Annotated in this window: 120 protein-coding genes, 5 tRNA genes, 1 pseudogene and 1 riboswitch (1 of these 127 running past the window's edge); of the genes and pseudogenes, 20 read left to right on the top strand and 106 right to left on the bottom strand. The window is 61.8% G+C overall.

The window, feature by feature from the left end:
- Together PQQ51_RS17890 and PQQ51_RS17885 are read left to right on the top strand one after the other, a co-directional pair.
- Positions 1–175: the final stretch of an ArsR/SmtB family transcription factor gene (locus PQQ51_RS17890; protein ID WP_408498109.1), read on the top strand. Its footprint begins 176 nt before the window's first position; the window shows 175 of its 351 coding nt (coding positions 177–351); its start codon lies off the left edge, out of view; its stop codon occupies positions 173–175.
- Positions 172–606, top strand: a complete 435-nt coding sequence (locus tag PQQ51_RS17885; protein ID WP_408498108.1) for an SRPBCC family protein — start codon at positions 172–174, stop codon at positions 604–606. Before PQQ51_RS17890 ends, PQQ51_RS17885 begins: the two co-directional genes overlap by 4 nt.
- An 88-nt stretch (positions 607–694) precedes the next feature.
- Here PQQ51_RS17885 and PQQ51_RS17880 read toward each other — a convergent pair.
- The 7 genes from PQQ51_RS17880 to PQQ51_RS17850 form a co-directional block, all read right to left on the bottom strand.
- Positions 695–770: transfer RNA gene (locus tag PQQ51_RS17880), tRNA-Thr, on the bottom strand.
- A gap of 19 nt (positions 771–789) precedes the next feature.
- Entirely contained in the window at positions 790–1,302 is a 513-nt protein-coding gene (locus PQQ51_RS17875; protein WP_408498107.1) for a ClpXP protease specificity-enhancing factor, read from the bottom strand.
- Between the two features lie 74 nt (positions 1,303–1,376).
- A complete protein-coding gene (locus PQQ51_RS17870) occupies positions 1,377–1,988 on the bottom strand; it encodes a glutathione S-transferase N-terminal domain-containing protein (RefSeq protein ID WP_006052302.1) in 612 nt (203 codons plus the stop codon).
- Between the two features lie 94 nt (positions 1,989–2,082).
- Positions 2,083–2,838, bottom strand: a complete 756-nt coding sequence (locus tag PQQ51_RS17865) for a cytochrome c1 (protein ID WP_408498106.1) — start codon at positions 2,836–2,838, stop codon at positions 2,083–2,085.
- Positions 2,839–2,861: 23 nt separating this feature from the next.
- A complete protein-coding gene (locus PQQ51_RS17860) occupies positions 2,862–4,241 on the bottom strand; it encodes a cytochrome b (protein WP_408498105.1) in 1,380 nt (459 codons plus the stop codon).
- Positions 4,241–4,861 (bottom strand): ubiquinol-cytochrome c reductase iron-sulfur subunit, encoded by a 621-nt coding sequence (gene petA, locus PQQ51_RS17855; RefSeq protein WP_408498104.1) that lies wholly within the window; start codon positions 4,859–4,861, stop codon positions 4,241–4,243. The genes PQQ51_RS17860 and petA overlap by 1 nt, the downstream gene beginning before the upstream one ends.
- A gap of 221 nt (positions 4,862–5,082) precedes the next feature.
- Positions 5,083–5,829, bottom strand: coding sequence for a Nif3-like dinuclear metal center hexameric protein (locus PQQ51_RS17850; RefSeq protein ID WP_408498103.1), 747 nt, complete (start codon positions 5,827–5,829; stop codon positions 5,083–5,085).
- A gap of 19 nt (positions 5,830–5,848) precedes the next feature.
- Here PQQ51_RS17850 and PQQ51_RS17845 point away from each other — a divergent pair, with 19 nt between their 5' ends.
- Positions 5,849–7,066: a Do family serine endopeptidase gene (locus tag PQQ51_RS17845; RefSeq protein WP_408498102.1), complete on the top strand. Its 1,218-nt coding sequence runs from the start codon at positions 5,849–5,851 to the stop codon at positions 7,064–7,066.
- A gap of 113 nt (positions 7,067–7,179) precedes the next feature.
- On the opposite strand, the gene tatC is transcribed toward PQQ51_RS17845, so the two are convergent.
- From tatC to PQQ51_RS17700, 29 genes are all read right to left on the bottom strand, one after another.
- On the bottom strand, positions 7,180–7,959 hold the full coding sequence (gene tatC / locus PQQ51_RS17840; protein ID WP_408498101.1) for a twin-arginine translocase subunit TatC: 780 nt from the start codon (positions 7,957–7,959) through the stop codon (positions 7,180–7,182).
- Between the two features lie 34 nt (positions 7,960–7,993).
- The gene (gene tatB / locus PQQ51_RS17835) at positions 7,994–8,515 is read right to left on the bottom strand and encodes a Sec-independent protein translocase protein TatB (protein WP_408498100.1); all 522 of its coding nucleotides are present in this window, start codon (positions 8,513–8,515) and stop codon (positions 7,994–7,996) included.
- Positions 8,516–8,554: 39 nt separating this feature from the next.
- Positions 8,555–8,794 carry a Sec-independent protein translocase subunit TatA gene (tatA, locus tag PQQ51_RS17830; protein WP_408498099.1) on the bottom strand — a complete coding sequence of 80 codons (240 nt, stop codon included), beginning with the start codon at positions 8,792–8,794 and terminating at the stop codon, positions 8,555–8,557.
- Positions 8,795–9,025: 231 nt separating this feature from the next.
- Complete coding sequence (locus tag PQQ51_RS17825) at positions 9,026–9,391, bottom strand: histidine triad nucleotide-binding protein (protein ID WP_408498098.1); 366 nt, start codon at positions 9,389–9,391, stop codon at positions 9,026–9,028.
- Between the two features lie 89 nt (positions 9,392–9,480).
- On the bottom strand, positions 9,481–9,876 hold the full coding sequence (locus PQQ51_RS17820; protein WP_408498097.1) for a DUF4870 family protein: 396 nt from the start codon (positions 9,874–9,876) through the stop codon (positions 9,481–9,483).
- Between the two features lie 92 nt (positions 9,877–9,968).
- The gene (locus PQQ51_RS17815) at positions 9,969–10,343 is read right to left on the bottom strand and encodes a phosphoribosyl-ATP diphosphatase (protein ID WP_408498096.1); all 375 of its coding nucleotides are present in this window, start codon (positions 10,341–10,343) and stop codon (positions 9,969–9,971) included.
- Positions 10,340–10,750 carry a phosphoribosyl-AMP cyclohydrolase gene (gene hisI / locus PQQ51_RS17810; protein WP_408498095.1) on the bottom strand — a complete coding sequence of 137 codons (411 nt, stop codon included), beginning with the start codon at positions 10,748–10,750 and terminating at the stop codon, positions 10,340–10,342. Before hisI ends, PQQ51_RS17815 begins: the two co-directional genes overlap by 4 nt.
- 1 nt (position 10,751) lies before the next feature.
- Complete coding sequence (gene hisF / locus PQQ51_RS17805; RefSeq protein ID WP_408498094.1) at positions 10,752–11,525, bottom strand: imidazole glycerol phosphate synthase subunit HisF; 774 nt, start codon at positions 11,523–11,525, stop codon at positions 10,752–10,754.
- A gap of 144 nt (positions 11,526–11,669) precedes the next feature.
- Complete coding sequence (gene hisA, locus PQQ51_RS17800) at positions 11,670–12,422, bottom strand: 1-(5-phosphoribosyl)-5-[(5-phosphoribosylamino)methylideneamino]imidazole-4-carboxamide isomerase (RefSeq protein WP_042329166.1); 753 nt, start codon at positions 12,420–12,422, stop codon at positions 11,670–11,672.
- A 136-nt stretch (positions 12,423–12,558) separates the two neighbouring features.
- On the bottom strand, positions 12,559–13,200 hold the full coding sequence (hisH, locus tag PQQ51_RS17795) for an imidazole glycerol phosphate synthase subunit HisH (protein ID WP_408498093.1): 642 nt from the start codon (positions 13,198–13,200) through the stop codon (positions 12,559–12,561).
- Positions 13,197–13,817: a YchE family NAAT transporter gene (locus PQQ51_RS17790; RefSeq protein WP_408498092.1), complete on the bottom strand. Its 621-nt coding sequence runs from the start codon at positions 13,815–13,817 to the stop codon at positions 13,197–13,199. The genes hisH and PQQ51_RS17790 overlap by 4 nt, the downstream gene beginning before the upstream one ends.
- Before the next feature lie 114 nt (positions 13,818–13,931).
- Positions 13,932–14,519 (bottom strand): imidazoleglycerol-phosphate dehydratase HisB, encoded by a 588-nt coding sequence (hisB, locus tag PQQ51_RS17785; RefSeq protein ID WP_408498090.1) that lies wholly within the window; start codon positions 14,517–14,519, stop codon positions 13,932–13,934.
- 81 nt (positions 14,520–14,600) lie between these two features.
- Positions 14,601–15,671, bottom strand: a complete 1,071-nt coding sequence (hisC, locus tag PQQ51_RS17780) for a histidinol-phosphate transaminase (RefSeq protein WP_408498089.1) — start codon at positions 15,669–15,671, stop codon at positions 14,601–14,603.
- A 206-nt stretch (positions 15,672–15,877) separates the two neighbouring features.
- Positions 15,878–17,200, bottom strand: a complete 1,323-nt coding sequence (hisD, locus tag PQQ51_RS17775; protein WP_408498088.1) for a histidinol dehydrogenase — start codon at positions 17,198–17,200, stop codon at positions 15,878–15,880.
- 78 nt (positions 17,201–17,278) lie between these two features.
- Entirely contained in the window at positions 17,279–17,974 is a 696-nt protein-coding gene (gene hisG / locus PQQ51_RS17770) for an ATP phosphoribosyltransferase (protein WP_408498087.1), read from the bottom strand.
- Positions 17,971–19,242, bottom strand: coding sequence for a UDP-N-acetylglucosamine 1-carboxyvinyltransferase (murA, locus tag PQQ51_RS17765; protein ID WP_408498086.1), 1,272 nt, complete (start codon positions 19,240–19,242; stop codon positions 17,971–17,973). Before murA ends, hisG begins: the two co-directional genes overlap by 4 nt.
- Positions 19,243–19,353: 111 nt before the next feature.
- The gene (locus PQQ51_RS17760; RefSeq protein WP_075303214.1) at positions 19,354–19,593 is read right to left on the bottom strand and encodes a BolA family protein; all 240 of its coding nucleotides are present in this window, start codon (positions 19,591–19,593) and stop codon (positions 19,354–19,356) included.
- A 15-nt stretch (positions 19,594–19,608) separates the two neighbouring features.
- On the bottom strand, positions 19,609–20,364 hold the full coding sequence (locus PQQ51_RS17755) for an ABC transporter permease (protein WP_408498085.1): 756 nt from the start codon (positions 20,362–20,364) through the stop codon (positions 19,609–19,611).
- Positions 20,361–21,293 carry an ABC transporter ATP-binding protein gene (locus tag PQQ51_RS17750; RefSeq protein ID WP_408498084.1) on the bottom strand — a complete coding sequence of 311 codons (933 nt, stop codon included), beginning with the start codon at positions 21,291–21,293 and terminating at the stop codon, positions 20,361–20,363. The genes PQQ51_RS17755 and PQQ51_RS17750 overlap by 4 nt, the downstream gene beginning before the upstream one ends.
- 166 nt (positions 21,294–21,459) lie before the next feature.
- On the bottom strand, positions 21,460–21,753 hold the full coding sequence (locus tag PQQ51_RS17745; protein WP_408498083.1) for an STAS domain-containing protein: 294 nt from the start codon (positions 21,751–21,753) through the stop codon (positions 21,460–21,462).
- Complete coding sequence (locus PQQ51_RS17740) at positions 21,750–22,382, bottom strand: MlaC/ttg2D family ABC transporter substrate-binding protein (protein ID WP_408498082.1); 633 nt, start codon at positions 22,380–22,382, stop codon at positions 21,750–21,752. Before PQQ51_RS17740 ends, PQQ51_RS17745 begins: the two co-directional genes overlap by 4 nt.
- Positions 22,383–22,497: 115 nt before the next feature.
- Positions 22,498–23,544, bottom strand: a complete 1,047-nt coding sequence (locus PQQ51_RS17735) for an MlaA family lipoprotein (RefSeq protein ID WP_408498081.1) — start codon at positions 23,542–23,544, stop codon at positions 22,498–22,500.
- An 11-nt stretch (positions 23,545–23,555) separates the two neighbouring features.
- On the bottom strand, positions 23,556–24,107 hold the full coding sequence (gene mlaD, locus PQQ51_RS17730) for an outer membrane lipid asymmetry maintenance protein MlaD (protein WP_408498080.1): 552 nt from the start codon (positions 24,105–24,107) through the stop codon (positions 23,556–23,558).
- Positions 24,108–24,198: 91 nt separating this feature from the next.
- Positions 24,199–24,966, bottom strand: a complete 768-nt coding sequence (gene mlaE, locus PQQ51_RS17725; RefSeq protein WP_408498079.1) for a lipid asymmetry maintenance ABC transporter permease subunit MlaE — start codon at positions 24,964–24,966, stop codon at positions 24,199–24,201.
- Positions 24,963–25,784, bottom strand: coding sequence for an ABC transporter ATP-binding protein (locus PQQ51_RS17720; protein ID WP_408498078.1), 822 nt, complete (start codon positions 25,782–25,784; stop codon positions 24,963–24,965). The genes mlaE and PQQ51_RS17720 overlap by 4 nt, the downstream gene beginning before the upstream one ends.
- Before the next feature lie 93 nt (positions 25,785–25,877).
- Complete coding sequence (thiE, locus tag PQQ51_RS17715; protein ID WP_408498077.1) at positions 25,878–26,981, bottom strand: thiamine phosphate synthase; 1,104 nt, start codon at positions 26,979–26,981, stop codon at positions 25,878–25,880.
- Positions 26,978–27,793 carry a thiazole synthase gene (locus PQQ51_RS17710; RefSeq protein WP_408498076.1) on the bottom strand — a complete coding sequence of 272 codons (816 nt, stop codon included), beginning with the start codon at positions 27,791–27,793 and terminating at the stop codon, positions 26,978–26,980. The genes thiE and PQQ51_RS17710 overlap by 4 nt, the downstream gene beginning before the upstream one ends.
- A 62-nt stretch (positions 27,794–27,855) precedes the next feature.
- On the bottom strand, positions 27,856–28,053 hold the full coding sequence (gene thiS / locus PQQ51_RS17705; RefSeq protein ID WP_408460912.1) for a sulfur carrier protein ThiS: 198 nt from the start codon (positions 28,051–28,053) through the stop codon (positions 27,856–27,858).
- A gap of 69 nt (positions 28,054–28,122) precedes the next feature.
- On the bottom strand, positions 28,123–29,253 hold the full coding sequence (locus PQQ51_RS17700; RefSeq protein WP_408498075.1) for an FAD-dependent oxidoreductase: 1,131 nt from the start codon (positions 29,251–29,253) through the stop codon (positions 28,123–28,125).
- A 268-nt stretch (positions 29,254–29,521) separates the two neighbouring features.
- Positions 29,522–29,646, bottom strand: a riboswitch (TPP riboswitch).
- A gap of 379 nt (positions 29,647–30,025) precedes the next feature.
- Between PQQ51_RS17700 and PQQ51_RS17695 the strand changes: the two genes are divergently transcribed.
- From PQQ51_RS17695 to PQQ51_RS17670, 6 genes and pseudogenes are all read left to right on the top strand, one after another.
- On the top strand, positions 30,026–31,780 hold the full coding sequence (locus PQQ51_RS17695; protein WP_408498074.1) for an ABC transporter ATP-binding protein/permease: 1,755 nt from the start codon (positions 30,026–30,028) through the stop codon (positions 31,778–31,780).
- Complete coding sequence (locus PQQ51_RS17690; RefSeq protein WP_408498073.1) at positions 31,777–31,950, top strand: hypothetical protein; 174 nt, start codon at positions 31,777–31,779, stop codon at positions 31,948–31,950. The genes PQQ51_RS17695 and PQQ51_RS17690 overlap by 4 nt, the downstream gene beginning before the upstream one ends.
- Positions 31,910–32,131, top strand: a pseudogene (locus PQQ51_RS17685) (SDR family oxidoreductase); the annotation flags it as partial. The gene PQQ51_RS17690 and the pseudogene PQQ51_RS17685, both read left to right, overlap by 41 nt.
- Before the next feature lie 219 nt (positions 32,132–32,350).
- A complete protein-coding gene (locus tag PQQ51_RS17680; RefSeq protein WP_408498072.1) occupies positions 32,351–32,812 on the top strand; it encodes a hypothetical protein in 462 nt (153 codons plus the stop codon).
- Positions 32,813–32,870: 58 nt separating this feature from the next.
- Positions 32,871–33,512 (top strand): hypothetical protein, encoded by a 642-nt coding sequence (locus PQQ51_RS17675; RefSeq protein ID WP_408498071.1) that lies wholly within the window; start codon positions 32,871–32,873, stop codon positions 33,510–33,512.
- A 91-nt stretch (positions 33,513–33,603) separates the two neighbouring features.
- Positions 33,604–34,344, top strand: coding sequence for a response regulator (locus tag PQQ51_RS17670; RefSeq protein ID WP_408498070.1), 741 nt, complete (start codon positions 33,604–33,606; stop codon positions 34,342–34,344).
- Positions 34,345–34,411: 67 nt separating this feature from the next.
- Here the strand turns inward: PQQ51_RS17670 and PQQ51_RS17665 are convergent, their stop codons facing one another.
- The 4 genes from PQQ51_RS17665 to PQQ51_RS17650 form a co-directional block, all read right to left on the bottom strand.
- Positions 34,412–35,083 (bottom strand): flagellar basal body L-ring protein FlgH, encoded by a 672-nt coding sequence (locus PQQ51_RS17665; RefSeq protein ID WP_408498069.1) that lies wholly within the window; start codon positions 35,081–35,083, stop codon positions 34,412–34,414.
- Between the two features lie 93 nt (positions 35,084–35,176).
- A complete protein-coding gene (locus tag PQQ51_RS17660; RefSeq protein ID WP_408498068.1) occupies positions 35,177–35,902 on the bottom strand; it encodes a hypothetical protein in 726 nt (241 codons plus the stop codon).
- 3 nt (positions 35,903–35,905) lie between these two features.
- Complete coding sequence (locus PQQ51_RS17655) at positions 35,906–36,073, bottom strand: DUF6726 family protein (protein WP_408498165.1); 168 nt, start codon at positions 36,071–36,073, stop codon at positions 35,906–35,908.
- 45 nt (positions 36,074–36,118) lie between these two features.
- Complete coding sequence (locus PQQ51_RS17650; protein WP_408498067.1) at positions 36,119–36,307, bottom strand: hypothetical protein; 189 nt, start codon at positions 36,305–36,307, stop codon at positions 36,119–36,121.
- Positions 36,308–36,761: 454 nt separating this feature from the next.
- Here PQQ51_RS17650 and PQQ51_RS17645 point away from each other — a divergent pair, with 454 nt between their 5' ends.
- Both PQQ51_RS17645 and PQQ51_RS17640 read left to right on the top strand, forming a co-directional pair.
- A complete protein-coding gene (locus PQQ51_RS17645; protein ID WP_408498066.1) occupies positions 36,762–37,502 on the top strand; it encodes a response regulator in 741 nt (246 codons plus the stop codon).
- Positions 37,499–38,770, top strand: coding sequence for an ATP-binding protein (locus tag PQQ51_RS17640; protein ID WP_408498065.1), 1,272 nt, complete (start codon positions 37,499–37,501; stop codon positions 38,768–38,770). The genes PQQ51_RS17645 and PQQ51_RS17640 overlap by 4 nt, the downstream gene beginning before the upstream one ends.
- A gap of 181 nt (positions 38,771–38,951) precedes the next feature.
- On the opposite strand, the gene PQQ51_RS17635 is transcribed toward PQQ51_RS17640, so the two are convergent.
- Positions 38,952–39,875, bottom strand: coding sequence for a tyrosine-protein phosphatase (locus PQQ51_RS17635; RefSeq protein WP_408498064.1), 924 nt, complete (start codon positions 39,873–39,875; stop codon positions 38,952–38,954).
- 235 nt (positions 39,876–40,110) lie between these two features.
- Here PQQ51_RS17635 and PQQ51_RS17630 point away from each other — a divergent pair, with 235 nt between their 5' ends.
- Positions 40,111–41,370 (top strand): MFS transporter, encoded by a 1,260-nt coding sequence (locus tag PQQ51_RS17630; RefSeq protein WP_408498063.1) that lies wholly within the window; start codon positions 40,111–40,113, stop codon positions 41,368–41,370.
- A gap of 16 nt (positions 41,371–41,386) precedes the next feature.
- Positions 41,387–42,652 carry a D-amino acid dehydrogenase gene (locus PQQ51_RS17625; RefSeq protein ID WP_408498062.1) on the top strand — a complete coding sequence of 422 codons (1,266 nt, stop codon included), beginning with the start codon at positions 41,387–41,389 and terminating at the stop codon, positions 42,650–42,652.
- A gap of 184 nt (positions 42,653–42,836) precedes the next feature.
- Here PQQ51_RS17625 and gltD read toward each other — a convergent pair whose 3' ends face one another.
- The 3 genes from gltD to PQQ51_RS17610 all read right to left on the bottom strand — a co-directional run bounded on the left by gltD (position 42,837) and on the right by PQQ51_RS17610 (position 50,128).
- Positions 42,837–44,306, bottom strand: a complete 1,470-nt coding sequence (gltD, locus tag PQQ51_RS17620; RefSeq protein WP_408498061.1) for a glutamate synthase subunit beta — start codon at positions 44,304–44,306, stop codon at positions 42,837–42,839.
- A 114-nt stretch (positions 44,307–44,420) separates the two neighbouring features.
- Complete coding sequence (locus PQQ51_RS17615; protein WP_408498060.1) at positions 44,421–49,124, bottom strand: glutamate synthase-related protein; 4,704 nt, start codon at positions 49,122–49,124, stop codon at positions 44,421–44,423.
- 296 nt (positions 49,125–49,420) lie between these two features.
- Positions 49,421–50,128, bottom strand: a complete 708-nt coding sequence (locus PQQ51_RS17610; RefSeq protein ID WP_408498059.1) for a transposase — start codon at positions 50,126–50,128, stop codon at positions 49,421–49,423.
- A gap of 187 nt (positions 50,129–50,315) precedes the next feature.
- On the opposite strand from PQQ51_RS17610, the gene PQQ51_RS17605 reads away from it, so the two are divergent.
- Both PQQ51_RS17605 and PQQ51_RS17600 read left to right on the top strand, forming a co-directional pair.
- Positions 50,316–51,041 (top strand): OmpW/AlkL family protein, encoded by a 726-nt coding sequence (locus PQQ51_RS17605; RefSeq protein ID WP_408498058.1) that lies wholly within the window; start codon positions 50,316–50,318, stop codon positions 51,039–51,041.
- A 366-nt stretch (positions 51,042–51,407) separates the two neighbouring features.
- The gene (locus tag PQQ51_RS17600; protein WP_007180171.1) at positions 51,408–51,788 is read left to right on the top strand and encodes an ElaB/YgaM/YqjD family protein; all 381 of its coding nucleotides are present in this window, start codon (positions 51,408–51,410) and stop codon (positions 51,786–51,788) included.
- Between the two features lie 201 nt (positions 51,789–51,989).
- Here the strand turns inward: PQQ51_RS17600 and PQQ51_RS17595 are convergent, their stop codons facing one another.
- The 7 genes from PQQ51_RS17595 to pilM all read right to left on the bottom strand — a co-directional run bounded on the left by PQQ51_RS17595 (position 51,990) and on the right by pilM (position 59,396).
- Positions 51,990–53,192, bottom strand: a complete 1,203-nt coding sequence (locus tag PQQ51_RS17595) for a deoxyguanosinetriphosphate triphosphohydrolase (RefSeq protein ID WP_408498057.1) — start codon at positions 53,190–53,192, stop codon at positions 51,990–51,992.
- A gap of 75 nt (positions 53,193–53,267) precedes the next feature.
- Positions 53,268–54,344 (bottom strand): 3-dehydroquinate synthase, encoded by a 1,077-nt coding sequence (gene aroB / locus PQQ51_RS17590; protein WP_459252348.1) that lies wholly within the window; start codon positions 54,342–54,344, stop codon positions 53,268–53,270.
- 8 nt (positions 54,345–54,352) lie between these two features.
- Positions 54,353–54,904, bottom strand: a complete 552-nt coding sequence (locus PQQ51_RS17585) for a shikimate kinase (RefSeq protein ID WP_408498055.1) — start codon at positions 54,902–54,904, stop codon at positions 54,353–54,355.
- Between the two features lie 106 nt (positions 54,905–55,010).
- Positions 55,011–56,741, bottom strand: coding sequence for a type IV pilus secretin PilQ (gene pilQ, locus PQQ51_RS17580; RefSeq protein ID WP_408498164.1), 1,731 nt, complete (start codon positions 56,739–56,741; stop codon positions 55,011–55,013).
- Positions 56,742–56,764: 23 nt separating this feature from the next.
- Positions 56,765–57,685 carry a hypothetical protein gene (locus PQQ51_RS17575; protein ID WP_408498054.1) on the bottom strand — a complete coding sequence of 307 codons (921 nt, stop codon included), beginning with the start codon at positions 57,683–57,685 and terminating at the stop codon, positions 56,765–56,767.
- Positions 57,682–58,401, bottom strand: a complete 720-nt coding sequence (locus PQQ51_RS17570; protein ID WP_408498053.1) for a PilN family protein — start codon at positions 58,399–58,401, stop codon at positions 57,682–57,684. The genes PQQ51_RS17575 and PQQ51_RS17570 overlap by 4 nt, the downstream gene beginning before the upstream one ends.
- Positions 58,398–59,396, bottom strand: a complete 999-nt coding sequence (gene pilM / locus PQQ51_RS17565; RefSeq protein ID WP_408498052.1) for a type IV pilus biogenesis protein PilM — start codon at positions 59,394–59,396, stop codon at positions 58,398–58,400. The genes PQQ51_RS17570 and pilM overlap by 4 nt, the downstream gene beginning before the upstream one ends.
- Positions 59,397–59,650: 254 nt before the next feature.
- Here pilM and PQQ51_RS17560 point away from each other — a divergent pair, with 254 nt between their 5' ends.
- Positions 59,651–62,050: a penicillin-binding protein 1A gene (locus tag PQQ51_RS17560; RefSeq protein ID WP_408498051.1), complete on the top strand. Its 2,400-nt coding sequence runs from the start codon at positions 59,651–59,653 to the stop codon at positions 62,048–62,050.
- An 85-nt stretch (positions 62,051–62,135) separates the two neighbouring features.
- On the opposite strand, the gene cyaY is transcribed toward PQQ51_RS17560, so the two are convergent.
- Positions 62,136–62,453: an iron donor protein CyaY gene (cyaY, locus tag PQQ51_RS17555; RefSeq protein ID WP_408498050.1), complete on the bottom strand. Its 318-nt coding sequence runs from the start codon at positions 62,451–62,453 to the stop codon at positions 62,136–62,138.
- A 35-nt stretch (positions 62,454–62,488) separates the two neighbouring features.
- Between cyaY and lptM the strand changes: the two genes are divergently transcribed.
- Both lptM and lysA read left to right on the top strand, forming a co-directional pair.
- Positions 62,489–62,821, top strand: a complete 333-nt coding sequence (gene lptM, locus PQQ51_RS17550; protein ID WP_408498049.1) for an LPS translocon maturation chaperone LptM — start codon at positions 62,489–62,491, stop codon at positions 62,819–62,821.
- A gap of 9 nt (positions 62,822–62,830) precedes the next feature.
- Positions 62,831–64,093, top strand: a complete 1,263-nt coding sequence (gene lysA / locus PQQ51_RS17545) for a diaminopimelate decarboxylase (protein WP_408498048.1) — start codon at positions 62,831–62,833, stop codon at positions 64,091–64,093.
- A 98-nt stretch (positions 64,094–64,191) separates the two neighbouring features.
- Here lysA and msrQ read toward each other — a convergent pair whose 3' ends face one another.
- From msrQ to PQQ51_RS17520, 5 genes are all read right to left on the bottom strand, one after another.
- Complete coding sequence (gene msrQ, locus PQQ51_RS17540; protein ID WP_408498047.1) at positions 64,192–64,929, bottom strand: protein-methionine-sulfoxide reductase heme-binding subunit MsrQ; 738 nt, start codon at positions 64,927–64,929, stop codon at positions 64,192–64,194.
- Positions 64,930–64,943: 14 nt separating this feature from the next.
- Entirely contained in the window at positions 64,944–65,939 is a 996-nt protein-coding gene (gene msrP, locus PQQ51_RS17535; RefSeq protein WP_408498046.1) for a protein-methionine-sulfoxide reductase catalytic subunit MsrP, read from the bottom strand.
- Between the two features lie 227 nt (positions 65,940–66,166).
- Positions 66,167–67,372, bottom strand: coding sequence for a c-type cytochrome biogenesis protein CcsB (ccsB, locus tag PQQ51_RS17530; protein ID WP_408498045.1), 1,206 nt, complete (start codon positions 67,370–67,372; stop codon positions 66,167–66,169).
- A 46-nt stretch (positions 67,373–67,418) separates the two neighbouring features.
- Positions 67,419–69,599 (bottom strand): cytochrome c biogenesis protein ResB, encoded by a 2,181-nt coding sequence (gene resB, locus PQQ51_RS17525; RefSeq protein WP_408498044.1) that lies wholly within the window; start codon positions 69,597–69,599, stop codon positions 67,419–67,421.
- A gap of 194 nt (positions 69,600–69,793) precedes the next feature.
- Complete coding sequence (locus PQQ51_RS17520) at positions 69,794–70,447, bottom strand: c-type cytochrome (RefSeq protein WP_408498043.1); 654 nt, start codon at positions 70,445–70,447, stop codon at positions 69,794–69,796.
- Between the two features lie 300 nt (positions 70,448–70,747).
- Between PQQ51_RS17520 and yihA the strand changes: the two genes are divergently transcribed.
- Both yihA and hemB read left to right on the top strand, forming a co-directional pair.
- Positions 70,748–71,413, top strand: coding sequence for a ribosome biogenesis GTP-binding protein YihA/YsxC (gene yihA / locus PQQ51_RS17515; RefSeq protein WP_408498042.1), 666 nt, complete (start codon positions 70,748–70,750; stop codon positions 71,411–71,413).
- Between the two features lie 258 nt (positions 71,414–71,671).
- On the top strand, positions 71,672–72,670 hold the full coding sequence (gene hemB / locus PQQ51_RS17510) for a porphobilinogen synthase (RefSeq protein ID WP_408498041.1): 999 nt from the start codon (positions 71,672–71,674) through the stop codon (positions 72,668–72,670).
- A 148-nt stretch (positions 72,671–72,818) separates the two neighbouring features.
- Here hemB and PQQ51_RS17505 read toward each other — a convergent pair whose 3' ends face one another.
- The 49 genes from PQQ51_RS17505 to PQQ51_RS17265 form a co-directional block, all read right to left on the bottom strand.
- Positions 72,819–74,711, bottom strand: a complete 1,893-nt coding sequence (locus PQQ51_RS17505) for a protein-disulfide reductase DsbD (RefSeq protein ID WP_408498040.1) — start codon at positions 74,709–74,711, stop codon at positions 72,819–72,821.
- The gene (gene cutA / locus PQQ51_RS17500; RefSeq protein WP_408498039.1) at positions 74,704–75,036 is read right to left on the bottom strand and encodes a divalent-cation tolerance protein CutA; all 333 of its coding nucleotides are present in this window, start codon (positions 75,034–75,036) and stop codon (positions 74,704–74,706) included. Before cutA ends, PQQ51_RS17505 begins: the two co-directional genes overlap by 8 nt.
- A 232-nt stretch (positions 75,037–75,268) precedes the next feature.
- Positions 75,269–75,661: a 50S ribosomal protein L17 gene (gene rplQ / locus PQQ51_RS17495; RefSeq protein ID WP_008923330.1), complete on the bottom strand. Its 393-nt coding sequence runs from the start codon at positions 75,659–75,661 to the stop codon at positions 75,269–75,271.
- 182 nt (positions 75,662–75,843) lie between these two features.
- On the bottom strand, positions 75,844–76,821 hold the full coding sequence (locus PQQ51_RS17490; protein ID WP_028199575.1) for a DNA-directed RNA polymerase subunit alpha: 978 nt from the start codon (positions 76,819–76,821) through the stop codon (positions 75,844–75,846).
- 124 nt (positions 76,822–76,945) lie between these two features.
- Positions 76,946–77,569 carry a 30S ribosomal protein S4 gene (rpsD, locus tag PQQ51_RS17485; RefSeq protein WP_027800372.1) on the bottom strand — a complete coding sequence of 208 codons (624 nt, stop codon included), beginning with the start codon at positions 77,567–77,569 and terminating at the stop codon, positions 76,946–76,948.
- Between the two features lie 157 nt (positions 77,570–77,726).
- The gene (rpsK, locus tag PQQ51_RS17480) at positions 77,727–78,131 is read right to left on the bottom strand and encodes a 30S ribosomal protein S11 (RefSeq protein WP_006052224.1); all 405 of its coding nucleotides are present in this window, start codon (positions 78,129–78,131) and stop codon (positions 77,727–77,729) included.
- A 28-nt stretch (positions 78,132–78,159) separates the two neighbouring features.
- Positions 78,160–78,525, bottom strand: a complete 366-nt coding sequence (gene rpsM, locus PQQ51_RS17475; RefSeq protein WP_006052223.1) for a 30S ribosomal protein S13 — start codon at positions 78,523–78,525, stop codon at positions 78,160–78,162.
- Between the two features lie 41 nt (positions 78,526–78,566).
- The gene (rpmJ, locus tag PQQ51_RS17470; protein WP_004199844.1) at positions 78,567–78,683 is read right to left on the bottom strand and encodes a 50S ribosomal protein L36; all 117 of its coding nucleotides are present in this window, start codon (positions 78,681–78,683) and stop codon (positions 78,567–78,569) included.
- 20 nt (positions 78,684–78,703) lie between these two features.
- Entirely contained in the window at positions 78,704–78,922 is a 219-nt protein-coding gene (gene infA / locus PQQ51_RS17465) for a translation initiation factor IF-1 (RefSeq protein WP_004521905.1), read from the bottom strand.
- A gap of 8 nt (positions 78,923–78,930) precedes the next feature.
- Positions 78,931–80,277 (bottom strand): preprotein translocase subunit SecY, encoded by a 1,347-nt coding sequence (gene secY / locus PQQ51_RS17460; protein ID WP_042329256.1) that lies wholly within the window; start codon positions 80,275–80,277, stop codon positions 78,931–78,933.
- Between the two features lie 46 nt (positions 80,278–80,323).
- Complete coding sequence (gene rplO / locus PQQ51_RS17455) at positions 80,324–80,758, bottom strand: 50S ribosomal protein L15 (RefSeq protein ID WP_408498038.1); 435 nt, start codon at positions 80,756–80,758, stop codon at positions 80,324–80,326.
- A gap of 29 nt (positions 80,759–80,787) precedes the next feature.
- Positions 80,788–80,970 (bottom strand): 50S ribosomal protein L30, encoded by a 183-nt coding sequence (rpmD, locus tag PQQ51_RS17450; RefSeq protein ID WP_028199571.1) that lies wholly within the window; start codon positions 80,968–80,970, stop codon positions 80,788–80,790.
- A gap of 10 nt (positions 80,971–80,980) precedes the next feature.
- Positions 80,981–81,499, bottom strand: a complete 519-nt coding sequence (rpsE, locus tag PQQ51_RS17445; RefSeq protein WP_007180127.1) for a 30S ribosomal protein S5 — start codon at positions 81,497–81,499, stop codon at positions 80,981–80,983.
- A 14-nt stretch (positions 81,500–81,513) separates the two neighbouring features.
- Complete coding sequence (gene rplR, locus PQQ51_RS17440) at positions 81,514–81,879, bottom strand: 50S ribosomal protein L18 (protein WP_006052218.1); 366 nt, start codon at positions 81,877–81,879, stop codon at positions 81,514–81,516.
- 12 nt (positions 81,880–81,891) lie between these two features.
- Positions 81,892–82,422, bottom strand: coding sequence for a 50S ribosomal protein L6 (gene rplF / locus PQQ51_RS17435; protein ID WP_408498037.1), 531 nt, complete (start codon positions 82,420–82,422; stop codon positions 81,892–81,894).
- An 18-nt stretch (positions 82,423–82,440) separates the two neighbouring features.
- The gene (gene rpsH / locus PQQ51_RS17430; RefSeq protein ID WP_006052216.1) at positions 82,441–82,836 is read right to left on the bottom strand and encodes a 30S ribosomal protein S8; all 396 of its coding nucleotides are present in this window, start codon (positions 82,834–82,836) and stop codon (positions 82,441–82,443) included.
- 14 nt (positions 82,837–82,850) lie between these two features.
- Entirely contained in the window at positions 82,851–83,156 is a 306-nt protein-coding gene (gene rpsN / locus PQQ51_RS17425; RefSeq protein ID WP_029971247.1) for a 30S ribosomal protein S14, read from the bottom strand.
- A gap of 7 nt (positions 83,157–83,163) precedes the next feature.
- Positions 83,164–83,703: a 50S ribosomal protein L5 gene (gene rplE, locus PQQ51_RS17420; protein WP_006052214.1), complete on the bottom strand. Its 540-nt coding sequence runs from the start codon at positions 83,701–83,703 to the stop codon at positions 83,164–83,166.
- Between the two features lie 17 nt (positions 83,704–83,720).
- Positions 83,721–84,029, bottom strand: a complete 309-nt coding sequence (gene rplX / locus PQQ51_RS17415; protein WP_128584689.1) for a 50S ribosomal protein L24 — start codon at positions 84,027–84,029, stop codon at positions 83,721–83,723.
- A 9-nt stretch (positions 84,030–84,038) separates the two neighbouring features.
- On the bottom strand, positions 84,039–84,407 hold the full coding sequence (gene rplN, locus PQQ51_RS17410) for a 50S ribosomal protein L14 (RefSeq protein ID WP_006052212.1): 369 nt from the start codon (positions 84,405–84,407) through the stop codon (positions 84,039–84,041).
- A gap of 289 nt (positions 84,408–84,696) precedes the next feature.
- Positions 84,697–84,969, bottom strand: a complete 273-nt coding sequence (gene rpsQ / locus PQQ51_RS17405) for a 30S ribosomal protein S17 (RefSeq protein WP_007180129.1) — start codon at positions 84,967–84,969, stop codon at positions 84,697–84,699.
- Positions 84,966–85,160: a 50S ribosomal protein L29 gene (rpmC, locus tag PQQ51_RS17400; protein ID WP_007180130.1), complete on the bottom strand. Its 195-nt coding sequence runs from the start codon at positions 85,158–85,160 to the stop codon at positions 84,966–84,968. Before rpmC ends, rpsQ begins: the two co-directional genes overlap by 4 nt.
- Positions 85,161–85,170: 10 nt before the next feature.
- Complete coding sequence (rplP, locus tag PQQ51_RS17395; protein ID WP_007180131.1) at positions 85,171–85,587, bottom strand: 50S ribosomal protein L16; 417 nt, start codon at positions 85,585–85,587, stop codon at positions 85,171–85,173.
- Positions 85,588–85,589: 2 nt separating this feature from the next.
- Entirely contained in the window at positions 85,590–86,405 is an 816-nt protein-coding gene (rpsC, locus tag PQQ51_RS17390; protein ID WP_408498036.1) for a 30S ribosomal protein S3, read from the bottom strand.
- A gap of 11 nt (positions 86,406–86,416) precedes the next feature.
- Positions 86,417–86,749, bottom strand: coding sequence for a 50S ribosomal protein L22 (gene rplV, locus PQQ51_RS17385; RefSeq protein WP_007180133.1), 333 nt, complete (start codon positions 86,747–86,749; stop codon positions 86,417–86,419).
- A gap of 7 nt (positions 86,750–86,756) precedes the next feature.
- Positions 86,757–87,032, bottom strand: a complete 276-nt coding sequence (rpsS, locus tag PQQ51_RS17380) for a 30S ribosomal protein S19 (RefSeq protein ID WP_004199273.1) — start codon at positions 87,030–87,032, stop codon at positions 86,757–86,759.
- Positions 87,033–87,042: 10 nt separating this feature from the next.
- Positions 87,043–87,870, bottom strand: a complete 828-nt coding sequence (gene rplB / locus PQQ51_RS17375; RefSeq protein ID WP_408498035.1) for a 50S ribosomal protein L2 — start codon at positions 87,868–87,870, stop codon at positions 87,043–87,045.
- Positions 87,871–87,872: 2 nt separating this feature from the next.
- Entirely contained in the window at positions 87,873–88,187 is a 315-nt protein-coding gene (rplW, locus tag PQQ51_RS17370; RefSeq protein WP_408498034.1) for a 50S ribosomal protein L23, read from the bottom strand.
- Entirely contained in the window at positions 88,184–88,804 is a 621-nt protein-coding gene (gene rplD, locus PQQ51_RS17365; protein WP_007180136.1) for a 50S ribosomal protein L4, read from the bottom strand. The genes rplW and rplD overlap by 4 nt, the downstream gene beginning before the upstream one ends.
- Entirely contained in the window at positions 88,804–89,463 is a 660-nt protein-coding gene (gene rplC / locus PQQ51_RS17360; RefSeq protein ID WP_007180137.1) for a 50S ribosomal protein L3, read from the bottom strand. Before rplC ends, rplD begins: the two co-directional genes overlap by 1 nt.
- 211 nt (positions 89,464–89,674) lie before the next feature.
- Positions 89,675–89,986 (bottom strand): 30S ribosomal protein S10, encoded by a 312-nt coding sequence (gene rpsJ / locus PQQ51_RS17355; RefSeq protein WP_091019600.1) that lies wholly within the window; start codon positions 89,984–89,986, stop codon positions 89,675–89,677.
- A 126-nt stretch (positions 89,987–90,112) separates the two neighbouring features.
- On the bottom strand, positions 90,113–91,303 hold the full coding sequence (tuf, locus tag PQQ51_RS17350; RefSeq protein ID WP_063497539.1) for an elongation factor Tu: 1,191 nt from the start codon (positions 91,301–91,303) through the stop codon (positions 90,113–90,115).
- Between the two features lie 48 nt (positions 91,304–91,351).
- Positions 91,352–93,454, bottom strand: coding sequence for an elongation factor G (gene fusA / locus PQQ51_RS17345; protein ID WP_012434573.1), 2,103 nt, complete (start codon positions 93,452–93,454; stop codon positions 91,352–91,354).
- 134 nt (positions 93,455–93,588) lie between these two features.
- Positions 93,589–94,059: a 30S ribosomal protein S7 gene (rpsG, locus tag PQQ51_RS17340; protein WP_006053291.1), complete on the bottom strand. Its 471-nt coding sequence runs from the start codon at positions 94,057–94,059 to the stop codon at positions 93,589–93,591.
- 180 nt (positions 94,060–94,239) lie between these two features.
- On the bottom strand, positions 94,240–94,620 hold the full coding sequence (gene rpsL / locus PQQ51_RS17335; RefSeq protein ID WP_006998493.1) for a 30S ribosomal protein S12: 381 nt from the start codon (positions 94,618–94,620) through the stop codon (positions 94,240–94,242).
- Positions 94,621–94,829: 209 nt separating this feature from the next.
- Entirely contained in the window at positions 94,830–96,677 is a 1,848-nt protein-coding gene (gene recQ, locus PQQ51_RS17330; RefSeq protein ID WP_408498033.1) for a DNA helicase RecQ, read from the bottom strand.
- Between the two features lie 230 nt (positions 96,678–96,907).
- Complete coding sequence (gene rpoC / locus PQQ51_RS17325; RefSeq protein WP_408498032.1) at positions 96,908–101,146, bottom strand: DNA-directed RNA polymerase subunit beta'; 4,239 nt, start codon at positions 101,144–101,146, stop codon at positions 96,908–96,910.
- 21 nt (positions 101,147–101,167) lie between these two features.
- On the bottom strand, positions 101,168–105,274 hold the full coding sequence (gene rpoB, locus PQQ51_RS17320; RefSeq protein WP_408498031.1) for a DNA-directed RNA polymerase subunit beta: 4,107 nt from the start codon (positions 105,272–105,274) through the stop codon (positions 101,168–101,170).
- Between the two features lie 370 nt (positions 105,275–105,644).
- A complete protein-coding gene (gene rplL / locus PQQ51_RS17315) occupies positions 105,645–106,019 on the bottom strand; it encodes a 50S ribosomal protein L7/L12 (RefSeq protein WP_062129471.1) in 375 nt (124 codons plus the stop codon).
- Between the two features lie 63 nt (positions 106,020–106,082).
- Positions 106,083–106,586, bottom strand: a complete 504-nt coding sequence (rplJ, locus tag PQQ51_RS17310) for a 50S ribosomal protein L10 (protein WP_007180144.1) — start codon at positions 106,584–106,586, stop codon at positions 106,083–106,085.
- 302 nt (positions 106,587–106,888) lie between these two features.
- Positions 106,889–107,587, bottom strand: a complete 699-nt coding sequence (gene rplA, locus PQQ51_RS17305; protein ID WP_408498030.1) for a 50S ribosomal protein L1 — start codon at positions 107,585–107,587, stop codon at positions 106,889–106,891.
- Positions 107,588–108,019, bottom strand: coding sequence for a 50S ribosomal protein L11 (rplK, locus tag PQQ51_RS17300; RefSeq protein ID WP_408498163.1), 432 nt, complete (start codon positions 108,017–108,019; stop codon positions 107,588–107,590).
- A gap of 164 nt (positions 108,020–108,183) precedes the next feature.
- On the bottom strand, positions 108,184–108,741 hold the full coding sequence (nusG, locus tag PQQ51_RS17295; RefSeq protein ID WP_007180147.1) for a transcription termination/antitermination protein NusG: 558 nt from the start codon (positions 108,739–108,741) through the stop codon (positions 108,184–108,186).
- A 1-nt stretch (position 108,742) separates the two neighbouring features.
- Positions 108,743–109,123: a preprotein translocase subunit SecE gene (gene secE, locus PQQ51_RS17290; RefSeq protein WP_408498028.1), complete on the bottom strand. Its 381-nt coding sequence runs from the start codon at positions 109,121–109,123 to the stop codon at positions 108,743–108,745.
- A gap of 37 nt (positions 109,124–109,160) precedes the next feature.
- Positions 109,161–109,236, bottom strand: a tRNA-Trp gene (locus tag PQQ51_RS17285).
- Positions 109,237–109,301: 65 nt separating this feature from the next.
- Positions 109,302–110,492: an elongation factor Tu gene (gene tuf / locus PQQ51_RS17280; RefSeq protein WP_063497539.1), complete on the bottom strand. Its 1,191-nt coding sequence runs from the start codon at positions 110,490–110,492 to the stop codon at positions 109,302–109,304.
- A 62-nt stretch (positions 110,493–110,554) separates the two neighbouring features.
- Positions 110,555–110,629: transfer RNA gene (locus PQQ51_RS17275), tRNA-Thr, on the bottom strand.
- A 15-nt stretch (positions 110,630–110,644) separates the two neighbouring features.
- Positions 110,645–110,718: transfer RNA gene (locus PQQ51_RS17270), tRNA-Gly, on the bottom strand.
- A 41-nt stretch (positions 110,719–110,759) separates the two neighbouring features.
- Positions 110,760–110,845, bottom strand: a tRNA-Tyr gene (locus tag PQQ51_RS17265).
- Positions 110,846–110,951 lie beyond the last annotated feature (106 nt).

Genomic DNA, 110,951 nt, shown 5'->3' with positions numbered 1-110,951 from the left:
GAAAGCCGGATTGATCCGGCGCGAGATCCGCGGCCGCGAACATGCGTGCGAACTCGACGCTGCCCGCCTGGCGGAAGCATCTACCTGGCTCGATTACTACGCTGAATTCTGGAGCGGCCGGATCGACGCGCTCGAAAAACATCTGGGCAACAGACGCACACGGGGCAATCCGTGAGCGGTCAGACAGTGCGCGTGAGCAAGCTGCTCGCGGCGTCGTGCGACGAGGTGTTCGACGCGTGGCTCGATCCGGACGGCATGCGCGAATGGATGCTGCCTGGCACCGTCAAGCATTGCGACGTGATGCTGGAGCCGCACGTCGGCGGACGGTTTCACATCTTTATGAAATCGGCAGGAGCCGACTATGTGCACAGCGGTGAGTACCGCGTACTCGAACGACCGTCGAAACTGGCGTTCACGTGGGTGTCGTCGAGAATGGATCGGCAGGAAACGCTCGTGACCATCGAGCTATTCGAACGCGGTGAGCGGCAATGCGAACTCGTGCTGACGCACGAACGCGTGCCGGCCGATCATTCAGCTAAGGGCTTGGGCGTGGGGTGGAATCAGATGCTGGAGAAGCTGGGGAAACGGTTGGGGGTCAGGGCGTAATCAGGTCGATCCTGACGCAACACCGCAAAAAGAAAACCCCGCCGAGCCTTGCGCTGACGGGGTTTCCGGGTACGACGGTGAAGCAAACTGGTGCCGGCTGCAGGACTCGAACCCGCCACCTCATGATTACAAGTCAAGCGCTCTACCTGATGAGCTAAGCCGGCATGAGGCCGTGATTCTACTTCATTTCACTATCTTAAGGCGAGCCCTTCCGCCGCCTTTCGAGCCGTCGTCGTCGGGCGGCGGCCCGTCGGACGGGTTGTCCGCTTTTGCCGCTGCGGCATCCACTGCCGGCGACGATTCAACCGCGCGCGGTGCAGCCGGCGGTTCGGTCTCGTCAGCGGGTTCCGCGTCCGCACCCGAATCAAGCGCCTCACCGCCCGCCGATTCGACCGGGAACGCCATCCCCTGGCCGTTTTCCCGCGCGTAAATCGCGAGAATATTGGCGATCGGCACTTCGATCTTGTGCGACTTGCCGGAGAAACGCGCGCTGAACTCGATCCACTCGTTGCCCATCTGCAACTGGCTGGTCGCCTCGAAGCTGATGTTCAACACGATCTCGTTATCGCGCACGAACTGACGCGGCACCCGCGTCTGATTGTCGACCCGGACCGCGATGTGCGGCGTATAGCCGTTATCGGTGCACCACTCGTAGAGCGCGCGCAGCAGATAGGGCTTGGTGGAAATCTCTTGCATCAACAGTCCTCTTGCCGGATGCGGACGGCCGCTCGAAACAGTGCCGGCGCGCCGCCCTCACCCTAAAGCCAAACTCAACGACGCATCACCTTTTCCGAAGGCGTCAGCGCTTCGATATAAGCCGGGCGGCTGAAAATGCGCTCGGCGTACTTCATCAGCGGTGCGGCGTTCTTCGACAGCTCGATGCCGTAGTGATCCAGACGCCACAAGAGCGGCGCGATCGCGACGTCGAGCATCGAAAACTCTTCGCCGAGCATGTACTTGTTCTTCAGGAAGATCGGCGCGAGCTGCGTCAGACGATCGCGGATCGCGAGGCGTGCCTTTTCGTGGTTCTTCTCGGCGGCCTTGCCCTTTTCGTTTTCCAGGGTGCCGACGTGGACGAACAGTTCCTTTTCGAAGTTCAGCAGGAACAGGCGGGCGCGCGCGCGCTGAACCGGATCGGCCGGCATCAGTTGCGGGTGCGGGAAGCGCTCGTCGATATATTCGTTGATGATGTTCGATTCGTACAGAATCAGGTCCCGTTCGACCAGAATCGGCACCTGACCGTACGGATTCATCACGGCGATGTCTTCCGGCTTGTTAAACAGGTCGACGTCGCGGATCTCGAAGTCCATGCCCTTTTCGAACAACACCAGCCGGCAGCGCTGGGAGAACGGGCAAGTTGTGCCGGAATACAGAACCATCATGTTTACGTTTCCTCAAAAAGCTGAAAGGCCAGCGCGCGGAAAAACCGTACCGCAGGTTTTTCCTGGCGCCGGCCCCACGCCGGTGACAGCGTGATTATTTGATATGTTTCCAGTACGCGGCGTTCAATCGCCAGGCGAAAAAGCTCAGGACGCCGAGGAACAGCAGCACCCACACGCCAAGCTGTTTGCGGGTTTTCTGCGTCGGTTCGGACATCCATGACAGGTACGACACCAGGTCGGCCACAGCAGAATCATAATCTACTGGCGACATCGTCCCTGGCGTCAGCTGCTGGTAGCCGACAAATTTATGCACCGTTTCGCCTGATTTTTCGTCGACTTCCTCTCCGAACTTCGCGGTGCGTTGCCCCTGAAGCTGCCACAGCACATGAGGCATGCTCACGTTTTCATACACCAGATTGTTCCAGCCGGTAGGCCGCGTATCGTCGCGATAGAAGCTGCGCAGATACGTGTACAGCCAGTCCTTGCCGCGCGCCCGCGCTTCCACCGACAAATCCGGCGGACTCGCGCCGAACCACGCTTTCGCGTCGTCCGGGCGCATCGCCACGGTCATGGTGTTGCCGACTTTGTCCGTGGTGAACAGCAGATTCGCCTGAATCTCGTTCGGCGTAATGCCGAGGTCGGTCAGCCGGTTGTAGCGCATCAGGTTCGCGCTGTGGCAATTCAGGCAGTAGTTTACAAACAATTGCGCGCCGTGCTGCAAAGAAGCGAAATTCTCCGCGTTATCGGGCGCGCGGTCGAGATGCACGTTCTCTTGCGCTCGCACCGGACCGGCCGCGAGCGCAAGCAGTGTCGCGCCGATCAGCGCGCACGTCGAAAGCAGTTTTTTCATTGTCGTGTTCTCCTGGCTCGCGATTAGTGAGGCTTGAACCGCACCCGTTCAGGCGGCTGCCTGAACGTGCCAAGCCGCGTCCAGACCGGCATGCCGAGGAAAAACGCGAAATAGATCAGCGCGCACACCTGTGCGATCAACGTCGAGACCGGCGACGGCGGTTTGGTGCCGAGGAAGCCCAACGTCAGGAAAGCGAGCACGAAGATCCCGTAGAACACCTTGTGAAAAAACGGCCGGTAGCGGATCGACTTCACCGGCGACCGGTCGAGCCACGGCAGGAAGAACAGCGAAATCACCGCGCCGCCCATCACGACCACGCCCCAGAACTTCGACTCGGTGAAGGCCATCGCGAGAATCACCAGCACCGCGAGCACCGGCAAGCCGATCTTCCACTTGCCGCGCGCGCGCACCAGCGCGACGAGCCCGAGCAGCCCGATGATCACCATCAGCACGATCTTGAAGGGATCGGTGGTGGCGCGCAGCATCGCGTAGAACGCCGTGAAGTACCAGACCGGCGCGATTTCCGGCGGCGTCTGCAACGGATTGGCCGGCACGAAGTTGTTCGCTTCGAGGAAATAGCCGCCCATCTCCGGCGCGAAGAAAATGATCGCCGCGAAGATCAGCAGAAACACCGTCACGCCCATGAAATCGTGCACTGAGTAGTACGGATGGAACGGGATGCCGTCGAGCGGAATACCGTCCGGGCCCTTCTTCGCCTTGATTTCGATGCCGTCCGGATTGTTCGACCCGACCTCGTGCAGCGCCACCAGGTGAGCGACCACGAGGCCCACCAGCACGAGCGGAATCGCGATGACGTGAAACGCGAAAAAGCGGTTCAGCGTGACATCCGACACGACGTAATCGCCGCGAATCCACAACGACAGATCCGGCCCGATGAACGGAATCGCCGAGAACAGGTTCACGATCACCTGCGCGCCCCAGAACGACATCTGGCCCCACGGCAGCAGATAGCCGAAGAACGCTTCGGCCATCAGGCACAGGAAAATCGCGCAGCCGAAGATCCACACCAGTTCGCGCGGCTTGCGATACGAGCCGTACAGCAGCCCGCGAAACATATGCAGATACACGACGACGAAAAACATCGACGCACCCGTGGAATGCATATAGCGGATCAGCCAGCCCCACGGCACCTCGCGCATGATGTACTCGACCGACGCGAACGCAAGCGTCGCGTCGGGCTTGTAGTTCATCGTGAGGAAAATGCCGGTGACGATCTGATTGACCAGCACCAGCAGCGCGAGCGAACCGAAGAAGTACCAGAAGTTGAAGTTCTTCGGCGCGTAGTACTCGGATACGTGCTTCTTCCAGGTCGAGGTCAGCGGAAAGCGTCGATCGATCCAGCCGACCAGCCCGGTCGTCTCCACTTCGTGTTCGATCGCCATTACGCTTCTCCTTTCTCGTCCTTGCCGATCACGAGGCCGGTGGCCGACGTGAACATGTAAGGCGGGACGTCCAGATTCTGCGGTGCGGGTTTGTTCTTGAAGACGCGGCCGGCCATGTCGTAGGTCGAGCCGTGGCAAGGGCACAGGAAGCCGCCGGGCCAGTCGTCCGGAAGATTGGGCTGCGCGCCCTCCTGGAAGCGCGGCGTCGGCGTGCAGCCCAGGTGGGTGCAGACGGCGACGGCGACGAAAAGGTTCTTGTGGTCGGCGCGCGAGCGGAATTCGTTGTTGCAGTACTCCGGCAACGGCATCGAAAAAGGATTTTTGGTGTGGGGATCCGCTACTTCGTTATCGGCTTTCTGGACATCGGCGAGCATTCTGTCGGTGCGGTTGATGATCCACACCGGCTTGCCGCGCCAGGCGACGGTTTTCATGTCGCCGGGCTTGAGATCGCTAATATCGACTTCGACCGGGGCGCCTGCTGCCTTGGCCTTTTCAGATGGTGCAAACGAACTAACAAAGGGTATAACGGTGGCCACGCCTCCCAGGCCACCCGCTGCGGTCGTCGCTATCAGCCAGGTACGGCGGCTGCCGTCGACGCGTTCATCTTCCTTGTCTCGCATTACACGCCCCACTTCTGAGTTGGATTTTTCCTTCACGTCGCTTCTACCGCCGCTAGTTTGCGCGAATGGAGTCGCCATTTACAAGGGCCGATTGCCAAAAACCGTGCGAAGCCCTTGATAAGTCAGGGTTTCTCCGTACGAATCGCAAACTTTTTCGCACCTCCTTTTAAGTGCTCCCTTCGTTATTCATCCCTTTTTCTTCATTAATACCGATTCGCAATTCAAACGGGATTAGGGATATCGATAAACAGGTGTTCGATATCGAATTGCCCGGACAGATGCTTGCCCACCGCCTGCACGCCGAAGCGCTCCGTCGCGTGATGGCCGGCCGCGAGAAACGCAACGCCGCTCTCCGCCGACGTATGCATCACCGACTCCGACACCTCGCCGGTCAGATAGACGTCCGCGCCGGCGTTGATCGCTGCGTCGAACATGCCTTGCGCGGCGCCAGTGCACCAGCCGACCCGGCGCAACTCGCGCTCGGGGTCGCCGAACACGAGCGGCGTGCGGCCGAGCGTCTGTTCGATCTCGGCGGTGAAGTGCTCGAGCGTGATCGGCATCGGGAAGGTGGCGAGCCAGCCGAGGTCGTTCTCGCCGAAGCGCGCATCGCTGATCCAGCCCATCTTCTGGCCGATTTGCGCGTTGTTGCCGAACTCGGGATGGTCGTCGAGCGGCAGGTGATACGCGAACAGGTTCAGATCGTTGCCGATCAGCAGCTTCAGACGCGCATGTTTGCGGCCGGTGATTTGCGGCGCCTCGTTGCGCCAGAAGTAGCCGTGATGGACCAGCACGGCGTCCGCGCCCCAGTCGAGCGCGGCTTCCAGGAAGGCCGCCGAAGCGGTCACGCCAGTCGCGAGCTTATTGATCCGGCGCCGCCCTTCCACCTGCAATCCATTGGGGCAATAGTCCTTGAAGCGCGCGGTTTGCAGAAGATTGTTCAAGTACAATTCAAGTTCGATCCGATCCATATAAACCTCCAGTCTTCAGATGCTTAGACGCTTTTGGCTGTTCTTTGCCCAAGCGGTGACCGTGCTGTTGGCGCTGATGTTCATCATCGCGACCCTCAAACCGCAGTGGCTCCAGCGTCAAGGGCAATTCGGCAAACAGCTTGCCGAACCAATCGTCGCCCTTCGGGAAGTGGCGCCAGGCATCGGCAGCGGGCCCGCACAAGCGTCTTATGCGGACGCCGCGCAAAAGGCCATGCCTGCGGTCGTCAACGTGTTCTCCAGCAAGGATGGCTCACTGCCGCCGGACCCGCGCGCCAAAGATCCGCTGTTCCGCTACTTTTTCGGCGACAAGAACCGCAAGCAGCAGGAGCAACCGGCTTCGAATCTGGGCTCCGGGGTGATAGTGAGTTCGGAAGGTTACATTCTAACGAACCAGCACGTCGTGGACGGCGCCGATCAGATCGAAATCGCGCTGGCCGATGGTCGCACCACCACCGCGAAGGTGATTGGTGTGGATCCGGAAACGGATCTCGCGGTGTTGAAGGTCAACATGACCAATCTGCCCACCATCACGCTCGGCCGCATGGACCAGACGCGCGTGGGCGACGTGGTGCTCGCGATCGGCAATCCGTTCGGCGTCGGCCAGACGGTGACGATGGGCATCGTCAGCGCGCTCGGGCGCAATCACCTCGGCATCAACACGTTTGAAAACTTCATCCAGACCGACGCGGCGATCAACCCGGGCAACTCGGGCGGCGCGCTGGTCGACGTGAACGGCAATCTGCTCGGCATCAACACCGCGATCTATTCGCGTTCGGGCGGCTCGCTCGGCATCGGCTTCGCGATTCCGGTGTCGACGGCGAGAAGCGTGCTGGAGAGCATCATCACGACCGGCACGGTCACGCGCGGCTGGATCGGCGTCGAACCGCAGGACGTCACGCCGGAAATCGCCGAATCGTTCGGGCTCGAGCAGAAATCGGGGGCGATCGTCGCGGGTGTGCTGAAGAACGGGCCGGCCGACCGCGCCGGGATCAAACCGGGCGACATTCTGGTGAGCGTGAACGGCCAGGAGATCACCGACACCACGCGTCTGTTGAACGTGATCGCGCAGATCAAGCCGGGGACGGCGGCGAAGGTGCATCTGGTGCGCAAGGGCCGCGAGATCGATCTGGACGTGACCATCGGCAGGCGGCCGCCGCCGCCCAGGCAACCGGCGGACGATAGCGGTGGGGATCAGCAGGATGATGATGGGGGTTGATCTTTAGCTTCAGCCGTCCCGCTAGATAAAAAAGGGCAGTCCGTCACGGACTGCCCTTTTTGTTTGCATTGACTCTTTTGAACTAGCGCAATTGGATGCGAGTGCGCCTTAAATCACTCCGCCGAACTCGCCTCCTCCACCACCGCCGGCTGCTTGCCGACAATCAACCGCGCCGCAATAATCCCCGCCTCATAGAGCACGATCAGCGGAATCGCCAGAATCAGTTGCGAGAAAACGTCCGGCGGCGTCACCACAGCCGAAATCACGAATGCACCGACGATCACATACGGACGAATCTCCCTCAGCTTCTTGATCGTCAACACATTCATGCGAACCAGCAACACGACGACGATCGGCACTTCGAACGTCACGCCAAACGCGATGAACATGGTGAGCACGAAGCTCAGATAATTGTCGATGTCGGTGGTCATTTCCGCGCCGAGCGGCGCGTTGTAATGCGCCATCACGCGGAAGATGGTCGGAAACACCACGAAGTACGCAAACGCCATCCCGCACAGAAACAGCGTGTAACTGCTGCCGACCAGCGGCCCGACCAGCTTCTTCTCATGCTGATAAAGCCCCGGCGCGACGAACGCCCAGATCTGGTACAGCACGATCGGCAACGCGATCACAAAGGCGACCAGCATGGTCACCTTCATCGGCACGAAGAACGAGCCGGTCACGTCGGTGACGATCATCTTGCCGTCCTTCGGCAAGTTCTGCATCAACGGACGCGCCAGCAGCCGGAAGATGTCCGGCGCCCAATACACGAGTCCGATGAACACCACGATGACGGCCAGGCCCGCGCGGATGATGCGGTCGCGCAATTCAACGAGGTGGGAAATGAAGGTCTCTTCAGTGCCTTCGTCCTGGGTTTGCTGGGGGTCGCTCACACCGGCCCTCGGTAAGAGATTGTCGTTCTGATCATCAGAAGAACCGCGTCGGACGACGCAGCGTGGCCGGCGTATGACGCGCCACGCGGGCAGCGCCCGACTGCACGCGCGTGCGGCGCGCAGTGGCACGTTTATACCAGGTGGGCATGGCTGCTTGCTTGACGCGCCAGTTCTTGCGCTTCGGACCGGAAGCCGGCGTGCTGGTCTGCCACGACGAATTGCCGGCGTCTTCGAGCGCGCCGCCGCCCGCAATACTCGGCGACACCGACGTGCCGCTGTTCCACGCGTCGTTCAGCTCGGTTTCATGCTTGCGCAGATTGTCCTGAACCGAAGTTTCGACGTTGCTGGCAGCCGACTCGAACTCGGTTTTCATCCGCTTCAGTTCGTCGAGTTCGATCTCGCGCGTCACTTCGGCTTTGACGTCGTTGATATACCGCTGCGCGCGGCCGAACAACGCGCCGGCCGTACGGGCGACGCGTGGCAGGCGCTCAGGCCCGAGTACGACCAGCGCGACGACGCCGATCAGCGCCATCTTGGTTAGACCGAGGTCCAGCATGAAGTGGAATGTCCGTCAGTAACGCGGGTAAGCCGCGGCTTAGCGGTAATCGCCGGAACGCGGCGCCTTTTCCTTCGCATCCACATCCACCGCGCCGTTGCGCGGCAGCTCGCGCTGTTGCGCTTCGGCTGCCGGCGTTTCGGCTTCCTTCATACCTTCCTTGAAGCCCTTCACCGCGCCACCCAGGTCGCCGCCGATGTTGCGCAGCTTCTTCGTGCCGAACACGAGCGCCACGATCAGCAACACGATCAGCCAATGCCAAATGCTCAACGAACCCATGACTACTCTCCTTAACCCCGATACCGCAACGTGATGCGGCGAAACTCTTGCGCCTTGCGGCGTGAAGCGAAGCGCGGACGCTCCATCTATACGTTACCGCGGGCCCTTCCGATTCAACCCGCGAGAAGGCATGTCATTGTGACGAGCCGATCGCGTCGCTGAAATTACAGTGCTGTAAATACAACGGCTGCGCGATGTTCGCCGCGAGCCGATCTGCTACCGGCCCGCTTATCAACCCATGCGCTGCCAAGGTCGCGGACCCGCCAGAATATGCGCGTGAACGTGATACACCTCTTGGCCGCCGCCCGGCCCCGTGTTGATCACCGTGCGAAAGCCGGTTTCGCCGCCGGTAAACGCCACACCTAATTGCTCAGCCAGACGCGCTACCAGGACAAGCATTCTACCAAGCAGCGGCGCATCGCTTTCGGTGCAATTGGACAGCGTCGCAATGTGCTTGCGCGGAATCACCAGCACGTGCGTTTCGGCCGCCGGACGAATGTCGCGGAAGGCGACGAACTCTTCGTCTTCGTGGACTTTCGTCGACGGGATCTCGCCGGCGGCGATCTTGCAGAAAAGGCAGTTCGGGTCGTGGCTCATCGTATTCCTGACGCGGTATGGCTAACGTTCAAAGCAGATGCAAAACAGGCACAAAGCGCGCGACAGTGAAACGAGCGAAGCGACTCGGATCAGAACCAGCCACGCGGATTCGCGAACGGCTTGTTATCGTACAGATACAGCCAGCCCTTGATAATACGGTACAACATCCAGATGCTGACGGCCCACAGAATCGGAATGCCGATCACGACGAACAGCAGCACGCCGCCGATCGCATAACCCAGCAGCGCCATCCAGAACGAGCGGATCTGCCACTCGAAATGCGCTTCGTAAGGCGTGCCCACCACATCGGACCGCTTCACGTAATTGATGATGATCGCGATCAGTATCGTCAGACCACCGGTCAACCAGTGCACCGCGTAAAGCGCATATAGCACATGAGTGAGCGTGCGCAGGCTGCGCTCCCGCTCCGGTTCCATGGCGTTGCGATAAACCGGCGGCGGATAACTGTCGTGCGACTGTTCCATGCTTGCGTCCTCCAGAGGATGCGTCGGATGTATTCAGTGCAATGTGGGTCCCGGCCTGCGCCGCTTCAAGACGGGGCGCATCAATCTCGCAATCAGTCGCCGTTCTGTTCGCGTTCGCGGCTCTTGCGCAGCGCCTTTTCCTCGATCCCCGACATGCCTTCGCGACGCTCGAGTTCGGCGAGAACGTCAGCGGGGCTCAGATCGAAGTGCGACAGCATCACGAGGCAATGGAACCACAGGTCCGCCACTTCGCCGACCAGATCCTGCGGCGCGCCGCCGTGGCGTGTGTCTTTCGCGGCCAGCACGACTTCGGTCGCTTCTTCGCCGATCTTTTTCAGGATCGCGTCGTCGCCCTTGTGGAACAGGCGCGATACATACGAAAGGTCCGGGTCGCCGCCCTTGCGGCTGTCGATGATCGCGGCGAGGCGCAGCAGCGTGTCGCCGGTGGATTGCGTGGATTGCGTCATTTGTAGATGTGTTCGGGGTCTTTCAGTACGGGATCGACGGCGATCCAGTCGCCATCTTCCACCGAGCCTTCGAATTTCTGGAAAAAGCACGAGTGACGGCCGGTGTGGCATGCAATGCCCGACACCTGCTCGACCTTCAGCAGCACGATGTCTTCGTCGCAATCGAGGCGCACTTCGTGCACATGCTGCACGTGGCCGGACTCTTCGCCCTTGAACCACAGGCGCTGGCGCGAACGCGAAAAATACACCGCGCGGCCGGTTTCCACCGTCTTTGCCAATGCTTCGCGATTCATCCACGCGAACATCAGTACGTCGTTGGTCGACGCTTCCTGCGCGATCACCGGCACAAGGCCGTTCGCGTCCCAGTTGACCTTGTCCAGCCAGCTCACTGCCGAGGGATTCACCACGTTACAACCTCACCGAAATGCCTTGATCTGCCATGAAACGCTTGGCCTCGCCCACCGTGTGCTCGCCGTAGTGGAAAATGCTGGCGGCCAGCACCGCGTCGGCGTGACCGTCTTTGATGCCGTCGGCCAGATGCTGCAGCGAACCGACGCCGCCCGATGCGATCACCGGAATCGGCACCGCGTCGGACACCGCGCGGGTAAGCGCTAGGTCGAAGCCGCTCTTGGTGCCGTCGCGGTCCATGCTGGTCAGCAGGATTTCGCCCGCGCCGAGTTCGGCCATCTTGCGCGCCCATTCGACCGCTTCGAGGCCGGTGGCCTTGCGCCCGCCATGCGTGAACACTTCCCAGCGCGGCGGCTCGCCGTCCGCGGAGACGCGCTTCGCGTCGATCGCGACGACGATGCATTGCGAGCCGTATTTGTCCGTCGCGTCGCGCACGAGCTGCGGATTCGCAACCGCCGACGAGTTCATGCTGATCTTGTCCGCGCCCGCATTGAGGAGGCGCCGCACGTCTTCGACCGCGCGCACGCCGCCGCCGACTGTGAGCGGAATGAACACCTGCGACGCGACCGCCTCGATGATCGGCAGGATCAGGTCGCGCTGGTCGGACGTGGCGGTGATGTCGAGGAAGGTGAGTTCGTCGGCGCCCTGATCGTCGTAGCGGCGGGCGATTTCGACCGGGTCGCCCGCATCGCGCAGTTCGACGAAGTTGACGCCCTTGACCACGCGTCCAGCCGTGACGTCGAGACAGGGGATGATGCGTTTAGCTAGAGCCATGAGCTTGCAATTCTGCCAATACCGCTGATGAAGCCGCTCGTCCAACCCTTCACGAGCGGCATTGTGCCGGGGCGGTTTGCCGCGCCGGCGGAGACGACGCTCCGGGTGCGCCGGATTTCAGACGTCGAGCCCGGACGCCGAACCTCAGGCGTCGTCGGATTCGCGCAGACGGTCCGCGAGGGTTTGTGCCGCCGCGAAGTCCAGATCGCCCGAATAGATCGCGCGGCCGCAGATCACGCCTTCGATCCCTTCGTCCTCGACTTCGCACAACGATTCGATGTCCGCGAGATTCGACAGGCCGCCGCTCGCGATCACCGGAATCTTCACTGCGCGCGCGAGGCGCACCGTCGCTTCGATGTTGATGCCTTGCAGCATCCCGTCGCGGCCGATGTCGGTATAGATGATCGATTCGCAGCCGTAGTCTTCGAACTTGCGCGCGAGATCGGCCACTTCGTGACCGGTCAGCTTGCTCCAGCCGTCGGTTGCGACCTTGCCGTCTTTCGCATCCAGCCCGACGATGATGTGGCCGCCGAACGCCGTGCAGGCGTCTTGCAGGAAGCCCGGATTCTTGACCGCCGCAGTGCCGATGATTACGTACGACAGGCCGTCGTCCAGATAGCGTTCGATCGTGTTCAGATCGCGGATGCCGCCGCCCAGCTGGACGGGAATCTCGCCGCCGACTTCCTCGATGATCGCGCGGATCGCGTCTTCGTTCTTCGGCTTGCCGGCGAACGCGCCATTCAGGTCGACAAGATGCAGGCGACGGGCACCGCGGTCGACCCAATGCCGGGCCATCGCCGCCGGTTCCTCGGAGAATATCGTCGCCTGGTCCATATCGCCCTGTTTGAGGCGTACACACTGACCGTCTTTCAGGTCGATGGCGGGAATCAGCAGCATAGCAATCGGGTGTTGTCTGGGAGAGGGTTGAGGGTCGGCGGCAGCGGCTGGAGAGCCAGCCCGCCGTCACGCCGTTTCGCTAGTTTAGTACAACTCTTTCGGCGCCCTTGCGTAGCGCGATGGGACGAAAAGGCGTTCACGGGTTCCAGTGGACGAAGTTGCGATACACGCGCAGCCCCGCTTCGGCGCTCTTTTCCGGGTGAAATTGGGTCGCGAAGATGTTATCCCGCGCCACCGCCGAGGTAAAGGGCACACCGTACACCGTTTCGCCCGAGGTATGGGCGGCATTGTCCGGCACGACGTAATAGCTATGCACGAAATAGAAGAACGCGTTGTCGGCGACACCGTCCCACAGCGGATGCGGTTGCGCCTGACGCACGCGGTTCCAGCCCATCTGCGGGACCTTGAAGCGCGAGCCGTCGTCCTGCACCTGGCCTTCGAGGTCGAAGCGCAGCACCTTGCCCGGCAACAGCCCGAGGCCCGGCGTCGCGCCCTCGGCGCTCCAGTCGAACAGCATCTGCTCGCCAACGCACACGCCCATGAGCGGCTTGCTGCGCGAGGCTTCGATGACCGCTTCCTGCAAGCCCGATTCGGCCAGACTGCGCATGCAGTCGGGCATCGCGCCCTGGCCGGGCAATACGACGCGGTCGGCCGAGCGGATCGCCTCGGGCCGGTCGACGATCGCCACGTCCGCTTCCGGCGCGGCCTTGCGCAATGCCTGGGCGACCGAACGCAGGTTGCCCATTCCGTAATCCACAATCGCTATCGAAGTTTTCATTTCAAGTTAGGCAACAATGCCTTCAATCCATCGACGATGAACTCCACCGCCAGCGCCGATAACATCAAACCCATGAGCCGCGTGCCGATGTTGATACCCGTGCGACCCACCCAACGGGCAATCGGTTCGGCCAGACGCAGTGAAAAAAAGCAGATCGCCGCCAGCACCGCACCGATCGCGACGAGGCTCAAGCGGTCGTACCAATGCCGTGAGCCGGCCGCGTAAATGATCGTCGTGCTGATCGCGCCGGGGCCGGTCAGCAGCGGAATCGCCAGCGGTACGACCGCGATGTTGTCCTTCTGCTCGGCTTCGTGGCGCTCTTCCGGCGTCGAGCGGCTGTTGCCGATCTGCGCATTCAGCATGTTGATCGCCATCAGCAGCATGATGATGCCGCCGCCCACTTCGAGCGAGCCGACCGAAATGCCGAAGAAGCTGATGATCTGCTGTCCGAGCAGCGTGGTCACCGCGATTACGCAAAACACCGAAATCGCCGCGATCCGAATGGTTCTACGCCGCTCCTGGTCGCCCTGATGGGCCGTCAGGCTCATGAAGAACGGGATCGCGCCGACCGGATTGATCAGCGCCAGCAGCGAAATAAACGACTTCAGAATGTCCATTGCATACCGGCGCGCGAGCGCAGCCGGCCGTGGTCCTGAATCTGGTGAGCGGGCGAAATTGAGTCGAACGGCGGGCTGCCCGGCGCACTCGTCACCGGGCCGGCGCGCGAACGCTCAAAGGCTGCCCTTGGTCGACGGGATCTGCCCCGCCGCGCGTTCGTCCAGTTCGACGGCCATGCGGATCGCCCGCCCGAACGCCTTGAACACCGTTTCCATCTGATGATGGGCGTTCAGGCCGCGCAGGTTGTCGATATGCAGCGTGACGCCGGCATGGTTCACGAAGCCGCGGAAAAATTCGATGGACAGATCGACGTCGAACGTGCCGATGCGCGCGCGCGTGAACGGCACATGGAATTCGAGACCCGGACGGCCGGAAAAGTCGATCACGACGCGCGACAGCGCCTCGTCGAGCGGCACATACGCATGACCGTAGCGGCGGATGCCCTTTCTGTCGCCAATGGCCTTCGCCACGGCCTGGCCGAGCGTGATGCCGACGTCTTCGACCGTATGATGGTCGTCGATTTCGAGGTCGCCATGAGCTTCGATGTCGAGGTCGATCAAGCCATGCCGGGCAATCTGGTCGAGCATGTGGTCCAGAAACGGCACGCCGGTGGCCAGCTTCTGCTGACCGGTGCCGTCCAGATCGATCTTCACACGGATCTGCGTTTCGCTGGTGTTGCGAACGACTTCCGCAAGGCGCATGGTAATTCCTCGAATCTAGCTAGAAAGCGATAGTAATGTGGGGTGGAGAAACGGCGCGTGGCCGTTCATTCGGTACGTCGTTCAGTGCAGCACGAGTTTAAGTCCGGCGAGCAACTGGTCGTTTTCTTCGGGCGAACCGACGGTCAAACGCACGCAATTGGCCAGCAGTGGATGCATTTTACTCACGTTTTTGATCAAAACCCCTGCGGTGAGCAGCGTTTCGAACGTCACGGCGGCATCCGGCACCCGCACCAGCAGAAAGTTGCCGGCGCTCGGGAACACTTCGACGCCCGGCAAAGCAGCCACTGCATGGGCCAGTTTCGTGCGCTCCACGCGCAACTGGGCGGCCTGCGCGTCGAGCACGTCAACGTGATCCAGCAGGAAATCCGCGGCCGCCTGGGTCAGCACGTTCACGTTGTACGGCGGCCGCACCTTGTCGAATTCGGTCAACCACGCGGGCTTGCCGGCCAGATAGCCGAGACGGATGCCGGCGAGTCCGAGCTTGGAGACCGTGCGCATCACGACGACGTTGTCGAACGCGTCGGCGCGCGGCAACCAGCTTTGCTGCGCGAACGGCTGGTAGGCCTCGTCGATCACCACCAGGCTTCTGTTCGCCGCGGCGATGATGCGCTCCATGTCGGCATTGTCGTACAGCGTGCCGGTGGGATTGTTCGGATACGCGAGGTAGACGATCGCCGGCTCGTGTTCGGCGATCGCGGCAAGCATCGCTTCGGTGTCGAGCGTGAAATCGGCCTTCAACGGCACGCCGACGAACTCCAGATTCGCCAGTTTCGCCGACAACTGGTACATCACGAAGCCCGGCACCGGCGCAAGCACCTTCGCGCCCGGCTTCGCGCACGCCATCGACACCATGCTGATGATTTCATCCGAGCCGTTGCCGAGCAGCACGTCGCAGCCGGCCGGCACGCCCATCACGCGCTTGATCTTTTCGATCAACGCTTCCGGGCGCGGCGCCGGATAACGGTTCAGCGCGACGCCCGCGAGATGTTCGCCCAGATGCGCGGCAAGCTCCGGCGGCAGCGGAAACGGATTTTCCATCGCGTCGAGCTTGATATAGCCCGAAGCGTCCGGAACCGGATAGCTCGTCATCGCGAGCACGTCGCGGCGGATGATGTCTTGAGGTGTCGTCATAAATCAGCGGGCTGGGCCGCCACCAAGGTACTGCTTGCGTACGGCTCGGGAGCCGCGCGCAGGCTGGTCTGTATTGTCGTTATTTAACGGGGAATCCTGGTGGAATCCGTCGCCGGCGTTCGCGGGCATCGGCTCGATACCCGCCTGCTCGATCTTCGGACCCACCGCGTTCACCGAGCGTCACGTCAGGCGCTCGAAGCTCGCCGTCAGCCGGTCTGCCGCATCCGGTATTCGGCGCTGCGCGCGTGCGCTTGCAGGCCTTCGCCGTAGGCGAGTTCGGCGGCGATTTCGCCGAGCGTCTGCGCGCCTTCCGCGCTGACCTCGATCACGCTCGAACGCTTGAAGAAATCATAGACGCCCAGCGGCGACGAAAACCGCGCGGTACGCGACGTCGGCAGCACGTGATTCGGGCCCGCGCAGTAGTCGCCGAGGCTCTCGCTGGTGTAGCGGCCGAGGAAGATCGCGCCGGCGTGGCGGATCAGTTGGCCCCATTGATGCGGTTCCAGCGCGGAGATTTCGAGGTGTTCCGGCGCGATGTCGTTGGCGATCGCGCAGGCTTCCGCCATGTCGCGCACCTTGATCAGCGCGCCGCGCCCCTCGAGCGACGCCTGAATCACGTCGCGGCGCGGCAACGTGGGCAGCAGTTCGTTGATCGCGTCGTGCACGCGCGCGATGAAGGCGTCGTCCGGGCACAGCAGGATCGATTGCGCGAGTTCGTCGTGTTCGGCTTGCGAGAACAGGTCCATCGCAACCCAGCGCGGATCGGTGGTGCCGTCGCACAGCACGAGAATTTCCGACGGCCCCGCGATCATGTCGATGCCGACCGTGCCGAACACGCGGCGCTTGGCCGACGCGACATACGCGTTGCCCGGCCCACAGATCTTGTCGACCGGCGGCACCGTTTCCGTGCCGTACGCGAGCGCGCCGACCGCCTGCGCGCCGCCGATCGTCAACACGCGATCTACGCCGCCCAGCAACGCCGCCGCCAGCACCAGCGGGTTCTTCACGCCGTCCGGCGTCGGCACGACCATGACGATTTCGCGCACGCCGGCCACCCGCGCTGGAATCGCATTCATCAGCACCGACGACGGATACGCAGCCTTGCCGCCCGGCACGTAGATGCCCGCGCGATCGAGCGGCGTGACCTTCTGGCCGAGCACCGTGCCGTCGGCTTCGGTGTACTGCCAGCTATGACTGCCGCATTCGATCTTCTGCTTCTCGTGATAGCCGCGCACGCGCGCCGCCGCCGCTTCGAGCGCCGCGCGGCGCTTCGGTTCGAGGCTTTCGAGCGCCGCTTCGAGCTCCGCCATCGGCAATTCGAGCGCCGCAACGCTCTTCGCGTCGACGCGATCGAAGCGGTTCGTGTACTCCAGTACCGCGGCATCGCCGCGCGTCTTCACGTCATTCAGAATCTGCGCGACCGAGCGCTCGATTGCTTCGTCCTCGCTCGCCTCGAACGCGAGCACCGCGTGCAACGACTTGTGGAAGTCGGGAGCGCTGGAATCGAGTTTGCGAATCTTGATAGACATACGGGTATCCGTTTTCGGTAAAGCGCGCTAGACGCATGGCAAAAGCGCGGTCAAACGAGCGTGGTCACACTCAACGTGTCAGGCCGCCGCGCCGGCTTTCGACGCGCGTTCGAACGCGTCGAGAATCGGCCGCAGCGCGGCGCGCTTGAGCTTCAGCGCCGCCTGGTTCACTACGAGGCGCGACGAGATCTGCATGATCTCTTCCACCTCGACGAGATTGTTGGCGCGCAAGGTATTGCCCGAGCTCACCAGGTCGACGATCGCGTCGGCGAGACCGACCAGCGGCGCCAGCTCCATCGAACCGTACAGCTTGATCAGGTCGACGTGCACGCCCTTGGCGGCAAAATGCTCACGTGCGGTTTCAACGTACTTGGTTGCGACGCGCAAGCGGGCGCCCTGGCGCACCGCGTTCGCATAATCGAAACCCGCGGCCACCGCGACCGACATCCGGCACCGCGCGATCTCCAGATCCACCGGCTGATACAGCCCGCTGCCGCCGTGTTCGAGCAACACGTCCTTGCCGGCCACGCCGAAATCGGCGGCGCCGTATTCGACGTAGGTCGGCACGTCGGTCGCGCGCACGATGATCACGCGCACGTTCGGATCATTGGTCGGCAGGATCAGCTTGCGCGAGGTTTCCGGGTCTTCGGTCACTTCGATGCCGGCGGCCGCGAGCAGCGGCAGCGTCTCTTCGAAGATACGCCCTTTCGACAAAGCCAGCGTGAGCGGCGCGCGCACAGCCGGCGACGACGACGTTTGCGGGTTCGCGCTCATGCGTCGCTCCCGGAGATGCGGCGCACTTTCGCGCCGATGGCGTTGAGCTTGGTTTCCATCCGGTCGTAGCCGCGATCCAGGTGATAGATGCGGTCGATCAGCGTTTCACCTTCGGCACGCAGCGCGGCGATCACGAGACTCGCCGACGCGCGCAGATCGGTCGCCATCACTTTCGCGCCCGACAGTTTCTCGACGCCGGTCACGAGCGCGGTGTTGCCGTCGATCGTGATGTTCGCGCCAAGGCGGTTCAATTCCTGCACGTGCATGAAGCGGTTCTCGAAGATTGTTTCGACCACTTGCGAGGTGCCGTCCGCGAGTGCGTTCAGCGCCATGAACTGCGCCTGCATGTCGGTCGGGAACGCCGGGTATTCGGAGGTGCGGAACGTGACCGCGCTCGGACGCTTGTCCATGCGCACGCGCATCCAGTCGTCGCCTTCTTCGATCGAGACGCCGGCTTCGCGCAGCTTTTCGGTCACGGCTTCGAGAATCAGCGGACGCACGCGGCGCAACGTGACGTCGCCGCCCGCGGCCGCAACCGCGCACAGGAACGTGCCGGCTTCGATACGATCCGGAATCACCGTGTGCTTCGCGCCATGCAGCGTGTCGACGCCCTGGATCACCAGACGGTCGGTGCCGATGCCTTCGATCTTCGCGCCCATCTCGACCAGCAGATGCGCGAGATCGCCGACTTCAGGCTCACGCGCCGCGTTCTCGATGACGGTCTCGCCTTCAGCCAGCACCGCGGCCATCAGCAGGTTTTCCGTGCCGGTGACGGTGATCATGTCCGTCACGATGCGCGCGCCCTTCAGGCGCTTCGCGCGCGCTTCGATGAAGCCGTGCTCGATCGTGATCTCGGCGCCCATCAACTGCAGGCCCTTGATGTGCTGGTCCACCGGACGCGCGCCGATCGCGCAGCCGCCCGGCAGCGACACGCGAGCATGACCGAAGCGCGCGAGCAGCGGGCCGAGCACGAGGATCGACGCACGCATGGTCTTGACCAATTCGTACGGCGCGACCGGGTTGTCGATCTTCGATCCGTCCAGCGTGATGCGTCCCTCGCGGCCTGCGCCGCTGTCGATGCCTACGCCCATCTGGCCGAGCAGCTTGAGCATAGTGCGCACGTCCTGCAGGTCCGGCACGTTATCCAGATGGACCGGCTCCGCGCTCAACAGCGCCGCGCACAGGATCGGCAACGCCGCGTTCTTCGCACCTGACACAACGACTTCACCTGAAAGCGGGTAACCACCTTCAATGACGAGTTTATCCATGCCTGTCAGTTCCTGATCGCCCCGGACCGCGGCCGGGACTGCTTTGACTGTGTTCGACGCGCCGCTACCGGCGTCGCGCCCTTCTTGAGTAATTCGCACTGAAATTCCAGATTACGCGTTCTGCCATTCGGCGGGCGTCAGCGTCTTCATGCTGAGCGCGTGGATTTCCTCGCGCATGCGGTCGCCGAGCGCCGCGTACACGAGTTGATGGCGTTGAATCGGACGCTTGCCTTCGAAGCTCGGCGAAACGATGGTCGCGAAGAAATGCTGACCGTCGCCTTCGACTTCGAGATGTTCGCAGGCGAGTCCGGCAGCGATGTATTGCTTGACCTGTTCGGGAGTCGGCAACATGAGAGAAGCTCCTGATCAGTGGCGCAGTTTGTAGCCGGAGGCGAGCATGCGCATCGCCACCACGGCCAGCACCACAAAGAAACCGGCAACGATCGCGAGGCTCGCGAGCGGATTGATATCCGACATCCCGAAGAAACCGTAGCGAAAGCCGTCGATCATGTAGAAAAAGGGATTGAGCCGCGACACTTCGCGCCACACCGGCGGCAGCGTGTGCGTGGAGTAGAACACGCCCGACAGGAACGTGAGCGGCATGATCAGAAAGTTCTGGAACGCGGCGAGCTGGTCGAACTTCTCGGCCCAGATGCCGGCGATCAAGCCGAGCGTGCCGAGAATCGCCGCCCCGAAAATCGCGAACGCGACGATATAGAGCGGCGCGCTGAAACTGACCGGCACGAACCAGATGGTCACGATGAACACGCCGAAGCCGACGGCGAGCCCGCGCGCCACGGCCGCGAGCACATAAGCGCTGAACATCTCGTAGTGCGACAGCGGCGGCAACAACACGAACACGAGGTTGCCGGTGATCTTCGACTGGATCAGCGACGACGAGCTATTCGCAAACGCGTTCTGCAACACGCTCATCATCACGAGACCCGGAATCAGGAAGCTCGTGTACTCGACGCCCGGATAAACCTGCACGTGACCGCGCAACGCGTGGCCGAAAATCGTCAGATACAGCAGCGCGGTGATGACCGGCGCCAGCACGGTCTGGAACGCGACTTTCCAGAACCGCAGGATTTCCTTGTAAAACAGCGTTTGAAAACCGCTCATGCCAGCCCCTCGATCACTTCCGGACCGTTCATCACCTGAACGAATACATCTTCGAGATCGGCTTTGCGGACCTCGATTTCTTCGAATGTGCAACCCGCCGCGCGGCACTGCGCGAGAATCCGCTCGACGTCGTCGTAGCTCGCGAGACGCAACAGATGCTGACGGCCATTGCCGTTACTCGCGCCGGCCTCGGCTTCGAGCGGCCGCAATTCGGCGGGAAGCGTGCCCTGTGCGAAACGCAGAAACAACTGCATGCCGGCAAACCGTTGCAGCAGCGTGCTGGTGCGTTCGAGCGCGACCACTTCGCCACGGCGCAACATCGCAATGCGGTCGCACAGCGACTCGGCTTCTTCCAGATAGTGCGTGGTCAGCACGATCGTGTGACCTTCGCGATTCAGACGCGAGATGAACTTCCACAACGTTTGACGCAATTCGACGTCGACGCCTGCGGTCGGCTCGTCGAGCACGATCACCGGCGGCCGATGCACCAGCGCCTGCGCGACCAGCACGCGACGCTTCATGCCGCCCGACAGCGCGCGCATGTTGACGTCGGCTTTGTCGGTGAGGTCGAGATTGGCCATGATCTCCTCGATCCACGCGTCGTTGTTGCGCAGACCGTAGTAGCCGGACTGGATGCGCAACGTCTCGCGCACCGTGAAAAACGGATCGAACACGAGCTCCTGCGGAACCACGCCGAGCGCGCGGCGCGCGTCGCGGAAATCGCCGACGACATCGTGCCCACGCACCGCGATGCTGCCTTCATCGGCGCGCGCGAGTCCTGCGAGGATGCTGATGAGCGTCGTCTTGCCCGCGCCGTTCGGACCGAGCAGTCCGAAGAACTCGCCTTCTTCCACCGTGAGGCTGACGCCCTTGAGCGCCTGCAAGTCCTTGTAGCGCTTCTTGACGTTACGAATTTCTATGGCTGACATGACTATGGGCCGCGTGGGGGGCGGCGCCTAAAGGAGCCCGGAGGGCTGCAAAGTGCGGGAACAACGGAATTGGGGCCGGTTGTGTGCCCCAAAAAACGTTTGATTATAGGGCAAAAATCAGCAGCCCCGACCCGGGAGGGGGATTGGGAGTGACGCTAGAGGAGCGTCAATGTCGCGTCGAAATCAGCGTATCGACGCCGTAGGCGTGCGCGAGGCTGGCGAGACCAGCCGGCAGATTGACGATCTCGAACTGGACGCCGCGTGCCTGGGCGGCACGCTCCCAGGCGAGCAGAACAGCCAGCGCGGACGAGTCGAATTGCGTGAGCGGCGCGCAGTCGACACTGTTCGCGCCCGCCGCGATACGTTGCAAACCCGCCGCGAGCGCGGCTTTCGCGCTCTCGTGGGTCAGTGTCGCGCCGCTCTCGAAGCGGCTGGCGACCGGGCTCAGCACTTCGCTCACGACTGCTTGCCCGCGGCGAGTTGCTGGTTGCGCTGCGTGAGGAACTGGATCAGACCGTCCACGCCCTTTTGCTGGATCTGCTCGTTGAACTGCTGTTGATACGCCTGGATCAGCCACGCACCGAGCACGTTGATGTCATACACGCGCCAGCCTTGCGGCGTCTTGTACAGGCGGTAATCGAGTTCGATCGGCGAGCCGTTGTTCATCACGACCGAGCGCACCACCGTGTCGGTGTCGTCCGGATTCATGCGGAACGGCTTGTACTGGATCTGCTGGTCGCGCACCTGCGCGAGCGCGCCCGAATAGGTGCGGATCAGCAGCATCTTGAACTGCTCGACCACCGCGTTCTGCTGTTCGGGCGAAGCGGTGCGCCAGTTGCGGCCCATCGCCAGTTGCGTGGTGCGGCGGAAATCGGTGTACGGCAGGATTTTTTCGTTGACCAGCTTGGTGATGTGCGAGATGTCGCCTTGCTGGATCGACTTGTCCGCGCGTACCGCGTCCACCACTTGCTGCGTGACGGTTTTGATCAGCGTGTCCGGCGCGCTGCTGTCCACCGATTGCGCCGATGCGCCCGCGCTCATGAACGAAAAGAACGCCGCGAACAACGGAATGAGGAGGAATTTTTTCATATCGAGCCTTGCCTTAAAAAATAGTGCAACCGTTTGAGCCGACATTAGCACGCGAGTTCAGCCGCAATCCATGCGCAAACTGCGAGAGTCGTATCGATCTGTTACGGCTGCACGATCAACGCAACTTGAATGACGGAAAGTTGAACCGCGACGGCGGAACCAGTTGGCCGGCCGGAATCTGCGTGGTTTCCGGACCGCCGTTCAGATCCAGCGGCGGCGTGGCGGCGGAGTCCGACGCGGCTTCAGGCGTTGCCGCGCTGCCCGAGGCCGCTGGCGGCGTTGCTGCCGTCGCGCCCGAGGCCGGCGCTGCCTTCGCGGCAGCAGCACCCTGCGTGCCTGCTGCACCGGCGGCCCCGGCTGTGCCGGTTACAGCGCCTGCCGGCGCAGCCGCGCCGTCGTCGACGTCGTCGTACTTCGGCAACGGCGCTTCGTCGCCGTAGTTCGGCAGCGACTGCGACTGCTTGCCGTCCGACAGCAGATACTGGCGGCGTTGCAGATACGCGTTACGCACGAACGAGTACTTGTCGAGTGCGGCGCCTTCCAGCACATCGCTCGCGTTCAACAGATTCGCGCGCGTGTTGACCACGTTCAGACCGTACAGCGCCCAGCTCAGCCCGTCCGGATGAACGTAGCTAAGCGGGTTCACATAATAATTGCCGACCGAGCCGACCGCGTCGCGCACGGTGCTCGGCCCGAACAGCGGCAGCACGAGGTACGGACCCGCCGGCACGCCATAGTGGCCGAGCGTCAGACCGAGGTCGTTGTCGTGCTTCGGCAGCTTCGCGAGCGTCGCCACGTCGAACAGACCGCCTACGCCGAACACCGTGTTGATCACGATCCGCATGATGTCTTCGACACCGTCGGTGATCTTCAACTGCAGCAGATTGTTCGCCGCGATGTAGACGTCGCCGATATTCGAGAAGAAGTTGGTCACGCTGTCGCGTACCGGCTGCGGGGTCGCCCACACGTAGCCCTTTGCGACCGGCTTCAGCGCGTACTGGTCGATCTTGTCGTTGACGGTGAAGATGGTGCGGTTCAGGCCTTCCAGCGGATCGCCCTTGGTCGGTGTCTGTACGGTCGTGCAACCGGCGAGCGCAGCCGCCGCGACGGCAAGCTTCGCGATCTGGAAGGCGCGCGCGCCCCCGATGCTTGAGGACTGCATTCTTATTCTCCTTATTGACCGGCCGCGCCGGAGGCGGGCAAGGTCGGTGCCGCAGGTGCAGGGACTGCCGCGGGTGTTGCCGAACCTGCCGCTGGTTTGGACGCGCCGGAATCCGCAGCTTTGCTGTACAGGAACTGACCAATCAGGTTTTCCAGCACGATCGCCGATTGCGTCATCGAGATCGTGTCGCCTGCCTTGAGCATCTCGCTGTCGCCGCCGGGTTCGAGCCCGATGTATTGCTCACCCAGCAGACCCGAAGTCAGGATCTTCGCCGAAGTGTCTTTCGGAAACGGGTATTGCTTGTCGATATCGATCGTGACGAGCGCCTGATACGCATTGCTGTCGAAGCCGATCGAAGCGACCCGGCCGACCGTCACGCCCGCGCTCTTCACCGGCGCACGCGCTTTCAGGCCGCCGATATTGTCGAACTTGAGCTTGACCGGGTACGTTGCCTGAAACGACAACGAGCTCATGTTGCCGGCCTTCAGCGCCAGAAACAGCAACGCCACGAAACCCAGCACCACGAACAGGCCGACCCAGAAGTCGAGAGCAGTCTTTTTCATCGTCATCCCAAAGTGAATCCGCCACGCCGTCCGGTTCCCGCCGCGCGCGATTCAACGCGCGCCCCTTCTGCGAAAACGTGCGACGCAGTCTTTAGCTGAACATCAGTGCGGTCAGCAGAAAATCGAGGCCGAGCACCGCCAGCGACGCATACACGACCGTCTTGGTCGTGGCGCGCGACACGCCTTCCGGCGTCGGCTTGGCTTCATAGCCCTGAAACAGCGCGACGAAGGTCACCGCGAGGCCGAACACCACGCTCTTGACGACCCCGGCACCCACATCGCGCCACACATCGACGCCGCCTTGCATCTGCGACCAGAACGCGCCCGAATCGACACCGATCAGCAGCACGCCCACCACATACCCGCCGAACACGCCGACCGCGCTGAAAATCGCGGCGAGGATCGGCATCGAGATGATGCCGGCCCACAAGCGTGGCGCGACCACCACTTTGACGGGGTCCACCGCCATCATTTCCATCGCGGTGAGTTGCTCGCCCGCTTTCATCAGGCCGATCTCGGCGGTCAGCGACGTGCCGGCGCGGCCGGCGAACAGCAGCGCCGTGACCACCGGCCCGAGCTCGCGCACGAGCGATAGCGCCACCAGCAACCCGAGCGCCTGCTCGGAGCCGTAGCGGTTCAGCGTGTAATAACCTTGCAAGCCGAGCACGAAGCCGACGAACAGCCCCGACACCGCAATGATCACAAGCGAATAATTACCTACGAAGTGGATCTGCTTCGTGACAAGACGCGGACGACGCAACAACGGGAAGAATTCGAGCAGGAGGCGCAGGAAAAAACGCGTGGCATAGCCGGCCGTGCCCAGCCCGCCGATCACCGAGCGACCGATCGCACTGATCATGACTGCCCCCCGCCGATGCCGAAGTCCGCCGCGAGCGGCGTCTTGCTGGGATAGTGGAATTTGAACGGACCGTCCGGCGCGCCGTCGATGAACTGGCGCACCGTGGGATCCGTGGAAGCCCGCAACTCGGCGGGCGTGCCCTCGGCATGCACGCCGCCGTTGGCGAGGAAATATACGTAATCGGCAATCGCGAACGATTCCGGCACGTCGTGCGTGACGAGGATCGACGTGGCGCCGAGCGCCTGGTTCAACGCGCGAATCAGGTTCGCGGTGATGCCGAGCGAGATCGGATCGAGGCCGGCGAACGGCTCGTCGTACATCATCAGTTCGGGATCGAGCGCAATGGCGCGGGCGAGCGCCACGCGCCGCGCCATCCCGCCGGAAATCTCCGACGGCAGCAGATCGCGCGCACCGCGCAAGCCCACCGCGTTGAGTTTCATCAACACGAGGTCGCGGAGCAGGTCTTCGGGGAGATCAGTGTGCTCGCGCAGCGCGAACGCGACGTTCTCGAATACCGACATGTCCGTGAACAGCGCGCCGAACTGGAACAGCATGCCCATCTTGCGGCGCAACGCGTACAAGCCGTCGCGCGTCTGTTCGCCGATGTCCTCGCCGTGGAACAGGATCTGGCCGCGCTGCGCGCGCACCAGACCGCCGATCAGACGAAGCACCGTGGTCTTGCCGCAACCCGAGCCGCCCATGACCGCGACGACCTGGCCGCGCTTGAAGCGCAGATTCAGGTTCGACAGGACGAGCCGGTCGCCGTAACCGAAGTCGACGTCGCGCAGCTCGAGTAAGGTCTCGGGGGAGGAAGACACGAAACTGACAGTCCTTTTACACAGAAGGCCGGATTATAGGGCCATCGTGCAAAAGTTGCCGTGAGGTGCCCTGTCGCTTTACTCCGCCGACGATTATTGCGTAAACGCTTGTTGCAGCGCAGAAACCGCAGCCGCCGGATCGGCGGCCTCGGTCACCGCGCGCACCACGGCCGCGCAGCCGACGCCCGTCGCGAGCACGTCCGGCAGCACTTGCAGATCGATCCCGCCGATCGCGACCAGCGGCACGACGCCGTCGAGCAGGCGCACATAGCGCGCCAGACGCCGCAGACCCTGCGGCGCGGTCGGCATCACCTTGGTGGTGGTCGGAAACACCGCGCCCAACGCAATGTAGCTCGGACGAAAATGCAGCGCGGTCAGAATCTCGTAGAAGCCGTGCGTCGACAGACCGAGCCGGACGCCGCCGGCGGCGAGCGCGTGAAGGTCCGCCGTGTGCACGTCCTCCTGCCCGAGGTGGACGCCGTAAGCGCCCGCTTCCAGTGCGGCTTGCCAGTGATCGTTGATGAATACCTGCGCGTCGTGCGCGCGGCCCGCGGCCACGCAACGGGCAACTTCGCGCTTCAGTTCGTCGGCGGGTTCGGCCGATTTGCGGCGCAGTTGCACCGTCTTTACGCCGAAACCCACTACCCGCTCGACCCATTCCGCGTCCGGCAGTACCGGATACAGGCCAAGACGCTCGGGGCAACGCGGGAAAGCCTGCGCCGGCGCGTCCGGCAAACCGGCGACGCGCGGGAAATGCGCGAGATCGTGCGGAAAGGCGTCGTCGCTCTTTGCTTCGTCGCCGTCGCGCCAGGCAAGCGCCAGCAACAGCGCGTCGTGCGGATCGAAACCGCACGCGAGGAAGGCGGCCAGCGCGGGCACCCAGTCTTCGGCCAGATGGCCTTCCAGACGGTACTTTTCGCCGCCGAGATGCAGCGTGGCCTGGTTTTCTGCGGCGACGATCACGCCCGCGCCCTGCACCAGCCAGCGCGCGAGTTGCTCGCCGTGCTGCTGCGCGTCGGTCACGACGATCAGATCGCCGCCGTTCGGTTCGTCCGGCGCGCTCAGGCAGATGCGCCACGGCGCGTGAGTCGGCGGCCAGTCGCCGAGACGCGCGCGGATGCGCTCGGCGGCTTCGGCGAGTTCGTCGGCGGGCGGCCAGAACAGGTCGCGATCGTTCAAGGGCAAAGTCTGTGTCATGAGGCGCTCCCGTCTTGATGCCAGAACGGCATGCCGACCACCGGCGTGCTCGCGTGCGCGCTTTCGCGCTCGGCCATCGGCCCCGCCAGATAAGCCTCGCGGCCCGCTTCCACACCCAGCGCAAAGGCGCGCGCCATCGCGTCGGGATGGGTCGCCTGCGATACCGCGGTGTTCAGCAGCACGCCGTCGAAACCCCACTCCATGACCTGCGCCGCGTGCGACGGCACGCCGAGTCCGGCATCGACGATCAGCGGTACATCCGGCAGCCGTTCGCGCAGCACGCGCAGACCATAAGGATTGATCACGCCCTTGCCGGTGCCGATCGGTGCGCCCCACGGCATCAGCGCCTCGCAGCCGGCGTCGAGCAGACGGCGGCCGATCACCAGATCCTCGGTGCAATACGGCAGCACCTTGAAGCCGTCCTTGACCAGTTGCGCCGCTGCCTCGATCAGGCCGACCGGATCGGGCTGCAACGTGTAGTCGTCGCCGATCAGTTCGAGCTTGATCCACTCAGTGTCGAAAATTTCGCGCGCCATGTGCGCAGTGGTCACCGCCTCGCCGACGCTCAGGCAGCCGGCCGTATTCGGCAGCAGCGGCACGCCGTGGCGTTTGAGCAGATCGAAGAAACCGGCTTCGGCGCCGCCTTCGTTCATCTGCCGGCGCAGCGCGACGGTCACCATGCCGGGCCGCGCGGCGTCGATCGAATCCGACAGCGATTGCAGCGACGGATAGCGCGACGTGCCGAGCAGCACGCGGCTCGCGAAGGTCTGACCGTACAGCGTGAGCGCGTCGGCGGGTTGGGGGGAAGTCATTGGCATCATCCTTTTGTCTCCGGCAAGGCCTGGCGTTGCGCGCCGGTCTGTGCGGTTTGCGTTCAGCCGCCGGCTACGGGTTGCACGACGTCGAGCTTGTCGCCCGGCTGCAGCGCACGCGCCGCATGCTGCGTACGCGCGACGAAATCGCCGTTCAGCGCGACCGCGAACGGCGGACGCGCGCCGAACGCGGTGAGCGCATCGGCGACGGTCGCACCTTCGGGCAACGACAACGGCTTCTGATTGATATGAATGTCCATGGTGTGCAAATACGGTTCAATCGATGGCGACAGCGGGGTGGCGCGCTCGCGAGGAAAAACGCGCAACGCTCATGCCGGCTCCCGCGTGGAATCCAGTTGAAACAGCTCGCTCCAGCGCGCCGCGCGTTGCCAGTCGGCGAATGCATCGGCGTCGCCGATGCGGCCTTCGAGCAGCGCCGCGGCAAAGCGCACGGCTTCGTCGGCGACTTCGGGCACGATCATGTAGCCGTGCCGGTACAGGCCGTTCACGCGCAGCGTTTGCGCGCCATCCCACAGCAGCGCCGGACGGTGGTCCGGCAAAGTCGGGCGGCACTGCGAATTCAGTTCGAGGATGCGCGCTTCGCCAAAGCCGGGATGCACGGAAAACGCGGCGCTCAGCAGCTCGAGCGCCGAACGCACGCTGACCGGCGACATGTCCTCGCCTTCGACTTCAGTCGCGCCGATCACATACAGATCGTCCTGCTTCGGCGCGATATAGAGCGGATAGCGCGGATGCAGCAGACGCACGGGCCGTGTCAGGCCGATCCCCGGCGCATGCACGCGCGCGACTTCGCCGCGAATCCCGCGCAACGCGGGCAACACGGGTTTTGCGCCGAGCCCGCGACAATCGATGACGACACGGGCGCGCGGCAGAGCACGATCGTCGACGGCCGTATTCCAGTGCGTATCGACGCCGCGTTCGGCGAGGCCCGCGGCCAGCGCGGCCAGCACCTGGCGGTTGTCGAGCTGACCTTCGCGCGGCAATAGCCAACCCTGGTTGAAACGGCCGGCGAGCGCGGGCTCGGTAGCGCCGACTTGCGCGCCGGCCAACGTCACGAAGCCGCCGTCGAGCAGATCGGCGGGCGCGTTCGAGCGCACCCGGCGTTCGAATAGCGGCGCTTCGGTGCGGTCTGCGTGATGCCACACGACCAGCGTGCCGTTGCGCTGGAAGAAAACCGGTTCGGGCAATTCGGCGAGGATGCGCGGCCACGAGTCGAGCGAAGTCGCTCCGAGGCGCGTGATCAGTAGTTCAGCGCTGGCGGCTTCGGCAAGCGGCGCGAGCATCGCCGCGGCAACCCACGCGGCGGCTTGCGTACCGGCAGCGTCGCCGCGTTCGTAAAGCGCCACGCGATGTCCGTCGCCGGCCAGACGCCACGCGACCAGGCGGCCGCACAGGCCGCCGCCGAGCACCGCGAAATCGGCTTGCGCGGGACGGTTCATCGCGCGCGCTCCAGGCCGCGCGAACGGCTCATCGCGCAGGAACGGTCAATGGATCGAAGCGCAGCACCATGAACAAAACCGCGAGCAAGCGAAACCACGCCAGGCAAAACCTGACGCTGAGCACAACACATGTCTGAAGAATAGGCGGTCATCGAGTCCTTTCCGTACGGCCGAAAAAACGCACGTACCCAGAACGAAACCGGCGGGTGAGGCCGGCCGGGCAACACGCGCGCCCATGAAGGACGCCGCCCGGCGGGGCATGGAAGACTGGCTGCTTCCGGAAACTTCCCGCGCCGGTATTACCCGGATCGGGTGCGAAGGGTCTCTCTCAGCCTCACTGCCGCCGCATGGACATCCACGCTGCCAGCGTGCAAAGCACCCCTGTTTCGTCGAAGGTCATTAGACCATAAAAGCCGCGACGCCCGCAAACCAGCCGGCGGCGACCTCGCGTGCGGTCGATCCGGTGGCCGCTCGCGGCAGCTAATACGGCCACCGGCGCCGCTCTGGCACAATGCAAGCACCCGCTGCCGCAGGCGGGCGGCGCAGTTGGCGCAGGGGGGTCGCAGGCGGCGAGCGTCGTGGTCCGCACCCAAGCCGCCTCGCGATCAAACCTTCCGGCGCGAATTAATTTTCGCTTAAGCGCTTCGCGCCAGAATCGGACGCCTGCCGGGGCGGGCGTGCGTCGAGCACGGCGCCTCGTCGCACCAGTAATCCGTTGCAGGCCGACACGACATGCGTCGACCTGGACGGCCAGCACTACATCAGGATGCTCATGACACCGAATACCACCGCTTCCAGCTCCGGGCTGCCGCCGGACGACAAAGTCTCCGCGTGGAGTCTGATCAAACCGTACTGGGTCTCCGAAGAGCGCAAGATCGCGTGGGGGCTGCTCATCGCGATCATCGTGATGAATCTGCTCGTCGTGTGGATCAACGTGCGCCTGAACCGCTGGAGCGCCGATTTCTACAACGCGCTGCAGACCAAGAACATCCACGACTTCCCGCATCTGTTGATGGTGTTCTCCGGCCTCGCATTCGGCTACATCATTCTCGCGGTGTACGGACGTTATCTGCGGCAGATGCTCGGCTTCCGCTGGCGCCAATGGCTGACCACCCGCTATCTGAACGAGTGGCTGCGCGACAGCGCGTTCTACCGGATCGAACGCGACCGTCTCACCGACAACCCCGACCAGCGGATCAGCGACGACCTGCAGTCGTTCGCCACCACCACGCTGTCGCTGACACTCGATCTGCTGTCCACGGTCGTCACGCTGGTGTCGTTCATCACGATCCTGTGGGCGCTCGCCGGCGCGCTGACCATCACGCTCGGCGGCACGCCGTTGCAGATTCCCGGCTACATGGTGTGGGCCGCGGCGCTGTACGCGGTGATCGGCTCGCTGATCATCCAGAAGGTCGGCCATCCGCTCGTGCCGATCAACTACCAGGCGCAGAAAGTGGAAGCGGATTTCCGCTTCGGTCTGATCCGTCTGCGTGAGAACGCCGAGCAGATCGCGTTCTACGACGGGATGGAAACCGAGAAGACGAACGCGCATTCGCTGTTCGGCCGCATCCGCGACAACTGGTGGCAAGTGATGAAGTACACCAAGCGGCTCACCTTCGTGTTGAGCTTCTATGGTCAGATCGCGATCATCTTTCCGCTGGTGGTCGCGGCGCCGCGTTACTTCGCCGGTGCGTTCACGTTCGGCGTGCTGATGCAGATCTCGCAGGCGTTCGGCACGGTCAGCGATTCGTTTTCGTGGTTCATCAATAGTTACGGCACGCTGGTCGAATGGCGCGCCACCGTGAACCGGTTGCGCGAATTCAAGCGCATCGTGCGGGCGCCGCGTCTGAAGGAATCGGTGTCGCCGGCCACCGCGCACGGCGGCATCAACCTGCATTTCGTCGACGCCGACAAGCTCACCACCGAAGGCCTCAAGCTCGCGCTGCCGAACGGCAATCCGCTGTCGCGCATCCGCGATATCGCGATCCAGCCGGGTTCGCGCTGGCTGGTGCGCGGTCCGTCGGGCTCCGGCAAGAGCACGTTGATGCGCGCGCTCGCGGGTCTCTGGCCGTTCGGCGACGGCTCGATCGACGCGCCGGTCAACGCCCGCATGATGTTCATTCCGCAGGTCAGCTATATGCCGATCGGCACGCTGAAAGCCGCGCTCACCTATCCGTCCGCGCCTGACAGCTACAGCGACGAAGAATGCCGCGAAGCGCTCGTCACGTGCCATCTGTCGGAATACGCGGAACGTCTGCAGGAATCGGGACACTGGACGCGCATCCTGTCGCCGGGCGAACAACAACGCCTCGCCGGCGCCCGCGTGCTGCTGCACAAGCCCGACTATCTGTTCCTCGACGAAGCCACCAGCGCGCTCGACGCGGAAAACGAAGCCCGTCTCTATCGCCTGTTCACCGAGCGTCTGCCGAAGGCGGCGATCGTCAGCGTCGCGCATCGCGAAGCGCTTGCCGCGTTCCACGGCGAGACGCTCGACGTCGAGCGCTCGGGCGAAGCGGTCGCGGCATGAGCACGGCCGGGCGCGAACGCGTCGTGCTGATCACCGGCGTGGGTTCGGGGATCGGCGCGGCGCTGGCCCGGCGCATCGCGGCGCCGCGCACCGCGTTGCTGTTGCACGCGCGCGGCGCCGACGACGCACGGCGTCACGGTCAATTGCGTCGCGCCTGGCTACACCCGTAAAGATCGCGGCCCGAGTGCCGATAATGCATCGGTGTGGCAGCGCGCAGCCGAGGCGACACCGCTCGGCCACGTCGCCGAACCCGCGCACATCGCGGCGCTGATCGCGTTCCTGCTCGGCGACGAAGCACGCCACATCACCGGCCAAGCGATTCATGTCGACGGCGGCTTGACCCTCGGCTAGCCCGGTTAGCCCGGCCAGCTCGCTCGAACGACCCGCCGCGACACGCTTCATCGGCCCACTCACCGCAACATCCGGAAAGACACGCGAAGAGTTAGAAAGCATTTGCGAAGCGGCCAAGCTGTTCCCCGCTTTGAAAATGCGCGGTACCAGCGACGATAGTCGGGCGGTCCATCCCCTCTCTGGGCCGCCACGTCACTCACTGCTACTGGACTCTCGCCCATGTCATTCGATCGCCGCTCACATCCTTTGGCCCAGCGCGTCGCGCTCGCTCTCGGCGCAGCGTTGCTGCTCTCGGGCACCGTCTACGCCGCACAGGTTTCCCCGTCCAGCGAACCTGCGGACGTTTGCCCCGCGCTCAAGCAGATCGTCTCCGCCTCCGACTTCAAGGAACTGCGCGCGCAATCCGCGACGCAACTGCCGGGCGTGTCCGCCGCCGACGACTGCCGCGCCAGCGCGCATGCCTACGACTGCCACTGGCGCGCGCATTGGCAAGCCGACGGCGTGATCAACGATCCGCTCGAAGAAATCGGCGCCGACATCGCAGCCTGCTTTCCGAACGTCATACACGACATCAACACGCCGACGCGTCAGCACTTCATCGTGACGACGGCCGATCGACGCGTGAACGTCACGGCGAGCGTGCAAGGGCAAAACGAATTGCGCCTGCGCGTCACGCGCTGAGCGTGCGCCTCACGACCGTTCCGAGCCGGACTCCTTCCTCGCCACCAGGCACCGCATCATGACCTTCACGCCGAGTTCGCGCGCTTATGCGTTGACGCGAGCCTCGCTCGCCGCGTGGACCATGCTGCGGCGCCCGTGCGCGTGGGTCGGCGCGTGCGCCGTGATGACGCTCGGCCTGAACGGCTGCGCGTGGACGTTGATCACGGCGGCCGACGCGACCGGCTCCGTCATTCAGGCGGGCTACGCGATCGCGTCGGGTTACTCGTCGCCCACGTTCGTCAACGGCCGGCCGGCCGACCTGCAACACGTGTGCATCGAAGTCAATCAGGCCGTGACGCTCGGCGATTTCGTGCCCGCGCTGCAAAGCGCGCTCGACCGGCGCGGCATTCGTTCGGACGTCTACAATCCCGGCACTTCGCCCGCGGGCTGCGAAGCACGCCTCGTGTATAACGCCGCGGTCGACTATGGTCGCCGCGCGTTCAGCGACGAGTCGGTCCAGTATCTGTCGATCATCGATCTGACGCTGATCCAGCGCGGCCGCATTCTCGTCACCGCGCGTTACCAGACAGGCGGCCTGAACACCGACCGCTTCTCCAACGCATCGGTCAAACTCGGCGGCCTGGTCGACCGGATGGTGGTCGATCAGACCCGCCTCGGCCAGCCACCGCCGCCACCCATCCAGACCTCGCAGGCGAACTAGCGCCCGCACATCCTTGCTTTCTCTTACGCGCGAAAGGATTGGAAAGCGTCACGCGCTTTGCCCCGCTCGCGTGGGTGTCTAAGATGACCTGATGAACTCATCCATTCTGGTCGTCGACGACGACCCCGTCGTGCGCGAACTCGTCAGCGAATATCTGCAGGGGCGTGGTTTCAAGGTGTCGACGCTCGAGCACGGTATGGCGTTGCAGCGCAAGTTGCAGGACGAACGCCCTGCGCTGATCGTGCTCGACATCATGATGCCGGAGCTCGACGGCATCAGCGCGCTGCGCGCGTTGCGCGTCGCCGGCGACGATATTCCCGTGATTCTGCTGACCGCGCGCGCTGATCCGATCGACCGCGTGATCGGGCTCGAACTCGGCGCGGACGATTATCTCGGCAAGCCGTTCGAACCCAGCGAACTGGTTGCGCGCATCCGCACGGTGTTGCGCCGACGCGGCGGCATTGCGCCGAGCGCGCCGGAGCAGCGCGCGCCGTATCGATTCGGCCGCTTCGAAGTGAATTTTCCGGCGCGCGAACTGCGCCGCGACGGCGAGCGCATCGCGCTGCGCTCGAGCGAATTCGCGATACTGAAGGTCTTCGTCACGCATTCGATGACCGTGCTCACGCGCGCGCAGCTACTGGAAAAATTGCACGGCAATAGCGAAGCGCATCGCAACCGGAGTCTGGACGTGTCGATCTGGCGCTTACGCCGGCTGATCGAAGTCGATCCGTCCGAGCCGCGCTATGTGCAGACCGTATGGGGCCGTGGCTACGTGTTCGTGCCGGACGGTGAAATCGGCGCGGCAGAGCGCAGCACGCCGCTGCTGTCGTAACGTTCGAAACGTCGTTCGCACCGAACGTTGCGAATCCCGGCCCGGCTCCGGCGTCGGAACGCCAACGTCAGAACGTCAGCACGCTCAGGAACATGCGCTGCAGCCAGCCCATCGTCGTGGCGTCCGACACCATGCCCGCGCCGGCCTGCTCGATGCGCGCGTTGGCCACCTTGCTCGACTCGACGATGTTGCCGGCTTCGATATCCTTCGGATTGACGATGCCGGACAGGCGCAGCCGATCGCGGTTGCCGCTCATCGAAATCACCTTCTCGCCCGACACCACCAGGTTGCCGTTCGAATTCGTGCCGATCACGGTGACGGCAAGCGTGCCACTCATCCCGCTGACATCGGTGAGGCTGCCGTTGCCTTTGTAGTCGGTACTCGCCGAGCCGATGTTGAACAGGCGCGCGAGCCGGGCCGCCGCGTTGGTCGACTGATCGGCGGCAGTCGCGGTGATGCTGCTGGAACGGCTCGCGGCGGCGTTCGCCGTATTGTTGCCGCTGTACGACTCCGACAACTGGATCGTCAACACGTCGCCGATATGTTGCGCGTGCGGCGTTTCGTACAGCAGCAGCGGCATGCCTGCCTGATAGATCGCGCCTTGCGTGTTGACGTTCAGCGGCGCCGATTCGAGCGGCGGCGCCATCGGCGTGTTGACGATCGAACTTTGCTGGCTGCCCGCGCAAGCCGCGAGACAGGCTGCCGCGCCCAGCGCGACAGAAAGACGTAGCGCAGTCATGTGTGCTCCTTGACCACAATGGCCGGATAAAAAAACGGACCTCCTGGTGTTGCCTCACCAAGGGTTTGCAAAAGCGGTGTGCAGAAACGCTCGTCAACCGGCCTCGGCACCGCTCGCTTCCCATTGCCGCACGACCGACTTCACCCACGTGTCCGAGCCCTTCAGCAGGTAGGTGAGCGTGCCGTTGTGAGTGCCGGGCAAGAAACACAGCGTGATCGAACTGACCGCGTTTTCCCACACGTAGACCGGCATCACGTTCGACGTCGACGTGTGTTGCGTGACCATGCGCGGCGTGCCGTAACGGTCGGCGAGCGCGTCGCGCAAATCTTCCGCGGTGACTTCGTCGATCACGAAAGAAATCTCGTACAGACGCAGCGCGCTCTGGCCGTCGACCCGCGCAAAGCGCAACACATGCTCCTGCGCGGGCGCACCGTCGACAACCGCCTGCGACACCTCCCAGCCGTCGTCGCCGCGATGCGCCCAGCGGCATGCGACCGTCAGGCTCTCGCGCGATTTGAGCCGCATGCCGAGCGCGCCGGCCTGCACGTCCGTTTCGCACACCGGCACACTGCCGAGCGGCGTCGCGCGCACGCTCGAAGCCGAGCGGAATTCGTCGAGCGTGGTGCCGAGCACGATGCCGCGAAACGCGAACGGCTTGTCCTGCGAGCGCTTGCGCGCGTCGGCCGCGGCGCTCTTCGTCGCGGCGCTGGCCGAAGCCGCTTCGCGTGTGACCGGCTGCGCGTGCGCGGTCGATAGCAATACGCTGCCGAGCAAAGCGAGCGCGCAGGCAATCCCGCGGGCAATCCGTTTGGGAGTCATGATTCAGTCGATCGCGGATGAACACACATCGAATGGAGTGGCCGCGGCATGGCCGACGACCGGAATGATCTTCAACGTGGCCGACGTCAGCCGGCACGGCAATGCGGCGACGGCGCAGCCACCGAGCGGCAGCAGCGCCGCGCCGAGCGTCAACCACGCAGCGACACGGATGAAGCGGTCAGGTTTTCTGGAGGTCGACACACGGGGCCCGGTCATTCAGGCCGTCGTGTTGACGTGATGGCCGACGAGCCCGGCGGGCAGCGACGGCGACGGCGACGGCTCCGCGTTTGCCTCACGGGCGGCCGTCGGGGCCGCCTCGTTGGCCGAAACGGTCTGCTTTTGCGCCGGCGGTGTAGGCGCGAGCGATGAAAAGTGATGGGGACTGAAATGGCTGGGAACGGTCATGATGAGCCTCACGTGACGCTAGGTTTCGATTTCACGCCGCCTGCCGTGGGCCCAAGGCGTTAGGCTTTTTCGACTTGCGGCGCAACGTACTGCACGACGAATCATCTCGCCGGGCAGTACGCCGCGATGCACGAAGAAACGCGCGCTTTTCAGCAGTTCTTACGACTGGTTCCCGGCCATTTCCAGGCGTTGCGAGGCGTTGCGATTGAGCGCAAATTCTTTCCTGACGAGAGGTCTGGCAACGTGAGGCGTGGGGGTGCTCGCTGCAAGGGGCCGATGCAGGGGGTTATGCGCGTCGCCCCGTGGGAAAGGCCCATATCGCACCGCTGAAATATACGGTGAGCGTTGTCTGGCGGGCCTTACACGCGAAGGGGCCAGAACGGCCCCGCATCCGGTAAGCGTTGGTAAGAAAACAGTCGGGCGCGCGTCGCGCGGGCCAGTCTAGAATTTCGCCATGAATCCACAGGTCCTTATCGTCGACGACGATCCGGTCGTACGCGATCTGCTATGCAAATTTCTGCAATCGAACGGCTTCGATGCATCGGTGCTGCACGACGGCACCCATTTGCAACGGCGGCTCGAACGTGAACGCCCTTCCGTCGTCGTGCTCGACATCATGATGCCGAACACCGACGGCCTGCGCGCGCTCACCGCGTTGCGCGCCGCCGGCGACGACATCCCGGTGATCTTCGTCACCGCGCGCGGCACGGTGGCCGATCGCATCGTCGGGCTGTCGCTCGGCGCGGACGACTACCTCACCAAACCGTTCGACCCGCGCGAACTGCTGGCGCGCATCCACACGGTGCTGCGTCGCCGCGGGCCGTCCACCACCAGCGCGCCGGAAGCGCGCAAGCCGTATCGCTTCGGTCCGTTCGAACTCGACTTCGCGACCCGCTCGCTATCGCGCGACGACTCGAAGCTGCCGCTACGCGACAGCGAGTTCGCGCTGCTGAAGATCTTCGTCAACAATCCGTACAAGGTGCTGTCGCGCGTGCTGATTCACGATCTCGTGCATCGCGACAACCTCGCGTTCCGCGACCGCAGCCTCGACGTGCCGATCTGGCGTCTGCGTCGCGTGATCGAAGACGATCCGTCCAACCCCTGCTATGTGCAAACGGTGCGCGGCAAAGGCTACGTGTTCGTGCCTGACGCCGACGGCACGCCGTTCGCCGACGAGACCGCCTCCAGCGCATGAAAAACCCGCTGAACACACTGTTCGGCAGAATGGCGTTGCTCTCGACGGTAGTGCTGTTCGCGATTCAGGCCAGTTGGTTCGTGCTCGTGGTGATGCAGCCGCCGCGCCACGAAATCGACGGCTTTGCACGCGGCATTCTGCTGGTCCTGCAGGCCGTCAACGGCGAGCCGATGAAGGGCGCCGCGCTCGCGCCCGCAATGCGTGTGCATCTCGTGCCCACCTGGAACATGCCGGCGAGCGTGCGCTTGCGTCCGCCGGATCAGCGGCCGCTGGTCGAACTCAGCCGGCATCTGCGTGAAAACCTGCCGGCCGGCACCCAGATCGCCGTCGACGGGATGCATCCGCCGCATTTGTGGGTGCTGTTCCCCGGCAAATCGAACTGGGTGGTCGTACCGGTCGACGTGCCGCCGCGCCCGCGCTTTCTCGTCGAATCCATTTCGATGCTGCTTGCTTCGCTGATCCTGTCGTTGTTCGCGGTCTGGCAAATGCAGCGGCCCTTGTCGCGCGTCGCCAACGCCGCGCGCGACTTCGGTTCAGGCGGCCGCCCGCAACCCGTCACCGAGCAAGGGCCGCGCGAACTGCGCGATCTGATCGGTTCATTCAACGACATGATGCGGCGCCTGAACGAAGCCGGCGACGACCAGGCGGTGATGCTGGCCGGCGTCGCGCACGATCTGAAAGCGCCGCTCACGCGCCTCAAATTGCGCGCGAGCGTGCTGGTCGCGGAAAACGAACGGGCAGGATTGATCCGCGACGTCGACTCGCTGACCAACATCGTTCAGCAGTTCCTGGAGTTCGCCGGCCAGTCCGCGGATGCCGGGCCGCCGGTCGAAGTGGACGGATTCCTGCAGGAGCAGTTCTCCGCCACCGACAGCAGCGAAGCGCCGCTTTTCACGCTTCAACTGCGTGCCGGCGACGCGTTCAAACTGCCGCGCACGCTGCTCGACCGGCTGGTGACCAATCTCGTCGACAACGCGCTCGAACACGGCGCGGCGCCGGTGGATATCGGCACCGAACGCCGCGAGCAGCATTGGATCATCAGCGTGCGCGACCACGGCCCCGGCATCCCCGACGACCGCATTGCGGCGGCGATGAAACCCTTCGTGCGGCTCGACGCCGCGCGCGGCGGCGAAGGCCATTGCGGCCTTGGTCTGGCGATCGTCGCACGGCTCGCGCACGATCGCGGCGGGCGCTGTCACGTGCGCAATCACGCGCAGGGCGGCCTGGAAGTGCGGATCGAATTGCCGGTGATGCCGGCCCTGGCATGAAGAGCAGTTCGCGTTAGCGGGCGGCCCGCTTACGCGTCCTTACCCGACGATCTGTGACGACGGCGGCTGTCTTATAGTCGCCACCGGCAACCTCGATGCCGCCCTTTCTCTTCCGCCCGCTTAACCTGGGGCGGATTTTTTTTGCGCAACGGCCTGACGCTGCCTGGCGCTCAAACGCCGATCAACTCACGAGCAAACTGCGCAGGCTTTCGATCGTCTGCTGCGCGAGTCCGAGACCTTTCGTCAGATAGTTTTCCATCGTGCCGTAGCTCGCCTGCACCTGATCGAATCCCGCTTGCAGATAGCTCTCCTGAACGCCGAACAGCGGCGCCTGGATGGTCGCGATCGCGTCGCCGTCCTGGGAGCGCAGCATATCGTTCTGAGCCTTGATTTCCAGCGTCAAATACACATTGCTCAGCAAATAGTCCTGCATGATCACGTCGAGCGGCACGTTGGCGATGCTCTGCAGCAGCGCCGCGACCCAGCCGGTGCGGTCTTTGCCGGCGCTCGAATGGAGCAGTTGCACGCCGGGGCCTTCGGCAAGCTGCTTGAGCAGCGTGCCGTAGCCCGCGCGCTGCGCGCCGCCGGTCACATTGCCGCGCGCGCGCTCCTCCATGAATGCGCTCGCCGCTTCGGCCGTGTCGAAGATCGGCCACACGGCGTCGAGCATACCGAGGACATTGAACGTCCGCGAGGTCGCGCCGGCCGGCAACGCGTCGGCGGTGCGCGCGATTTCGCCCGGCGTGCGCAGGTCGTACACCGAAGCGATATCGAGTTTGTCGACCGTCGCCTGATCGTCGGCGCTGAACGTCAGCGCGTTCGAACGGTAGAAGACGCCGCGCCGCATCTGTTTGCCGTCGACGGTCGGATAGCCTGCCGCGGCGCCGGCCACGTCGCGAAAATTGCTTACCGAAGCAAGACGCGGCGTATCGGGCTGATCGCCGTTGATGCTGCCGCCGCACGCGGACAGCAGCGAACCGCCGACACCCGACAACAGCAGCACCCCCACCGACGACTTCAAGAACGCACGGCGCGATTGCGGTGCCCGCGCCGGCACGTCCGCGAACCGGCGGGATGGCGAGCAAAGATTGGCGTTGGCGGACATGAAAATTGGCTGGCGCGGGCGTGAGGGAGGGGTGCAGCATCGTCGCTGCCGGCGCAGTTTAACGGCGATCTATTGTTTTTGGGTTACGCAGTAGTAGTTGGTAAGGATGCGTGACAGAACTCATTCCGGCCATTTTTGACCGCGACTGGCCCCCCTGCCGCCCATCCCCGTAAAATGCAAAAACCCAACATCTCGAGCCGCCGCTGGCCGGTGCTCCCGGAGAACACAAAAAAATATGGCATCTCTCCAGTGGTTCACCGAACTGTCCCAGCGCGAACGCCGCACCCTGTATGCCGGTTTCGGCGGCTACGCAGTCGACGCGTTCGACTTCATGATCTACTCGTTCCTCATCCCGACGCTGATCGCGACATGGGGCATGACCAAAAGCGAAGCCGGGATGATCGCCACCAGTTCGCTGATTTCCTCGGCGATCGGCGGCTGGATCGCGGGCATTCTCGCCGACCGTTACGGCCGCGTTCGCGTGTTGCAATGGACCATCGCCACCTTCGCGATCTTCACCTGCCTGTCGGGCTTCACGCATTCGTTCTGGCAACTGCTCACCACGCGCACGCTGCAAGGGATCGGCTTCGGCGGCGAGTGGTCGGTGGTGACGATCATGATGGCGGAGACTATCCGTTCGCCGCAGCATCGCGCGAAAGCGGTCGGCACCGTGCAGAGCAGCTGGTCGTTCGGCTGGGCCGCGGCGGCGATCGTCTATTGGGCGTTCTTCGCGCTGTTGCCCGAGCAATACGCGTGGCGTGCGTGCTTCTGGATCGGCTTGCTGCCGGCCGCGTGGATCATTTACATCCGCCGCAACGTCAGCGATCCGGAAATCTTTCTCGAAACCCGCCGCGCGCGTGAACGCGGCTTCGATACCTCGCACTTCCTGCAGATTTTCTCCGGCGTTCACCTCAAAACCACGCTGCTCGGCAGCGCGCTGTGCACCGGCATGCTCGGCGGCTATTACGCGATCACCACCTGGCTGCCCACTTACCTTAAAACCGTGCGCCATCTGTCGGTGTTCAACACGAGCGGTTATCTGATCGTGCTGATCGTCGGCTCGTTCACCGGCTATATCGTCGGCGCGATTCTGTGTGACAGGATCGGCCGGCGCGCGTCGTTCATCCTGTTCGCGATCGGTTCGTTCGTGCTCGGCATGGTCTACACGATGCTGCCGGTCACGGACTCGATGATGCTCGCGCTCGGCTTTCCACTCGGCATCGTCGTGCAAGGGATTTTCGCGGGGGTCGGCGCGTATCTGTCGGAGCTCTATCCGAATTCGATCCGCGGCTCGGGACAGGGCTTCTGCTACAACCTCGGGCGCGGTCTCGGCTCGTTCTTTCCGATCCTGGTCGGTACACTGTCGCAAACCATGACACTGGTTAAGGCGATGGGCATCGTCGCCGGTGCGGGCTATTTGCTGGTGATCGTCGCGGCATGGTGTCTGCCGGAAACCCGAGGCAAAGTGCTCGGCTCAACCCAGCCTGCTGCCTGACCTCGCAGACCCAACCATGAAAACGATTGTTCTCGGCGGCGGCGTGATCGGCGTCGCAACGGCTTTTTATCTGCGCGCGCAAGGCTGCGACGTCACCGTGATCGAACGCGAACCCGACGTCGCGCTCTCCACCAGTTTCGGCAATGCCGGCGTGATCGCACCGGGCTATGTGACGCCGTGGGCTGCTCCCGGCATGCCGGCGAAGATTCTCAAGTATCTGTTCAAGCCCGCGTCGCCGCTGATCTTCCGCCCTACTCTGGACCCCGCGCAATGGCGCTGGATCGCGCGCTGGCTGCGCGAGTGCGACCTCGAACGGTTTCGCGTCAACAAGCAGCGCATGCAACGGATCGCGTACTACAGCCGCGATTGTCTGCGCGAATTCCGCAGCCGTCATCCGTTCGACTACGGGCGTAGCCAGGGCTATCTGCAACTGTTCCGCAGCGAGTACGACGTCGAACTCGCGCAGCCGGCGCTGGCCGTTTTACGCGACGCCGGCATCGCGCATCGCGAGGTGAGCGCGGCGCAGTGCGTCGAGATCGAACCGGGCTTGCGCTGGGCGCGCGAGGCGCCGTTGTCGGGTCTCTATCTCCCCGACGACGAAGCCGGCGACTGCGCCCGCTTCACCCGCGAACTGCGCGCGATCTGCGAGCGCAACGGCGTGAGCTTTCGCTTCGACACGCGCGTCACGTCGCTCGACGTGCAAGGCGGTGCGGTGAAAGGCGTGCATCTCGACAGCGAATGCGGCGCCGAAACGCTGCGAGCCGACACGGTGGTGGTCTCGCTGGGCGTCGACAGCGCGGCATTGCTCGCGCCGCTCGGCGTGAAGGTGCCGCTCTATCCGGTGAAAGGCTATTCGGCGACGCTGCCCGTCACCGACGAAGAAAAAGCCCCGCACGCCGCCTTGATGGACGAATCGCTGAAAACCGCGATCACGCGCTTCGGCAACAATCTGCGCATCGCGGGTACTGCGGAACTCGGCAACCATGAGACCACGTTGCGCGAGCAGGCGCTGCAAACGCTGATGAAAGTGCTCAGCGACTGGTTTCCGCACGCGGCCAATCCGACCTCCGCGCACTTCTGGGTCGGCCGGCGCCCCATGACGCCGGACGGCGCGCCGTTGCTCGGGCCTTCTGGTGTCGGCAACCTGTGGCTGAATCTCGGGCACGGTTCGACGGGCTGGGCGATGTCGATGGGCTCGGGCCGCGTGGTCGCGGATCTGATTACGCAGCGCACGCCGGAGATCGATCTCGATGGGCTCACGTTGACGCGGTATCGCAAGTAACAACGCTTCAGGCCGCTTCCAGCGCCGCAAAAAAGAAAAGCCGGACAACCCTCGCGGGTGTCCGGCTTTTTTACGACTTGATGTACCGCTTATTTACCGCTTTGTCGTCTCCACCTCTTCCTGCAAACGGTGGCTGGTTTTCCTGCGCGCTGTCAGCGCTTGCCTGAAAACCAGCTGGAAACGTTTAACGCGGCAGTTCCGAATGGCCCATCAGGAAAGCATCGACCGAACGCGCGCATTGACGGCCTTCGCGGATCGCCCACACCACCAGCGACTGACCACGGCGCATGTCGCCCGCGGTGAACACCTTGTCCACCGACGTGTAGTACGCCTTGTCGCCTTCGGTCGCGGCGCGCACGTTGCCGCGCGCATCCTTGTCGACGCCGAACGCTTCGAGCACCGGCGACACCGGCTGCGTGAAGCCCATCGCGAGCAGCACCAGATCGGCCTTCATTTCGAATTCCGAGTTCGGCACTTCCTGCATCTTGCCGTCCTTCCATTCGACGCGCGCGGCGATCAGCTTTTCGACCTTGCCGTTCTTGCCTTCGAGACGCTTCGTCGCCACCGCCCAATCGCGCTCGCAACCTTCGTCATGCGACGACGACGTGCGCAGCTTGATCGGCCAGTACGGCCACACGAGCGGCTTGTTTTCTTCTTCCGGCGGCTGCGGCAGCAGCTCGAATTGCGTGACGCTCTTCGCGCCATGGCGATTCGACGTGCCCACGCAGTCCGAACCCGTATCGCCGCCGCCGATCACGACCACGTGCTTGCCCTTGGCGAGCAACTGGTTCGCGACCTTGTCGCCGGCATTGACCTTGTTCTGCTGCGGCAGGAATTCCATCGCGTAATGGATGCCTTCCAGTTCGCGGCCCGGCACCGGCAGATCGCGCGGCGTTTCCGAACCGCCGGCAACCACCACCGCGTCGAACTGTTCCTTCAGTTCTGCGGGCGTGATGGTTTCCTTCGCCGTGTTGCCGATGTACGCCGGCAGCGAGTCCGCCTTGCCGACGAATACGTTCGCGCGGAACGTCACGCCTTCGGCTTCCATCTGACGCATGCGGCGATCGATCAGCCACTTTTCCAGCTTGAAGTCGGGAATGCCGTAACGCAACAGGCCGCCGATCCGGTCGTTCTTCTCGAACACGGTGACATCGTGCCCCGCACGCGCGAGTTGCTGCGCGACGGCGAGACCCGCGGGGCCTGAACCGACCACCGCGACTTTCTTGCCGGTCTTGTGCTTCGGCGGCAGCGGCGTGACCCAGCCTTCGGTCCAGGCTTTGTCGATGATCGCGTGTTCGATCGACTTGATGCCGACCGGATCGTTGTTGATGCCGAGCGTGCACGCCGCTTCGCACGGCGCCGGGCAGATGCGGCCCGTGAACTCGGGGAAGTTGTTCGTCGAGTGCAACACTTCGATCGCGTTCTTCCAGTCCTGATGAAACACCAGGTCGTTGAAGTCCGGGATGATGTTGTTCACCGGGCAGCCGTTGTTGCAGAACGGAATGCCGCAGTCCATGCAACGCGCGCCTTGAATCTTCGCTTCGTCGTCGGACAGCGCCGCGACGAATTCCTTGTAGTGCTTCACACGCGTGAGCGGAGCTTCGTACGCCTCGTGGCGGCGCTCGAACTCGAGAAAACCGGTTGCCTTGCCCATGTGGTTCTCTTCTCTATCTGTATCAGGTGGGTGATCTTCGCCCGCCGCGCGCACCGTTGAACGGCGACGCGCGGCGGGTACGGCTAAATGTGACGTCGTTCGACAGCGGACGCTTCAGGCGGCGAGCACTTCCTTGTTCGCCTTCTTCGCGGCCAGCTCGCCGAGCGCGCGCTTGTATTCGGTCGGGAATACCTTCACGAATTGACGGCGCGACGCGTCCCAGTTTTCGAGCAGCGCCTTGGCGCGCGGCGAACCGGTGAACTGGAAGTGACGTTCGATGAGCCCCTTCAGCAGCGCTTCGTCGGTCGTGCCGGCGTGCCACAGACCCTTGTCGACCGTGCGTTCCTGTTCGGCCTGTTGCAAGACCGGATCGAGCGCGACCATCGCCGTGTTGCACTTGCCGGCGAACGCGTTGTCCGGGTCGTACACGTACGCGACGCCGCCCGACATACCCGCCGCGAAATTGCGGCCGGTTTCGCCGAGCACGACCACCGTGCCGCCGGTCATGTATTCGCAACCGTGGTCGCCCGTGCCTTCGACGATCGCCGTCGCGCCCGAGTTACGCACGCAGAAGCGCTCGCCTGCGACGCCGCGGAAGAACGCTTCGCCTTCGATCGCGCCGTACATCACCGTGTTGCCGCAGATGATGTTCTCTTCCGACTTGCCGCGGAAATCGTTCGTAGGACGGATGATGATGCGCCCGCCCGACAAACCCTTGCCGACGTAGTCGTTGCCGTCGCCGACCAGATCCAGCGTGACGCCCTTCGCGAGGAACGCGCCGAAGCTCTGACCCGCGGTGCCCTTCAACTGGATGTGAATCGCGTCGTCAGGCAGGCCGTCGTGGCCGTACTTCTTCGCGATCGTGCCGGACAGCATTGCGCCGACCGTACGGTTCACGTTGCGCACCGGCTGGATGAACGACACGTGCTCGCCCTTCTCGATGGCCGCCCTGGCCTTCTCGATCAGCACGTGATCCAGTGCCTTGTCGAGACCGTGGTCCTGCACGTCGACGTGCTTGCGCGCCACCTCGGCCGGCACTTGCGGCTGATAGAACACGCGCGAGAAATCCAGACCCTTCGCCTTCCAGTGCTCGATGCCCTTCTTCATGTCGAGCAGTTCGGCGTGGCCGATCAGGTCGTCGAACTTGCGGATGCCCAGTTGCGCCATCAGTTCGCGTGCTTCTTCCGCAACGAAGAAGAAGAAGTTCACCACGTGTTCCGGCTGACCCGAGAACTTCGCGCGCAGCACCGGGTCTTGCGTCGCGACGCCGACCGGGCAGGTGTTCAGATGGCACTTGCGCATCATGATGCAGCCTTCGACGACGAGCGGTGCCGTCGCGAAGCCGAATTCGTCCGCGCCGAGCAGCGCGCCGATCACGACGTCGCGACCGGTCTTCATCTGACCGTCGGCCTGCACGCGGATACGGCCGCGCAACTGGTTCAGCACCAGCGTTTGCTGCGTTTCGGCGAGACCGAGTTCCCACGGCGTGCCCGCATGCTTCACCGACGACAGCGGCGAAGCACCCGTGCCGCCGTCATGGCCGGCGATCACGACGTGATCGGCCTTCGCCTTCGCGACGCCCGCGGCCACCGTGCCGACGCCCGACTCCGACACCAGCTTCACCGACACGCTCGCTGCCGAGTTGGCGTTCTTCAGGTCGTGAATCAGTTGCGCCAGATCTTCGATCGAGTAGATGTCATGGTGCGGCGGCGGCGAAATGAGGCCGACGCCCGGCACCGAGTAACGCAGCTTGCCGATGTATTCCGACACCTTGTGGCCCGGCAACTGACCGCCTTCGCCCGGCTTCGCACCCTGCGCCATCTTGATCTGGATCTGATCGGCCGACGCGAGGTATTCCGCGGTCACGCCGAAACGGCCCGAGGCCACCTGCTTGATCCGGGAACGCAGCGAATCGCCTTCCTTCAGCGGAATGTCGACCACCACTTCGTCGCCGATCACGGACTTCATCGTGTCGCCGGTCTTGATCGGAATGCCGCGCAGTTCGTTGCGGTAACGGTTCGCGTCTTCGCCGCCTTCGCCGGTGTTCGACTTGCCGCCGATGCGGTTCATCGCGACCGCCAGCGTGGCGTGCGCTTCCGTGCTGATCGAGCCCATCGACATCGCGCCCGTCGCGAAACGCTTGACGATTTCCTTCGCCGGTTCGACTTCGTCGAGCGGGATCGCCTTGGTCGGATCGAGCTTGAACTCGAACAGACCGCGGAACGTCATGTGGCGCTTGGTCTGGTCGTTGATCAGATGCGCGTATTCCTTGTACGTCTGATACGAGTTGCTGCGTGCCGAGTGTTGCAGCTTGGCGATCGCATCCGGCGTCCACATGTGTTCTTCGCCACGCACGCGGTACGCGTATTCGCCGCCCGCGTCGAGCATGTTCGCGAGCACCGGGTTGTCGCCGAATGCGTCGCGATGCAGACGGATCGCTTCTTCCGCGACATCGAACAGGCCAATCCCGCCGACCTTCGACGACGTGCCCTTGAAGTACTTCTGCACGAGGTCTTCAGCCAGGCCGACCGCTTCGAAAATCTGCGCGCCGGTGTACGACATGTAGGTCGAAATGCCCATCTTCGACATGACCTTCTGCAGGCCCTTGCCGACTGCCTTCGTGAAGTTGTAGACCGCCTTTTCCGCCGACAGGTCGCCCTTCAGGCCCGCGGCCATCTGGCTCAGCGTTTCCATTGCGAGGTACGGGTGCACGGCTTCCGCGCCGTAGCCCGCGAGCAGCGCGAAGTGATGCGTTTCACGCGCCGAACCGGTTTCGACGACCAGACCCGCGCTCGTACGCAGACCGTGCTGCACGAGGTGCGTGTGGATCGCGGCGGTGGCGAGCAGCGCCGGAATCGCGACGTTGTCGCGGTCGGTCTTGCGGTCCGACACGATCAGCATGTTGTAGCCGGACTTCACCGCATCGACCGCTTCCGCGCACAGCGACGCGAGGCGCGCCTCGATGCCTTCCTTGCCCCATGCGACCGGATAGCAGATGTTCAGTTCGTACGAGCTGAACTTGCCGCCCGTGTACTGATCGATCTCGCGGATCTTCGCGATGTCCTTGAAGTCGAGCACCGGCTGCGACACTTCGAGACGCATCGGCGGGTTGATGTTGTTCGTGTCCAGCAGGTTCGGCTTCGGACCGACGAACGACACCAGCGACATCACCATGTTTTCACGGATCGGGTCGATCGGCGGGTTCGTGACTTGCGCGAACAACTGCTTGAAGTAGTGATAGAGCGTCTTGTTCTTGTTGGACATGACGGCCAGCGGCGAGTCGTTGCCCATCGAACCGACGGCTTCTTCGCCGGCTTGCGCCATCGGCGCCATCAGGAACTTGAGGTCTTCCTGCGTGTAGCCGAACGCCTGCTGACGATCCAGCAACGCGGCGGCTTCGCGGCGTTCGCTCGCGACGTCTTCGGCCTTCGGCTCGATTTCGTCGAGCTTGATCCGGACCGCGTCGATCCAGCTCTTGTACGGCTTCGCGTTCGCGAGGTTGTCCTTCAGTTCCTTGTCGTCGATGATGCGGCCGTGCTCCATGTCGATCAGGAACATCTTGCCCGGCTGCAGACGCCACTTCTTGACGATCTTCGACTCGGGAATCAGCAGCGTGCCGGCTTCCGACGCCATGATCACCAAGTCGTCGTCCGTGACGATGTAGCGCGCCGGACGCAGGCCGTTACGGTCGAGCGTCGCGCCGATCTGACGGCCGTCGGTGAACGCGATCGCGGCGGGGCCGTCCCACGGCTCCATCATCGCGGCGTGGTATTCGTAGAACGCGCGACGGTTGTCGTCCATCAGCGTGTGCTGTTCCCAGGCTTCCGGGATCATCATCATCATCGCGTGGACGAGCGGGTAACCAGCCATCACCAGCAGTTCGAGACAGTTGTCGAACGAGGCGGTATCGGATTGACCCGGGTAGATCAGCGGCCACAGCTTCGGCAGATCGTCGCCGAGCACGTGCGAGGCGATCGCGCCGGTGCGGGCGTTCAGCCAGTTGACGTTGCCCTTCACCGTGTTGATTTCGCCGTTGTGCGCGATCATCCGGTACGGGTGAGCCAGTTCCCATGCCGGGAACGTGTTGGTCGAGAAGCGTTGGTGCACCAGCGCGAGCGCCGATACGGTGCGCTCGTCCTGCAGGTCGCGGTAGTACACGCCGACCTGGCCGGCCAGCAGCAGCCCCTTGTAGACCACCGTGCGCGCCGACATGGACGGCACGAAGTATTCCTTGCCGTGCTTGAGCTTGAGCGCCTGGATGCGGTGGCTCGCGGTCTTGCGGATCACGTACAGCTTCCGTTCGAGCGCGTCGGTCACCATGATGTCTTTGCCGCGGCCGATGAAGATCTGGCGGATCAGCGGCTCGCTCGCCTTCACGGTGGGCGAAATCGGCATGGTGTGGTCGACCGGCACGTCGCGCCAGCCCAGCACGACCTGGCCTTCGGCCTTCACCGTGCGTTCGAGCTCCTGCTCGCACGCGAGCCGCGATGCGTGTTCCTTCGGCAGGAACACCATGCCGACGCCGTACTCGCCATTCGGCGGCAGCACCACGCCTTGCTTCGCCATTTCCTCACGATAGAAACCGTCCGGAATCTGGATCAGGATGCCCGCGCCGTCGCCCATCAGCGGATCGGCGCCGACGGCGCCCCGGTGGTCGAGGTTTTCCAGAATCTTCAGGCCTTGCTCGATGATCTCGTGGCTTTTCTTGCCCTTGATGTGAGCGACAAAGCCGACACCGCAGGCGTCATGCTCGTTTTGCGGGTCGTACAGACCTTGCGCCGCGGGAACCGGGTGGATCGGTTGCTGGTGGTCGTTCATGGGGACACCGTCTGTGAGGGGCCGGACAGGCCGTTAAACCATTTTTCTATTGCCGCAGTTCGCACCGCAACCACGACGGCGCCTTTTTACGCTGAATGCTACGCGTGTCGAAAGCGCCGGAATCCGGAATATACGCGACGAATCAATGGAATAGCAAATAAAACGTGATGATTGATCCCCAATTATCAAGTTGGTGCATTGCGTGATAATTTTATTGGTGCCATATCAAAATGGGGCAAAAGAAAACGGCATGCGCAGATGCCGTTTCAGATCCAACCCTTTGAAGCGAAAACGCTTTATTGCGTCTGCGGCGTTTCGCGAACCTTGCGCGGCCGCCCGCGCGGCAGCGGCGAAACACGCCGGTTCGCGGCTCGCGCCGCCCATTCCCGATACGTATCGCTGCCCAGCACCCAGCCTTTCAGCGTGGCTTGCTGCAGCTGGCTGGCCTCGCGTTCGTCGAGCGGCTGCTCGCAGAGTTCGCGATACGCGCGCTGCCGCTCGAACGGCGTATTGCCGAGCGACCAGTACAGCGGATGGTCGGTAATCAGGCTGTCGAGCGTGAGACCGATGTGATGGCGATAGCTCGACCAGCGGTAGTCTTCCGGCGCGCTGACGAGCCCCGCGCGCACCGGGGACATCTCCACCACGCGACTCGCGAGCAGGAAGTAGCGCTCGCCTTCGATCACCGTCGCGCGATAGCGGCCTTCCCACAGCGTGCCGCGGCGCGCGTAACGCCGGTTGAAGTGAGCGACATAGCGGCGCCCGACTGCCTGCATCGCTTTGGGCAGACTCGACTCTTCAGTCGGCGTGACGAGTAGTTGCACCGCACCCGGCATCAACGCATACGCGTGGATGGACAAGTGATGGTCGCGCGAAGCCGCTTTCAGGCAGTCGATGAAAAGCTCGTAGTCCTGTTCGTCGACGAATGCGGGCTGCTGATCGAGTCCGCGAAGGATGACGTGCTGCGGCTGGTCAGGGACATAGAGACGTGCAAGCCGTGCCATGCTGGAGTATCCGATAGTCGCGTTGGTACATACCCGAAGGTCCGGAGAACCGCATGCGCTCAAGCTTCGGCGCGACGCGGCTGAGGCAGAAACCGCGCGGAGCTTAGGGAGAAAGCTCTAACCGCCGCGTATGGTTTGTTTCAAACGTTGTCGTCATAATGAGCAAGCCTTTTCTGGAGGAGCACATATGAAATTAAAACAGGCCGTAACGGGGATCGCGGCGCTAGCCTGTATATCAACAGCAGCGCATGCGCAATCGGCTGGAAGCTTTTACGTTACGACGGGCTGGTTCCACCTCGCACCTCAATCGAGCAGCGAACCGTTGAAGGTGACGAGCATCGGCGGCAGCCCGACCAATCTCACTCAAGCCAACACTGGCGCATCGCTCAGTTCGGCCGACACGCTTGGCTTCACGGCCGGCTACTTCGTCACCGATCACATCGCAACTGAATTCGTCATCGGCGTCCCACCTTCATTCGACCTGGACGGTACAGGCAGCCTCGCCCAATTCGGTAAGCTCGGCCAGGCAAAACAGTGGAGCCCGACTCTGCTGTTCAAGTACTACTTCAACAGCCCGACCGCTACGTTCCGCCCGTATCTCGGCGTCGGCGTGAGCCGCATCTGGTTCACCGACGCGAAGATCACCAACGGCGGCTTCGAGCAAAACGTCTTGCATGGTCCGACCAGCGTCTCTACGGATAGTTCGTGGGAGCCGGTGTTTAATGCGGGTTTCACCTATGCGTTCAACCAGCATTGGTTCGCGGGCGTCTCCATCTCGTACCTGCCGCTCAGCACCACGGCCAAACTGAACAGCGCGGCTAACACGCCTGTCGGCACGCTCAACGTGCAATCGCAAACCAAGATCAAACTGAACCCGATCGTTACGTACGTCAACATCGGTTACCGTTTCTAACGCTTCCTGGACGCTTCGTCAAAATTGGGGGCCGTTGACTTAGGGTAGTCGAATTTTCGCGGCTTGGACAACGCTGTCATGCATTCCGTGACGGCGTTTTCTTTTTTGCCCACGAACGTGGTGTGCCGGGCGTAGTGGATGTGGGCACGCCAGTAGTATCGGCAAACGTTGTAACTTTGACCCTGCGCCGTTCGCGAGCGTGCAATATCTGCTGACGAATAGAAGCGCCCAGGTACGCTACGCGGGGCTTTTCAGGTTTGGCACCGAAGTTGCGTGCTCAGGGTGTTTCCCGCGTAGCAACGTGACAGCACGAGATAGCACGGGACGGCGCGGGACCCTTCTTTCACCCTCATCGACGGAGCGACCATGACAGCACTTCCGAATACGCGAGACGCCCTCGGCGAATCCTGGACCTCGACCAGCCGCCGCGCGCGGCGTATTGCCCGCCATAGCCGCCATGCGGCCGAAGACATTGCCGGCGAACTGCGCACGCTAATGTCGGAACTGGAATCGACTCTCGCCGACGGCACGCAAGCGGACGCCGTCGCACTGCGCAGCAAGTTGCGCAAACAGCTGGAAGTTGCGCGCGCCCGTTTGAACGACACGCGTGAAGCGGTGCGTGAACGCGCCGAAGTCGCGATCTCCGATGCCGACGACTACGTGCATGAAAATCCGTGGCAAACGATTGCGATCGTCGGCGGCGTGGCGCTGATTGCCGGGGCGCTGTTTGCGTCGCGGTTGCGTTAATACGGCTTTAAGAGCGCTTTAAGGCCGCTTAAGGGCGGGTGTTCGACGTGCGCCGACAGGCGATGCCGGCCCGCCAATTTTTGACTTCCGATGTGATGGCGGCGGCTTGGCGACGCAAGGCTCTACAGTGAGCGCTGCGAGGTGCGGAGCCGCCTCTTTTGCACGCGCACGGCAGCCATGTCGAGGGCGCAGCAAGCGCGCTCAGTTGTCGTTGATCACGAACAGCCGCTGATACTCCTTCACCGCATACCGATCGGTCATCCCAGCAACGTAGTGGGCGATCAGGCGCGGTTGCAGCGCCGTATCCTTCGATTGATAGCTCGGCGGCAGAAGCCGCGGGTCTTCGGTGAATGCGTCGAACAGCCCGATCACCACACGGCGCGCCTTATTGGCCATGCGCATCACGCGATAGTGGCGATACAGGTTCTTGAACAGGAAACGCTTGAGCGTCGCGGCCTGCGCGGCGATAGCCTCACTGTGCGCGACGAGCGGTGGTGAAGCACGCACTTCATCGAGCGTCGCGGGCGCATGCTTCGCGAGATTGAGCCGCGTCGTGTCGATCAGATCGACGATCAGCGTATTGATGATCCGGCGCACGGTTTCATGAATCAGCCTGCGCCCTTCGATCTGCGGAAATTCGCTGCGAGCCGCCGTGTAGTGCGACTGCCATAACTCTACTTCCGCGAGTTGCTCGACAGTGAGCAGGCCCGAACGCAACCCGTCGTCCACGTCGTGATTGTTGTACGCGATCTCGTCGGCGACGTTGGCGATCTGCGCTTCGATCGACGGTTGCCGCCCGTCCAGAAAACGTTCGCCGAGCGCGCCGAGCCGGCGTGCGTTCTCGCGCGAACAATGCTTGAGAATGCCCTCACGTGTTTCGAAGCACAGATTGAGTCCGTTGAACGCGCCGTAGTGCTCTTCAAGATCGTCGACGACCGCGAGACTTTGCAGGTTATGTTCGAAGCCGCCGTGCTCGCGCATGCATTCGTTGAGCGCGTCCTGGCCTGCATGGCCGAACGGCGTATGGCCGAGATCGTGCGCAAGAGAAATGGCTTCGACGAGATCCTCGTTGACGCGCAGATTGCGCGCGACCGACCGCGCGATCTGCGCAACCTCCAGACTATGCGTGAGACGCGTGCGAAACAGGTCGCCCTCGTGATTCACGAACACCTGCGTTTTGTACTCGAGCCGGCGAAATGCGGTCGAGTGGACGATGCGGTCGCGGTCTCGCTGGAATTCGGTGCGCGCGCTGGGCGCGGCTTCGGGAAAGCGGCGGCCGCGCGATTGCGCGGAACGCGCCGCATAAGGCGCGAGATGCGCCTCGAGGTCTTGCTGGGACGGCGCACCGGGCGCCGCACCACCACCGTGGTCAAGCTTTACATCGTCGCTGCGCCTGTCTGTCACCGGATTCTCCGAAACATGGGCGGCGCCTCGTGACGCGGATGCGTTGCCTCGCTGCGACTCCTTCGCCGGCTCGGTCTAGACCGCGGCGGCCAGCGTGGCTTGCACGTCGGCGTCGGGCGCCTGAGTGATGAGCGTCTCACCGAAACGCTTCAGCAGAATGAACTTGATTGCGCCGGCCTCGGCTTTCTTGTCGACCTGCATCAGTTCGACGTAGCGCGCTTCGCCAAGCGCGGGCGCGCGGATGGGCAGATGCGCGGCAACGATTACGTCGACGAGGCGCTGGCGCGCGGCTTCGTCGAGATAGCCGAGGCGCACCGACAGGTCCGCTGCCATCACCATCCCGCAGCCGACTGCCTCGCCATGCAGCCATTCGCCGTAGCCGAGACCGGCCTCGATCGCGTGGCCGAACGTGTGACCGAAGTTGAGGATCGCACGCAAGCCGCCTTCGCGCTCGTCCTGCGCGACCACCGACGCCTTGATCTCGCACGACCGCCTGACCGCCTCGGCCAGCGCTTGCGGCTCGCAACGATTGAGCGCTTCGACGTTCGCTTCGATCCACCTGAAGAAACCGGCGTCGGCAATCGCGCCGGTCTTGATGACTTCGGCGACGCCCGCGGCCAGTTCGCGTGCCGGCAGCGTGCGCAACGCGCCGATGTCGGCGATCACGGCCTGCGGCTGGTAGAACGCGCCGATCATGTTCTTGCCGAGCGGATGATTGATGCCCGTCTTGCCGCCCACCGACGAATCGACCTGCGACAGCAGCGTAGTCGGCACCTGAATGAACGGCACGCCGCGCATGTAGCACGCCGCGGCAAAGCCGGTCATGTCGCCGATCACCCCGCCGCCGAGCGCGATCAGCGTGGTCTTGCGGTCGGCGCGCGAGCCCAGCAGCGCGTCGAAAATCAGATTCAGCGTTTCGAGGTTTTTATGCGCTTCGCCGTCTGGCAGAACCACGGTGGAAACCTGCTTGCCGAGCGGCGCGAGCGCCGCGCGCAGCGTGTCGCCGTAAAGCGGATCGACGGTGGTGTTCGTGACGATGGTGACGGAGTTGCCGGCGATATGCGGCGCGAACAAAGCGGTCTGGCCGATCAGATCGGCACCGATATGGATGGGGTAGGCGCGCTCGCCCAGTTCGACATTGACGGTAATCATACGGTCCATTATGACGCAGGATGTTTGGCGACGCCGACCATCTCGAGCTGCATCAGAACCATGTTGACGAGTCCGTTGACCGACGGCCGGCCGGTTTCGATCACGAAGTGTGCGCATTCCCGATAGAGCGGATCACGTACTTCGTAGAGCGCTTCGAGGCGCGCCTTGGGGTCTTCGGTCTGCAGAAGCGGCCGATTCTTGTCGCGCCGGGTACGCAGCCACAGGTCGTGCGGATTAGCGCGCAGATAGATCACCACGCCGCGATTTTGCAGCGCTGCGCGGTTTTCCGGCCGGAGCACCGCGCCGCCTCCGGTGGCGAGCACGATATTCTCGCGCCCGGTCAGATCGGAAATCACGCTCGCTTCGCGCTCGCGGAAGCCCGCTTCGCCCTCCAGCTCGAAGATCACAGGAATGCGCGCGCCGGTGCGTACTTCGATTTCATGGTCGGAATCGAAGAACGGGCGATCGAGACGGCGCGCAATGGCCCGGCCCACGGTGGTTTTGCCTGCCCCCATGAGCCCTACAAAAATTACATTGGCGTGTGCGTCCCGCGCTTGCAACGGTGTCCTCTGGCTAATCCGGTGTAGTTCGTGCCGCAGCTTACTGGCAAAGCGGCTGCCTTGTCGAGCCTGCGCGCCGCCGCCGGAGGGCGGTGGCGCGCTGCCTCTAATCTGTCTGAACGACGCGCGGCGTGATGAAAACCGCCAGTTCGCTGCGCTGGTCGCGGTGAGCCCGGTGGCGAAAAAGCGCGCCTAAAACCGGTATTTTGCCCAGGAGCGGCACCCGCGTCACATCGTCCCGGTCGTCGGTCGCGTAGATGCCGCCGATCGACACCGTACCACCATCCTCGACTTCGACCCGCGTTTGCACGTGCTTCGTGTTGATCGCGGGCCCGGCGTCGGTCTGTTCGCCGACGCTGTCTTTGGCGACGTCGAGGTCCAGCACGACGCGCCCGTCGGGCATGATTTGCGGCTCGACCTCCAGCTTGAGCGTGGCGCGGCGAAACTGCACGCCCGAGACTCCTTGCCCCACTTTGGCCTGATACGGCAGCTCGGTGCCCTGCTCGACGACGGCCTTCATGCGATCGGCCGTCACCACTCGCGGGCTGGAGACGATTTCACCGCGCCCCTCGGCCTCCAGCGCGCTCAGCTCGATGTTCAGAAGCCGCGTCGCGCCGGCCGCGAACAGCGTGAGGCCGGCGGTGGCGGCGTCGAAACCTGAAATCGGCCTCGCCGACAGATCGTACACGGTGCCGTCCTTGCCGCCTGTCAGGCCGCGCGCAGTGCCGTCCGCAGCGGTCGCCGCCAGCGAAAGGCGCACGCCGAGATTGCGCGAGAAACCATGCTCGCCTTCGACGATGCGCGCCTCGATCAACACCTGACGCGTGGGCCGGTCGACTGACGCAAGCAGCGTCGTGATCTGCGCAAGACGGCCCTCGATGTCGGTGACGAACAGCAGATTGGTACGCGGGTCGGCTGTCGCCGCGCCCCGTTTGGACAGCACGCGCTGGTTGCCGGCGCCGGTGAGCAGACGCCGCACGTCGTCGGCCCGCGCGTAGTGGAGTTCAAACGTGCGGCTTGCGAGCGGCTCCAGATCGGCGACCCGTGCGTGTGCCTCGTAGCGCTGCCGCTCGCGCGCAGCCAGATCCGCGAGCGGCGCGACCCAGATCACGGTGCCGTGGCGCTCCATCGCGAGACCGTTGACGTCGAGCAAGGTATCGAACGCGGTGCGCCACGGTACCTTATCGAGCCGCAGCGACACGGTGCCCCGCACTCTTTCGCTCGCGACGATGTTCAACCCGGTGAACTGGGCGAACGCGTTCAGCACCGCGCCGAGTTCCGCGCGCTGGAAGTTCAGCGAGATCGGTTTGTCGTCGGCGGGGAGGTGGGGGTCCGCGGCGTTTGCGGGCGCGTTTGCGGGCGCGTTTGCGGGCGCGTTTGCGGGCGGGTTGGTCGGTGCGTTGGTCGACGCGTCGCTCAGGCGGGCTAACGGTGGCAGAGGGACCGGCGGACCTTCGAGCGTCGGTGCGTCGGCTGTGTCGGCTGTGTCGTCACGGCTGGCCGTGGAGGGCTTTTGTAGCGGCGCAGGGTCCGTGGCGTCGAGCGGTTCGTCAGCGGTGCTCGTGCTGGTTGTCGTTGCCGCGCGCGGCAAGCCGGGCTCGTCGCTAAATGGGTTCGGCACGTCGGCGGGCTCCCCGCGCGGCAAGGGCGCGACATCGCGCGCCGCTTCGCGCTGCAACGCGGTCTTGTCGAGCGATAGGTAGGCGGGCAGCGGCGGCAGCGAATGCGGCGCATTCGACGCGTGTGCATAGCTCACACTCACGGCCACACCAATCGCAAAACCTCGCACACCTGGCAAACAGGCGCGTACCCAGCACCCGGCCCCACGCAATGGCATCTGAATCGACATCAGGATCGACATCAGGAAGCCTCCGTCAGCGCAAGCGTGCGCGTCGCGCCGCCGCCATTGGCGAGCGTGATGCTGAGCGCGTCGAGCCGGGTGACGCGCTCGACGCCGATTTGTTCACCGGACGCAGCGGTAGTCGTGCCATCGGGCGTCTCGAGCAAAGCCAAAGCATGAGTGCGATCGCGCAGCAAACCGGCCAGACGCAGTTGCATGGCATCAGGCAGCTCGCCGGACGCCTGCATTTGCACCAGCGAGAACGGGTCGTAGAACACCACTTCTTCGTCGTCCGAATCCAGACTTTCGTCGGCGAACGTGTCCGTAGCGCCCGTCGATGCAATCGGCCTCAACGCGCTGTACACGTTCAGCGTTGCGTTGATTGCAAGCGATGCATCCGTGCGTTTGACCGCCACATCAATCGGTACAACCAACACCGGCACGTCTGACAAACCATGCAAAAACGCCATCAGATGGACAAAATCGGTGCGCGCGGTGAGTTGGATGGAACGCATCGCGTCCCTACCCGTGCCGCTCACGGCGCCAGGCTCCAGCGCGAGCAACGCGACGCCGTTCTGTGCCGCCAACTCGGACACCACGCGCACATCGTCGGCGGACGACCACGACCCAAGCCCACGCGCGGCAGGCGCACCGGCCACCTCTCGCCGCAGCGCAGGCAGTTGCGCCAGCGCGCGCCGCGCGTCGGCAAGATGGCGGGTGGCGGCATCGAGTGCCGTGCGGCTCGCCTCGAGGCCACCGAGATCGGACACGATCCAACCGTGCGACCCGAGGCCAAATGCCAACGCGGCGATCAGCAACGCGAACGCCAGGCGCCGACGCCGGCTCCATGCAGCGAACGGCAGGCGCGCACGCTTGACCAACTGCGCGAACGATTGCCGCGCGCTCGTTGCGCCGCCGATATCGAAAAACGTCGTGCTCATTTCGCACCTCCGGATTGTTCAGACTTGTCGGCGCGCGAAGCAGCCGGGCGGGACACGTGCGCGGTTTTCTGAAGCGGATCGTCCCAACGCAAACACGCACCGAACTCGATCGAGCCGTTCCCACCAACCGCAGCCATTGCAGTGCCCCGTGAGCCCGCCGGGCGCAGATCGTTGACCTCCGCGCCTTTGACGCCGCGAATCGCACTCATGCGTTTGAGCCAGTCCGCCGAGGCGAGATGTCCACGCGACGTCGCCAGCAGTTCCGTTTCGTGTTCACGCTGACGCAACTGCTGCAGCACCACGCCATCGCCCGGCTCGAAGCTCAGCGCGTCGAGCAGATCGCGAAGATGCGTGAGCGGCGTGGTCAAACTCGCGGCGCGAGCGGCGCCTTGACGTTGTTCGTCCTGCGCGCGCAGCAACTTCGCCTGCTCGGCAAGCGGCGCGGCCAGTTGGGTTAGCTCACGTTCGACTGAAGCGCGCTCCGTATCGAGCCGCGCCTTTTCGAAGGCCTGCCATCCCGCGACCGCAAGCACAGCAGTGCAGCCAACGAACGCCGCGGCGAGCCACTCAAGCATGCAGCGCCGCCGCGCAAGCTTCGCATTGCGCTGTCGATAAGGCAGTAGATTGAAGCCGCCGAGCCACGGCGGCCGGATTCGTGCGCCCGGAGAAGAACCAGCCGAAGACGCGCCCACGGCTCGCGAACTGAAGCGCATCATTCGAGCACCCCGCGCAGAGCAAGTCCGAATGCAACCGCGCCCACCGGTTCATGCAACAACGGATCGTCCAGCTCGCGAGCGAGGCCGCCGAGCGCCGCGCACTCGAACGGCAGCACCGAACAACCCAGTACGTCGCCGATATCGGCCAGCGAGAAACCCACCCCTTCGAGCAACTCGACCTCGCCGCTCAACAGCGCGCAATCGAGTTCGGGACCGTGGACCAGATCGCGCAATGCGTCGGCGAAATCCGAATGTTCGGGTGCCGGATAACGCATCTCGCCGACGATGCCGTCGTCGACGATACGCCAGCCGTGCACACCGTCGGCCCCCACCCACAGTGCGACATACGGCTCGTGTGGATCGAGCTCATGACTCGCCGCGTAACGCATCGCGCGCAGTGCCGCGTGCGGCTCGCCGTCGATCGCGGTGAGCGAAATACCCGCCGTGGCCGCGCATTCGATACGCGCTTCGAGATGTTGGCGCGCGGTGGCGGCGATCGTCACCGTCCGCACCGGCGAACGCGTTTCGTCGACGAACCAGTCGACCGCCAACGCGTGCCGCTCGAGCCCCGCAATGCGCTCGATCTCGCTCATCACTGCCGGCTCCAGTTCGGTCAGTTGATGGCCGCCGCTGTCGCTATCTGCGCAACCGCTCATCGCGGCGAGGCGCGTGAGCGGTACGGTAGTGGTGAGCGTCGCCGACGCGGGCAGCGCCATCGCGCAACGCAACGCGTGTGTCGCACACGCGCGCGGCAAGCCGGCAAACGCATCGCGCAACGCTCGCGCAACCGCATGGCGATCGGCGATCTCCGTGCCGGCCATCGCGCCGGGCGCCAGCGGCACCGTGCGGACATATTCGATCCGCAACGCAGCGCTACTGCGCGAACGCTGACTCAGCACGACCAGGCGCACCGCTTGCGAAGCGACATCGATTCCTGCAGCAAAACGCTGCGAGCCGAGTTGCACATCCTGCAGCCAGGAATTTTTTAACGTCATCACGCCCTCCTTCAGACTCACGCGACGAACCATTCGAACGCGAGTAACGAGGAGGAATTGTGGCGAGACGCGCCGCCGCGCGACACTCAGCCAGATGGCTAACGTTGCGTGCCGCACGCCCCGCTGCCGATCAAAGCGACTACAGTGAAGTCATTCCCGCGCCGCACCGAAGCCTTGCCGGGCGGCGACAGTAAGCCTGTCGAAAGCCGCAAAGCGAGGCGGCTATAATCGCGGGACTGTTTTTTGGTGCACATATGCAATCAACGTCTTCCACGTCTCCACCGCCCGCGCCGCCAAAGCGCAAACGTCCGCTATGGCTCAAGCTGATCCTCGGGTTTGTCGGCCTGATCATCGCGGGCATCGTTTGCGTGTTGCTCGTGCTCGGTTACGCGCTGGTGGTGGCAACGCCGAATCTGCCGTCGCTCGAAGCGCTCACCGACTACCGCCCGAAAGTGCCGTTGCGCATCTATACGGCCGACCACGTGCTGATCGGCGAATTCGGCGAAGAACGGCGCGACATCGTGCATATCCAGGACGTGCCCGACAGCCTGAAGAAAGCGGTGCTCGCGATCGAAGACGCACGCTTCTACGATCACGGCGGCGTCGACCTGACAGGCATTGCGCGCGCCGGTTTCGTCGCGCTGACCAACGGCCATGCCACGCAGGGCGCCAGTACCATCACGATGCAGGTGGCGCGCAACTTCTTTCTGTCGAGCGAGAAAACCTACACGCGCAAGATCTACGAGATGCTGCTCGCGTACAAGATCGAGTCGAAGCTGTCGAAAGATCAGATTCTCGAGGTGTACATGAATCAGATCTATCTCGGTCAACGCGCGTATGGCTTCGCGAGTGCGGCGCGGGTTTACTTCGGCAAGGACATGAAGGATCTGACGCTCGCCGAATCCGCAATGCTGGCGGGTCTGCCGAAAGCGCCGTCGGCCTACAACCCGGTGGTCAATCCGAAGCGCGCGAAGATCCGCCAGGAGTACATCCTGCAGCGCATGTACGAGCTGCGCTACATCACCCAGCAACAATACGACGAAGCCAGCAAGCAGCCGCTGGTCGTCAAGGGCGCGGGCAAGGAATTCAGCGTGCACGCGGAATACGTCGCGGAAATGGTGCGGCAGATGATGTACGCGCAGTATCGCGAGGAGGCCTACACGCGCGGGCTGAATGTCGTCACCACGATCGACTCGGCCGATCAGGACGTCGCTTACCGGGCGCTGCGCAAAGGTCTGATGGACTACGAACGCCGGCACGGCTATCGCGGCCCGGAAGCCTTTATCGATTTGCCGTCCGACGCGGACGAGCGCGAACAGGCAATCGACGACGCGCTACTCGAACATCCGGACAACGGCGAAATCATCGCCGCCGTGGTGACGGCGGCGAGTCCGAAGCAGGTGCAAGCCACGTTCATCGACGGCAATGTCGCGACCATTCAGGGCGACGGCTTGCGCTTCGCGCAGTTCGCGCTCGGCACACGTGCGCAGCCGAACCAGCGCGTGCGACCCGGCGCGATCATTCGTCTCGTCAAGAACGACGACGGCAACTGGTCGATCACGCAATTGCCGCAGGTAGAAGGCGCGTTTGTGTCCGTGGTGCCGCAGGACGGCGCGATCCGCGCGCTGGTCGGCGGCTTCGACTTCAACAAGAACAAGTTCAACCACGTGACCCAGGCGTGGCGTCAGCCGGGTTCGAGCTTCAAGCCGTTCATCTATTCGGCGTCGCTCGAAAAGGGACTCGGACCGGCCACCGTGATCAACGACGCACCGCTCTTTTTCAGCGCCGCCGAAACCGGCGGCCAGGCGTGGGAGCCGAAAAACTACGGCGGCGGCTTCGACGGTCCGATGACCATGCGCACCGCGCTGCAAAAGTCGAAGAACCTGGTGTCGATCCGCATCCTGAACCAGATCGGCACGAAGTACGCGCAGCAGTACATCACGCGCTTCGGCTTCGACGCGGATCGTCATCCGGCTTATCTGCCGATGGCGCTCGGCGCGGGTCTCGTTACGCCGCTGCAAATGGCCGGCGCGTTCTCGGTATTCGCGAACGGCGGTTATCGGGTCAATCCGTATCTGATCGCTGAAGTCACCGATCAGCGCGGCATCATCGTGGCGCACGCACAACCGCTGGTGGCCGAGCAAAGTGCGCCGCACGCAATCGAGCCGCGCAATGCGTACGTGATGAACAGCCTGCTGCAAAGCGTCGCGCAACGCGGCACCGGCGCGAAAACCAACGTATTGAAGCGCACCGACCTCGGCGGCAAGACAGGCACCACCAACGATTCGCGCGACGCGTGGTTCGCCGGCTATCAGCACACGCTGACCGCGATCGCCTGGATCGGCTACGACAACCCGCGCAGCCTCGGCGATAAGGAAACCGGCGGCGGCCTCGCGCTGCCGGTGTGGATCGACTACATGTCGCGCGCGCTGAAGGGCGTGCCCGATTACAAGATGCCGAAACCGGACGGCGTAGTCGACATCGGCTCGGAACTGTATTTCGAGGACTTCACACCCGGCAACGGCTTCGTATCGACAGTGGGCGTGAGCCAGGCTTCACTGGATGCCGCGGCGAGCGGCGCGTCGGCGGTGGCGCCGGAACAGGTCGGCGAGCAGGAGAAGCAGGACATCATGAATCTGTTCCGCGGGCATTAAAACGCCACGCTGGTCAGAAAAAAACCGCCGCGCTCGTTGTTCGATGCGCGGCGGTTTCGTTTGAACGTCAGGTCACTACGCCGATTCAGGCTTCGAAGCGAACCGGCTCGCCGGCCTGTTGCGTCGCGTACTCCGACAGCGCGGAGAAAAACTCCGTGCCGCCGCGCGTATCGCGCCACTCGCCGTCGACGAAACGGAAGTGGAAACCGCCGGCTTTCGCCGCGATCCAGATCTCGCTCATCGGCGGTTGCAGGTTGACGATGATCTTCGTGCGGTTCTCGAATTCGAGGGTCAGCACGTTGCCGCTGCGCTCGAGTTCGATGTCGACATCGGTGTTGTCGATTGCGCGTTCGATGGCGGCTAGCGCGGCTTCCGCGCGGGTCAGGTAATCACTATCGGACATGCTAAACTCCATCGATTATTCATTCAGGGACAGTCATGCGAGTCGTAACTCGGATGCGCGCAGCAGCGCCCGGCCGCGCGATTGTAGCGGTTTTAGCCATTCTCGCAGGTTGCGCACTCAGCGGCTGCGGGCAACGCGGTTCGCTCTATCTGCCCACCGTGCCGCCGCTACCGGCCAAACCGGTCGATCGCACGCAACCTTCGCCAGATGAAGTGAAACCCAACGCGGAAACCGCTTCGCAAGTCGGCGCCATTCCGGACACGTCGGGCACGCCGCTCTCGTTGGCGCCGGAAACCGAACTGGCCACGCCGCCCGCCTCCGGTGCCGCGATCCCGCAGCCTGCCTCCGCCGTCACCCCCGTTCAATAAGAATTTCGCATGACTCGATCAGCATTCGACTACGTCGACGGCGTTCTGCACGCCGAAGGCGTGTCCGCCGTTTCACTCGCCGAACAGTTCGGCACGCCGCTGTACGTGTATTCGCGCGCCGCGCTCACTGAAGCATGGAATGCGTATGCGGGCGCCTGCGCCGGTCGTCGCGCGACGGTTCACGTAGCCGTCAAGGCCAATAGCAATCTTGCCGTGCTGAACGTGTTCGCGCGGCTCGGCGCCGGCTTCGATATCGTGTCGGGCGGCGAACTGGCGCGCGTGCTGGCTGCCGGCGGCAAAGCGGAAAACACCGTGTTTTCCGGCGTCGGCAAACATGCGGACGAGATGCGCGAGGCGCTGGCCGCCGGCGTCAAATGCTTCAATGTCGAATCGATTCCCGAGCTCGACCGCCTGAACGCGGTTGCTGCGGAGATGGGCAAGAAGGCGCCGGTTTCGCTGCGTGTGAATCCGGACGTCGACGCGAAAACCCATCCGTATATCTCCACCGGCCTGAAGTCGAACAAGTTCGGCGTCGCCTTCGAAGACGCCCGCGCGACCTATCGCGCCGCTGCCGCGATGGCGAATCTCGACGTGGTCGGCATCGACTGTCATATCGGCTCGCAGATCACCGAGGTCGCGCCGTATCTCGATGCGGTCGACAAAGTGCTGGAGCTCGTCGAACAGATCGAACAGGACGGCGTGAAGATTCGTCATATCGACGTGGGCGGTGGTCTCGGCATTACCTACGACGACGAGACGCCGCCGGAAATCGGCGACTTCGTGCGCACCGTGCTCGATCGTATCGACGCGCGCGGCCACGGTCATCGCGAAGTGTATTTCGAGCCGGGTCGTTCGCTGGTCGGCAATGCAGGTGTGCTGCTCACACGCGTCGAGTTTCTGAAGCCGGGCGCGGAAAAGAACTTCGCGATCGTCGACGCGGCGATGACCGATCTCGCGCGCCCCGCGATGTACGAGGCGTATCACGCGATCGATCCGGTGCTCAAGCGCAACGTGCCGGCGCACGTGTACGACGTGGTCGGTCCGGTTTGCGAAAGCGGCGACTGGCTCGGTCGCGAGCGGCTGCTCGCCGTCGAACCCGGCGATCTGCTCGCGATCCGTTCGGCCGGCGCGTATGGCTTCGTGATGAGCTCGAACTACAACACCCGCCCGCGCGCTGCGGAGGTGATGGTCGATGGTACACAGGCGTATGTGGTTCGCGCCCGGGAAGAGGTGAAGCAGCTGTTTGCTGGCGAGACGATCTTGCCGGCGTAAACGTCGTCCCCCGATCGGTCGATCACTCGATCCGTCAGAAAAAAAGGCGATGCCGAGCAGGCATCGCCTTTTTTCATTGTGCCGCACCGCACGCAGTGTCAGCGCCGCGCGGTTTTCATCCGCCGATCCCGCAACCACACGATCACACGCCATCCCAGCAGCGCCACCATGATCGCGCCGTAGATCTTCGGCAGGAAGAGGTCGTGCTTGCCCGCCTTCATCCACCAGAAATGCAGGATCGCGAGCGCGCCGATCATATAGATCGCGCGATGCAGCGTCTGCCAGCGACGTCCGAGTTTGCGCACCATCGCGCGCGGCGACGTGACAGCCAACACGATCAGCAACACGAACGCAGCAAAGCCGACCGTGATGAACGGCCGCTTGCCGATGTCCTTGAGAATCCCGGCGACGTCGAACCACTTGTCGAACCAGATATAGGTCGCGAAATGCAGCGTCGCGTAGAAGAACGCGTAGAGGCCGAGCATGCGGCGGAAGCGCACAAAAGCCGCGATGCCGGTCAGGCGGCGCAACGGCGTCACGGCCAGCGTGATGCAGAGAAACACGAGCGTCCATAGGCCCGTCGAACGCGTGATGAACTCGATCGGATTCGCGCCGAGCCGATCGGTCACGCCGAACAACACAATGCGTGCGAGCGGATACCACGCGGCGATAAAGACCGCGATCTTTGCGGGCACGATCCAGCGCGGACCGCTTGCGGGGCGCCGCGCCGTCGGAGTCGCGCCCGTTGCCCCTGCGGCGGCGGCGTGAGGTGCTCCCGGCGTTTTACGCTCGGACTGAGGAGCCGGTTGAACAGCAGGTCGAATATCAGAAGCCATGATCGCGCCGTCGCTCAGAAGTTCTTCTTCAGGTCCATGCCCTGATAGAGCGACGCGACCTGATCGCCATAGCCGTTGAACATCAGCGTCTTGCGTTTCGGCGTGAAAAAACCATCCTCGCCGATACGCCGTTCGGTCGCCTGACTCCAGCGCGGATGATCGACGTTCGGGTTCACGTTCGAATAAAAACCGTATTCGTTCGACGCGTACGTGTTCCAGCTAGTCGGCGGCTGCTTGTCGATAAAGCGGATTTTCACCAGCGATTTCGCGCTCTTGAAACCGTACTTCCAGGGCACCACCACGCGAATCGGCGCGCCGTTCTGATTCGGCAACACTTGCCCGTAGAGGCCCATCGTCAGGAAGGTCAGCGGGTTCATCGCTTCGTCCATCCGCAGGCCTTCCCGATACGGCCAGTCGAGCACCGGCTCCGACAAGCCAGGCATCTGCGACGGATCGGCAAGCGTGATGAACTCCACGTATTTCGCGTTGCCGGTCGGCTGCACCCGCTTGATCAATTCCGCGAGCGGCACGCCGATCCACGGAATCACCATCGACCACCCTTCGACGCAACGCAGCCGATACACGCGCTCCTCGAGCGGCGCGAGCTTCAGCAACTCGTCGATGTCGTACACCTTCGGGTTCTTGATCTCGCCCTCCACGCTCACTTTCCACGGATGCGGCCGCAAGGTCCCGGCGTTATGCGCGGGGTCGGCCTTGTCGGTACCGAACTCGTAGTAGTTGTTGTACGTGGTGATGTCTTTGTACGGCGTGATCTTGTCGAGCGCGACGAACTTCGGATTGGTTTTCGCCGCGAGTTTTTGCGCCTTCGGATCCGGCGACGAATAAGCCGCCAATGCCTCGCCGTTCACGCCGATCAGACTGCCGAGCGCCAACGCGCCGGCCGCCTGCAGCACGCGCCGCCGGTTCTGAAACACGTGCTGCGGCGTGATCTCGCTGCGCGCGATGTCGTCGCCGAGGAGTTGAATTCTGTCGCTTCGCTTGATCCACATCGTGCTGCTCCTTGCAGGCTCACCGTGTGTGCATCTTACGGGGCCATATTGGGGTTCGCTCGTCCGGGCATCCGGGCGCCGGGCATCCGGGCGCCGGGCTTCCGGCTGCCATCCATAGGTACTCCCAACGCGAACACGTTGGATGCAGCCAATATTCCTTCAGACCATGAAAAAAACCGCCGGTGCGGAGCACTCGGCGGTTCTTAGTCGTTGCTGACGGGCAGTTCTTACAGCTTGCCGTAGCTATGCAAGCCCGACAGGAACATGTTGACGCCGAGGAACGCAAACGTGGTGACCAGCAGACCGGTCAGCGCCCACCACGCCGCGACCGCGCCGCGCAGCCCTTTCATCAGCCGCATATGCAGCCAGGCAGCGTAATTCAGCCACACGATCAGCGCCCATGTTTCCTTCGGGTCCCAGCTCCAGTAGCCGCCCCAGGCTTCGGCGGCCCACAGCGCGCCGAGAATGGTCGCGATCGTGAAGAACGCAAAGCCGACGGCGATCGATTTGTACATCACGTCGTCGAGCACTTCCAGCGGCGGCAGGCGGTCGGCGAGGATGCCGCGCTCTTTCGCCAGATACGCGACGCCGACCATCGCCGACAACGCAAAGCTGCCGTAGCCGATAAAGTTCGCCGGCACGTGGATCTTCATCCACCAGCTTTGCAGCGCGGGAACCAGCGGCTGGATCTGCTGCGCGTCGCGTGCGACCGAATACCACATCAGGAAGCCGACTGCCGCACTGATCACCAGCAGCACGAACGCGCCGAGCGCGCGGGTGTTGTAGTGCTGCTCGTAGTACAGGTAGAACAGCGCGGTGATCAGGCTGAACAGCACGAACACTTCGTACAGGTTCGAGATAGGAATATGGCCGACGTCCGCGCCGATCAGGTACGACTCGTACCAGCGCACCATCAGACCGACAAAGCCCATCACCACGGCGGCCCACGTCATCTTCGAACCGATCGCGGCGCCGGTGGGCGAGCGCGACAGCAACCCGATCCAGTAGAACACCGTGGCAAACACGAAAAGCGCGCTCATCCACAGAATCGCGGACTGGCTCGACAGGAAGTACTTGAGGAAGAACGTGCTGTCCGCGCGGGTCAGATCGCCGTGGTAGATCTGGATCGCCAGCAGCGAGAGCGCGGCGATTCCCACCATCAGCGGACGCACCGGCTTCCAGCGCCAGCCAAGCACGACGAACACCGGCACCGCGCAGCAGAGCACCAGTTTGTCGTAGTAATTCATGAACGGGTGATAGCGCGACAGCGCGAAACCCGCGCCTGCCACCATCAGCGCGGCGAACAACCAGTCGACGACACCGAGCCGTTTCAGGAACGGCCGCTCGTCAAACTCTGCGACGTTGAGCGATTCGCCTGCCAGCGGCTTGCGGGGCCGCGACGACGGAGATTGGGAAACCTGAGTCAAGTCCATGATGTTACCGGGTCGAATCTTGTGTACGTGGGGACGGCGCGCCGGTTTAGCCGGTCTTGTCGGAAGCGCCGGCGGCATCCGGTGAATCGGTGAGTTTGGCGCCCAGCGCGGCGCCGACGGCGTCGCGCGTCTGCACGAACTCTTTCTCGAAATCGAGCGTTTTACGCGCGCTCGACATCGCCATGACGACGTTCGTGCCGTGTTCGGTATCTTTGAGCCAGAACCACAGGCGCCGTTCGCGGACGTAGAACATCGAAAAGATGCCCAACACGAGGAGCAGGCTGCCAAGATACACGACTTTTTTGCCCGGCGCGCGCGTCAACTGAAATACCGAAGCTTGCACCTGCTTGAATGAGTCGAGCTGCAAATAGACCGGCGATCCATACAAAAAGCTGTCGGATATCGCATTGATCGAGCTCTGGATGAAGCGGCTGCCCTCGGCGTTGGCTTGCGCCTCGGGCTCGCCGAGCTTCGCGCGCGACAGTTGCCACAGGTCCCACGTCGAGCCTTCCAGCATGCGCAGCAGCAGACCTGCGGCCTTTTCCTGCTCGCCCTTCGGCACCGAATGATCGATAAAACCGGCGATCGCCTGGAAGCCGCCCACCGTCTGACCGTTCGGCATCTTGATGCTGGTGTCCGCGCCCGCAAACAGGGTCAGCACGCGCAGCGCGCTTTCTTCCAGATGCTGCTGCAACTCGGCGTTCGAACCCGGCACCGAACGCAGCGCGAAGCTGTGAGCGGCCGCGGCGCGCATGGCCGGATCTTCGAGCGTCGCGCGCAGGTTCATCCATTCCTTGACCGTGCCGCCGGTGTCGGCGGGAATGCGCAGGTAGCGGAACGGGTCGTCCGGATTCACGCGCATGCCGGCGAGAAACATTCTTTCGCCCGACACGTCCACCGGCAGCATGTAGTTGTTGTACTCGCGCGCCTGGCCGTCCTTGTCGCGCACCTTGTATTGCACCGATGGACCGACGTTATGCAGGTCCAGCGGATTGGAGGTCTTGGCGCCCGAGCCGAGGCGTTCGTCGAACGCTTCCTTCAGCGTGCGATGCTGGGCCACGCCGCGCGCGTCGTTCTGGCCGCTGCCGTTCGACACGTTTTCGACGTTGATCGCGCGGAAGTCGGTGAATTCCACCGTCTGGCCGTCGGCCAGCGGCGTCGCCGAACCCAGCGGCGCGTTGCCGCCGATCGTGCCGCCGAACGGCGCGGTCTTCGCGCTCGCGCCGGACATCGGAAACGCCGTCATCTGCATCTGCGAGCCGCCGTCCTGGAAGCTCGATTGATAGATCGACACGCCGTCGTACGTGAACGGCTTGTTCACCTCGACTCGCGCCGGCACGCGCGCGCCAGTCTTATGGTCGACCACGACGATGTCGCTCGCGAACAGCTTCGGCATGCCGGTCGAGTAATAGTCGACGATGAACTTGTTCAGCTCGATCGAAAACGGCAGGTCCTGGATCAGCGAGCCGTCCGGCTGGTTCAGGATCGCCGTGGACACATGCTGCCCTTCCGGCACCCATGCATAGCCGCGGAACGTCGGGTTGGTTTGCGACAGACGGTGCTCGGGCGAAATATCGTTGATCACCGTGTTGGCGCGAATCGGCGATTTGTCGAACAGCCACATTTGCAGCTTGATCGGCAGATTGCTGTCGAGCAGGCCGCCCAGACAGATCACGACGATCGCCACGTGAGCGGAGATATAGCCGAACTTGGTGAGCGCGCCTCGCTTGGCGGCGATCAGCGTCGCGCCTTCGGATTCACGCGTGACGAATTTGTAGCCGAGCCGCGCGGACAGCCTGGCGAGCACGTCCGAGGTCTGCGCGCGCGTTTCATGCACGGCGAATTCGCCCTTGTGGTGAAACGCACGCAGGCTGCCTTCACGGACCTTGTCTTTCCAGCTCTTCGCGTCGGCGAGCATTTTCGGCGCATTGCGGATCACGCACAGCGACACCGACACCATCAGGAAACCGAGGATCAGCATGAACCACCACGAGCTGTACACCGTGTACAGACTCAGCGAGCGGAAGATGTCCGCCCAGAACGGGCCGAACTGATTGACGTAGTTGGGATACGGGTCGTCCTGCGTGAGGACGGTGCCGATGATGCTGGCGATCGACAGAATCACGAGCAACGCAATAGCGAAGCGCATCGAACTCAATACTTCGACGATGCTGCGCATGATGCGATTGCTTGACTTCGACTGCAAACCCGACGTGGTGACGCTCATTCATACTCCGACTGAACAGCAAAAAAGGGTGCAGGGCTGTCGTACGCACGACGCCCCCACCCTTTTCTTGTTTTTTACCGGCCTCGTCGAGCCGGTTGCATGGTGCTTGAGCTTCGTGAAAAAACGCAGGCTACCCCAAGTTTTTTCACCGCCTCGGGTGCCTGACGCGAAGCGCGCAAGTCTGGGCGCCTATGTTAATGCAAGCCCGCGATGTAATCGGCTACTGCCTTGATCTCACTATCCGACAGACGTGTTGCAATTGCATGCATCGCCTCGTTGTTGTTGCGTGCGCCGGGACCTTGCGTGAACGCCAGCAACTGCGCCACCGTGTACTCGGCCCACTGCCCCGACAAACGCGGATACTGCGACGGAATCCCTTGCCCGGTCGGCCCATGGCAGCTTGCGCAGGCCGGCACACCCTTGTCGGCGATCCCACCGCGATAAATTTTCTGGCCGAGCGCGACGGTGTCTTTGTTATGCGCGTAGCCTGGTTTCGGGGTCTGCGTCGAGAAATAGGCGGCGACGTTGACCATGTCCTGATCGGACAACGCAGCGGCCATGCCCGCCATGATTGCATTGTTGCGCGCGGGCTGCTTCGCGCCCGCCTGCGTTTTGAAGTCTTTGAGTTGCTTGACGAGATATTCGGGATGCTGACCCGCCAGCTTGGGGTACGCGCCGCCGGCACTGTTGCCGTCTGCGCCGTGGCAAGACGCACAGACCTGCACCGCGATTGCCTGCCCCCGATTGACGTCCGGTTTGACCGGATCTGCTGCTCGTGCCTGAATTGCCAAACCTGAAAGACCTGCCGCTACCTGAAGCACCATCAGAGTCTTGCACAGTCGATTCATTCGCACACCCTGTCTCGTCTTGTGGGATTTTTAGTGAGCCCCCAAACCTGGCGCCAGCCCCCCAAAAGGATTTCCTTCGGTGCGAAAAACTTGGGACGGCCCGGCGTTTTATTGAAGGCTTTGCAAAATACGACGGCGACTGAGTGGACCGCCAGGAGCCGCCAAGCCACACCGGCTGGCCCCTCTCAGGTTTTCAGTAAACCATCGTATTGTACAATAACTCGCTAATCGCTAAGACGCCAGTCGGGCTTGACCCGTCCCCACTCCGGGTTCCCCGGCGTCTCGAATCTCGGCCTGATCATGTCCTTCCTGCTCCACCAATCCCGCTTCTTCACGACCGTCAATCACCTGCGTGATCTGCCGGCCACCGCGCAACCTGAAATTGCGTTCGCGGGGCGCTCGAATGCGGGCAAGTCCACGGCCATCAATATTTTGTGCAACCAGAAGCGGCTCGCGTTCGCGAGTAAGACGCCGGGTCGCACGCAGCACATCAATTATTTCTCGGTGGGCAAGGCCGACGAGCCCGTCGCGAACCTCGTCGACCTGCCGGGCTATGGCTACGCGGAGGTGCCGGGCGCCGCCAAGGCCCACTGGGAAGCGCTGCTGTCCACCTACCTGCAATCGCGCTCGCAACTGCGCGGCATGATCCTGATGATGGACTCGCGCCGTCCGCTGACCGATCTGGACCGTCGGATGATCGAGTGGTTTGCGCCGACCGGCAAGCCGATCCACACGCTTCTCACGAAATGCGACAAATTGACACGGCAGGAAAGTGTGAATGCGCTGCGTACGACGCAAAAAGGCCTGGCTGAATATCGCAGCGCCGGCTATCAGGGCGAGTTGACCGCGCAGTTGTTCTCGGCGCTCAAGCGCGTCGGTATCGACGAAGCGCACGAACTGATCGAAAGCTGGCTGATCCCCGAGCAGAAGGGCGAAACAGACGCTGACGCAGACGAAGCGCAATAACCGCGGCGCGTTGGCCGGATAGTGCGAAAACGCCATTCCGGCCGCCCATAAAAAAACCCGCCGCTTTAACGGCGGGTCAAACAGCCTAATCGAAAAACGACAGGCACCCGCTCAGGGAGGAGAAGCGGGGAGGTCAGCGCATCGCGCCTTGCTCGATCGGTATGATATACCATTGTCTCGAAAAGTTTCCGGCAGCGAGGGCACGCACGAAGCGCGCATCACTGGCTCGCTCCACACACCCACGATATTCGATTCGCTATGAGCTTCTATCCGCATCACCGTCCGCGCCGCATGCGCCGTGACGACTTCTCGCGTCGCCTGATGCGCGAAAACATCCTCACCACCAACGATCTGATCTACCCGGTGTTTGTCGTCGAAGGCACGCATGTGCGGCAGGCCGTGCCGTCGATGCCGGGCGTCGAGCGCGTGTCGGTCGATCTGCTGATGGGTGTGGCCGAACAGTGCGTCGAGTTGGGCGTGCCGGTGTTGTCGCTGTTTCCGGCGATCGAGCCGTCGCTGAAAACACCGGACGGCCGCGAAGCGACCAACGCCGCTGGTTTGATCCCGCGCGCGGTTCGCGAACTGAAGAAGCGTTTCCCCGAGCTGGGCGTGTTGACCGACGTCGCGCTCGATCCGTACACGAGCCACGGCCAGGACGGCGTGCTCGACGAAGCCGGCTACGTGATCAACGACGAAACCGTCGAGATCCTGATCGAGCAGGCTCGCGCGCAGGCGGAAGCAGGCGTCGATATCGTCGCGCCGTCGGACATGATGGACGGCCGCATCGGCGCGATCCGCGAAATGCTCGAGAGCGAAGATCACGTGCATACACGGATCATGGCTTACGCGGCCAAGTTCGCGTCGGCGTTTTACGGCCCGTTTCGCGACGCCGTCGGTTCCGCGACGAACCTCGGCAAGAGCAACAAGATGACTTATCAGATGGACCCGGCCAATTCGAACGAAGCGCTGCGCGAAGTGCAAGCGGATATCGACGAAGGCGCGGACATGGTGATGGTCAAGCCGGGCATGCCGTATCTCGACATCGTGCGGCGCGTGAAGGACGAGTTCAAATTCCCGACCTACGTGTATCAGGTGAGCGGCGAGTACGCGATGCTGAAAGCGGCCGCGCAGAACGGCTGGCTCGATCACGACAAGGCGATGATGGAATCGCTGCTGGCGTTCAAGCGGGCCGGCGCGGATGGGGTTCTGACGTATTTCGCGCTGGATGCTGCGCGGATTTTGCGCGCGCAGAAGTGATTTGTAGGCGGCTTGTAGAGCGTCGTTGAGATTGGAAAGCAAAAACGGAGGCGGACTTTTGAGGTCCGTCTCCGTTTTTTTTGCGTACTGCGTGCTGCTGGCGCGGGTTTTTGCCCGCATTTGCCTCAACAGTAAGCTGTACGACCGATCAGACCCCCGGGGTGCTAACGCGATCAAGCGTACGCAAGAACTTGTCCACAGATTCGTAGCCAACAACGCGCAGCACTTCTTTCCCGCTCTGGTCGAAGAAAATGATGCCGGGCGGCCCAAACAGGCTAAACCGCTTGAGCAGCGTTTGATCGTCGGCGTTGTTCGCGGTGACGTCGGCGCGCAGCAGGTTCATCTGCTTGAGCTTGGCCTGCACCCGGGCGTCGCTGAACGTGAACTTCTCCATTTCCTTGCAGCTCACACACCAGTCCGCATAGAAGTCCAGCATAGCGGGCCGTGCGGCCGCTTTGACGGCCTGATCGAGTTCACTCGACGAGCGGACAGCACCGAACGTGAGATCGCTCCCAGGCGCCGCATTCGCTGTATTCGACGCATTGGCACTCGATGCGCCCGCCTCGCCGCCGCGCGCGGCAAGCACGGCCAGCGGACGCAGCGGATCGGACGAGCCCGCGGCAAGACCGACGAGCAGCGTCGCCGCCCAGATCGCGAGCGCCGCGCCGACGCCGCGCCCGAGGCGGCGCCACACCGGGACACCCGCCGACGTCGCCGAGAAGAGCCCCAGCGCGGCCGCGGCGATCAGCAGCCACAGTGCGCTGAGCAGCATCGTCGCGGCAGCGCCCAGCACCGGCCAGACGATCCACAACGCAGCGGCAAGCAGCACGACGCCGAAGAATACCTTCACGCCGTCCATCCACGCACCCGCACGCGGCAGCAACGTACCGGCGCCGAGTCCGATGATCAACAGCGGCACGCCGAGACCCAATCCCATCGCGAAGAGCGCGGCGCCGCCGAGCACGGCGTCGCCGGTGTGGGCGATAAACGCCAGGACGGCAAATAGCGGCGCGGTCATACAGGCGCCGACGACCAGCGCGGACAACGCGCCCATCACGGCGACCGCCGCATACTTACCGCCCGAACGCCCCGTCGACGTGCGCGACACGCCGTCTTGCCAGCGCTGCGGCAGAGCAATGTCGAAGCCGGCGATCAGCGTCAACGCGAAGGCCGTCAGCAGCACGCCGAACGCGCCGAGCACCCACGGGTTTTGCAACCACGCGCCCAGGCTCTGTCCGACCAGCGCGGCCGCAATACCGAGCGCGGTGTAGACAAGCGCCATCCCGATCACATACGCCAGCGACAACGTGAAACCGCGTGCACGCGTCACGCGCGCGCCTTCGCCGATGATGATCGCCGACAGAATCGGAATCATCGGATAAGAGCACGGCAGCAGGCTCAGCACTGCACCGGCCACGAAATAGAGCCCGATGATCGCGAAAAAGCCGCCGCCTTGCAGCAGCGACTGCGCATAGTCGGCGCTGGTGGCGCGCTCGTACCACGGCGCGTCGGCCGCGGCGGATTGCTGCGCTGACGCAGTCGACGGCGCTGTCGCCGGCGCGCTGCTGCCGGCCGCTTGCAAAGCCGCTCCGCTCACGTGATAAACACGCTCCATCGGCGGGTAGCAGATGCCTGCATCGGCACAACCCTGCGACGTTACCGCGAGATCGAACGGCCCTTGGGCCTGCTTGACCGGAATCCGGATCGTCAACTCGTTCCGGTACGTTTCGACGTTCTTGTTGAAGGTCTGATCGAACTTGACATGACCTGGCGGCAACTGCGCGTCGCCGATCGTCGTAGTGCCGTTGCGGGTCGCGAACGCGAAACGCTCGCGGTACATGTAGTAACCGTCGGCGATCTTGTAGGTGACGTCGACCTCACCGGGCTTCTCGGTCGCGCTGAATTTGAACGCGACGGCGGGATCGAGGAAATCGTCCGCGGCGCGCGCAAGCGTACTGAACTGCGCGGCTAGCAGGCCACCGAGCAGGAAAAGGAAAGTGCGCAGCGCATTGCGCATGCGTCGATCAAAACCGTTAAACATGGAGAGGACGTTGAGTTTCAGCGATGACCCACTGGCCGTACGCGGCCGACGCCGTCGCCTGCCAGCAGAGAATTTCGGGTGTGTCGTAGGGATGGTGCGCCTGAATGTACTGCTCGAGCTCCAGCGCACGAGCGGCACTCGTCTTGAACAGGAGCTGGATCTCCTGCGATGTCTCGATTGCGCCCTGCCAGTGATAGCTCGACTGCACGGCGCCTAACTGCGTGGCACACGCACAGAGCCGCGCGGCAAGCGCATCGGCTGAGAGCTTCTGAGCAGTGGCTGCGTCTGGCACTGTCGTCAGAATCAGGGTTACATTCACGCTCACAGAAGGACTCCGGCCGCGCACGTTCGAGGTGGCGTTATCGTATCACCTGGCCATCAGGTATCGCAGACGCCGGTGCTACCCGCTTGCGGCATAACGTCGCCGTGTTTGCCATTCGGTGTTTGCCATTCGGTGTTTGCCATTCGGTGTTTGCCATTCGGTGTTTGCCCTGCTGCGACGCTGGAAACAAAAAAGCCAGGCGCGATGCCTGGCTTTTTTCCCGCGGCTAAAAAGCTTACTCAGCTTCTTGCACTTCGGTTTCTTCAACTTCCGGGCGGTCGAGCAATTCGACCAGTGCCATCGGTGCATTGTCGCCAACGCGGAAGCCGAACTTCAGGACGCGCAAGTAGCCGCCCGGACGGGTGGCGTAACGCGGGCCCAGCACTTCGAACAGCTTCGTGACCGAGTCACGATCGCGCAGGCGGTTGAACGCCAGACGACGATTTGCCAGCGACGGCTTCTTGCCGAGCGTGATCAGCGGCTCGACGACTTTACGCAGTTCTTTAGCCTTCGGCAGCGTGGTCTTGATGACTTCGTGCTCGATCAGCGAATTGGACATATTACGGAGCATTGCCAGACGGTGGCTGCTCGTGCGGTTGAGTTTCCGCAAACCATGACGGTGACGCATGTTAATTCCTTTGATTCAAAGTTTTGGTCCAGCTCTTCTATCGCGCTCGCTTTGTATTTCAGTTTCCCGAAGATCGCGAGTGCACGGGCCGGTAGTGAAAAAAGACAAGACGCGGATTTTAAAGGAAAATCCGCGTCTTTGCCAGTGCAGCGACGGGCTCTGGTCCCGGTATTACTGCTCGATTACTTGTCCAAACCTGCCGGCGGCCAGTTTTCGAGTTTCATACCAAGCGTCAAACCGCGCGACGCCAATACTTCCTTGATTTCGTTCAACGACTTGCGACCCAGATTCGGGGTCTTGAGCAATTCGTTTTCCGTGCGCTGGATCAGATCGCCGATGTAGTAAATGTTCTCGGCCTTCAGGCAGTTCGCGGAACGAACCGTCAGCTCGAGATCATCGACCGGACGCAGCAGGATCGGATCGATCTGCGGCGCACGCGACGGCGCTTCAGCCGTAGCTTCGGTGCCTTCCAGAGCAGCGAACACCGACAGTTGGTCCACCAGAATGCGTGCCGATTGACGGATCGCTTCTTCAGGCGAGATCACACCGTTGGTTTCGATGTTCATCACGAGCTTGTCGAGGTCGGTACGCTGTTCGACACGCGCGCTTTCCACGGCGTAGCTCACGCGGCGAACCGGCGAGAACGACGCGTCCAGCACGATACGGCCGATGATCTTGGCCGACTCTTCGCCGTAACGACGCACATTGCCCGGCACATAACCACGGCCCTTTTCGACCTTGATCTGCACGTCGAGCTTGCCGCCCTTCGACAGGTGCGCAATCACGTGATCCGGATTGATCACTTCGCAATCGTGCGCGAGTTCGATGTCGCCAGCGGTGACAACGCCTTCGCCTTCCTTGCGCAGCGTAACCGTCACTTCGTCACGGTTATGCAGCTTGAACACCACGCCCTTCAGGTTCAACAACAGGTTGACCACATCCTCTTGCACACCGTCGAGCGTCGAGTATTCATGTACGACGCCTGCGATCGTCACTTCGGTCGGCGCATAGCCCACCATCGACGACAGCAGCACGCGCCGAAGCGCGTTACCCAAGGTGTGGCCGTAACCGCGTTCAAACGGTTCCATGACCACTTTCGCATGGCTCTCACCAAGCGATTCAACTGCGATGATCTTGGGCTTCAACAAACTGGTTTGCATAGGTTTTCCTTTTCAATACCCTCGGCTCGTTACACCGATAAGGCTGACCGGTAACAACCTGAAAATAAACAGCCGAGACACCCGTTTGCACAAGGCAATCGGGGTGCCCCGGCCGTTAATCCGATTACCGCGAATACAATTCGACGATCAGGCTTTCGTTGATATCGCCAGCGATGTCGCTGCGTTCCGGCTTGCTCTTGAACGTGCCTTCGAACTTCTTCGAATCGACAGCGACCCAGCTCGGCAGACCGCCTTGCTCAGCCAGCGACAGCGCTTCGAGAATACGCGCCTGCTTCTTCTTCTGTTCGCGAACTGCGACGACGTCGCCCGCCTTAACTTGCATCGACGGGATGTTCGACACGACGCCGTTCACCGTGATCGCCTTGTGGCTCACCAGTTGACGTGCTTCTGCGCGCGTCGAACCGAAGCCCATGCGATACACGACGTTGTCCAGACGCGATTCGAGCAATTGCAGCAGGTTTTCACCCGTGTTGCCCTTCAGGCGATCGGCTTCAGCGAAGTAACGACGGAATTGACGCTCGAGGACGCCGTAGATGCGCTTAACTTTTTGCTTTTCGCGCAGCTGCGTGCCGTAATCGGACGTACGGGCACCCGAGGTGCGGCCATGCTGGCCGGGCTTGCTGTCGAGCTTGCACTTGTCAGCGAGCGAACGACGGGCGCTCTTCAGGAAAAGGTCAGTGCCTTCACGGCGGGACAGCTTGGCCTTAGGGCCGATATAACGTGCCACGTTGATTCCTTCATTGATTGATCACGCGGATGCATGCATTCGCGCTAGTCCGAACCCTTTGGGTCGAACGGTGGGCTTAGTCAATTCAATAGCGCAAGCAGCCTGCCGTCGCCCGGCTTATGACCCGGCGGCAACAGGCGCTAGCGAAAACAGCGTCTTAGATACGACGACGCTTCGGCGGACGGCAGCCGTTGTGCGGGACCGGCGTCACGTCGGAGATCGCGGTGATCTTGATGCCAAGACCATGCAACGCGCGCACCGCCGATTCGCGGCCAGGACCGGGGCCCTTGATCCGCACTTCGAGGTTCTTTACGCCGTATTCCATCGCCACGCGGCCAGCCGATTCGGCCGCCACTTGGGCTGCAAACGGGGTCGATTTACGCGAACCCTTGAAGCCCTGACCACCCGACGTTGCCCAGGCAAGTGCATTGCCTTGACGATCGGTGATCGTGATGATGGTGTTGTTGAACGACGCGTGAACGTGAACCACGCCCTCGGCGACGTTCTTCTTGACCTTCTTGCGAACGCGTTGCGCCGCGGAGTTGTTCGAAGCCTTAGCCATTACGTTTTCCTGTAACTGTCAGTTCCGCTTACTTCTTCAGCGATTGCGCTGCACGACGCGGACCCTTGCGCGTACGGGCATTCGTACGCGTGCGTTGGCCACGCAGGGGCAAGCCCTTGCGATGACGCACACCACGGTAGCAGCCGAGATCCATCAGGCGCTTGATGTTCATCGTCGTTTCACGGCGCAGATCGCCTTCAACGATGAACTTGCCGACTTCTTCACGCAGCTTTTCGAGGTCTGCGTCGTTCAGGTCCTTGACCTTCTTCGAAAATGCCACACCAGCAGCGACGCAAATGTCGCGCGAGCGCGTGCGGCCGATACCGTAAATTGCCGTCAGGCCGATTTCGGTATGCTGGTGATTCGGGATGTTAACCCCTGCGATACGAGCCATTGTTTTTCCTCAAACAAAAAGCGCAGCAAAAAGCGCGGCGTTCAGCCTTGACGCTGTTTGTGGCGCGGATCAGAGCTGCAAATCACGCGCACAACGCCTTTGCGCTTGATGATCTTGCAATTGCGGCAAATGCGCTTAACCGATGCCATCACTTTCATGATATTACCCTTTTTTCAAATCACTTCGCCCGGAACACGATCCGCGCACGCGACAGATCGTAAGGCGTCAATTCAACCGTCACCTTGTCGCCCGGCAGGATTCGGATGTAGTGCATCCGCATCTTGCCGGATATGTGTCCCAATACGACATGGCCGTTTTCCAGCTTCACCCTAAAGGTAGCGTTAGGCAGGTTTTCGATGACTTCACCCTGCATCTGGATAACATCGTCTTTGGCCATAAGTCCTTTCAACGCATCGGGACGCCGCCGCCTTTGAAGTTAGCTTTCTTCAGCAGCGATTCATACTGTTGCGACATAACGTACGACTGCACCTGCGCCATGAAATCCATTGTGACGACGACAATGATCAGCAGCGACGTTCCACCAAAATAAAACGGCACGTTCCAGCGCAGTACCAAAAATTCAGGCAGCAGACAAACAAACACGATGTAGATCGCACCGGCCAGCGTCAGACGCGTGAGGATGCGGTCGATATATCGAGCCGTCTGGTCGCCCGGGCGGATGCCTGGGACGAAAGCGCCACTCTTTTTCAGGTTGTCGGCCGTTTCTCTGCTGTTGAACACCAGTGCGGTGTAGAAGAAACAGAAGAAAACGATCGCCAACGCGTACAGCAACACGTACACGGGTTGACCGGGCTTGAGTGCTTCGGCCACGTTGTGCAACGTGTCTGCGAACCAGCTGGTACGCGACCCCGAACTAAACCAGTTCAGGATGGTTGCCGGGAAGAGAATGATCGACGATGCAAAGATCGGCGGAATCACACCCGACATGTTCAGCTTCAGCGGCAAATGCGAAGACTGGCCGCCGTAAATCTTGTTACCGACTTGCCGCTTGGCGTAATTCACAAGAATCTTGCGCTGGCCGCGTTCGATAAACACCACCAGATACGTCACTGCAGCAATCAGCGCGACGACGATAATCGCCGAGATGATGCTCATCGAGCCGGTTCGCACCAATTCGAAAAGACCACCGATCGCGTTCGGGAAACCCGCCGCAATACCACCGAAAATAATGATCGAGATACCGTTGCCAAGCCCACGTTCCGTGATCTGCTCACCCAGCCACATCAGGAACATCGTGCCGGTCACCAGCGTCACGACTGTCGTCAAACGAAACACCATCCCCGGATCGATCACGAGGCCCGGCTGATTTTCCAATGCGACGGCAATGCCGAACGCCTGAAACGTCGCCAGCAGGACCGTAAAGATACGCGTGTACTGCGTAATCTTCCGTTGACCCGCCTGCCCTTCCTTTTTCAGCGCTTCCAGCTGCGGCGAGACGATCGCCAGCAACTGCATGATGATCGACGCCGAAATGTACGGCATGATCCCAAGCGCGAAAATCGTGAACCGCGAAAGTGCGCCACCCGAGAACATGTTGAACATGCCAAGGATGCCGCCCGACTGGCTTTGAAACAGCTTTGCCAGTTGGTCCGGGTCGATACCCGGCACCGGAATATGCGCGCCGATACGGTAGACGATCAACGCCAGCAGCAGGAACACTGCCCGCCGACGCAGATCGCCAAACTTCGCCGCGCTGCGACCGGGTTTTGCGAGACTCGGACTGTTAGCCAAGTACCTTCTCCGATGCAAATGCTAGTGACGGCAAATAACTTGCGCGTTACTCGGCAAAAGAGCCGCCGGCTGCTTCAATAGCAGCGCGCGCACCCTTCGTCGCACCCAGACCCTTCACAACGACCTTGCGCTTCAACTCGCCCGTCGCGATGATCTTGGCGCTCGTGATCAGCTCGCCCAAAACGCCGGCTTGCTTCAAAGCCAGCAAATCGACTTCGTCGACCGGCAGCTTTTCCAGATCCGAGAGACGCACTTCACCAACGAATTCCTTCGTCAGCGAGGTGAAACCGCGCTTCGGCAGGCGACGTTGCAGCGGCATTTGACCGCCTTCGAAGCCAACCTTGTGAAAGCCGCCTGAACGCGACTTCTGACCCTTGTGACCACGGCCAGCAGTCTTGCCCAGACCGGAGCCGATACCACGGCCGACGCGACGCTTAGCGTGCTTCGAACCGGCAGCCGGCTTCAGGTTATTCAATTCCATTATCAACTCCTTGAGTCCTGGTCAGCCGCTTAGCCGATGACCTTAACGAGGTACGAAACCTTGTTGATCATGCCGCGCACAGCCGGCGTGTCCTGCAACTCGCTGACCGAATTGAGTCGGCGCAGACCCAAGCCACGCACCGTAGCACGGTGCGTTTCACGGGTGCCGATCAGGCTCTTGACGAGCTGGACCTTGACAGTTTTATCAGACATGGTGTCCACCTTAGCCCAGAATATCTTCGACGGACTTGCCGCGCTTCGCCGCGATATCACCCGGCGTCGACTGCTTGCGCAGACCGTCGAGCGTTGCACGAACGAGGTTGTACGGGTTCGTCGAACCGTGGCTCTTAGCAACCACGTTTTGCACGCCCATCACGTCGAACACAGCGCGCATCGGACCGCCAGCGATCACACCGGTACCATCCTTCGCCGGAGCGAGGAGGACTGCGGATGCGCCGTGCTTACCGTGCACTTCGTGTTGCAACGTACCGTTCTTCAGCGGCACCTTGAACATGTTGCGGCGAGCTTGTTCCATTGCCTTTTGAACAGCAACCGGAACTTCCTTCGCTTTGCCCTTGCCCATGCCGATGCGGCCATCGCCGTCGCCAACCACGGTCAGTGCGGCAAAACCGAGAATCCGGCCGCCCTTCACAACCTTGGTCACGCGGTTGACCGAAATCATCTTTTCGCGCAGGCCGTCGTCGCGTTCGTCAGCCTGAACTTTCGCTTGCATCTTTGCCATGACGAATTCTTCCCTTAGAACTTGAGTCCGGCTTCGCGCGCCGCATCAGCCAGCGCTTTCACGCGGCCGTGGTAACGGAAACCCGAACGGTCGAAGGCGACGGATTCGATGCCGGCAGCCTTAGCCTTTTCTGCAATGCGCTTACCGATCAGGGTCGCAGCAGCAACGTTGCCGCCCTTGCCCGTTTGATCAGCCAGTTGCGCACGCACTTCGGCTTCGAGCGTCGACGCGCTGGCGAGCACCTTGGTGCCGCACGGCGAGAACACTTGCGCATAGATGTGCGTGTTCGTGCGATGCACGGCGAGACGCGCGACCTGCAGCTCAGCGATCTTGATACGCGTCTGACGAGCGCGGCGCAGGCGAGATTGAGTCTTATCCATGATTGCGCACCCTTACTTCTTCTTCGTTTCTTTGAGGATCACAACCTCGTTGGCGTAACGCACACCCTTGCCCTTGTAGGGCTCCGGCGGACGATAGCCGCGCACTTCTGCCGCGACCTGGCCAACTTGTTGTTTATTGATCCCCTTGATCACGATTTCGGTTTGCGTCGGGGTTTCAGCCTTGACGCCTTCCGGCATCTGGTGCACCACGGGGTGCGAGAAACCCAGCGACAGGTTCAGCTTGTCGCCTTGCGCTTGTGCGCGGTAACCGACGCCAACCAGCGTCAGCTTGCGCTCGAAACCCTTCGTCACGCCGTTCACCATGTTCGCCACCAGTGCGCGCATCGTGCCCGACATCGCATTCGCTTCGCGGCTTTCGTCAACCGGCTCAAACTTCAGCACGCCGTTGTCGTTCACCACTTTCACGAGGCTGTTTGCAGCCTGCGAAATCGTACCCAGCGGACCCTTGACGGTAATGCGTTCGTCGCTCAGGGCCACTTCTGCGCCTTGCAGCGCGATCGGGCTTTTACCTACTCGAGACATGTTTCTCTCCTTTCGGCCTTAAGCGACGTAGCAGATGACTTCGCCGCCAACGCCCGTTGCACGCGCCTTGCGGTCCGTCATCACGCCCTTCGGCGTCGACACGATTGCCACGCCGAGGCCATTCATGACCACGGGGATGTCGTTACGGCCGCGGTACACACGCAGACCAGGCTTCGAAACGCGTTCAATGCGCTCGATCACCGGACGGCCAGCGTAGTACTTCAACACGATGTTCAATTCAGACTTCGCACCTTCGGACTTCACTGCGAAATCATCGATATAGCCTTCGTCCTTCAGGACCTGCGCAATCGCAACCTTGACTTTCGACGAGGGCATTGTCACCGAAACTTTCTCGACCATCTGCGCATTGCGGATGCGAGTCAGCATATCGGCGATAGGATCACTCATGCTCATTTACGTTTCTCCTATTACCAGCTCGCCTTGGTCAGGCCAGGGATCTCGCCGCGGAACGCGATTTCGCGAATCTTGTTACGCGCCAGCCCGAATTTACGGAACGTGCCACGCGGGCGACCGGTAATTGCGCAACGGTTGCGCTTACGGGTCGGGTTAGAGTTGCGCGGCAGTTGTTGCAGTTCCAGACGTGCTGCGTAATGCTCTTCGTCCGACTTGCTCGTATCGCCGATGATCGCTTTCAGCTCAGCACGCTTGGGAGCGTACTTAGCAGCCAGGCGAGCACGCTTCTTTTCACGTTCGATCAGTGCCAGTTTAGCCACGGTAACCTCAGTTTCTGAACGGGAACTTGAAGCTGGCGAGCAGAGCCTTTGCTTCGTCGTCGGTCTTCGCAGTCGTCGTGATGCTGATGTTCAGCCCACGCAGTGCGTCGATCTTGTCGTAGTCGATTTCGGGGAAAATGATCTGCTCTTTCACACCGATGTTGTAGTTGCCGCGACCATCGAACGCACGACCCGACACGCCACGGAAGTCACGCACACGGGGGAGCGCAACCGTCACGAAACGGTCCAGAAATTCGTACATTGCCTGACCACGCAACGTGACCATTGCACCGATCGGATAGCCCTGACGGATCTTGAAGCCAGCGATTGCTTTGCGTGCCTTCGTGATCACCGGCTTCTGGCCTGCGATCTTCGTCAGGTCGCCGACGGCGTTTTCGATGATCTTCTTGTCAGCAACCGCTTCGCCAAGGCCCATGTTCAGGGTGATCTTGGTGATGCGCGGCACTTCCATCACGGACTTGTAACCGAACTTCTCGATGAGGCCGGGTACAACCTTCTCTTTGTAAAACTCTTGCAAACGAGCCATTTTTTTACTCCGCAGCGTCAGGCGCTCAGCTCAGCACCGGTCGTCTTGAGGAAACGGACTTTCTTGTCTCCCTCGACCTTGATGCCTACACGCGACGCCTTGCCATTCGCGTCGACCAATGCGACGTTCGAAATTTGCAGCGGCATCGTCTTGGCTTCAACACCGCCCGTCGTACCCTTCATCGGGTTCGGCTTGACGTGTTTTTTGACGAGGTTGACACCCTCGACAATCACTTTGCCTTCGCCAACGGACAGCACGACGCCGCGCTTGCCTTTGTCTTTGCCGGTGATGACGATAACTTCGTCACCTTTGCGAATCTTGTTCATCGCGACTCCTTACAGCACTTCAGGTGCCAACGAAACGATCTTCATGAATCGTTCGCTGCGCAACTCGCGCGTAACAGGCCCGAAAATACGGGTGCCAATAGGTTCGAGCTTGGCATTCAACAGCACTGCTGCATTGCCGTCGAACTTGATCAGCGAGCCGTCCTGACGGCGCACGCCCTTGGCGGTACGAACCACCACGGCGTTATAGATTTCGCCTTTCTTCACGCGCCCGCGCGGCGTTGCTTCTTTGACGGTCACCTTGATGATGTCGCCAATGCTGGCATAACGACGCTTCGAGCCGCCGAGAACCTTGATGCACATGACTTCACGCGCACCGGTGTTGTCGGCCACTTCAAGCCGAGTTTCGGTCTGGATCATGGTTTATCTTTCCCAACTTAATCCGGTCACACCACCATGGCGTACCCGGTCAGTCTTGGTCCCGTCAGCCAATCGGCTGCTTGGGTATGAACAGCAGCGACGGCAAACGAAACCCGCCATCGCAATCCGGTGAATCCTTCGGAACAGACTGGCGCCTGCACCGCTTCCCCCACCAACTTCGCCCGCGACGGGGCTCCCATAAAAGAGGGAAGACCGAGATTATAACAAATAATCTCGGTCTTGCAAGCGAAACTTACTGCGATTCAACTACTTCTACAACTTTGCGGCGTCAGATGACGCGAGCAGCCTCGACCAGGCGAGCCACAACCCAAGCTTTCGTCTTCGAAATCGGACGCGTTTCCTGGATTTCAACGAGGTCACCCTCGTTGTACGTGTTCGCATCGTCGTGCGCGTGGTACTTCTTCGAACGCACAACGTACTTGCCGTAGATCGGGTGCTTCACGCGGTGCTCAACCAGCACGGTGACCGTCTTGTCCATCTTGTTGCTGACGACCTTGCCGACCAGCGTCCGCTTGAGCGAGGTTTTTACGCTATCGTTCATTTCTGGTTCGCCTTCTCAGTCAGGACGGTCCGCACACGTGCGATGTCGCGACGAACCTTCTTCAGCTGGCTCGTGTTCGTGAGCTGCTGGGTCGCGAGTTGCATGCGCAGGCCGAATTGCGCCTTCAACAGGTCCGACAGCTCCTTGTTGAGCGCGGCCTGATCTTTCTGGTGAAGTTCGGAAGCCTTCATCATTTGCTCCTTAGGCGCCGAGCTGACGCACGATAAACGTCGTCTTGAGCGGCAGCTTAGCTGCAGCCAGACGGAACGCTTCGCGTGCCAGCTCTTCGGTTACGCCGTCCATTTCGTACAGCATCTTGCCCGGTTGAATCTCTGCGACGTAGTACTCAGGGTTACCCTTACCGTTACCCATCCGTACTTCGGCCGGCTTGTGCGAGATCGGCTTGTCCGGGAAGATGCGGATCCAGATGCGGCCACCACGCTTGATGTGACGCGTCATTGCACGACGTGCCGCTTCAATCTGGCGCGCGGTCAAGCGACCACGACCGATAGCCTTCAGGCCGAACTCACCGAACGACACCGCGTTGCCGCGGGTAGCGATACCGGTGTTACGACCCTTCTGCTCTTTGCGATACTTTCTGCGTTTCGGTTGCAGCATCGTTATTCTCCAGTCTTGCCGTCGCCGCCGGCGCCACCAGCACCGCCCGTACGACGGGGAGCGCCACGGCGTGCACCTGCCGGGCCACCACCTTCGCCATCGCGACGCGGACGGCGATCGCCACCCGGACGTGCGTTACGGCGCGGACGCTTTTCTTCGGCGACTTCTTCAACCACCGGTGCGTCGTTGCGGCCGAGCGTATCGCCCTTGTAGACCCACACCTTCACGCCGATGATGCCGTACGTCGTCTTCGCTTCCGAAGTCGCGTAGTCGATATCGGCACGCAGCGTATGAAGCGGCACGCGACCTTCGCGATACCATTCCGTACGGGCGATTTCGATACCGTTCAGGCGGCCCGCGCTCATGATCTTGATGCCTTGAGCACCCAGACGCATGGCGTTTTGCATCGCACGCTTCATCGCGCGGCGGAACATAATCCGGCGCTCGAGCTGCTGCGTGATCGAATCCGCGATCAGTTGCGCATCGGTTTCCGGCTTGCGGATTTCTTCGATGTTGACGTGGACCGGAACGCCCATGCGGCGTTGCAGTTCCGACTTCAGCAGCTCGATATCCTCGCCCTTCTTACCGATGACCACACCCGGACGCGAGCTGTAAATCGTGATGCGCGCGTTCTTCGCCGGACGCTCGATAACGACGCGACCAACCGAAGCGTTCTTCAGCTTCTTCTTCAGGTATTCACGAACACCGATGTCTTCCTGCAACATCGCCGCGAAATTGCTGTTGTTCGCGTACCAACGCGACGCCCAATTGCGGCTGACGGCCAAACGGAAGCCAGTCGGATGAATTTTCTGTCCCATCGTATGACCCCTTAATTCCCGACCGTCACAGTGATGTGACAGGATTGCTTCTCGATGCGGTTACCGCGGCCTTTAGCGCGCGCGGTGAAACGCTTGAGCGACGCAGCCTTGTCGATGTAGATGCTCGTGATCTTGAGCTCATCGATATCGGCGCCTTCGTTATGCTCCGCATTCGCGATCGCCGACAGCACGACCTTTTTCACGATTCCCGCAGCCTTCTTCGGCGAGAACGTCAGAACGTTCAGTGCCTTGTCGACCGGCAAACCGCGGATCTGGTCAGCCACAAGGCGCGTTTTCTGCGCCGAGATGCGGGCACCGCGATGAATTGCTTTCACTTCCATCATGAGCCCCTTATTTCTTAGCCTTCTTGTCGGCTGCGTGACCCTTGAACGTCCGGGTCAATGCAAACTCGCCAAGCTTGTGGCCGACCATGTTTTCCGAGATGTACACCGGAACGTGTTGACGGCCGTTATGCACAGCAATCGTCAGACCGATGAAATCCGGCAGAATCGTCGAACGGCGCGACCAGGTTTTGATCGGCTTCTTATCCCGCGAAGCTGCAGCCGCCTCAACTTTCTTCAGCAAATGGGCGTCGCAGAACGGACCTTTTTTTACAGAACGTGCCATTGCCTACTCCTTAACGCTTGTGACGGCGCTGGACGATCATGCTCGTCGTGCGCTTGTTGCTGCGGGTGCGATAACCCTTGGTCGGCGTGCCCCACGGGCTCACCGGATCACGACCTGCAGCCGTCTTGCCTTCACCACCGCCGTGCGGGTGATCGACCGGGTTCATTGCAACGCCACGCACCGTCGGGCGGATACCGCGCCAGCGGTTCGCGCCAGCCTTACCGATTTGACGGAGGCTGTGCTCTTCGTTGCCAACTTCACCAATCGTCGCGCGGCATTCGACGTGAACGCGGCGGATTTCACCCGAGCGCAGGCGGACCTGTGCGTAGATGCCTTCGCGAGCCAGCAGCATCGCCGACGTACCAGCCGAACGCGCCATTTGCGCGCCCTTGCCCGGCAACATTTCGATGCAGTGGATCGTCGTACCGACCGGAATGTTACGGATCGGCAGCGTGTTACCTGCGCGGATCGGAGCTTCCGAACCCGACAGCAGTTGCTGACCAACCGTCACACCCTTCGGAGCGATGATGTACTTGCGCTCGCCGTCTGCGTACAGAACCAGCGCGATGTTCGCGCTACGGTTCGGATCGTACTCAAGACGTTCGACCTTCGCCGGAATGCCGTCCTTGTTGCGACGGAAATCGACGATACGATACTGTTGCTTGTGACCACCACCCTTATGACGCGTGGTGATGTGGCCGTTGTTGTTACGGCCGGCGGTCGAGGATTGCGAATCGAGCAGCGGTGCGAACGGCTTGCCCTTATGCAGATCCTTGTTGACCACCTTGACCATCGCGCGGCGACCCGGCGAAGTCGGCTTAACTTTAACGATTGCCATGATTACTTGGCCTCCGCTTCAAAGTTGATTTCCTGGCCGGGCTTCAGGCAGACGTACGCCTTCTTCACGTCCTTGCGCTTGCCTTCGTAGCGGCCAAAACGCTTGGCTTTGCCCTTCGAGACCAGCACGTTGACGGAATTGACTTCCACCTTGAACAGCAGCTCGACTGCAGCCTTCACTTCCTGCTTCGTGGCATCGGGCGCGACTTCGAACACAACTTGCTCGTTCTTGTCGGCCACCAGCGTCGCCTTTTCGGAGATCACCGGCGCGAGCAGGACCTGCATCAAACGATGATCGTTCTTGCGAATCTCGCTCATGACAGCAACTCCTCGATCTGGGCGACCGCAGCCTTCGTGATCAGGATCTTCTTGAAGTAGATCAGCGACAGCGGGTCGGCGTAACGCGGCTCGACAACCGCCACGTGGGCGAGATTGCGCGACGCGAGGTACAGGTTTTCGTCAACCGTGTCGGTAATCACCAGCACGGAGTCGAGACCCATCGCCTTGAATTTTTCGGCCAACAGCTTGGTCTTCGGCGCTTCGAGCGTCAGCTCGTCGACCACCGAGATACGGCCTTCGCGGGCCAGCTGCGAGAAGATCGAGCAGAGACCTGCGCGATGCATCTTCTTGTTGACCTTGTGCGAAAAGTTTTCTTCCGGCGAATTCGGGAAGATCCGGCCACCGCCGCGCCACAGCGGGCTCGACGACATACCGGCACGGGCACGGCCCGTACCCTTCTGGCGCCACGGCTTCTTGGTCGTGTGCTTGACTTGCTCACGGTCCTTCTGCGCGCGGTTGCCGCTACGGGCATTGGCTTGATACGCCACCACGACCTGGTGAATCAGGGCTTCGTTGTAATCGCGGCCGAACACGACGTCCGACGCGCTAACGCCTGCACCTTCCTGACCATTGGCATTCAGGAGCTTAAGTTCCATTATTTCGCTCCTTTCACGGCACGCGTCTTCACGGCCGGCGTAACGAATACCTTGCCACCCTTCGCACCCGGAACGGCGCCCTTGACCAGCAACAGCTTGCGGTCAGCGTCGATACGAGCGATTTCGAGGTTTTGCACGGTTACCGTATCGTCACCCATGTGACCGGTCATGCGCTTACCCGGGAAAACACGACCCGGATCCTGCGCCATACCGATCGAACCCGGCACGTTGTGCGAGCGCGAGTTACCGTGCGATGCACGGCCGGATGCGAAGTTGTAACGCTTGATGGTACCGGCGTAGCCCTTACCGATCGACACGCCTTGCACGTCGACCTTCTGGCCTACTTCGAACAGGTCGGGACCGACCACGGTGCCGTTCGACAACTCGGCAGCCTTGGCAGCATCGATCTGGAATTCTTTGAGGATTTCACCGGCTTGAACACCGGCTTTGGCGAGATGACCGGCCAACGGCTTCGTCACACGCGATGCACGGCGCGTACCGAATGCAACCTGCACGGCGGTATAGCCGTCGGTTTCAACAGTCTTGATCTGCGTCACGCGGTTGTCGGACACGTCCAGCACGGTAACGGGAATCGAATCCCCTTCTGCCGTGAAGATACGGGTCATGCCAACCTTGCGACCTACGAGTCCAAGGCTCATCGTTTTCTCCATTCCCGACTGCGATTGGTCGGGGCTAATTTACAAAATGCCGGTGCCGTTTCAGACGTGCGCTTCGGGTGAAACCACGCTGCAGCACACCGACTTTTTTGCGCAAATGCGCGAAAAGCCCACTATTATAGCGAGGCCTCTCGTTTTTCGCAAGCAATCAATGACTTAGCGCTGCCCGGCATACTGGGCAACGCTTTGAACCTTATTGCAGCTTGATTTCGACGTCCACGCCAGCCGGCAGGTCGAGCTTCATCAGCGCGTCGACGGTCTTGTCCGTCGGATCGACGATGTCCATCAGGCGTTGGTGCGTACGGATTTCGAGCTGGTCGCGCGACGTCTTGTTGACGTGCGGCGAACGCAGGATGTCGAAGCGTTGAATGCGGGTCGGCAGGGGCACCGGACCACGAACGATTGCGCCAGTCCGCTTTGCCGTATCGACAATTTCAGCTGCCGATTGATCGATGAGGCGATAGTCGAAAGCCTTCAGACGGATGCGGATTTTTTGATTCGGCATGACAATTCCTTGGAAAGAGCGAGGCGGTATTGCGCCGCCAGATAGTAAAAGAACGTAGAGCCGGGCGCCCGCGGTGGGCTGGCGCCCGGCTCCGGGCACCACTTACTGCAAATTCAATCCGCGATTTTACTCGAGGATTTTGGCAACGACACCGGCGCCGACCGTACGGCCGCCTTCACGGATGGCGAAGCGCAGACCTTCTTCCATCGCGATCGGGTTGATCAGCTTCACCGTGATCGACACGTTGTCGCCCGGCATCACCATTTCCTTGTCCTTCGGCAGCTCGATCGAGCCCGTCACGTCCGTCGTACGGAAGTAGAACTGCGGACGGTAGTTGTTGAAGAACGGCGTGTGGCGGCCGCCTTCGTCCTTGCTCAGCACGTACACTTCAGCCGTGAAGTGCGTGTGCGGGTTGATCGAACCCGGCTTCGCCAGAACCTGGCCACGCTCCACGTCTTCACGCTTCGTGCCGCGCAGCAGGATACCCACGTTGTCGCCGGCCTGGCCCTGATCCAGCAGCTTGCGGAACATTTCCACGCCCGTGCAGGTCGTCTTCACCGTCGGCTTGATACCCACGATTTCGATTTCTTCGCCGACCTTCACCACGCCGCGCTCCACGCGACCCGTCACCACCGTGCCGCGACCCGAGATCGAGAACACGTCTTCCACCGGCATCAGGAACGCACCGTCAACTGCGCGCTCCGGCGTCGGGATGTACGTGTCCAGCGCGTCGGCCAGGTTCATGATCGCCACTTCGCCCAGCTCGCCCGTGTCGCCTTCCAGCGCCAGCTTGGCCGAACCCTTGATGATCGGCGTGTCGTCGCCCGGGAAGTCGTACTTCGACAGAAGTTCGCGAACTTCCATTTCCACCAGTTCCAGCAGTTCGGCGTCGTCCACCATGTCGCACTTGTTCAGGAACACGATGATGTACGGCACACCAACCTGACGCGCCAGCAGGATGTGCTCACGCGTTTGCGGCATCGGGCCGTCTGCAGCCGAACACACCAGGATCGCGCCGTCCATCTGCGCTGCGCCCGTGATCATGTTCTTCACATAGTCAGCGTGGCCCGGGCAGTCGACGTGCGCGTAGTGGCGGTTCGCCGTTTCATACTCGACGTGCGCCGTGTTGATCGTGATACCACGTGCCTTTTCTTCCGGCGCCGCGTCGATCTGGTCGTATGCCTTCGCTTCGCCGCCAAACTTCTTGGTCAGCACCGTCGTGATCGCTGCCGTCAGCGTGGTCTTGCCGTGGTCAACGTGACCGATCGTGCCGACGTTCACGTGCGGCTTGGTCCGTTCGAATTTACCTTTAGCCATGTTTCTCTTCTTTCAAAAAGTTAATCGTTGAATGGGTTTGCCGCGCGCTTACTTCGACTTCGCGTTGATGATTGCTTCAGACACGTTGCGCGGTGCTTCGGAGTAATGCTTGAACTCCATCGTGTACGTTGCACGACCTTGGGTCAGCGAACGCAGCGACGTCGAGTAGCCGAACATTTCCGACAGCGGCACTTCGGCGCGAACGATCTTGCCGCCGCCAACCATGTCGTCCATGCCCTGCACGATGCCGCGACGACCCGACAGGTCGCCCATCACGTTGCCCATGTAATCTTCAGGCGTTTCGACTTCAACAGCCATCATCGGTTCGAGGATGACCGGTTGAGCCTTGCGCATTGCTTCCTTGAACGCCATCGAGCCGGCCATGCGGAACGCATTTTCGTTCGAGTCGACGTCGTGGTACGAACCGAACGTCAGGTGAACCTTCACGTCAACGACCGGGAAGCCTGCCAGCACGCCGGCCTTCAGCGTTTCCTGGATACCCTTGTCGACTGCCGGGATGTATTCACGCGGAATCACACCGCCCTTGATCTCGTCCAGGAACTCGTAGCCCTTGCCCTGCTCGTTCGGCTCGAGCGTGATGACCGCGTGACCATACTGGCCGCGACCACCCGACTGCTTGACGAACTTGCCGTCGACGTCTTCCGCCTTGCCGCGAATCGTTTCGCGGTAAGCCACTTGCGGCTTGCCGACGGTAGCTTCGACGCCGAACTCACGCTTCATCCGGTCGACCAGAATTTCCAGGTGGAGCTCGCCCATGCCCGAAATAATGGTTTGACCCGACTCTTCGTCAGTTTGAACGCGGAACGACGGATCTTCCTGAGCCAGACGGTTCAGCGCCAGACCCATTTTTTCCTGGTCGGGCTTCGTCTTCGGCTCGACTGCCTGCGAAATCACCGGCTCCGGGAAAATCATGCGTTCGAGCACGATCGGGCTTTGCGGATCGCACAGCGTGTCGCCGGTCGTTGCGTCTTTCAGGCCGACCGCAGCAGCGATGTCGCCTGCACGGACTTCCTTGATTTCTTCGCGCTGGTTCGCGTGCATTTGCAGAATACGACCCAGACGTTCCTTCTTGTCCTTCGTCGCGTTCAGCACGGTGTCGCCCGAATTCACGACGCCCGAGTACACACGGAAGAAGATCAGCTGACCGACGAACGGGTCGGTCATGATCTTGAATGCCAGTGCCGAGAACTTTTCGTCGTCGGCAGCGCGGCGCTCGCCCTTTTCACCGTTTTCCAGCTCGCCGGTAACCGGCGGGATGTCGATCGGCGACGGCAGGAAGTCGAGCACGGCGTCCAGCATACGTTGCACGCCCTTGTTCTTGAACGCGGTACCGCACAGCATCGGCTGGATTTCGCAAGCGATCGTACGGTCGCGCAAGCCCTTGATGATTTCCGCTTCCGAGAGCTCACCCTCTTCCAGGTACTTGTTCATCAGCTCTTCGCTCGACTCGGCAGCCGCTTCGATCATCTTCTCGCGCCATTCGTTGCACGAGTCGGCCAGCTCTGCCGGGATTTCTTCGTACGAGAACTTCGTGCCTTGGGACGCTTCGTCCCAAATGATCGCCTTCATCTTCAGCAGATCGACGACGCCCGTGAAGTTTTCTTCCGCGCCGATCGGCACCACGACCGGAACCGGGTTCGCCTTCAGACGCAGCTTGAGCTGGTCGTAGACCTTGAAGAAGTTCGCGCCGGTACGGTCCATCTTGTTGATGAACGCGAGGCGGGGAACCTTGTACTTGTTAGCCTGACGCCACACGGTTTCCGACTGCGGCTGCACGCCGCCCACGGCACAGTAGACCATGCACGCACCGTCGAGCACGCGCATCGAGCGTTCAACTTCAATCGTGAAGTCGACGTGACCCGGGGTGTCGATGATGTTGATGCGGTGCTCAGCGCGGTCGCCGGCCATGCCTTTCCAGAAAGCCGTGGTAGCAGCGGACGTGATCGTGATGCCGCGTTCCTGCTCCTGCTCCATCCAGTCCATGGTGGCAGCGCCGTCGTGAACTTCACCAATCTTGTGGTTCACGCCGGTGTAGAACAGGATGCGCTCGGTCGTCGTCGTTTTGCCGGCGTCGATGTGAGCGCTAATACCGATGTTACGGTAGCGCTCGATAGGTGTCTTGCGAGCCACTTTGATCCTCTATTGGGATGACGCGATGCGAGAAAATACCCATCGCGCTGTAACACAAACGGGCGAGGCGCTTTGTAAGCGCACCCGCCCGGAATTTCTTTCCGCTTTTTCTGCTAAACCCGAATTCGGGAAGCTTAGAAACGGAAGTGCGAGAACGCCTTGTTGGCTTCTGCCATCCGGTGAACTTCGTCGCGCTTCTTCATCGCGCCGCCACGGCCTTCGGCCGCTTCGGAGAGTTCACCTGCCAGACGCAGGGCCATCGACTTCTCGCTGCGCTTCTTCGCGGCTTCACGCAACCAACGCATCGCCAATGCCATACGACGCGACGGACGCACTTCGACCGGAACCTGATAGTTCGCACCACCAACGCGGCGGCTCTTCACTTCCACCACCGGCTTGACGTTGTTGAGCGCTACCGTGAACACTTCCAGCGGGTCCTTGCCACCCTTGGTCTGGATCTGTTCGAAAGCGCCGTACACGATACGCTCGGCAACCGACTTCTTGCCGGAGAGCATCAGCACGTTCATGAACTTAGCTACATCTACGTTACCGAACTTCGGATCCGGCAACACTTCCCGCTTGGGGACTTCGCGACGACGCGGCATGTTTCTTCCTTTACTTTTTCAGTTGGAGCTATTTTTAGCCCCGCGGCCACCAACTAACCCGATTCATCTCTAACGACTTACCAGCCTGGTCGGGTGACCACTTACTCGACAGCACCGGCGATTCCGGCACCACCGCTATTACCGCCTTTACAGGCGACCTGAACTACTGCGACCGGCTAATTACTTGCCGGCCTTAGCGCGCTTCGCACCGTACTTCGAGCGAGCTTGCTTACGATCCTTGACGCCCTGGGTATCCAGCGAGCCGCGAACCATGTGGTAACGCACACCCGGCAAGTCCTTCACGCGGCCGCCGCGAATCAGCACGACCGAGTGTTCCTGCAGGTTGTGGCCTTCACCACCGATGTACGAAATAACTTCGAAGCCGTTCGTCAGACGAACCTTGGCAACCTTACGCAGTGCCGAGTTAGGCTTCTTAGGCGTCGTGGTGTACACACGGGTGCACACGCCGCGACGCTGGGGGCAGTCCTGCAAAGCCGGGCTCTTGCTCTTCGTCGTTTCCGACGCGCGGCCTTTGCGAACCAGTTGATTGATGGTTGGCATTGTTTATTCCTGAAATTGAACAAAATCGACGCATCTGTTTCCGGGCAAAGCAGAAACGATTGCGCATCGAACTCCCGGACCGACCTGCCCCGCATGAATTGACTTCGCGCGCAGGCATTCCAAGAACCGGAACCTAGCATAATATTCCGAAAAGACTAAGGGAGTCAACAGGTTGCGGTGCTTTGCATACCTGCCGGTTCTCTCCGACCTCAATCGGCTGAGACAACTTCCAGCAATTCGTCGCCGAAACGGTCCAGCTTGCGCGCGCCCATGCCGGGAATGCCTCGCAGATCCTCGATTGAATCCGGGGCGTTGCGTGCAATTTCCGCCAACGTCGCGTCGTGGAAGATGACGTACGCCGGCACCCCGTCGCTTTTCGCCGTATCCGTACGCCATGCGCGCAGGCGCTCCCAGCGCGCGCGTTCGCGTGGGCCCATGCCGATCGTCGGATCGGCGCGCTCGCTGGTGCGACCGGACGATTGCCGCGTACGCGTCGGCTTCACATAGCGACGCATCGTGACGTTCTGCTCGCTCTTGAGCACCGCTTTCGCCGCCTCGGTCAGCACCAGCGAACCGAAGCCCTCGTGATCGACCGTGAGGTAGCCGAACGCGACGAGTTGACGGAAGATCGCGCGCCATTCCGGTTCACCCAACGCCGCGCCGATACCGAAAGTGGTGAGTTTCTCGTGACCACGTTGCATGATCTTCTCGCTGCGATTGCCACGAAGAATATCGATCAGGTGGCCGGCGCCGAAGTGGAAACCACTCGCGCGTTGGGCGCGGAACACGCAGGACAGCGCCATCTGCGCTTCGCGTGTCGCGTCCCACGTATCCGGCGGTTCGAGACAGTTGTCGCAGTTGCCGCAGGGCTTGCTCGACTCACCGAAATACGCGAGCAACCGTACGCGGCGACAGGTCGCGGCTTCGCACAGGCCAAGCAGTGCGTCGAGCTTGCCCGTCTGCACGCGTTTGTGCGCATCGTCGGCGTCGGATTCGTCGATCATCTTGCGCTGTTGCACGACGTCGCCAAGACCGTAGGCCATCCACGCATTTGCCGGCATGCCGTCGCGGCCCGCGCGGCCGGTTTCCTGGTAGTAGCCCTCCACGCTCTTTGGCAAATCGAGGTGAGCGACGAAACGCACGTCCGGCTTGTCGATTCCCATGCCAAAGGCGATCGTCGCGCACATCACAATGCCTTCTTCGCGCTGAAACATCTCCTGATGCTTCTGGCGGATTTCGAATTCCATGCCGGCGTGATACGGCAGCGCACGCATGCCCTTTTCCTTGAGCCACTCCGCGGTCTCTTCGACCTTGCGACGCGACAGGCAATACACCACGCCGGCGTCGGTCGTGCCGTCCGGCCTCGAATGCTCGGCGCGAATGAAGTCCAGCAACTGCGTACGCGCATTGTCCTTTTCGACGATGCGATAGCGAATGTTCGGCCGATCGAAACTCGAGACGAAGATACGCGCATCGTCGAGCGCCAGACGATGGATGATTTCGTCGCGCGTAATCGCGTCGGCGGTGGCCGTGAGCGCAATCCGCGGCACATTCGGGAAGCGCTCATGCAGCACTGAGAGCTGAATGTACTCGGGCCGGAAGTCGTGTCCCCATTGCGACACGCAGTGCGCTTCGTCAATCGCAAACAGACCGATGCGCGTGCGCTCGAGCAACTCCTGGAAACGGGCAGTCATCAGCCGTTCCGGCGCCACATACAGCAAGTCGATTTCGCCTTCACGCAATGCCCGCTCGGTGGCCATGGCTTCCGCGCTCGACAAGGTGGAGTTCAGATAGGCCGCGCGGACACCCACTTCGGTGAGCGCCGCGACCTGGTCCTGCATCAACGCAATCAGCGGCGAAACGACGATGCCGGTGCCGAAGCCGCCTTCGCGCCGCACCAGCGACGGAATCTGATAACACAGCGATTTGCCGCCACCCGTTGGCATCAGCACGAGGCAATCGCCACCGCCGGCGACGTGGTCGACAATTTCGCCCTGCTGTCCTCTGAACGCGGGGTAACCGAAGACTTCGTTGAGGATTTCGAGCGGACGGGACATGAATTTGAGAGAAGCAGCGTGATGCCGGTGACACGAATTTTACCAACGCATTCGTGTTGCGCCCGCGCTTTGCGACAACGTTAGCCGTTCGACCGACGAATCGACAAAAAACGCGCAGAAAAGAATGCCCACGGTGCGTGGGACAAAAAAAAACCGCTCAGTCGAAACTGAGCGGCTTCGCTGGCTGAAGCCCGAAGCGGCTTGCGCCGCCCGGACTTACTGACCTGAGCTTACTCGCCTGAGTGCTGCTGTTCGGCGGCCGGGGTTTCCGGCGTACCGAATTCGAACGACTCTTCCGCTGCGATCTGATCGAAACGCTCGCGGTCGGACAGTTCCTTGCTCTTGCGTGCCTTGTGGAACGCGAGACCCGTACCGGCCGGAATCAGACGGCCGACGATCACGTTTTCCTTCAGACCGCGCAGGTCGTCGCGCTTGCCCATGATCGCCGCTTCGGTCAGCACGCGGGTCGTTTCCTGGAACGACGCCGCCGAGATGAACGAATCGGTCGACAACGAGGCCTTCGTGATACCGAGCAACACGTTTTCGTATGTTGCCGGACGCTTGTCTTCCGCGATCATACGGTCGTTCTCGTCGAGCATATCCGACCGCTCGACCTGTTCGCCCGGGATGAAACGCGTATCGCCGTTGTCCGTAATCTGCACGCGGCGCAGCATCTGACGAACAATCACTTCAATGTGCTTGTCGTTGATCTTCACGCCTTGCAGACGGTACACGTCCTGCACTTCGTCCACGATATAACGCGACAGCGCTTCGATACCTTGCAGACGCAAGATGTCGTGCGGATCGGCCGGACCGTCGACAATCATTTCGCCCTTGTTGACGACCTGACCATCGTGCACCAGAACCTGCTTTTCCTTCGCGATCAGGAACTCGTGCTGATTGCCTTCGAGGTCCGTGATAACGAGACGCTGCTTGCCCTTCGTGTCCTTACCGAACGACGTCGTGCCCGTGACTTCCGCGAGAATGCCGGCGTCTTTCGGCGAGCGAGCTTCGAACAGTTCCGCCACCCGCGGCAGACCACCGGTAATGTCACGCGTTTTCTGCGATTCAACCGGGATACGTGCGAGCACTTCACCGACCTGCACTTGCTGACCGTCCTTCACGGTGATCAGAGCGCCGACCTGGAAGCCGATCTGCACCGAATGCTCGGTGTTCGGGATCTTGACTTCTTCGCCGTTCGCGTCGAGCAGCTTGACCTGCGGACGCACCGTCTTCGAAGCTTGCGAACCACGACGCTTCACGTCGATCACGACCAGCGTCGAAAGACCCGTCACGTCGTCGATCTGCTTCGCAACCGTCACGCCTTCTTCGACGTTTTCGAACTTCACCGTACCGCCCCACTCGGTGATGATCGGACGCGTCATCGGATCCCACGTCGCCAGTTGCGTGCCGGCCTTGATCTGCGCGCCGTCCAGTTGCAACAGCGTCGCGCCGTACGGCACCTTGTGACGTTCGCGCTCGCGGCCGTGGTCGTCGGTGATCATCGCTTCGCCGGAACGCGAGATGACGATCTGCTCGCCCTTCGCGTTGGTGACGTAACGCATCGTTGCCGTGAAACGCACCGTACCGTTCGACTTCGCTTCAACCGACGAAGCCACTGCCGCACGCGATGCCGCACCACCGATGTGGAACGTACGCATCGTGAGCTGCGTGCCCGGTTCACCGATCGACTGAGCAGCGATCACGCCCACTGCTTCGCCGACGTTGACCGACGAGCCGCGGCCCAGATCGCGGCCGTAGCAGGCTGCGCACAGACCGTAACGCGTTTCGCAAGTCAGCGGCGTACGTACGCGCACTTCGTCGATGCCGAGGCGTTCGATTTCTTCGACCGCGTCTTCGTCGAGCAACGTGCCCGTTTCGTACAGCGTTTCCTGCGATTCCGGATTGACGACGTCTGCCACCGTCACGCGACCGAGAATACGGTCACGCAGCGCTTCGACGACTTCACCGCCTTCGACCAACGCCTTCATCGCGACGCCGTTGGATGTACCGCAATCGTCCTCGACCACCACGAGATCCTGCGTCACGTCGACCAGACGACGGGTCAGGTAACCCGAGTTAGCCGTCTTCAGTGCCGTATCAGCCAGACCCTTACGTGCACCGTGGGTCGAGATGAAGTACTGCAACACGTTCAGGCCTTCACGGAAGTTCGCCGTAATCGGCGTTTCGATGATCGAGCCGTCCGGCTTCGCCATCAGGCCACGCATACCGGCCAGCTGACGAATCTGAACTGCGGAACCACGAGCACCCGAGTCCGCCATCATGTAGATGGAGTTGAACGATTCCTGACGCGTTTCGTTGCCGTCGCGATCCGTGACCGGTTCCGTCGACAGTTGTTCCATCATCGCCTTGCCGACCGCTTCCGACGTTGCCGACCAGATGTCGACCACGTTGTTGTAGCGCTCTTGCGACGTGACGAGACCCGACATGTACTGACGGTCGTATTCCTTCACCTTCTTCGCGGCGTCGCCGACGATGGTTTCCTTCTGCGGCGGCACGAGCATGTCGTCGACGCAGATCGAGATACCAGCGCGCGTGGCCAGACGGAAACCCGACTGCATCAACTGGTCGGCGAAAATCACCGTTTCGCGCAGACCGCACTTGCGGAATGCGGTGTTGATGAGGCGCGAGATTTCCTTCTTCTTCAGCGGCTTGTTCAGCACCGAGAACGGCAGGCCCGGCGGAAGGATTTCCGACAGGATTGCGCGGCCCACGGTGGTCGCGTACAGCGAGATCTTCGGCACGAATGCCGGCGCACCTTCCGACTTGTCTTCGTTGTGGACCATTTCGGTGATCCGCACGTTGACGCGCGAGGCGAGCTCGACTTCCTTGTTCTCGTACGCACGCAGCGCTTCCGAAACGCCGGTGAACGTCAGGCCTTCGCCCTTCGCGTTCACAGCTTCACGGGTCGCGTAGTACAGACCGAGCACGATATCCTGCGACGGCACGATCGACGGATCGCCGTTGGCCGGGAACAGGACGTTGTTCGACGCCAGCATCAGCGTGCGCGCTTCCATCTGCGCTTCGAGCGACAGCGGCACGTGAACAGCCATCTGGTCACCGTCGAAGTCGGCGTTGAACGCCGCGCAAACGAGCGGGTGCAACTGGATTGCCTTACCTTCGATCAGCACCGGCTCGAAAGCCTGAATGCCAAGACGGTGAAGCGTCGGCGCACGGTTCAGCATGACCGGATGTTCGCGGATCACCTCTTCGAGGATGTCCCACACCACCGGCGTCTGGTTCTCGACTTCCTTCTTCGCAGCCTTGATGGTGGTAGCGACACCCATCACTTCGAGCTTGTTGAAGATGAACGGCTTGAACAGTTCGAGCGCCATCAGCTTCGGCAGGCCGCACTGATGCAGCTTGAGCGTCGGGCCGACCACGATCACCGAACGGCCCGAGTAGTCCACGCGCTTACCGAGCAAGTTCTGACGGAAACGACCGCCTTTACCCTTGATCATGTCAGCGAGCGACTTCAGCGGACGCTTGTTCGCACCGGTCATGGCCTTACCGCGACGACCGTTGTCGAGCAGCGAATCGACGGCTTCCTGCAGCATCCGCTTTTCGTTGCGGACGATGATTTCAGGCGCCTTCAGTTCGAGCAGACGCTTCAACCGGTTGTTACGGTTGATCACGCGGCGATACAGGTCGTTCAGGTCCGACGTCGCGAAACGGCCGCCGTCCAGCGGCACCAGCGGACGCAGTTCCGGCGGCAGCACCGGCAGCACTTCGAGCACCATCCAGTCAGGCTTGATGCCCGAACGCTGGAAAGCCTCGAGCACCTTCAGGCGCTTCGCGTACTTCTTGATCTTCGCTTCCGAACCCGTGTTCTTGAGTTCGGTACGGAGCATTTCGACCTGTTCGTCGATGTTGATCGCGCGCAGCAGTTCGCGAACGCCTTCCGCGCCCATCTCGGCACGGAATTCGTCACCGTACTCTTCGACCTTGTTGTAGTAATCCTCTTCGGTCATGATCTGCCGCGCTTTCAGCGGCGTCATGCCCGGATCGATCACCACATAGGCTTCGAAGTACAGCACGCGTTCGATGTCGCGCAGCGTCATGTCGAGCACCATGCCCAGACGAGACGGCAGCGACTTCAGGAACCAGATGTGCGCAACCGGCGATGCCAGTTCGATATGGCCCATGCGTTCGCGACGCACCTTCGCCAGCGTGACTTCAACGCCGCACTTCTCGCAGATCACGCCACGGTGCTTCAGGCGCTTGTACTTGCCGCAAAGGCATTCGTAGTCTTTGATCGGCCCGAAAATCTTCGCGCAGAACAAACCATCGCGTTCCGGCTTGAACGTCCGGTAGTTGATGGTTTCCGGCTTCTTGACTTCACCGAACGACCACGAACGGATCTTGTCTGGCGAAGCCAGACCGATCTTGATCGCGTCAAAAACTTCAGGCTGTTGGACTTGCTTGAATAGATCGAGCAGAGCTTTCATTGCTTTCTCTCCGTAGTCCGATTAGTTGCGGTCGAGGTCGATGTCGATACCGAGCGAGCGGATTTCCTTCACCAACACGTTGAAGGATTCCGGCATGCCTGCATCGATCACGTGATCGCCCTTGACCAGGTTTTCATAAACCTTGGTCCGGCCGGTCACGTCGTCCGACTTCACCGTCAGCATTTCCTGCAGCACGTACGATGCGCCGTACGCTTCGAGCGCCCACACTTCCATTTCACCGAAACGCTGGCCACCGAACTGCGCCTTACCGCCCAACGGCTGCTGCGTGACGAGCGAGTACGGGCCCGTGGAACGCGCGTGCATCTTGTCGTCGACCAGGTGGTGCAGTTTCAGGTAGTGCATGTAGCCGACCGTCACCGTACGTTCGAACATTTCGCCCGTGCGGCCGTCGTACAGACGCACCTGATTCTTCGACGGCGTCATGCCGAGGTTCTTCGCGATGTCGTCCGGGAATGCCAGATCCAGCGCGCGCGACATTTCTTCTTCCGTCGCACCGTCGAACACCGGCGTGGCAAACGGAACGCCTTCGCGCAGGTTCTTCGCCAGTTCGACGATTTCGTCGTCGGTGAAGCTGTCCAGCTCTTCGGCGCGGCCCGACTCGTTGTAGATCTTGGTCAGGAATTCGCGCAGTTCAGCGATCTTCGCCTGACGCTGCAGCATTTCTGCAATACGCCAGCCCAGACCCTTCGCGGCCCAACCCAGATGCACTTCGAGAACCTGACCCACGTTCATCCGCGACGGCACGCCGAGCGGGTTCAGAACGACGTCAGCCGGACGGCCGTCGGCCATGTACGGCATGTCTTCGATCGGAACGATCTTCGACACCACACCCTTGTTACCGTGACGGCCGGCCATCTTGTCGCCAGGCTGCAGACGACGCTTGACTGCCAGATACACCTTGACCATCTTCAGCACGCCCGGCGGCAGTTCGTCGCCTTGCGTGAGCTTCTTGCGCTTTTCTTCGAACGCCAGATCGAACTGGTGACGCTTCTGTTCGATCGAGTCCTTGATCGCTTCGAGCTGTGCCGCTGCTTCTTCGTCCGCGAGGCGGATGTCGAACCAGTGGTAGTGGTCCAGATCTTCCAGGTAAGCCTGTTCGATCTTCGTACCCTTCGCGAGCTTCTTCGGACCGCCGTTCGCGACCTTGCCGGTCAGCATACGTGCGAGACGCTGGAACGCGTCGCCTTCCACGATACGCAGCTGGTCGTTCAGGTCGAGGCGATAACGCTTCAGTTCATCGTCGATGATCTGTTGCGCACGCTTGTCGCGCTGAATGCCTTCACGCGTGAACACTTGCACGTCGATCACGGTGCCGCTCATGCCCGACGGCACGCGCAGCGACGTGTCCTTCACGTCCGAGGCCTTTTCGCCGAAGATCGCGCGCAGCAGCTTTTCTTCCGGCGTCAGCTGGGTTTCGCCCTTCGGCGTGACCTTACCGACCAGCACGTCGCCCGCTTCGACTTCAGCGCCGATGTAGACGATGCCCGACTCGTCGAGACGGCCGAGTTGCACTTCAGCCAGGTTCGAGATGTCGCGCGTGATTTCTTCCGGTCCGAGCTTCGTATCGCGAGCTACGACGTTCAGTTCTTCGATGTGAATCGACGTATAACGGTCGTCGGCAACCACCTTCTCCGAGATCAAGATCGAGTCTTCGAAGTTGTAGCCGTTCCACGGCATGAACGCCACCAGCATGTTCTGGCCGAGAGCCAGTTCGCCGAGGTCGGTCGATGCACCGTCAGCCAGCACGTCGCCACGCGACACGATATCGCCGACCTTCACGATCGGGCGCTGGTTGATGTTCGTGTTCTGGTTCGAACGCGTGTACTTGATCAGGTTGTAGATGTCCACGCCGACGTCGCCAGCAACGGCTTCATCGTCGTTCACGCGAATCACCATACGGCCGGCGTCGACGTAATCGACTACACCGCCGCGGAATGCCTGAACCGTCGTACCCGAGTCGACTGCCACCGTGCGTTCGATACCCGTACCGACCACGGCCTTTTCAGGACGCAGACACGGCACAGCCTGACGCTGCATGTTCGAACCCATCAATGCGCGGTTCGCGTCATCGTGCTCGAGGAACGGAATCAGCGAAGCTGCCACCGACACGATCTGCGACGGCGCCACGTCCATGTACTGGATGCGGTCCGGCGTAACCATCAGCGTTTCGCCTGCTTCACGCGACGACACCAGTTCGTCGGTCAGCGAGCCGTCGGCAGCCACCGCCGCGTTCGCCTGAGCGATTACGTAACGGCCTTCTTCGATCGCCGACAGATAGTCGATCTGATCGGTCACCTTGCTGTCTACGACCTTGCGGTACGGCGTTTCGAGGAAGCCGTATTCGTTCAGGTGCGCGTACAGAGCCAGCGAGTTGATCAGGCCGATGTTCGGACCTTCCGGCGTTTCAATCGGACACACACGGCCATAGTGGGTCGGGTGCACGTCGCGAACTTCAAAGCCGGCGCGCTCACGCGTCAAACCGCCCGGGCCAAGAGCCGAAACACGGCGCTTGTGGGTGATTTCCGACAGCGGGTTCGTTTGGTCCATGAACTGCGACAACTGCGACGAACCGAAGAACTCGCGAATCGCCGACGAAATCGGCTTCGAGTTGATCAGGTCGTGCGGCATCAGGTTTTCGCTTTCGGCCTGGCCGAGGCGTTCCTTCACAGCACGTTCGACACGCACGAGACCTGCGCGGAACTGGTTTTCCGCCAGTTCGCCGACACAACGCACACGACGATTGCCCAAGTGGTCGATGTCGTCCACTTCGCCCTTGCCGTTACGCAGCTCGACCAGAATCTTGATCGTGGCGAGGATGTCGTCGTCTTGCAGCGTCATCGGTCCGATGATCTCGTCGCGACCCACGCGACGATTGAACTTCATACGACCCACCTTGGACAGGTCGTAAGCGTCTTCGCTATAGAACAGACGGTTGAACAGCGCCTCGACCGCTTCTTCGGTCGGCGGTTCGCCCGGACGCATCATGCGGTAGATCGCGATGCGAGCGGCCATCTTGTCGGCGGTTTCGTCGATACGCAGCGTCGACGAGATGTACGGACCCTGATCCAGATCGTTCGTGTAGAGCGTCTGGATGTCCTTGATCTTCGCTTCGCGCAGCTTTTCGAGGACGGTTTCGGTGATTTCGTCGTTCGCGTTCGCGATGACTTCGCCGGTATCGCCGTCGACGACGTTCTTCGCCAGCACGCGGCCGAGCAGATAGTCTTCCGGAACCGAGATGAACTTGGTCTTCGCGTTGTCGAGATCGCGAATATGCTTCGCGTTGATCCGCTTGTCCTTCTGGACGATCACGTTGCCGTCACGGTCCGTGATGTCGAAGCGCGCGACTTCGCCACGCAGACGCTCCGGCACGAATTCCATCTGCGCGCCTTCCGGCATCAGCGTGAAATTGTCGAACACGAAGAAGTTTGCGAGGATCTGTTCCGGCGTCAGGCCGATTGCCTTCAGCAGGATCGTGACCGGCATTTTGCGGCGACGGTCGACGCGGAAGTACAGCACGTCCTTCGGATCGAATTCGAAGTCGAGCCACGAGCCGCGGTAAGGAATGATACGAGCCGAGAACAGGAGCTTGCCCGAGCTGTGCGTCTTGCCCTTGTCGTGTTCGAAGAACACGCCCGGCGAGCGATGCAGCTGCGAAACGATCACACGTTCCGTACCGTTGATCACGAACGAACCGGTCGGCGTCATGAGCGGAATTTCGCCCATGTACACTTCCTGTTCCTTCACTTCCTTGACGACCGGCTTGCTCGGCGATTCCTTGTCGAGCAGCACCAGGCGCACTTTGGCGCGCAGGGCCGAGCAGTACGTCAAACCGCGCTGCTGACATTCCTTGATGTTGAATGCCGGCGGCGACAGCATGTAGCTGACGAACTCGAGACGCGCGAAACCGTTGTGCGAAACGATCGGAAAAACAGAGGTAAATGCTGCTTGCAGCCCTTCCGGCTTGCGTTGCGTCGAAGACGTCTCGGCTTGCAGAAAAGTGCTGAATGATTCAAGCTGGGTAGCCAGCAGGAAAGGTACTTGGTGAACGATGGGGCGCTTCGCAAAACTCTTGCGAATACGCTTCTTCTCGGTGAAGGAATATTGCATACGATCTCCGAATCACGGCGGGCATTGTTGTCGAGGCAGGATACCTTGATGAGACAACCCGAGTGTTCACCGACTGAGACCCGATGGCCGTCCGATGGCTTGAACGAGCCTAGAAGCTTGGTGGTTGGCCGCTACCAACCGCTGGCTGACGGCAGCGGATGCCTATGTTGCCCGCTACCCGACCAAACTTGCCTTCTGCAGTCGCTTCAGAAGACAAAGAGAAACGCCGGTCAAGATTTCCGATAGGCGGTTTTCTTTGGCTTCTGGGAGCTACGTTCTTGCCGAAACGACGAGGCAAAAACGTGTCCCCCACAAAGCACAAAAAGGCCGGCGGTGGAAAACCGCCAGCCTTCGCACAGCGCGCTGAAACTTACTTGATTTCAGCCTTCGCGCCGGCTTCTTCCAGCTTCTTCTTGGCTTCTTCAGCAGCAGCCTTCGGTACCGCTTCCTTAACAGGCTTCGGTGCGCCGTCGACCAGGTCCTTCGCTTCCTTCAGGCCGAGACCCGTCAGTTCACGAACAGCCTTAATGACCGAAACCTTGTTCGCGCCGACTTCCGTCAGGTTGACCGTGAATTCGGTTTGTTCTTCAGCAGCAGCTGCAGCGCCGCCGCCTGCCGGGCCTGCCACTGCAACAGCAGCTGCCGACACGCCAAACTTTTCTTCGAACGCCTTGACCAGTTCGTTCAGTTCCAGAACCGACATCGAGCTTACTGCCTCGAGGATGTCTTCTTTTGCGATTGCCATTTGAAATACTCCTAAATTGAATTCGGATACAGCCAGCGATCAATCACGCTCGGCTGAAGTGCATTACGCAGCGGTTTCTTCGCCTTGTTTCTTTTCTGCCAGCGCGGCCAGAGCGCGCGCGAAGCCGGAAACAGGTGCTTGCATAACGTACAACAGCTTGGAGAGCAGTTCTTCGCGGCTCGGGATGTTTGCCAGCGCTTGCACGCCAGCCTTGTCCATCACCTTGCCTTCGTAGGAACCAGCCTTGATGATCAACTTGTCATTGGTTTTGCCGAAGTCGTTGACGACCTTGGCAGCAGCAATTGCATCTTCCGAGATGCCGTAGATCAGGGGACCGGTCATCTGCTCTGCCAACGGAGCAAACGGGGTACCTTCGACAGCGCGACGCGCCAGCGTGTTTTTCAACACACGAAGGTAAACCTGTTGCTCACGCGCTTTCGCGCGCAGCTTGGTCAGATCGCCAACCGCGATTCCACGATACTCAGCCAGAACCACGGTCTGGGCTTTCGCGACTTGCGCGGCAACCTCAGCGACGACGGCCTGCTTGCTTTCTTTGTTAAGTGGCACGGTTAACCTCCAGATTCGATACACGCAGCGTGCGCCTTGTGTACCGCGTTCAATAACGGCGTCCGACCAGTCAGGAGTATTTCGACCATCCGGCACCCACATCGCTGTGAGTATCAAACAGCTTCATCACTACAAAACCTTTTCGGGTTCGCCATCTGCGTTGGCTTTACATTAAGGGACCGCCTACCTGCTGCGTGCCCGCCAACGGTCTTTGACAACCGGTTGCTCGATGCAGACTGCCACCTCGCAACCGCCCAAAGCCCATAAAACCACCCCGACTCACATCGAGGCGGTAAATTTTCTTACTGCGCAGCGATCGTTGCTTGATCGACGCGAACACCCACGCCCATCGTGCTCGACAGCGCGACCTTACGCAGGTACACACCCTTGCTCGTTGCCGGCTTCGCTTTTTGCAGCGCGTCGACCAGAGCGTTCAGGTTGCTACGCAACGCGGTCGGCTCGAACGAAGCACGGCCAATGGTTGCGTGAATGATACCGGCCTTGTCGACACGGAATTGCACTTGACCAGCCTTGGCGTTCTTGACCGCAGTCGCGACGTCCGGCGTAACCGTGCCAACCTTCGGGTTCGGCATCAGGCCGCGCGGGCCGAGAATCTGGCCAAGCGTACCGACAACGCGCATCGTGTCCGGCGAAGCGATCACGATATCGAAATCCAGCTTGCCAGCCTTGACCTGTTCAGCGAGGTCTTCCATACCGACGACTTCAGCGCCGGCTGCACGAGCTTGCTCAGCCTTCTCGCCTTGCGCGAACACGGCAACGCGGACCGACTTACCGGTACCAGCGGGCAGAACGACGGAGCCGCGAACGACTTGATCCGACTTCTTCGCATCGATGCCGAGTTGCACAGCGACGTCGATCGACTCATCGAACTTGGCGCTTGCGCATTCCTTCACGAGCGACAGAGCTTCGTCGATCGCGTACAGCTTTTGACTGTCGACCTTGGCTGCAAATGCCTGCAGACGCTTTGAAAGCTTAGCCATTTACACGCCCTCCACGGTGATGCCCATCGAGCGGGCGCTACCAGCGATCGTACGAACTGCCGCGTCCAGATCAGCTGCCGTCAGATCGGGCATCTTGGTCTTGGCGATTTCTTCGGCTTGAGCGCGCGTAATGCTACCGACCTTGTCGGTGTGCGGCTTGCTCGAACCCTTATCGATCTTTGCTGCCTTCTTGATCAGAACTGTAGCCGGCGGCGTCTTCAGAACGAACGTGAAGCTCTTGTCCGCGAACGCGGTGATCACGACCGGAATCGGCAGACCCGGTTCCAGAGCTTGAGTCTGCGCGTTGAACGCCTTGCAGAACTCCATGATGTTCAGGCCACGCTGGCCCAGTGCCGGACCGACCGGCGGCGACGGGTTGGCTTTACCTGCAGGAATCTGCAGCTTGATAAAGCCAATGATTTTCTTTGCCATGTTGAAAACCTCTTTGGAACGCCGCATGGAAAATGCGTGCATTCAGTGAGTAGTAGCGCGCTTTCGCCCCGAAACAAGCTACTTACGCTCCTCAACGGCCGTTACGCGGACCGTAAGCGCGAAATACGGAACGCACCGATTGGTGCGTTCCGTAGAATTCTCGATTACAACTTCTCGACTTGACCGAATTCCAACTCGACCGGCGTTGCGCGGCCGAAGATTGTAACGGAAACACGGACACGTGATTTTTCGTAGTTCACTTCTTCGACGCTGCCGTTGAAATCCGTGAACGGACCGTCTTTCACTCGCACCATCTCGCCAACTTCGAACAGGGTCTTCGGACGCGGTTTTTCCACGCCCTCCTGCATTTGCGACATGATCTTTTCGACTTCGCGAGGAGAAATCGGACTCGGGCGGTTACGCGCACCACCCACGAAACCCGTCACCTTTGCCGTGTTCTTCACGAGATGCCACGTTTCGTCTGTCATTTCCATTTCCACGAGAACGTAACCCGGGAAGAAACGACGCTCGGTCACAGATTTATGACCGCCTTTCACCTCGACCACTTCTTCAGTCGGAACGAGGATTTGACCAAACTGGTCTTGCATGCCGGCACGTTCGATGCGTTCTTGAAGTGCACGTTGCACGCTCTTCTCCATACCGGAGTAGGCGTGCACGACATACCAACGTTTGCCGCTCGGGGATGCCGGAGTATCGCTCATATCATTTCCAACCCAGAATCACCGAGAAAATCGTCCATTCAATGGATTTATCGCTAATCCAAAGAAAGATCGCCATGACAAACACGAAGCCAAACACTACTAGTGTCGTCTGGGTAGCTTCTTTGCGAGTCGGCCAGACAACTTTGCGAACTTCTTTGTAAGAATCTTTGGCGAAAGCGATGAAACCCTTGCCAGGCGCGGAGAGAAGACCGACTACAACACCCGCTATCGCACCAACAGCCAAGGCAGCTCCGCGGACGTACCACTCCTGACCACTTAGCCAGAAGAACCCCACGAACCCGGCCAAGACCAGCAATACGCCCGCGATGAGCATCAGCTTATCGCCGGATGTATTTACAGTTTCGACGGAAGGATTCGCCATAACACCTTAACGAAGCACCACAATCGGTGCAAAGAGTTGGCAGGGGCAGAGGGAATCGAACCCCCAACCTTCGGTTTTGGAGACCGACGCTCTGCCAGTTGAGCTATGCCCCTAAACCATTTTGGGGTTGACGACACCGCCAACCCCGAAACCACTAATCAACGAGAACTATCTGGCGTTACTCGAGGATTTTGGCAACGACACCGGCGCCGACCGTACGGCCGCCTTCACGGATGGCGAAGCGCAGACCTTCTTCCATCGCGATCGGGTTGATCAGCTTCACCGTGATCGACACGTTGTCGCCCGGCATCACCATTTCCTTGTCCTTCGGCAGCTCGATCGAGCCCGTCACGTCCGTCGTACGGAAGTAGAACTGCGGACGGTAGTTGTTGAAGAACGGCGTGTGGCGGCCGCCTTCGTCCTTGCTCAGCACGTACACTTCAGCCGTGAAGTGCGTGTGCGGGTTGATCGAACCCGGCTTCGCCAGAACCTGGCCACGCTCCACGTCTTCACGCTTCGTGCCGCGCAGCAGGATACCCACGTTGTCGCCGGCCTGGCCCTGATCCAGCAGCTTGCGGAACATTTCCACGCCCGTGCAGGTCGTCTTCACCGTCGGCTTGATACCCACGATTTCGATTTCTTCGCCGACCTTCACCACGCCGCGCTCCACGCGACCCGTCACCACCGTGCCGCGACCCGAGATCGAGAACACGTCTTCCACCGGCATCAGGAACGCACCGTCAACTGCGCGCTCCGGCGTCGGGATGTACGTGTCCAGCGCGTCGGCCAGGTTCATGATCGCCACTTCGCCCAGCTCGCCCGTGTCGCCTTCCAGCGCCAGCTTGGCCGAACCCTTGATGATCGGCGTGTCGTCGCCCGGGAAGTCGTACTTCGACAGAAGTTCGCGAACTTCCATTTCCACCAGTTCCAGCAGTTCGGCGTCGTCCACCATGTCGCACTTGTTCAGGAACACGATGATGTACGGCACACCAACCTGACGCGCCAGCAGGATGTGCTCACGCGTTTGCGGCATCGGGCCGTCTGCAGCCGAACACACCAGGATCGCGCCGTCCATCTGCGCTGCGCCCGTGATCATGTTCTTCACATAGTCAGCGTGGCCCGGGCAGTCGACGTGTGCGTAGTGGCGGTTCGCCGTTTCATACTCAACGTGCGCCGTGTTGATCGTGATACCACGTGCCTTTTCTTCCGGCGCCGCGTCGATCTGGTCGTATGCCTTCGCTTCGCCGCCAAACTTCTTGGTCAGCACCGTCGTGATCGCTGCCGTCAGCGTGGTCTTGCCGTGGTCAACGTGACCGATCGTGCCGACGTTCACGTGCGGCTTGGTCCGCTCAAACTTACCCTTGGCCATTTTCGACTCCTAAGAGGATTTTTCCGTACGTTGCGCCGCGCGCAAACAATCACCGAGACTTCTGGTGCCCATGGGCAGGATCGAACTGCCGACCTCTCCCTTACCAAGGGAGTGCTCTACCACTGAGCCACATGGGCGCTACTTTTTGTCACTGGAGCGGGTGAAGGGAATCGAACCCTCGTCGTAAGCTTGGAAGGCTTCTGCTCTACCATTGAGCTACACCCGCAAGGATCTATGGGTTCCCAACTACTGCTACAGCTTGCATTCTGGTGGAGGAGGTTGGATTCGAACCAACGTAGGCGTAAGCCAACAGATTTACAGTCTGCCCCCTTTAGCCACTCGGGCACCCCTCCGCAGAGAACTAATGATTATGAGGGAACAACCGCGTGTTGTCAAGACTTGCTTGACCGTCCCAAACTCATAGGCTCTCACTTATATAGTGATTCTGGTACGCGCCCC

Source organism: Paraburkholderia xenovorans, from assembly GCF_046030735.1.
Classification (GTDB): domain Bacteria; phylum Pseudomonadota; class Gammaproteobacteria; order Burkholderiales; family Burkholderiaceae; genus Paraburkholderia; species Paraburkholderia xenovorans_A.
The sequence above is the reverse complement of the archived record's forward strand: the minus strand, read 5'-3'. Positions and strand labels throughout refer to the sequence as shown.

Coding starts and splice junctions, on each gene's coding strand:
- rpsL (WP_006998493.1), bottom strand. CDS start 94,620: ATGCCAACCATCAATCAACTGGTTCGCAAAGGCCGCGCGTCGGAAACG.
- tatB (WP_408498100.1), bottom strand. CDS start 8,515: ATGCTGGACCTCGGTCTAACCAAGATGGCGCTGATCGGCGTCGTCGCG.
- PQQ51_RS17760 (WP_075303214.1), bottom strand. CDS start 19,593: ATGTTGCCGACTCCCGAACAGGTCAAGCAATACATCGCTGCCGGACTC.
- PQQ51_RS17865 (WP_408498106.1), bottom strand. CDS start 2,838: ATGAAAAAACTGCTTTCGACGTGCGCGCTGATCGGCGCGACACTGCTT.
- rplQ (WP_008923330.1), bottom strand. CDS start 75,661: ATGCGTCACCGTCATGGTTTGCGGAAACTCAACCGCACGAGCAGCCAC.
- yihA (WP_408498042.1), top strand. CDS start 70,748: ATGTCCTTCCTGCTCCACCAATCCCGCTTCTTCACGACCGTCAATCAC.
- rpmD (WP_028199571.1), bottom strand. CDS start 80,970: ATGTCTGATAAAACTGTCAAGGTCCAGCTCGTCAAGAGCCTGATCGGC.
- lysA (WP_408498048.1), top strand. CDS start 62,831: ATGACTCGATCAGCATTCGACTACGTCGACGGCGTTCTGCACGCCGAA.
- PQQ51_RS17560 (WP_408498051.1), top strand. CDS start 59,651: ATGCAATCAACGTCTTCCACGTCTCCACCGCCCGCGCCGCCAAAGCGC.
- rplR (WP_006052218.1), bottom strand. CDS start 81,879: ATGGATAAGACTCAATCTCGCCTGCGCCGCGCTCGTCAGACGCGTATC.
- rpsQ (WP_007180129.1), bottom strand. CDS start 84,969: ATGAACGATAGCGTAAAAACCTCGCTCAAGCGGACGCTGGTCGGCAAG.
- rplC (WP_007180137.1), bottom strand. CDS start 89,463: ATGAGCCTTGGACTCGTAGGTCGCAAGGTTGGCATGACCCGTATCTTC.
- PQQ51_RS17505 (WP_408498040.1), bottom strand. CDS start 74,711: ATGTTTAACGGTTTTGATCGACGCATGCGCAATGCGCTGCGCACTTTC.
- cyaY (WP_408498050.1), bottom strand. CDS start 62,453: ATGTCCGATAGTGATTACCTGACCCGCGCGGAAGCCGCGCTAGCCGCC.
- infA (WP_004521905.1), bottom strand. CDS start 78,922: ATGGCCAAAGACGATGTTATCCAGATGCAGGGTGAAGTCATCGAAAAC.
- mlaE (WP_408498079.1), bottom strand. CDS start 24,966: ATGATCAGTGCGATCGGTCGCTCGGTGATCGGCGGGCTGGGCACGGCC.
- PQQ51_RS17735 (WP_408498081.1), bottom strand. CDS start 23,544: ATGCAGTCCTCAAGCATCGGGGGCGCGCGCGCCTTCCAGATCGCGAAG.
- rpsM (WP_006052223.1), bottom strand. CDS start 78,525: ATGGCTCGTATCGCAGGGGTTAACATCCCGAATCACCAGCATACCGAA.
- rplD (WP_007180136.1), bottom strand. CDS start 88,804: ATGGAACTTAAGCTCCTGAATGCCAATGGTCAGGAAGGTGCAGGCGTT.
- PQQ51_RS17635 (WP_408498064.1), bottom strand. CDS start 39,875: ATGTCCGCCAACGCCAATCTTTGCTCGCCATCCCGCCGGTTCGCGGAC.
- petA (WP_408498104.1), bottom strand. CDS start 4,861: ATGCGAGACAAGGAAGATGAACGCGTCGACGGCAGCCGCCGTACCTGG.
- hisF (WP_408498094.1), bottom strand. CDS start 11,525: ATGGCTCTAGCTAAACGCATCATCCCCTGTCTCGACGTCACGGCTGGA.
- rplX (WP_128584689.1), bottom strand. CDS start 84,029: ATGAACAAGATTCGCAAAGGTGACGAAGTTATCGTCATCACCGGCAAA.
- PQQ51_RS17875 (WP_408498107.1), bottom strand. CDS start 1,302: ATGCAAGAGATTTCCACCAAGCCCTATCTGCTGCGCGCGCTCTACGAG.
- PQQ51_RS17640 (WP_408498065.1), top strand. CDS start 37,499: ATGAAAAACCCGCTGAACACACTGTTCGGCAGAATGGCGTTGCTCTCG.
- hisA (WP_042329166.1), bottom strand. CDS start 12,422: ATGCTGCTGATTCCCGCCATCGACCTGAAAGACGGTCAGTGTGTACGC.
- rpsH (WP_006052216.1), bottom strand. CDS start 82,836: ATGAGCATGAGTGATCCTATCGCCGATATGCTGACTCGCATCCGCAAT.
- hisC (WP_408498089.1), bottom strand. CDS start 15,671: ATGACGACACCTCAAGACATCATCCGCCGCGACGTGCTCGCGATGACG.
- PQQ51_RS17600 (WP_007180171.1), top strand. CDS start 51,408: ATGACAGCACTTCCGAATACGCGAGACGCCCTCGGCGAATCCTGGACC.
- murA (WP_408498086.1), bottom strand. CDS start 19,242: ATGGATAAACTCGTCATTGAAGGTGGTTACCCGCTTTCAGGTGAAGTC.
- PQQ51_RS17690 (WP_408498073.1), top strand. CDS start 31,777: ATGAGCACGGCCGGGCGCGAACGCGTCGTGCTGATCACCGGCGTGGGT.
- rpsC (WP_408498036.1), bottom strand. CDS start 86,405: ATGGGACAGAAAATTCATCCGACTGGCTTCCGTTTGGCCGTCAGCCGC.
- PQQ51_RS17665 (WP_408498069.1), bottom strand. CDS start 35,083: ATGACTGCGCTACGTCTTTCTGTCGCGCTGGGCGCGGCAGCCTGTCTC.
- PQQ51_RS17755 (WP_408498085.1), bottom strand. CDS start 20,364: ATGAGCGGTTTTCAAACGCTGTTTTACAAGGAAATCCTGCGGTTCTGG.
- secE (WP_408498028.1), bottom strand. CDS start 109,123: ATGGCGAATCCTTCCGTCGAAACTGTAAATACATCCGGCGATAAGCTG.
- PQQ51_RS17820 (WP_408498097.1), bottom strand. CDS start 9,876: ATGGAACAGTCGCACGACAGTTATCCGCCGCCGGTTTATCGCAACGCC.
- rplA (WP_408498030.1), bottom strand. CDS start 107,587: ATGGCTAAGCTTTCAAAGCGTCTGCAGGCATTTGCAGCCAAGGTCGAC.
- PQQ51_RS17675 (WP_408498071.1), top strand. CDS start 32,871: ATGACCTTCACGCCGAGTTCGCGCGCTTATGCGTTGACGCGAGCCTCG.
- rpsG (WP_006053291.1), bottom strand. CDS start 94,059: ATGCCGCGTCGTCGCGAAGTCCCCAAGCGGGAAGTGTTGCCGGATCCG.
- PQQ51_RS17605 (WP_408498058.1), top strand. CDS start 50,316: ATGAAATTAAAACAGGCCGTAACGGGGATCGCGGCGCTAGCCTGTATA.
- rpsK (WP_006052224.1), bottom strand. CDS start 78,131: ATGGCTAAGGCTTCGAACAACTCCGCGGCGCAACGCGTTCGCAAGAAG.
- PQQ51_RS17670 (WP_408498070.1), top strand. CDS start 33,604: ATGAACTCATCCATTCTGGTCGTCGACGACGACCCCGTCGTGCGCGAA.
- PQQ51_RS17520 (WP_408498043.1), bottom strand. CDS start 70,447: ATGAATCGACTGTGCAAGACTCTGATGGTGCTTCAGGTAGCGGCAGGT.
- PQQ51_RS17575 (WP_408498054.1), bottom strand. CDS start 57,685: ATGAGCACGACGTTTTTCGATATCGGCGGCGCAACGAGCGCGCGGCAA.
- PQQ51_RS17615 (WP_408498060.1), bottom strand. CDS start 49,124: ATGAACGACCACCAGCAACCGATCCACCCGGTTCCCGCGGCGCAAGGT.
- rplP (WP_007180131.1), bottom strand. CDS start 85,587: ATGCTGCAACCGAAACGCAGAAAGTATCGCAAAGAGCAGAAGGGTCGT.
- rpmC (WP_007180130.1), bottom strand. CDS start 85,160: ATGAAGGCTTCCGAACTTCACCAGAAAGATCAGGCCGCGCTCAACAAG.
- rplL (WP_062129471.1), bottom strand. CDS start 106,019: ATGGCAATCGCAAAAGAAGACATCCTCGAGGCAGTAAGCTCGATGTCG.
- recQ (WP_408498033.1), bottom strand. CDS start 96,677: ATGTCCCGTCCGCTCGAAATCCTCAACGAAGTCTTCGGTTACCCCGCG.
- tuf (WP_063497539.1), bottom strand. CDS start 110,492: ATGGCCAAGGGTAAGTTTGAGCGGACCAAGCCGCACGTGAACGTCGGC.
- PQQ51_RS17860 (WP_408498105.1), bottom strand. CDS start 4,241: ATGGCGATCGAACACGAAGTGGAGACGACCGGGCTGGTCGGCTGGATC.
- lptM (WP_408498049.1), top strand. CDS start 62,489: ATGCGAGTCGTAACTCGGATGCGCGCAGCAGCGCCCGGCCGCGCGATT.
- mlaD (WP_408498080.1), bottom strand. CDS start 24,107: ATGAAAAAGACTGCTCTCGACTTCTGGGTCGGCCTGTTCGTGGTGCTG.
- PQQ51_RS17570 (WP_408498053.1), bottom strand. CDS start 58,401: ATGATGCGCTTCAGTTCGCGAGCCGTGGGCGCGTCTTCGGCTGGTTCT.
- PQQ51_RS17680 (WP_408498072.1), top strand. CDS start 32,351: ATGTCATTCGATCGCCGCTCACATCCTTTGGCCCAGCGCGTCGCGCTC.
- PQQ51_RS17750 (WP_408498084.1), bottom strand. CDS start 21,293: ATGTCAGCCATAGAAATTCGTAACGTCAAGAAGCGCTACAAGGACTTG.
- thiS (WP_408460912.1), bottom strand. CDS start 28,053: ATGGACATTCATATCAATCAGAAGCCGTTGTCGTTGCCCGAAGGTGCG.
- PQQ51_RS17630 (WP_408498063.1), top strand. CDS start 40,111: ATGGCATCTCTCCAGTGGTTCACCGAACTGTCCCAGCGCGAACGCCGC.
- rplK (WP_408498163.1), bottom strand. CDS start 108,019: ATGGCAAAGAAAATCATTGGCTTTATCAAGCTGCAGATTCCTGCAGGT.
- PQQ51_RS17850 (WP_408498103.1), bottom strand. CDS start 5,829: ATGGATCGGATCGAACTTGAATTGTACTTGAACAATCTTCTGCAAACC.
- msrP (WP_408498046.1), bottom strand. CDS start 65,939: ATGTGGATCAAGCGAAGCGACAGAATTCAACTCCTCGGCGACGACATC.
- PQQ51_RS17650 (WP_408498067.1), bottom strand. CDS start 36,307: ATGACCGTTCCCAGCCATTTCAGTCCCCATCACTTTTCATCGCTCGCG.
- aroB (WP_459252348.1), bottom strand. CDS start 54,344: ATGATTACCGTCAATGTCGAACTGGGCGAGCGCGCCTACCCCATCCAT.
- rpmJ (WP_004199844.1), bottom strand. CDS start 78,683: ATGAAAGTGATGGCATCGGTTAAGCGCATTTGCCGCAATTGCAAGATC.
- rpsJ (WP_091019600.1), bottom strand. CDS start 89,986: ATGCCGAATCAAAAAATCCGCATCCGTCTGAAGGCTTTCGACTATCGC.
- hisB (WP_408498090.1), bottom strand. CDS start 14,519: ATGCGCCTTGCGGAAGTCGTTCGCAACACCAGCGAAACGCAGATCCGT.
- hemB (WP_408498041.1), top strand. CDS start 71,672: ATGAGCTTCTATCCGCATCACCGTCCGCGCCGCATGCGCCGTGACGAC.
- rpoC (WP_408498032.1), bottom strand. CDS start 101,146: ATGAAAGCTCTGCTCGATCTATTCAAGCAAGTCCAACAGCCTGAAGTT.
- PQQ51_RS17625 (WP_408498062.1), top strand. CDS start 41,387: ATGAAAACGATTGTTCTCGGCGGCGGCGTGATCGGCGTCGCAACGGCT.
- rplW (WP_408498034.1), bottom strand. CDS start 88,187: ATGAGCGAGATTCGCAAGAACGATCATCGTTTGATGCAGGTCCTGCTC.
- rpsS (WP_004199273.1), bottom strand. CDS start 87,032: ATGGCACGTTCTGTAAAAAAAGGTCCGTTCTGCGACGCCCATTTGCTG.
- PQQ51_RS17870 (WP_006052302.1), bottom strand. CDS start 1,988: ATGATGGTTCTGTATTCCGGCACAACTTGCCCGTTCTCCCAGCGCTGC.
- pilM (WP_408498052.1), bottom strand. CDS start 59,396: ATGACGTTAAAAAATTCCTGGCTGCAGGATGTGCAACTCGGCTCGCAG.
- msrQ (WP_408498047.1), bottom strand. CDS start 64,929: ATGGCTTCTGATATTCGACCTGCTGTTCAACCGGCTCCTCAGTCCGAG.
- PQQ51_RS17660 (WP_408498068.1), bottom strand. CDS start 35,902: ATGACTCCCAAACGGATTGCCCGCGGGATTGCCTGCGCGCTCGCTTTG.
- rplO (WP_408498038.1), bottom strand. CDS start 80,758: ATGGAATTGAATAACCTGAAGCCGGCTGCCGGTTCGAAGCACGCTAAG.
- PQQ51_RS17490 (WP_028199575.1), bottom strand. CDS start 76,821: ATGCAAACCAGTTTGTTGAAGCCCAAGATCATCGCAGTTGAATCGCTT.
- PQQ51_RS17695 (WP_408498074.1), top strand. CDS start 30,026: ATGACACCGAATACCACCGCTTCCAGCTCCGGGCTGCCGCCGGACGAC.
- PQQ51_RS17645 (WP_408498066.1), top strand. CDS start 36,762: ATGAATCCACAGGTCCTTATCGTCGACGACGATCCGGTCGTACGCGAT.
- rplV (WP_007180133.1), bottom strand. CDS start 86,749: ATGATGGAAGTGAAAGCAATTCATCGCGGTGCCCGCATCTCGGCGCAG.
- rpoB (WP_408498031.1), bottom strand. CDS start 105,274: ATGCAATATTCCTTCACCGAGAAGAAGCGTATTCGCAAGAGTTTTGCG.
- PQQ51_RS17790 (WP_408498092.1), bottom strand. CDS start 13,817: ATGGACATTCTGAAGTCGTTTATTTCGCTGCTGGCGCTGATCAATCCG.
- hisD (WP_408498088.1), bottom strand. CDS start 17,200: ATGTCTATCAAGATTCGCAAACTCGATTCCAGCGCTCCCGACTTCCAC.
- PQQ51_RS17740 (WP_408498082.1), bottom strand. CDS start 22,382: ATGAAAAAATTCCTCCTCATTCCGTTGTTCGCGGCGTTCTTTTCGTTC.
- thiE (WP_408498077.1), bottom strand. CDS start 26,981: ATGACACAGACTTTGCCCTTGAACGATCGCGACCTGTTCTGGCCGCCC.
- PQQ51_RS17610 (WP_408498059.1), bottom strand. CDS start 50,128: ATGGCACGGCTTGCACGTCTCTATGTCCCTGACCAGCCGCAGCACGTC.
- rplF (WP_408498037.1), bottom strand. CDS start 82,422: ATGTCTCGAGTAGGTAAAAGCCCGATCGCGCTGCAAGGCGCAGAAGTG.
- PQQ51_RS17825 (WP_408498098.1), bottom strand. CDS start 9,391: ATGAGCCACGACCCGAACTGCCTTTTCTGCAAGATCGCCGCCGGCGAG.
- nusG (WP_007180147.1), bottom strand. CDS start 108,741: ATGAGCGATACTCCGGCATCCCCGAGCGGCAAACGTTGGTATGTCGTG.
- PQQ51_RS17700 (WP_408498075.1), bottom strand. CDS start 29,253: ATGAACCGTCCCGCGCAAGCCGATTTCGCGGTGCTCGGCGGCGGCCTG.
- rplN (WP_006052212.1), bottom strand. CDS start 84,407: ATGATCCAGACCGAAACTCGGCTTGAAGTGGCCGACAACACCGGTGCG.
- ccsB (WP_408498045.1), bottom strand. CDS start 67,372: ATGGACTTGACTCAGGTTTCCCAATCTCCGTCGTCGCGGCCCCGCAAG.
- tatA (WP_408498099.1), bottom strand. CDS start 8,794: ATGGGTTCGTTGAGCATTTGGCATTGGCTGATCGTGTTGCTGATCGTG.
- rplE (WP_006052214.1), bottom strand. CDS start 83,703: ATGGCTCGTTTGCAAGAGTTTTACAAAGAGAAGGTTGTACCCGGCCTC.
- pilQ (WP_408498164.1), bottom strand. CDS start 56,741: ATGCCATTGCGTGGGGCCGGGTGCTGGGTACGCGCCTGTTTGCCAGGT.
- PQQ51_RS17845 (WP_408498102.1), top strand. CDS start 5,849: ATGCTTAGACGCTTTTGGCTGTTCTTTGCCCAAGCGGTGACCGTGCTG.
- PQQ51_RS17710 (WP_408498076.1), bottom strand. CDS start 27,793: ATGACTTCCCCCCAACCCGCCGACGCGCTCACGCTGTACGGTCAGACC.
- hisG (WP_408498087.1), bottom strand. CDS start 17,974: ATGAGCGCGAACCCGCAAACGTCGTCGTCGCCGGCTGTGCGCGCGCCG.
- resB (WP_408498044.1), bottom strand. CDS start 69,599: ATGAGCGTCACCACGTCGGGTTTGCAGTCGAAGTCAAGCAATCGCATC.
- tuf (WP_063497539.1), bottom strand. CDS start 91,303: ATGGCTAAAGGTAAATTCGAACGGACCAAGCCGCACGTGAACGTCGGC.
- gltD (WP_408498061.1), bottom strand. CDS start 44,306: ATGGGCAAGGCAACCGGTTTTCTCGAGTTCGAGCGCCGCCACGAGGCG.
- rplB (WP_408498035.1), bottom strand. CDS start 87,870: ATGGCAATCGTTAAAGTTAAGCCGACTTCGCCGGGTCGCCGCGCGATG.
- PQQ51_RS17815 (WP_408498096.1), bottom strand. CDS start 10,343: ATGACGCAATCCACGCAATCCACCGGCGACACGCTGCTGCGCCTCGCC.
- hisH (WP_408498093.1), bottom strand. CDS start 13,200: ATGAAAACTTCGATAGCGATTGTGGATTACGGAATGGGCAACCTGCGT.
- rpsE (WP_007180127.1), bottom strand. CDS start 81,499: ATGGCAAAGATGCAAGCGAAAGTTCAGGCTGACGAACGCGACGACGGC.